At 36.2% G+C, this 115,343-nt stretch carries 109 protein-coding genes, 1 tRNA gene and 1 other annotated feature (2 of these 111 cut by a window edge); of the genes, 90 read left to right on the top strand and 20 right to left on the bottom strand.

What is annotated here, in order from left to right; translation table 11 throughout:
• The 10 genes from tig to JOD07_RS02680 form a co-directional block, all read left to right on the top strand.
• On the top strand, positions 1–1,175 hold the 3' portion of the coding sequence (gene tig, locus JOD07_RS02725) for a trigger factor (RefSeq protein ID WP_204612058.1). 115 nt of this gene lie to the left of the window's left edge; 1,175 of the gene's 1,290 nt are visible here — the last part of the coding sequence; its start codon lies beyond the left edge, outside the window; the stop codon is at positions 1,173–1,175.
• Between the two features lie 51 nt (positions 1,176–1,226).
• Complete coding sequence (clpP, locus tag JOD07_RS02720; protein WP_158740126.1) at positions 1,227–1,811, top strand: ATP-dependent Clp endopeptidase proteolytic subunit ClpP; 585 nt, start codon at positions 1,227–1,229, stop codon at positions 1,809–1,811.
• A gap of 21 nt (positions 1,812–1,832) precedes the next feature.
• A complete protein-coding gene (gene clpX, locus JOD07_RS02715; protein ID WP_204612056.1) occupies positions 1,833–3,128 on the top strand; it encodes an ATP-dependent Clp protease ATP-binding subunit ClpX in 1,296 nt (431 codons plus the stop codon).
• Between the two features lie 120 nt (positions 3,129–3,248).
• Positions 3,249–4,916, top strand: a complete 1,668-nt coding sequence (gene lonB, locus JOD07_RS02710) for an ATP-dependent protease LonB (protein ID WP_243144575.1) — start codon at positions 3,249–3,251, stop codon at positions 4,914–4,916.
• A 141-nt stretch (positions 4,917–5,057) separates the two neighbouring features.
• Positions 5,058–5,543: a GNAT family N-acetyltransferase gene (locus JOD07_RS02705; protein WP_243144576.1), complete on the top strand. Its 486-nt coding sequence runs from the start codon at positions 5,058–5,060 to the stop codon at positions 5,541–5,543.
• Between the two features lie 207 nt (positions 5,544–5,750).
• Positions 5,751–8,096, top strand: coding sequence for an endopeptidase La (gene lon, locus JOD07_RS02700; protein ID WP_158740129.1), 2,346 nt, complete (start codon positions 5,751–5,753; stop codon positions 8,094–8,096).
• Positions 8,083–8,685 carry a ribosome biogenesis GTP-binding protein YihA/YsxC gene (gene yihA, locus JOD07_RS02695; protein ID WP_204612054.1) on the top strand — a complete coding sequence of 201 codons (603 nt, stop codon included), beginning with the start codon at positions 8,083–8,085 and terminating at the stop codon, positions 8,683–8,685. Before lon ends, yihA begins: the two co-directional genes overlap by 14 nt.
• 113 nt (positions 8,686–8,798) lie before the next feature.
• On the top strand, positions 8,799–9,008 hold the full coding sequence (locus tag JOD07_RS02690) for a PspC domain-containing protein (protein ID WP_180322448.1): 210 nt from the start codon (positions 8,799–8,801) through the stop codon (positions 9,006–9,008).
• Positions 9,009–9,133: 125 nt separating this feature from the next.
• Positions 9,134–9,207 (top strand) — tRNA-Pro (locus JOD07_RS02685).
• A 129-nt stretch (positions 9,208–9,336) separates the two neighbouring features.
• Positions 9,337–9,579, top strand: a complete 243-nt coding sequence (locus JOD07_RS02680; RefSeq protein WP_158740132.1) for a hypothetical protein — start codon at positions 9,337–9,339, stop codon at positions 9,577–9,579.
• A 5-nt stretch (positions 9,580–9,584) separates the two neighbouring features.
• Here the strand turns inward: JOD07_RS02680 and JOD07_RS02675 are convergent, their stop codons facing one another.
• Together JOD07_RS02675 and mnmL are read right to left on the bottom strand one after the other, a co-directional pair.
• Positions 9,585–10,124, bottom strand: a complete 540-nt coding sequence (locus JOD07_RS02675) for a DUF4364 family protein (protein ID WP_158740133.1) — start codon at positions 10,122–10,124, stop codon at positions 9,585–9,587.
• Positions 10,125–10,198: 74 nt separating this feature from the next.
• The gene (mnmL, locus tag JOD07_RS02670) at positions 10,199–11,116 is read right to left on the bottom strand and encodes a tRNA modification radical SAM protein MnmL/YtqA (RefSeq protein ID WP_158740134.1); all 918 of its coding nucleotides are present in this window, start codon (positions 11,114–11,116) and stop codon (positions 10,199–10,201) included.
• 170 nt (positions 11,117–11,286) lie between these two features.
• Here mnmL and JOD07_RS02665 point away from each other — a divergent pair, with 170 nt between their 5' ends.
• Positions 11,287–11,967 (top strand): glycosyltransferase family 2 protein, encoded by a 681-nt coding sequence (locus JOD07_RS02665; RefSeq protein ID WP_158740135.1) that lies wholly within the window; start codon positions 11,287–11,289, stop codon positions 11,965–11,967.
• Here JOD07_RS02665 and JOD07_RS02660 read toward each other — a convergent pair whose 3' ends face one another.
• Positions 11,968–12,402, bottom strand: a complete 435-nt coding sequence (locus JOD07_RS02660) for a hypothetical protein (protein ID WP_158740136.1) — start codon at positions 12,400–12,402, stop codon at positions 11,968–11,970.
• A 187-nt stretch (positions 12,403–12,589) separates the two neighbouring features.
• Between JOD07_RS02660 and JOD07_RS02655 the strand changes: the two genes are divergently transcribed.
• The 10 genes from JOD07_RS02655 (at position 12,590) to JOD07_RS02610 (ending at position 22,544) form a co-directional block, all read left to right on the top strand.
• Positions 12,590–12,838 carry a hypothetical protein gene (locus JOD07_RS02655; RefSeq protein WP_204612052.1) on the top strand — a complete coding sequence of 83 codons (249 nt, stop codon included), beginning with the start codon at positions 12,590–12,592 and terminating at the stop codon, positions 12,836–12,838.
• 294 nt (positions 12,839–13,132) lie between these two features.
• Positions 13,133–13,849 carry a response regulator transcription factor gene (locus JOD07_RS02650; RefSeq protein ID WP_158740138.1) on the top strand — a complete coding sequence of 239 codons (717 nt, stop codon included), beginning with the start codon at positions 13,133–13,135 and terminating at the stop codon, positions 13,847–13,849.
• Between the two features lie 4 nt (positions 13,850–13,853).
• Positions 13,854–15,608 carry a two-component system histidine kinase PnpS gene (pnpS, locus tag JOD07_RS02645; protein ID WP_204612050.1) on the top strand — a complete coding sequence of 585 codons (1,755 nt, stop codon included), beginning with the start codon at positions 13,854–13,856 and terminating at the stop codon, positions 15,606–15,608.
• Between the two features lie 245 nt (positions 15,609–15,853).
• Positions 15,854–17,863: a methyl-accepting chemotaxis protein gene (locus JOD07_RS02640; RefSeq protein WP_158740140.1), complete on the top strand. Its 2,010-nt coding sequence runs from the start codon at positions 15,854–15,856 to the stop codon at positions 17,861–17,863.
• Between the two features lie 103 nt (positions 17,864–17,966).
• Positions 17,967–18,887, top strand: coding sequence for a phosphate ABC transporter substrate-binding protein (locus JOD07_RS02635; protein ID WP_158740141.1), 921 nt, complete (start codon positions 17,967–17,969; stop codon positions 18,885–18,887).
• Positions 18,888–18,965: 78 nt separating this feature from the next.
• Positions 18,966–19,898, top strand: coding sequence for a phosphate ABC transporter permease subunit PstC (gene pstC, locus JOD07_RS02630; protein WP_243429222.1), 933 nt, complete (start codon positions 18,966–18,968; stop codon positions 19,896–19,898).
• Position 19,899: 1 nt separating this feature from the next.
• Positions 19,900–20,727 carry a phosphate ABC transporter permease PstA gene (pstA, locus tag JOD07_RS02625; RefSeq protein WP_330576547.1) on the top strand — a complete coding sequence of 276 codons (828 nt, stop codon included), beginning with the start codon at positions 19,900–19,902 and terminating at the stop codon, positions 20,725–20,727.
• 12 nt (positions 20,728–20,739) lie between these two features.
• Positions 20,740–21,495, top strand: coding sequence for a phosphate ABC transporter ATP-binding protein PstB (gene pstB, locus JOD07_RS02620; protein WP_204612048.1), 756 nt, complete (start codon positions 20,740–20,742; stop codon positions 21,493–21,495).
• 33 nt (positions 21,496–21,528) lie between these two features.
• On the top strand, positions 21,529–22,182 hold the full coding sequence (gene phoU / locus JOD07_RS02615) for a phosphate signaling complex protein PhoU (protein ID WP_204612041.1): 654 nt from the start codon (positions 21,529–21,531) through the stop codon (positions 22,180–22,182).
• A gap of 89 nt (positions 22,183–22,271) precedes the next feature.
• Positions 22,272–22,544, top strand: a complete 273-nt coding sequence (locus JOD07_RS02610; protein ID WP_204612039.1) for a hypothetical protein — start codon at positions 22,272–22,274, stop codon at positions 22,542–22,544.
• On the opposite strand, the gene JOD07_RS02605 is transcribed toward JOD07_RS02610, so the two are convergent.
• The 3 genes from JOD07_RS02605 to JOD07_RS02595 all read right to left on the bottom strand — a co-directional run bounded on the left by JOD07_RS02605 (position 22,541) and on the right by JOD07_RS02595 (position 24,417).
• Positions 22,541–22,951 carry an FMN-binding protein gene (locus JOD07_RS02605; protein WP_204612037.1) on the bottom strand — a complete coding sequence of 137 codons (411 nt, stop codon included), beginning with the start codon at positions 22,949–22,951 and terminating at the stop codon, positions 22,541–22,543. The genes JOD07_RS02610 and JOD07_RS02605 overlap by 4 nt on opposite strands.
• 81 nt (positions 22,952–23,032) lie before the next feature.
• Positions 23,033–23,218 (bottom strand): hypothetical protein, encoded by a 186-nt coding sequence (locus tag JOD07_RS02600; protein ID WP_204612036.1) that lies wholly within the window; start codon positions 23,216–23,218, stop codon positions 23,033–23,035.
• Between the two features lie 101 nt (positions 23,219–23,319).
• On the bottom strand, positions 23,320–24,417 hold the full coding sequence (locus JOD07_RS02595) for a PRK06851 family protein (protein WP_204612034.1): 1,098 nt from the start codon (positions 24,415–24,417) through the stop codon (positions 23,320–23,322).
• A 114-nt stretch (positions 24,418–24,531) separates the two neighbouring features.
• Between JOD07_RS02595 and JOD07_RS02590 the strand changes: the two genes are divergently transcribed.
• The gene (locus JOD07_RS02590; RefSeq protein ID WP_204612032.1) at positions 24,532–26,163 is read left to right on the top strand and encodes a LysM peptidoglycan-binding domain-containing protein; all 1,632 of its coding nucleotides are present in this window, start codon (positions 24,532–24,534) and stop codon (positions 26,161–26,163) included.
• Positions 26,164–26,200: 37 nt separating this feature from the next.
• Here JOD07_RS02590 and spo0A read toward each other — a convergent pair whose 3' ends face one another.
• Positions 26,201–27,007 (bottom strand): sporulation transcription factor Spo0A, encoded by an 807-nt coding sequence (gene spo0A, locus JOD07_RS02585; protein WP_204612021.1) that lies wholly within the window; start codon positions 27,005–27,007, stop codon positions 26,201–26,203.
• 321 nt (positions 27,008–27,328) lie between these two features.
• Between spo0A and JOD07_RS02580 the strand changes: the two genes are divergently transcribed.
• From JOD07_RS02580 to JOD07_RS02545, 8 genes are all read left to right on the top strand, one after another.
• On the top strand, positions 27,329–28,933 hold the full coding sequence (locus JOD07_RS02580) for a SpoIID/LytB domain-containing protein (protein WP_243429228.1): 1,605 nt from the start codon (positions 27,329–27,331) through the stop codon (positions 28,931–28,933).
• 44 nt (positions 28,934–28,977) lie between these two features.
• Positions 28,978–29,373 (top strand): bacteriohemerythrin, encoded by a 396-nt coding sequence (locus tag JOD07_RS02575; RefSeq protein ID WP_158740150.1) that lies wholly within the window; start codon positions 28,978–28,980, stop codon positions 29,371–29,373.
• A gap of 213 nt (positions 29,374–29,586) precedes the next feature.
• On the top strand, positions 29,587–30,030 hold the full coding sequence (locus JOD07_RS02570; protein WP_204612017.1) for a hypothetical protein: 444 nt from the start codon (positions 29,587–29,589) through the stop codon (positions 30,028–30,030).
• Positions 30,030–30,458 carry a ferritin-like domain-containing protein gene (locus JOD07_RS02565; RefSeq protein WP_158740152.1) on the top strand — a complete coding sequence of 143 codons (429 nt, stop codon included), beginning with the start codon at positions 30,030–30,032 and terminating at the stop codon, positions 30,456–30,458. The genes JOD07_RS02570 and JOD07_RS02565 overlap by 1 nt, the downstream gene beginning before the upstream one ends.
• Positions 30,459–30,604: 146 nt before the next feature.
• Positions 30,605–31,456: an FG-GAP repeat domain-containing protein gene (locus tag JOD07_RS02560; protein WP_158740153.1), complete on the top strand. Its 852-nt coding sequence runs from the start codon at positions 30,605–30,607 to the stop codon at positions 31,454–31,456.
• On the top strand, positions 31,457–33,718 hold the full coding sequence (locus JOD07_RS02555) for a DUF3160 domain-containing protein (RefSeq protein ID WP_204612015.1): 2,262 nt from the start codon (positions 31,457–31,459) through the stop codon (positions 33,716–33,718).
• 94 nt (positions 33,719–33,812) lie between these two features.
• Positions 33,813–34,820 (top strand): DUF4097 family beta strand repeat-containing protein, encoded by a 1,008-nt coding sequence (locus tag JOD07_RS02550; RefSeq protein ID WP_204612013.1) that lies wholly within the window; start codon positions 33,813–33,815, stop codon positions 34,818–34,820.
• A 145-nt stretch (positions 34,821–34,965) separates the two neighbouring features.
• Positions 34,966–36,069 carry a DUF4236 domain-containing protein gene (locus JOD07_RS02545; RefSeq protein WP_204612011.1) on the top strand — a complete coding sequence of 368 codons (1,104 nt, stop codon included), beginning with the start codon at positions 34,966–34,968 and terminating at the stop codon, positions 36,067–36,069.
• Positions 36,070–36,112: 43 nt separating this feature from the next.
• On the opposite strand, the gene JOD07_RS02540 is transcribed toward JOD07_RS02545, so the two are convergent.
• Entirely contained in the window at positions 36,113–36,316 is a 204-nt protein-coding gene (locus tag JOD07_RS02540) for a heavy-metal-associated domain-containing protein (RefSeq protein WP_158740157.1), read from the bottom strand.
• Positions 36,317–36,494: 178 nt separating this feature from the next.
• On the opposite strand from JOD07_RS02540, the gene JOD07_RS02535 reads away from it, so the two are divergent.
• From JOD07_RS02535 to queA, 3 genes are all read left to right on the top strand, one after another.
• Positions 36,495–37,790 carry a stalk domain-containing protein gene (locus tag JOD07_RS02535; RefSeq protein WP_204612008.1) on the top strand — a complete coding sequence of 432 codons (1,296 nt, stop codon included), beginning with the start codon at positions 36,495–36,497 and terminating at the stop codon, positions 37,788–37,790.
• Between the two features lie 127 nt (positions 37,791–37,917).
• Positions 37,918–38,064, top strand: coding sequence for a hypothetical protein (locus JOD07_RS02530; protein ID WP_180322449.1), 147 nt, complete (start codon positions 37,918–37,920; stop codon positions 38,062–38,064).
• Positions 38,065–38,326: 262 nt separating this feature from the next.
• On the top strand, positions 38,327–39,352 hold the full coding sequence (gene queA / locus JOD07_RS02525; RefSeq protein ID WP_158740159.1) for a tRNA preQ1(34) S-adenosylmethionine ribosyltransferase-isomerase QueA: 1,026 nt from the start codon (positions 38,327–38,329) through the stop codon (positions 39,350–39,352).
• A gap of 51 nt (positions 39,353–39,403) precedes the next feature.
• Here the strand turns inward: queA and aroC are convergent, their stop codons facing one another.
• Positions 39,404–40,504 carry a chorismate synthase gene (gene aroC / locus JOD07_RS02520; RefSeq protein ID WP_158740160.1) on the bottom strand — a complete coding sequence of 367 codons (1,101 nt, stop codon included), beginning with the start codon at positions 40,502–40,504 and terminating at the stop codon, positions 39,404–39,406.
• A gap of 266 nt (positions 40,505–40,770) precedes the next feature.
• Here aroC and tgt point away from each other — a divergent pair, with 266 nt between their 5' ends.
• Together tgt and yajC are read left to right on the top strand one after the other, a co-directional pair.
• Positions 40,771–41,907, top strand: coding sequence for a tRNA guanosine(34) transglycosylase Tgt (tgt, locus tag JOD07_RS02515; protein WP_158740161.1), 1,137 nt, complete (start codon positions 40,771–40,773; stop codon positions 41,905–41,907).
• Between the two features lie 2 nt (positions 41,908–41,909).
• A complete protein-coding gene (gene yajC, locus JOD07_RS02510) occupies positions 41,910–42,293 on the top strand; it encodes a preprotein translocase subunit YajC (protein ID WP_207756773.1) in 384 nt (127 codons plus the stop codon).
• Positions 42,294–42,333: 40 nt separating this feature from the next.
• Here yajC and JOD07_RS02505 read toward each other — a convergent pair whose 3' ends face one another.
• Positions 42,334–43,182 (bottom strand): PHP domain-containing protein, encoded by an 849-nt coding sequence (locus JOD07_RS02505; RefSeq protein ID WP_158740162.1) that lies wholly within the window; start codon positions 43,180–43,182, stop codon positions 42,334–42,336.
• 109 nt (positions 43,183–43,291) lie between these two features.
• Between JOD07_RS02505 and JOD07_RS02500 the strand changes: the two genes are divergently transcribed.
• The 5 genes from JOD07_RS02500 (at position 43,292) to secF (ending at position 47,819) form a co-directional block, all read left to right on the top strand.
• A complete protein-coding gene (locus tag JOD07_RS02500) occupies positions 43,292–43,720 on the top strand; it encodes a TIGR04086 family membrane protein (protein WP_158740163.1) in 429 nt (142 codons plus the stop codon).
• Positions 43,721–43,788: 68 nt separating this feature from the next.
• Positions 43,789–43,929, top strand: coding sequence for a six-cysteine ranthipeptide SCIFF (gene scfA, locus JOD07_RS02495; RefSeq protein ID WP_158740164.1), 141 nt, complete (start codon positions 43,789–43,791; stop codon positions 43,927–43,929).
• Positions 43,930–44,135: 206 nt separating this feature from the next.
• Positions 44,136–45,488 (top strand): thioether cross-link-forming SCIFF peptide maturase, encoded by a 1,353-nt coding sequence (scfB, locus tag JOD07_RS02490; RefSeq protein WP_204612006.1) that lies wholly within the window; start codon positions 44,136–44,138, stop codon positions 45,486–45,488.
• A gap of 195 nt (positions 45,489–45,683) precedes the next feature.
• Positions 45,684–46,910: a protein translocase subunit SecD gene (gene secD, locus JOD07_RS02485; protein WP_204612004.1), complete on the top strand. Its 1,227-nt coding sequence runs from the start codon at positions 45,684–45,686 to the stop codon at positions 46,908–46,910.
• Between the two features lie 15 nt (positions 46,911–46,925).
• Complete coding sequence (gene secF / locus JOD07_RS02480) at positions 46,926–47,819, top strand: protein translocase subunit SecF (RefSeq protein WP_204612002.1); 894 nt, start codon at positions 46,926–46,928, stop codon at positions 47,817–47,819.
• A 95-nt stretch (positions 47,820–47,914) separates the two neighbouring features.
• On the opposite strand, the gene JOD07_RS02475 is transcribed toward secF, so the two are convergent.
• A complete protein-coding gene (locus JOD07_RS02475) occupies positions 47,915–48,286 on the bottom strand; it encodes a S1 RNA-binding domain-containing protein (RefSeq protein ID WP_204612000.1) in 372 nt (123 codons plus the stop codon).
• Between the two features lie 128 nt (positions 48,287–48,414).
• On the opposite strand from JOD07_RS02475, the gene recJ reads away from it, so the two are divergent.
• The 9 genes from recJ (at position 48,415) to aspS (ending at position 60,522) form a co-directional block, all read left to right on the top strand.
• Entirely contained in the window at positions 48,415–50,865 is a 2,451-nt protein-coding gene (gene recJ / locus JOD07_RS02470) for a single-stranded-DNA-specific exonuclease RecJ (protein WP_158740169.1), read from the top strand.
• A gap of 1 nt (position 50,866) precedes the next feature.
• Positions 50,867–51,379 carry an adenine phosphoribosyltransferase gene (locus tag JOD07_RS02465; RefSeq protein ID WP_158740170.1) on the top strand — a complete coding sequence of 171 codons (513 nt, stop codon included), beginning with the start codon at positions 50,867–50,869 and terminating at the stop codon, positions 51,377–51,379.
• 73 nt (positions 51,380–51,452) lie between these two features.
• Entirely contained in the window at positions 51,453–52,142 is a 690-nt protein-coding gene (locus JOD07_RS02460) for an RluA family pseudouridine synthase (RefSeq protein WP_204611998.1), read from the top strand.
• A 120-nt stretch (positions 52,143–52,262) separates the two neighbouring features.
• The gene (locus JOD07_RS02455) at positions 52,263–54,500 is read left to right on the top strand and encodes a RelA/SpoT family protein (RefSeq protein ID WP_158740172.1); all 2,238 of its coding nucleotides are present in this window, start codon (positions 52,263–52,265) and stop codon (positions 54,498–54,500) included.
• An 11-nt stretch (positions 54,501–54,511) separates the two neighbouring features.
• Positions 54,512–54,961 (top strand): D-aminoacyl-tRNA deacylase, encoded by a 450-nt coding sequence (gene dtd / locus JOD07_RS02450; protein ID WP_158740173.1) that lies wholly within the window; start codon positions 54,512–54,514, stop codon positions 54,959–54,961.
• A gap of 15 nt (positions 54,962–54,976) precedes the next feature.
• Positions 54,977–55,621: an MBL fold metallo-hydrolase gene (locus tag JOD07_RS02445; protein WP_204611996.1), complete on the top strand. Its 645-nt coding sequence runs from the start codon at positions 54,977–54,979 to the stop codon at positions 55,619–55,621.
• Positions 55,622–55,623: 2 nt separating this feature from the next.
• Positions 55,624–57,042, top strand: coding sequence for a coproporphyrinogen dehydrogenase HemZ (gene hemZ, locus JOD07_RS02440; protein WP_204611994.1), 1,419 nt, complete (start codon positions 55,624–55,626; stop codon positions 57,040–57,042).
• A 46-nt stretch (positions 57,043–57,088) separates the two neighbouring features.
• Positions 57,089–57,303 (top strand) — a binding site (T-box leader).
• Between the two features lie 103 nt (positions 57,304–57,406).
• Positions 57,407–58,678 carry a histidine--tRNA ligase gene (gene hisS, locus JOD07_RS02435; protein WP_204611992.1) on the top strand — a complete coding sequence of 424 codons (1,272 nt, stop codon included), beginning with the start codon at positions 57,407–57,409 and terminating at the stop codon, positions 58,676–58,678.
• A gap of 59 nt (positions 58,679–58,737) precedes the next feature.
• Positions 58,738–60,522 (top strand): aspartate--tRNA ligase, encoded by a 1,785-nt coding sequence (aspS, locus tag JOD07_RS02430; RefSeq protein ID WP_204611990.1) that lies wholly within the window; start codon positions 58,738–58,740, stop codon positions 60,520–60,522.
• 47 nt (positions 60,523–60,569) lie between these two features.
• Here aspS and JOD07_RS02425 read toward each other — a convergent pair whose 3' ends face one another.
• Positions 60,570–61,982 carry a phosphoglucomutase/phosphomannomutase family protein gene (locus JOD07_RS02425; RefSeq protein WP_158740178.1) on the bottom strand — a complete coding sequence of 471 codons (1,413 nt, stop codon included), beginning with the start codon at positions 61,980–61,982 and terminating at the stop codon, positions 60,570–60,572.
• A gap of 283 nt (positions 61,983–62,265) precedes the next feature.
• Here JOD07_RS02425 and JOD07_RS02420 point away from each other — a divergent pair, with 283 nt between their 5' ends.
• From JOD07_RS02420 to JOD07_RS02365, 12 genes are all read left to right on the top strand, one after another.
• Entirely contained in the window at positions 62,266–63,351 is a 1,086-nt protein-coding gene (locus tag JOD07_RS02420; protein WP_204611988.1) for an ABC transporter substrate-binding protein, read from the top strand.
• 126 nt (positions 63,352–63,477) lie between these two features.
• Positions 63,478–64,563: an ABC transporter ATP-binding protein gene (locus JOD07_RS02415; RefSeq protein WP_158740180.1), complete on the top strand. Its 1,086-nt coding sequence runs from the start codon at positions 63,478–63,480 to the stop codon at positions 64,561–64,563.
• Positions 64,560–66,230 carry an ABC transporter permease gene (locus JOD07_RS02410; protein WP_158740181.1) on the top strand — a complete coding sequence of 557 codons (1,671 nt, stop codon included), beginning with the start codon at positions 64,560–64,562 and terminating at the stop codon, positions 66,228–66,230. The genes JOD07_RS02415 and JOD07_RS02410 overlap by 4 nt, the downstream gene beginning before the upstream one ends.
• A gap of 107 nt (positions 66,231–66,337) precedes the next feature.
• Positions 66,338–68,125, top strand: coding sequence for a sensor histidine kinase (locus JOD07_RS02405; RefSeq protein ID WP_204611986.1), 1,788 nt, complete (start codon positions 66,338–66,340; stop codon positions 68,123–68,125).
• Positions 68,122–68,913, top strand: a complete 792-nt coding sequence (locus JOD07_RS02400; protein ID WP_204611984.1) for a response regulator transcription factor — start codon at positions 68,122–68,124, stop codon at positions 68,911–68,913. Before JOD07_RS02405 ends, JOD07_RS02400 begins: the two co-directional genes overlap by 4 nt.
• Positions 68,914–68,946: 33 nt before the next feature.
• Positions 68,947–69,546: an HAD family hydrolase gene (locus tag JOD07_RS02395; RefSeq protein ID WP_158740184.1), complete on the top strand. Its 600-nt coding sequence runs from the start codon at positions 68,947–68,949 to the stop codon at positions 69,544–69,546.
• Between the two features lie 13 nt (positions 69,547–69,559).
• Entirely contained in the window at positions 69,560–70,573 is a 1,014-nt protein-coding gene (gene galE, locus JOD07_RS02390) for a UDP-glucose 4-epimerase GalE (RefSeq protein WP_158740185.1), read from the top strand.
• Between the two features lie 56 nt (positions 70,574–70,629).
• Positions 70,630–71,550, top strand: a complete 921-nt coding sequence (locus tag JOD07_RS02385; protein WP_204611982.1) for a nucleotidyltransferase family protein — start codon at positions 70,630–70,632, stop codon at positions 71,548–71,550.
• A gap of 67 nt (positions 71,551–71,617) precedes the next feature.
• A complete protein-coding gene (locus JOD07_RS02380) occupies positions 71,618–72,256 on the top strand; it encodes a hypothetical protein (RefSeq protein WP_158740187.1) in 639 nt (212 codons plus the stop codon).
• Between the two features lie 133 nt (positions 72,257–72,389).
• Positions 72,390–73,139: a tRNA threonylcarbamoyladenosine dehydratase gene (locus JOD07_RS02375; protein WP_158740188.1), complete on the top strand. Its 750-nt coding sequence runs from the start codon at positions 72,390–72,392 to the stop codon at positions 73,137–73,139.
• Between the two features lie 31 nt (positions 73,140–73,170).
• Positions 73,171–73,608: a SoxR reducing system RseC family protein gene (locus tag JOD07_RS02370; protein ID WP_158740189.1), complete on the top strand. Its 438-nt coding sequence runs from the start codon at positions 73,171–73,173 to the stop codon at positions 73,606–73,608.
• Between the two features lie 59 nt (positions 73,609–73,667).
• Complete coding sequence (locus JOD07_RS02365) at positions 73,668–74,048, top strand: C-GCAxxG-C-C family (seleno)protein (protein WP_204611980.1); 381 nt, start codon at positions 73,668–73,670, stop codon at positions 74,046–74,048.
• Here the strand turns inward: JOD07_RS02365 and JOD07_RS02360 are convergent.
• A complete protein-coding gene (locus tag JOD07_RS02360; RefSeq protein ID WP_158740191.1) occupies positions 74,045–75,553 on the bottom strand; it encodes a hypothetical protein in 1,509 nt (502 codons plus the stop codon). The genes JOD07_RS02365 and JOD07_RS02360 overlap by 4 nt on opposite strands.
• Positions 75,554–75,785: 232 nt before the next feature.
• Here JOD07_RS02360 and JOD07_RS02355 point away from each other — a divergent pair, with 232 nt between their 5' ends.
• Positions 75,786–77,156: a citrate/2-methylcitrate synthase gene (locus JOD07_RS02355; protein WP_158740192.1), complete on the top strand. Its 1,371-nt coding sequence runs from the start codon at positions 75,786–75,788 to the stop codon at positions 77,154–77,156.
• Positions 77,157–77,243: 87 nt separating this feature from the next.
• Here JOD07_RS02355 and JOD07_RS02350 read toward each other — a convergent pair whose 3' ends face one another.
• Positions 77,244–78,638, bottom strand: a complete 1,395-nt coding sequence (locus JOD07_RS02350) for a hypothetical protein (RefSeq protein WP_204611972.1) — start codon at positions 78,636–78,638, stop codon at positions 77,244–77,246.
• Between the two features lie 131 nt (positions 78,639–78,769).
• Here JOD07_RS02350 and JOD07_RS02345 point away from each other — a divergent pair, with 131 nt between their 5' ends.
• The 6 genes from JOD07_RS02345 (at position 78,770) to JOD07_RS02320 (ending at position 82,654) form a co-directional block, all read left to right on the top strand.
• On the top strand, positions 78,770–79,714 hold the full coding sequence (locus JOD07_RS02345) for a hypothetical protein (protein WP_204611970.1): 945 nt from the start codon (positions 78,770–78,772) through the stop codon (positions 79,712–79,714).
• 158 nt (positions 79,715–79,872) lie between these two features.
• Positions 79,873–80,706, top strand: coding sequence for a hypothetical protein (locus JOD07_RS02340; RefSeq protein WP_158740195.1), 834 nt, complete (start codon positions 79,873–79,875; stop codon positions 80,704–80,706).
• Positions 80,707–80,848: 142 nt separating this feature from the next.
• A complete protein-coding gene (locus tag JOD07_RS02335; protein WP_158740196.1) occupies positions 80,849–81,358 on the top strand; it encodes a hypothetical protein in 510 nt (169 codons plus the stop codon).
• A 148-nt stretch (positions 81,359–81,506) separates the two neighbouring features.
• Complete coding sequence (locus JOD07_RS02330) at positions 81,507–81,680, top strand: hypothetical protein (RefSeq protein WP_204611968.1); 174 nt, start codon at positions 81,507–81,509, stop codon at positions 81,678–81,680.
• The gene (locus JOD07_RS02325) at positions 81,641–81,826 is read left to right on the top strand and encodes a hypothetical protein (RefSeq protein ID WP_204611966.1); all 186 of its coding nucleotides are present in this window, start codon (positions 81,641–81,643) and stop codon (positions 81,824–81,826) included. The genes JOD07_RS02330 and JOD07_RS02325 overlap by 40 nt, the downstream gene beginning before the upstream one ends.
• A gap of 261 nt (positions 81,827–82,087) precedes the next feature.
• Positions 82,088–82,654, top strand: a complete 567-nt coding sequence (locus JOD07_RS02320) for a hypothetical protein (RefSeq protein ID WP_158740197.1) — start codon at positions 82,088–82,090, stop codon at positions 82,652–82,654.
• 43 nt (positions 82,655–82,697) lie between these two features.
• Here JOD07_RS02320 and JOD07_RS02315 read toward each other — a convergent pair whose 3' ends face one another.
• Entirely contained in the window at positions 82,698–83,447 is a 750-nt protein-coding gene (locus JOD07_RS02315) for a C40 family peptidase (RefSeq protein ID WP_158740198.1), read from the bottom strand.
• Between the two features lie 232 nt (positions 83,448–83,679).
• On the opposite strand from JOD07_RS02315, the gene iorA reads away from it, so the two are divergent.
• A complete protein-coding gene (gene iorA / locus JOD07_RS02310) occupies positions 83,680–85,404 on the top strand; it encodes an indolepyruvate ferredoxin oxidoreductase subunit alpha (RefSeq protein ID WP_204611964.1) in 1,725 nt (574 codons plus the stop codon).
• A 1-nt stretch (position 85,405) separates the two neighbouring features.
• A complete protein-coding gene (locus tag JOD07_RS02305; RefSeq protein WP_158740200.1) occupies positions 85,406–85,978 on the top strand; it encodes an indolepyruvate oxidoreductase subunit beta in 573 nt (190 codons plus the stop codon).
• A 43-nt stretch (positions 85,979–86,021) separates the two neighbouring features.
• On the opposite strand, the gene JOD07_RS02300 is transcribed toward JOD07_RS02305, so the two are convergent.
• On the bottom strand, positions 86,022–86,441 hold the full coding sequence (locus tag JOD07_RS02300) for a threonine/serine exporter family protein (protein ID WP_204611962.1): 420 nt from the start codon (positions 86,439–86,441) through the stop codon (positions 86,022–86,024).
• Positions 86,438–87,208: a threonine/serine exporter family protein gene (locus JOD07_RS02295; RefSeq protein WP_158740202.1), complete on the bottom strand. Its 771-nt coding sequence runs from the start codon at positions 87,206–87,208 to the stop codon at positions 86,438–86,440. Before JOD07_RS02295 ends, JOD07_RS02300 begins: the two co-directional genes overlap by 4 nt.
• Before the next feature lie 141 nt (positions 87,209–87,349).
• On the opposite strand from JOD07_RS02295, the gene JOD07_RS02290 reads away from it, so the two are divergent.
• The gene (locus JOD07_RS02290) at positions 87,350–87,751 is read left to right on the top strand and encodes a DUF2721 domain-containing protein (protein ID WP_158740203.1); all 402 of its coding nucleotides are present in this window, start codon (positions 87,350–87,352) and stop codon (positions 87,749–87,751) included.
• 106 nt (positions 87,752–87,857) lie between these two features.
• Complete coding sequence (locus tag JOD07_RS02285) at positions 87,858–89,093, top strand: serine hydroxymethyltransferase (protein WP_158740204.1); 1,236 nt, start codon at positions 87,858–87,860, stop codon at positions 89,091–89,093.
• A gap of 40 nt (positions 89,094–89,133) precedes the next feature.
• Here JOD07_RS02285 and JOD07_RS02280 read toward each other — a convergent pair whose 3' ends face one another.
• Positions 89,134–89,769 (bottom strand): lactate utilization protein, encoded by a 636-nt coding sequence (locus tag JOD07_RS02280; RefSeq protein ID WP_158740205.1) that lies wholly within the window; start codon positions 89,767–89,769, stop codon positions 89,134–89,136.
• 202 nt (positions 89,770–89,971) lie between these two features.
• Here JOD07_RS02280 and JOD07_RS02275 point away from each other — a divergent pair, with 202 nt between their 5' ends.
• The 7 genes from JOD07_RS02275 to JOD07_RS02245 all read left to right on the top strand — a co-directional run bounded on the left by JOD07_RS02275 (position 89,972) and on the right by JOD07_RS02245 (position 98,220).
• Positions 89,972–92,641 carry a calcium-transporting P-type ATPase, PMR1-type gene (locus JOD07_RS02275; RefSeq protein ID WP_204611960.1) on the top strand — a complete coding sequence of 890 codons (2,670 nt, stop codon included), beginning with the start codon at positions 89,972–89,974 and terminating at the stop codon, positions 92,639–92,641.
• A 78-nt stretch (positions 92,642–92,719) separates the two neighbouring features.
• The gene (locus tag JOD07_RS02270; protein ID WP_158740207.1) at positions 92,720–93,583 is read left to right on the top strand and encodes an NAD(P)/FAD-dependent oxidoreductase; all 864 of its coding nucleotides are present in this window, start codon (positions 92,720–92,722) and stop codon (positions 93,581–93,583) included.
• A 162-nt stretch (positions 93,584–93,745) separates the two neighbouring features.
• On the top strand, positions 93,746–95,056 hold the full coding sequence (locus JOD07_RS02265) for a methyl-accepting chemotaxis protein (protein ID WP_204611953.1): 1,311 nt from the start codon (positions 93,746–93,748) through the stop codon (positions 95,054–95,056).
• Positions 95,057–95,131: 75 nt separating this feature from the next.
• The gene (locus tag JOD07_RS02260) at positions 95,132–95,848 is read left to right on the top strand and encodes a Crp/Fnr family transcriptional regulator (protein WP_204611951.1); all 717 of its coding nucleotides are present in this window, start codon (positions 95,132–95,134) and stop codon (positions 95,846–95,848) included.
• Positions 95,849–95,960: 112 nt separating this feature from the next.
• Positions 95,961–96,653: an iron-sulfur cluster repair di-iron protein gene (ric, locus tag JOD07_RS02255; RefSeq protein ID WP_158740210.1), complete on the top strand. Its 693-nt coding sequence runs from the start codon at positions 95,961–95,963 to the stop codon at positions 96,651–96,653.
• Positions 96,654–96,750: 97 nt separating this feature from the next.
• Positions 96,751–96,978 carry a DUF1858 domain-containing protein gene (locus JOD07_RS02250; protein ID WP_158740211.1) on the top strand — a complete coding sequence of 76 codons (228 nt, stop codon included), beginning with the start codon at positions 96,751–96,753 and terminating at the stop codon, positions 96,976–96,978.
• Positions 96,979–96,990: 12 nt separating this feature from the next.
• Positions 96,991–98,220 carry a DUF438 domain-containing protein gene (locus JOD07_RS02245; RefSeq protein ID WP_204611944.1) on the top strand — a complete coding sequence of 410 codons (1,230 nt, stop codon included), beginning with the start codon at positions 96,991–96,993 and terminating at the stop codon, positions 98,218–98,220.
• Positions 98,221–98,240: 20 nt separating this feature from the next.
• On the opposite strand, the gene JOD07_RS02240 is transcribed toward JOD07_RS02245, so the two are convergent.
• Positions 98,241–99,635, bottom strand: a complete 1,395-nt coding sequence (locus JOD07_RS02240) for an MATE family efflux transporter (protein WP_204611942.1) — start codon at positions 99,633–99,635, stop codon at positions 98,241–98,243.
• A gap of 156 nt (positions 99,636–99,791) precedes the next feature.
• Between JOD07_RS02240 and JOD07_RS02235 the strand changes: the two genes are divergently transcribed.
• The 5 genes from JOD07_RS02235 (at position 99,792) to rpsD (ending at position 104,888) form a co-directional block, all read left to right on the top strand.
• Complete coding sequence (locus JOD07_RS02235; RefSeq protein ID WP_204611940.1) at positions 99,792–100,469, top strand: hypothetical protein; 678 nt, start codon at positions 99,792–99,794, stop codon at positions 100,467–100,469.
• A 114-nt stretch (positions 100,470–100,583) separates the two neighbouring features.
• Positions 100,584–101,534 (top strand): D-2-hydroxyacid dehydrogenase, encoded by a 951-nt coding sequence (locus JOD07_RS02230; RefSeq protein ID WP_204611939.1) that lies wholly within the window; start codon positions 100,584–100,586, stop codon positions 101,532–101,534.
• A gap of 292 nt (positions 101,535–101,826) precedes the next feature.
• Positions 101,827–102,990 (top strand): trans-sulfuration enzyme family protein, encoded by a 1,164-nt coding sequence (locus tag JOD07_RS02225; RefSeq protein WP_204611937.1) that lies wholly within the window; start codon positions 101,827–101,829, stop codon positions 102,988–102,990.
• A 16-nt stretch (positions 102,991–103,006) separates the two neighbouring features.
• Positions 103,007–104,188, top strand: a complete 1,182-nt coding sequence (locus JOD07_RS02220) for a MalY/PatB family protein (protein WP_158740216.1) — start codon at positions 103,007–103,009, stop codon at positions 104,186–104,188.
• Between the two features lie 106 nt (positions 104,189–104,294).
• Positions 104,295–104,888: a 30S ribosomal protein S4 gene (rpsD, locus tag JOD07_RS02215; RefSeq protein WP_158740217.1), complete on the top strand. Its 594-nt coding sequence runs from the start codon at positions 104,295–104,297 to the stop codon at positions 104,886–104,888.
• Between the two features lie 39 nt (positions 104,889–104,927).
• On the opposite strand, the gene JOD07_RS02210 is transcribed toward rpsD, so the two are convergent.
• A complete protein-coding gene (locus JOD07_RS02210; RefSeq protein WP_158740218.1) occupies positions 104,928–105,806 on the bottom strand; it encodes a DegV family protein in 879 nt (292 codons plus the stop codon).
• Positions 105,807–106,006: 200 nt separating this feature from the next.
• Between JOD07_RS02210 and JOD07_RS02205 the strand changes: the two genes are divergently transcribed.
• The 6 genes from JOD07_RS02205 to JOD07_RS02180 all read left to right on the top strand — a co-directional run.
• Positions 106,007–106,483, top strand: a complete 477-nt coding sequence (locus JOD07_RS02205) for a metal-dependent transcriptional regulator (protein ID WP_330636094.1) — start codon at positions 106,007–106,009, stop codon at positions 106,481–106,483.
• A gap of 120 nt (positions 106,484–106,603) precedes the next feature.
• The gene (gene polC, locus JOD07_RS02200; RefSeq protein ID WP_204611935.1) at positions 106,604–110,914 is read left to right on the top strand and encodes a DNA polymerase III subunit alpha; all 4,311 of its coding nucleotides are present in this window, start codon (positions 106,604–106,606) and stop codon (positions 110,912–110,914) included.
• A gap of 249 nt (positions 110,915–111,163) precedes the next feature.
• Positions 111,164–111,835 (top strand): response regulator transcription factor, encoded by a 672-nt coding sequence (locus JOD07_RS02195; RefSeq protein WP_204611933.1) that lies wholly within the window; start codon positions 111,164–111,166, stop codon positions 111,833–111,835.
• Position 111,836: 1 nt separating this feature from the next.
• Positions 111,837–112,856, top strand: a complete 1,020-nt coding sequence (locus tag JOD07_RS02190; RefSeq protein WP_204611931.1) for a sensor histidine kinase — start codon at positions 111,837–111,839, stop codon at positions 112,854–112,856.
• A gap of 127 nt (positions 112,857–112,983) precedes the next feature.
• Positions 112,984–113,751: an ABC transporter ATP-binding protein gene (locus JOD07_RS02185; RefSeq protein WP_204611929.1), complete on the top strand. Its 768-nt coding sequence runs from the start codon at positions 112,984–112,986 to the stop codon at positions 113,749–113,751.
• On the top strand, positions 113,744–115,343 hold the 5' portion of the coding sequence (locus JOD07_RS02180) for an FtsX-like permease family protein (protein ID WP_158740222.1). 347 nt of this gene lie beyond the right edge of the window; only the first 1,600 of its 1,947 coding nucleotides appear in the window; the start codon lies at positions 113,744–113,746; its stop codon lies beyond the right edge, outside the window. Before JOD07_RS02185 ends, JOD07_RS02180 begins: the two co-directional genes overlap by 8 nt.

Genomic DNA, 115,343 nt, shown 5'->3' with positions numbered 1-115,343 from the left:
TTTCAATTCCTGGATTCCGTAAAGGAAAAGCTCCAAGAGCATTTGTAGAAAAAATGTATGGTCCAGAGATTTTTTATGAAGATGCCATTAATTACGTTATTCCTGACGCATATGAAGCGGCAATTAAAGAACACAATTTAGAAGTTGTATCAAGACCTGAATTTGATGTTGAAAAAATTGAAAAAGGTAAGGATATAGTGCTTACTGCTATTGTAACAGTAAAGCCTGAGGTAACATTAGGTCAATATAAAGAAGTTACAGTACCAAAAATGGATATTGAAGTGAAAGATGAAGAAATTGAAGAAGAATTAAAGAAAGTTCAAGATCAAAATGCCCGTATTATTACGGTAACAGACCGTCCTGTTAAAGACGGAGATGAAGTTATTATAGATTTTGAAGGATTTATGGATGGAAAAGCTTTTGAGGGCGGAAAAGGAGCAGATTATTCTCTTAAAATAGGTTCTCACAGCTTTATTGATACTTTTGAAGAACAACTCATCGGAGCAAATCCTGGAGATGAAGTAGAAGTTAATGTTACTTTCCCTGAAAACTATCATCAAAAGGATTTAGCAGGTAAACCAGCTTTATTTAAAGTAAAAATTAAAGAAATTAAAGAAAAAGAACTTTCAGCATTAGATGATGAATTTGCAAAGGATGTTTCCGAATTTGAAACTTTAGATGAATACAAACAAGATATTAAGGCAAAACTGTTAGAGCAAAAAGAAAAAGCTGCTAAGTTAGAAAAAGAAAGAAATGCCCTTGAAAAAGTCATTGAAAATGCAAAAATGGATGTACCGGAAGTAATGATTAATAATCAAATTGATCAGATGGTACAAGACTTCAGCATGAGAATGAAATATCAAGGCTTGCCAGTTGAACAATATCTTCAATTTACAGGACAAACAATGGAAAATCTTAGAGAAAACTTCCGTTCTGATGCAGAGTTCCAAGTAAAAGCAAGATTAGTTCTTGAAGAAATTGCTAAGAATGAAAACATTGAAGTAACGGATGAAGAACTAAATGATGAATTCAAGAGAATGGCTGAACAATATCAGATGGAGTTAGACAAATTATTAAGTAATGTTGGAGATGCGGAAAAAGAAGCAATAAGAGAAGATATCAAAATCAGAAAAGCTGTTGACTTGGTAGTAGATAGCGCAAAAGAAGCAAATTAATCCGCAGAAATTATACTCTATGCTAAAAATAAGTATAAGGAGGAATGCTGTATGAGCTTAGTGCCAGTAGTTGTTGAACAGACCAGTAGGGGCGAACGTTCCTATGATATTTATTCCAGACTGCTAAAAGACAGAATTATTTTTCTTGGTGAAGAAATCAACGATGTTACAGCAAACCTGGTTGTTGCACAGCTTTTGTTCCTGGAAGCAGAAGATCCTGATAAAGATATTCATTTATATATAAATAGTCCTGGTGGCTCTATTACAGCAGGTATGGCAATCTATGATACGATGCACTATATTAAGCCGGATGTATCCACTATTTGCATAGGTATGGCTGCAAGTATGGGCGCTTTTCTACTCAGTGGCGGAGCAAAAGGAAAAAGATTTGCTGTTCCTAATGCAGAAGTCATGATTCATCAGCCTTTAGGAGGGGCAAGGGGTCAGGCAACAGATATTCAGATTCATGCAGAGCATATTCTTAAAACCAAGAAAAAAATGAATCAAATGTTAAGTGAGAATACCGGGCAACCCCTTGAAAAAATTGAGAGAGATGTAGAAAGAGACTATTTCATGACCGCACAGGAAGCGAAAGAATATGGGCTGATTGATGAAGTGATTACTTCAAGGAAGTAGTAAATAATAAGAGGTGAGCTAATGGCTGGAAGATATGAAGAGAAGAAACAGCTTAAGTGTTCATTTTGCGGAAAAAACCAGGAGCAAGTGAGACGCTTAATCGCTGGCCCTGGTGTATATATATGTGATGAATGCATTGAGCTGTGCTCCGAGATCATAGAAGAAGAATTCGATGATCTTCCTGAAAATAGAGAAGTCGCTAAGGTTCCTAAACCCAAAGAAATTAAGGCTGTTTTGGATGAATATGTTATAGGGCAAGATAAAGCAAAAAAAGCCCTTGCTGTTGCGGTGTATAATCATTATAAAAGAATTTATTCTGATGACCGTTATGATGATGTTGAGCTCCAAAAAAGTAATATTTTGATGCTTGGTCCTACAGGCTCAGGTAAAACTTTGCTTGCACAAACCTTAGCAAAAATGTTGAATGTTCCATTTGCGATGGCAGATGCAACATCTCTGACTGAAGCAGGTTATGTTGGTGAAGATGTAGAAAATATCTTGCTGAAACTTATTCAGGCAGCAGATTATGATATTGAAAGAGCAGAACAAGGCATTATATATATTGATGAAATAGATAAAATTGCCCGTAAATCTGATAATCCGTCCATAACGAGAGATGTAAGCGGTGAAGGTGTGCAGCAAGCCCTTCTTAAAATTCTGGAAGGTACAGTGGCTTCTGTTCCACCCCAGGGAGGGCGAAAGCATCCTCATCAGGAATTCATTCAGATTGACACGACCAATATTTTATTTATTTGTGGTGGAGCTTTTGACGGAATCGAGAAGATTATTGAAAAAAGAATCGGTAAAAAGGGAATGGGCTTTGGTGCAGAGGTAAAGAGTAAAAAGGAAAAAAATATCGGAGAAGTTCTCAACCATCTTTTACCACAAGATTTGCTTAAATTTGGTCTTATTCCTGAATTCATCGGTCGGGTGCCTGTTATCGTAACTTTAAACAGCCTGGATGAAGAAGCTCTTATACAGATCTTAACGGAACCTAAGAATGCACTGATCAAGCAATATAAGAAATTGTTTGAAATGGATGACGTTATCATCGAATTTGAGCAAGAAGCACTGAATTTAATTGCCAAGAAAGCAATTGAAAGAGAAACTGGTGCCAGAGGCTTAAGAGCAATTCTTGAAGAATTGATGACAGATGTTATGTATGAAATTCCGTCTACTAAAGACGTGGAGAAATGTATTATTACAAAAGAAACTGTTGAGTTTAATAGAAAGCCGGAGATTATTATTAATCCAAACAAACAGCCGATCAAAAAGCCAAAGAAGAAAAAAGCCAAAAGAGGAGAATCAGCCTCATAAAACAGTATATTTCAATAAAAGTGTACAATCGAAAGATTGTACACTTTTTATATCATAAAAACCTCCTGATTGTGCATACTATACGTAAATCACCTTGGACGCATGATAGGAGGATATTTCGTGAGCGATATTTTAATCTATATTCAGTTTGTATTTACAATCATTGTAGGAATTTATTTTTTCACTCTTTTGAAAACACAGCAGACTACAAAAACTTCTATTGGGAAAGAATCCAAGAAAGAATTAGAGAAATTAAAGAAATTAAGAGCAATTCATTTGTCTGAGCCTTTATCGGAGAAAACACGTCCCAGTTCCTTCGATGAAATCATTGGTCAGAATGATGGACTGAAGGCCTTAAAGGCAGCTTTGTGCGGACCTAATCCACAGCACGTCATCATATACGGACCACCGGGGGTAGGTAAAACCGCAGCTGCCAGAGTTGCCCTGGAAGAAGCAAAAAAGATCGCTATCTCTCCTTTTAAAGAAGATGCGAAATTTATAGAAATGGATGCAACGACTCTCAGATTTGATGAAAGGGGTATTGCAGACCCTCTTATCGGTTCTGTTCATGATCCTATTTACCAAGGGGCAGGGGCATATGGAAGCGCTGGAATTCCCCAACCCAAACCAGGAGCGGTTACCAAAGCCCATGGAGGCGTTTTATTCATTGATGAAATAGGAGAACTTCATCCCATACAGATGAACAAACTTTTAAAGGTTCTGGAAGACAGAAAGGTATTTTTAGAAAGTGCATACTACTCTTCAGAAGACAGCAATATTCCAAGTCATATTCATGATATTTTCCAAAATGGTTTACCCGCAGATTTCAGATTAATAGGAGCAACAACAAGAACTCCGGAAGAAATACCTCCGGCTCTTCGTTCCCGATGTACCGAAATATTCTTTCAACCTCTTACTAAAGATGATGTAGGGAAAATTGTAAAGAATGCGGCAAAAAAGGGAGCTTTTGCTTTGGAGGAAGGAGTAGCAGAGCTGATCACCCAGTATGCGTCTAACGGAAGAGATGCAGTGAATATCGTTCAAACGGCAGGATGTATAGCTACTATAGAAAACAGGAAAGAGATCACCGTTAAAGATGTGGAATGGGTCATTGAATTTGGACAATACAGCAAGAGACCTGATAAAAAGATATCCTCCGAAAAAGCTGTAGGATGTGTTAATGGACTTGCGGTTTACGGAGTTCGAATGGGAGCATTACTTGAAATTGAAGTGATTGCTGAACCTGCGGAGGAAAAATCAAAAGGGATTGTAACTGTAACAGGGATTATTGAAGAAGAAGAATTTAATAAATCCAATGGAAAAATGAAAAGAAGAAGTACTGCCAAAGGATCAATAGACAATGTTTTAACTGCTATGAAAAACATTTTAAATGTCAACTATAAAGATTACGATATTCATATCAATTTCCCCGGGGGAATGCCTGTGGATGGACCTTCTGCAGGAATTGCAATCTTTACTGCAGTATATTCAGCGATCTTAAAAAAGCCGGTTTCTAATAAAATAGCCATGACTGGCGAGATTTCAATAAGAGGAAATGTTCATCCTGTAGGGGGTGTACATGCCAAAATCAATGCAGCAATATCAGCAGGAATTGAAGAAGTACTTATTCCTGCAGACAATTGGCAGGAAACCTTTGAAGATTATAATATAAAAGTCATTCCGGTTAAAAACATCGATGAAGTTTTAAAAGAAGTGTTTAAGGAGGCAAAAGATGAGCTTGTTTCCAAGCCTGATACTTCTAAAGTATTAACTGCACAAGGGATATAAACACTGATTTGTAAATTAAGACCTTATGTTAAAAACATTGGGTCTTTTTTCATATTTTTTATGTAAATATTTTTAAATATATGTTGAGAAAGCATTTTTACATATGGTATAATTTTTAAATACATAGAGGGGGTAGTGGAAGTGATTATAGAACAAGCTCAAGTGAAAGATTTGGCTGAAATTCTTTTGCTTCAAAAGCAGGCCTATATGAGTGAAGCAGAGTTATATAGCGATTTTCATTTGCTACCACTAACAGAAACATTGGATGAAATTGAAAGTGAATTTTCGAAACATCTGTTTTTAAAAGCTATTATGAACGGCGTTATTATTGGTGCTGTAAGGGCGTACAGACAAGGCGATACCTGTTATGTAGGCAGATTAGTGGTTCATCCCAAATTTCAAAGACAAGGAATAGGAACCCGCCTTATTGAAGAGGTTGAAAAGATTTTTGAAGATTGTACAAGATTCGAAATATTTACCGGACATAAGAGTATAAGAAATATCAATTTATATAAAAAGCTTGGATATAAGGAATTCCAGGTGAAAGTAGTATCAGAACATCTACAGTACATTTATATGGAAAAAACTAAAGAGCGTACCCCATGTAAGGTGAATAATTGTATTTAAAAAAAGAGTCGTACATTGTTATACGTCTCTTTTTTAATTCATCTTCATTTTGCATACATTAAATCTATGGTTAATCCGTGAAGAATAAGGTGGGCCCATCAATTGAAAATATAATTGATGAATGCAATTACTGTTAACAATAGATTTGACAATTTACAACAAATTACTCATAATTACAGAAGAAATAAACTTTGAGGTGGAAATATAATGAAAAAAGATGATAAGAATATGTTACAGATGCCTTTAGTTGCATTAAGAGGGCTTAATGTATTCCCTAATATGATTCTGCATTTTGATGTAGCCCGTCCAAAATCCATACGAGCTTTAGAAGAGGCTATGATCAGTGATCAGTCAATATTTCTGGTTGCCCAGAAGGATGCTGAGACGGAAGAACCAGAAAGTAAGGATTTGTACAATGTAGGAACGATTTCTTCCATTAAGCAGATTTTAAAGCTTCCTACCAATACAATCCGTGTATTGGTTGAAGGCAATAAAAGAGGAAAAATTGTTTCGTTTGAGCAGGAAGATCCATATTTCTTGGTTAATGTTGAAGAGTATGATCATGAAGAAGATCCTATAGATGTTAATAAACAAGCACTCATTAGAGCTGGGGCTGAAATTTTTGAAGAATATGCAAAAGTAAACAACAGAATTTCATCCGATACCATAAGAAATATTGTTTCAATGGAAAAGCCAGGAGAAATGGCGGATGCTATCGCCTCTAATATTCAGCTGAGATTAGAGGACAAGCAAAAGATTTTAAGTGCATTTGATGAAGAAGAAAGACTCTTGATGGTTATTAAGATTTTAAAATCTGAAATAGAAATCTTAAATGTTCAAAAAGATATTCTGGACAAGGTTAAGAAAAATATTGATCAATCCCAAAAGGAATATTATCTTAGAGAACAGCTAAAAATTATTCAAAATGAGCTTGGAGACCGAGATGGCATACAGGGAGAAATTAATGAATATAGGGAAAAACTCAATGAAATTGATCCCCCTCAGGAAGTCAGAGAAAAAGTAGAAAAAGAACTGCAAAGAATGCTGAAAATTCCTGCGGCTTCTGCAGAAAGTGTAGTTGTCAGAAACTACATTGATTGGATATTGGATCTTCCTTGGACAAAGGAAACCAAAGAATCACATAATATAAAATATGCAAAAAAGATTTTAGAAAAAGACCATTACGGACTGGAAAAAGTAAAAGAAAGAATCTTGGAATTTTTGTCTATAAGAGAAATGTCTCCCAAGGTCAATAGTCCAATTATATGTTTAGTGGGACCTCCGGGAGTAGGTAAGACATCCATTGCCCATTCTATTGCCAAAGCGCTTAATCGTAATTATGTCAGAATTTCTTTGGGAGGAGTAAGGGACGAAGCAGAAATCAGGGGACACAGGCGTACTTATGTAGGAGCTCTTCCCGGAAGAATCATACAGGGGTTAAAGCAGGCAAAATCGAAAAATCCTTTAATGTTATTGGATGAAATAGATAAAATGAGTTCAGACTTTAGAGGGGATCCTTCTGCTGCATTGCTTGAAGTGTTGGATGCAGAACAGAACCATGCCTTTAGAGATCATTTTATTGAACTGCCGTTTGATTTATCCAATGTGTTATTTTTAGCAACAGCCAATACGCTTGATACGATTCCAAGACCTCTTTTGGACAGGATGGAGGTTATTCAGATTTCCAGTTATACGGAAGAAGAAAAATTCCATATCGCCTATAATCACTTGATAGATAAGCAATTAGAAAAGCATGGCATGACAAGATCCCAGCTTCGTATAAGCAGGGAAGTGATTAAAAACATTATTACCTATTATACAAAGGAAGCCGGAGTACGTAAGTTGGAAAGATGTATAGGAGAATTATGCAGAAAAGCGGCTAAAGAAATCCTGGAAGAAGATAAAAAATGTGTTCGTATTACTGAATCCAATTTAGAGAAATATTTAGGTGTCAAGAAATACAGAATCAATAAGATTATGGAACAGGCAGAAATTGGTATAGCACGAGGCCTAGCATGGACTCCGGTTGGAGGGGATACTTTATCGATAGAAGTAAATACTATGAAGGGGACCGGAAAATTTGAGCTGACGGGTCAATTGGGAGATGTTATGAAGGAATCAGCAAAAGCAGCTATAAGCTATATTCGTTCCAGAGCAGAGAGTCTGGGCATCGATAGTAACTTTTACAAAGATATGGACATTCATATTCATATCCCGGAAGGTGCGGTTCCTAAGGATGGACCTTCTGCAGGCATTACTATGGCAACTGCAATGATTTCTGCCCTTACGAATCAGCCTGTGCGCAATGATGTGGGAATGACAGGTGAAATTACCCTTCGTGGACGAGTTCTTCCCATAGGAGGCCTAAAAGAAAAAATCTTAGCGGCAAAAGCAGCGGGCATCAAGACAGTCATTTTGCCCATAGACAATGAAAAAGATTTGAATGAATTGTCTAATTCAATCAAAGAGAATATGGAGTTTGTTCTTGTAAAGAATATGGAAGAAGTCTTAAATCATGCTATTATTAAGGAGAATCTCTATGAATGTAAATAATGTAAGTTTAGATATGGTTTGTGGTAATCCAAGTCAATTTCCTCAGAGCCATTTGAATGAAATCGCTTTTGCGGGGAAATCCAATGTAGGGAAATCTTCGTTGATCAATGCCCTGGTCAATCGAAAAGCTTTAGCGAGAACCAGCAGTCAGCCAGGGAAAACTCAGACTATCAATTTCTACAATGTAGAAGATAAACTGTATTTTGTTGATCTCCCCGGGTACGGATTCGCTAAGGTATCCAAAGATTTAAGAGAAAAATGGGGTAAATTCATAGAAAGCTATCTGACTAAGAGAGAACAGCTGAAACTTGTGGTTTTATTGGTAGATATAAGACATGAGCCCAGTGAAAATGACAAAATGATGTATGACTGGATTTGCCATTATCAAAAAAATGTACTGGTAGTTGCAACCAAGGCGGATAAAATTAAAAGAAGCCAGATTCAAAAGCAAATTTCCCTTATCCGTAAGACGCTTCAGATGGATCCAAACCATATCATTATTCCTTTTTCTGCTGAAACTAAACAGGGAAAAGATGAGATATGGGAAATATTGGATCAGTGGGTTCTTAATGAAGAAAATGAAAAATAATATTTTAGAAAACAAACTTTTTTTCAGATGTGCCGTATATAGTAATGAAAAATGAAGCAACCTTTACGTTACGAGTTTAATAAATAAAGTCAATGGGAAAAGGAGGGGTCATGATGCAAAAAAGATTGCATTTATCCACTAGAGATAAAAAAATTGCAGGAGTTTGCGGAGGAATTGCTGAGTATTTTGATTTTGATCCTACGTTGGTCCGCATTTTATGGGTTTTATTAACGCTTATGAGTACAGGATTTCCAGGATTTTTACTTTACATTATTTGCTGGGCAGTTATGCCGGTAGACGATGAGTATAGAGATTTAAGATAATATATATTTTCTAAAGTCCGATTGCCGGACTTTTTTTATTGCTTTATTTTTTTCAAGATATACTTGTAAAAACGATTAAAAGAATATATAATATAATTTGCAGCGAATTTAAGAAAATATTTTTTCGGGGTGTGGCTCAGTTTGGTAGAGCGCTTGGTTCGGGACTAAGAGGTCGCAGGTTCGAATCCTGTCACCCCGATTTTGCTTTGGAACGCATAGTATGCGTTCCTTTTTAATTTGTAATATAAATTTAATATTGTATTAATATGGTTATAATAGTAATAGTATATATTTAGATTGTCATTCATTATTGAAGGGAGGAAGCAATATGGATTTGAGAACACAGTGGTCATCTCAATATGTTCACTTGGATGATCAATGTTTATTAAGTGAAATAGATAAAGTGAAAAAGGACGTTGAAAGTACACAAAAGTGGATTGAAGAATTAGAGAATAAAAAAGATTCTGTAGAATATCTGCATAAAAAAATGGCAAAACTCGCTTTTGGCTTTGCCCGTGAAAAACATCAAATCCTTTCGCAAGAAGCTCACAGAAGAGGACTCATAAGTTAAGCCCTTTATTCATCAGGTGGATTTTGAATTAAGCTTGATAATATGGATCCGTATAAATTCTGTGCGTTTCTCCTCCAGTTCTCACATATTTTTTTTGCTTGCTCTTTTGAAGCAACACTGAGTTGTAAGTCCATCAGGGTTATATCATTTTCTTTTACTTTGCAATGTACCATATATTCACTATGCTTTTCAGGGATGTATTCGGCGGTAATCTCCAGTTCCTTTTTTAATTGCTGGCGATTTTTTTTTATGTATTCGTCTATTTCCAGTCTGATATTTTCTGGAATACGATTGATAAAGTATTCGAGAGTAGTTATTCCTTTATTGGCAATGATATAACGGGTTTTATGATTTTCCTGCTGACTGACGATTAAATTTGCATCGATCAGTTCTGTTAAATATTGCTGAAGAGAAAAATAGTCCATATAGGCTCTTTCCATAATAAATTGAGTAATTTGTGCATGGGATAAAGGCATTTTAATTTTAGAAATTAAGTACAGCAAAATTAACTTGTTTGTGGCTAATTCATTTATAGATTGAAACACCAGAATCCCTCCTGTCGTAGTAAATAAGTCATACTACTTAATTGTATACCAAAAAGTCATTCCCGACAAGAAAATCAGTAAAGTTTGCCCTGCCAGGTATTCCTTTCTTTAAACCTTTTATGAATCCCATTTAACACTGCTTTTTTATTTTTACTCCACAAAGGAGCTGCCAGCAATTCCTTTGGACCGTCTCCAGTAATTCGATGAATAACCATATAAGGAGGCAGCAGTTCCAGGCAGTCGATGATTAAGTCAATGTATTCCTCCATTGTTAATACATGAAAAGGATTTTTCAAATAATAATCATATAGTGGGGTATTTTTGATAATATGCAAAAGGTGAAGCTTAACCCCTTGTACAGATTGACTGGCTATATATTGAATGGATGAAAGAATATCGTTCTTATTTTCTCCCGGAAGCCCCAGGATCAGATGAACCACTGTATCTATATTCCTTTTTGAAAGATTATGGACTGCTTCTTCAAAACATGAAAGGGAATAACCTCTTTGAATGAGAAAAGCAGTATCTTCGTGAATGGTCTGGAGGCCAAGCTCCACCCATAAGTAAGTCTTTTGATTGATTTCATCCAATAAATCTAAGACAGAATGATCTAAGCAATCGGGACGGGTGGCAATGGCAATCCCCACCACATCAGGCAGTGATAATGCTTCTTCGTATTTCTTTCTAAGCACATCTACAGGTGCATAAGTATTTGAAAAGGCCTGAAAATAAGCAATATATTTTCCCGACTTCCATTTGTTATCTAAAAGAGCTCTGCTTTGATAAAACTGTTCTGAAATGGGAAGAATAGCTGGTGGAGCAAAATCACCGGATCCTCTTCCGCTGCAAAAAATACATCCTTTATCAGATAATGTACCGTCCCGGTTAGGACATGTAAATCCTCCATCTAATGAAATTTTGAAAATTTTTTCTCCAAATTTTTGACGAAGAAAGTAATTCAGAGAATGATAAGGCTTATCTCCCCAATACATATGATGTCTCCATTCTTTAAAATATACCTTATTATTATGGTAAACTCTAATGGGACAAACGTCAATGATTAAAAATGTCAAATAAATAAGCGTTGGACTGTTCATACTATAGAAAATTAACATATAGAGACAATGTTAAAAGAAGAAATAGGAGAAAAAGGAGCACTTCCATGGATATATCGGTAATTATTCCTGCGTATAATGAAGAGGGAAGAATTGGCAATGTTTTATCTGTATTAATGGGTTTTGAGATGATTAAAGAAATCATTGTTGTCAATGACGGTTCAGTTGACCAGACTACACAGGAAGTAAAAAAGTATCCTGTAACTTTAATAGAGCTTCCTTTTAATCAAGGAAAAGCAGCAGCTATAAAACGAGGATTAGAGGCCAGCAGCGGAGAGTGGATCTTATTTTTGGATGCAGATTTAAAAGGGCTAAGTAAAGAGCATTTGATTTCTATGATAGAATATGCAAAACGAGAAAATATTGATATGGTGATTGGTACTTTTTCAAAAGGGAAATTCATTACGGATCTTTCTCATAAAATTGCCCCGTTTTTATCGGGGCAGAGATTGATTCGAAGGGCATTACTGGAGAGTATGCCCCATTTTGAGCATACAAGATATGGTATTGAAATGATGATTACTGAATATGCACGCAAAATGGGATACCAAATTAAAAAAGTAAAATGGCCATATGTTTACCATATTCCTAAAGAGCAAAAAAGAGGATGGATCAAAGGAAAGTTTGAGAAATATGCCATGTATTGCAATATTTTATCTACAGTTTTTGAGATATACTTTTTATCCAGATTAAAACGGAGTAAAAAGTTTCAAAAATACAGCTCTTGATCAGTATTGATACATCATCTGAGATTCTTTACTTTGTCTTATGGTTTCACAGATTTGAGTAAGATATTTCCATTCCTCTTCTGATTGAATCATGCGAATCGTATTTACAAAATCTAATCGCATTCTTTCTAAATAGTCTTGTTTTAAAGCTTCAATTTCTTCATCTGTAGTCATTTGACTTGCCAGAATTAAAAATTCTCTTGCTCTTTCTCCTATTGCAAAAGGTATATAGGGTTCCAGTATATCCAGAGAAGCCTGAAGTGCTTCATATTGTCTCTGAAAAGGGTTATCTTCCACTTCTGAAATATAAGTATATAAAGATTCCAGATTTAAGAATGTAACATTTCTTAATTCTGAATAATCAAAGTCGTTGATTAATGACTTTAATTTGTTTAATTCATCAGAGAGCTGCTGACTGGTTAAAATATTTGTCATGTCATCCCTTCTTTCTGAGCAGCATAAAATAATAATATTGGTTTTCAATATTACTATTTGCAGCATAAAAACAAAATACACAATAAATATTTGTCCATTTTAGATTAAAAAGTAATTTATGTTGTATATAACCAATAATACTTGTATAATTAAAAAATAATATGAAAATGTAAACAGGGGGGTTAATATGGATCAAGAATTAAGTGGAGGACTAAAAGCACTACTGATTATAGGAACAATTATTTTTCCAGGACCTTTATTGGGGATCATATTAGGAATTATTTGGATGACGGATCAAAATGCTTCTTTAGAAAAAAAGAAATTTGGGAAGATTTTACTGTTTATAGGGATTGGAGTTCCAATTCTAGGGTGCATCTGTTATTTATTATTTTTTATAGGCATAATCGGTATTGGCAGTATAGGCAGCATGCTTTAAAAAGCGCAGCTGCTTTTTTTATAGTATGGGAAATTTCTCTGGATTTCCTATACTATAAAAGTTTTCCGTACAGGATGTGCATTCAAGTGTGTTGTATTCTGTTGGTTTTACCAACTGCACTCGGCGGGAGAGTTTTGCGAGCGAAACTTTTTCTGGTGAAATAAGACAGTCATCTTGTTTGCAAGGGACAAATCTTTTTATTTCATAAGGATGATGCAACAGCATTTTTGTTGTTATAGAATAGTTCATATGTTATTATGAACTCGATCAACTAAAGATTATTGGAGTGATTTTATGTCAAAACGAAAAATTTTAATCGTAGATGACGAAATTCATATTTTAGAGTTATTAAAATATAATCTTGAGAATACCGGATATGAAGTATCAGAGGCAGAATCTGGAGAAGAAGCATTGGAAAAACTCAATGCTTCTGTAGATTTAGTAATTCTGGATCTTATGCTTCCTGGTATTGACGGATTAGAAGTTTTAAAAAGAATTCGCTTTAATGAGTCTTTAAAAAATATCCCTGTGATTATGTTAACAGCCAAAAATGAAGAAATTGATGCAGTACTTGGTTTAGAAATGGGGGCAGATGATTATATTGGGAAACCTTTTAGGGTTCGTGAGCTTTTAGCGCGGATTAAAGCTGTATTAAGACGAAAGGAAGAAACAGAATATTTACCACAGTCAACAGAAAAAGAAAAAATCATTCAAGTAGGGAATCTGGCAATCAATGAGACTACCAGAACAGTGAAAAAGAGCGATAATGTAATTGAAATGCCATTAAAAGAATTTGAGCTTTTAGCTGTACTGGCCAAGAATCCTGGAAGAGTTTTTTCCAGAGAAGAGTTATTGGAAAAGATTTGGGGATATGATTATGTGGGTGAAAGTCGCACGGTAGATGTTCATATAAGAAATTTGAGAAAGAAAATAGAAGATGATGACAGCTCACCTTTTTTTATAAAAACGGTACGCGGAATAGGTTATAAATTTAGGGAAGAAAGTAAGTGAAATAATGCAGAGAAGACTTCTTATTACATATACTGTTTTAATTGTTTTTTCTTGTTTGGCAACAGCCTATTCAGCTCTTCAGACCAGCCAGAAGTATTACACAAACAGGTTAAAACATGAACTTTCAGTTCAGGGAAAACTCCTTACAGATTTGTTCATTAATGAATTCAAATCTGTGGAAGAAATGGATTTTCAAAATTTTGCTATAGAATATGGAAAAAGCGTTAATGCCCGCCTGACGATCATAGATCAAAATGGAAAAGTATTGGGGGATTCTGAGTCATCCCCTGAAATTATGGAAAATCATATTAATCGTCCTGAAATCATAAAAGCTTTACAGAATGAAATAGGATTCAGTAAAAGATACAGTGAGACGTTAGGGGTTCATCTTATATACATTGCATGTCCGATAAAAACCAAAGATTTTACCGGAGTGCTGAGATTGTCGGTACCCCTGGTTGAAATTCAGGAAATGAATCGTACAATCGCTGATTATAGTATGATAGGAATCTTATTTGGAGTAATTATTGCAATTATTGCTGCTTTTATTTTTTCTAAGAAGTTTTCACGGCCTATTCGTCAGCTTGTTTATGCAGCAGAAGAAATAGCCAAAGGAAATTATAATAAAAAGGTATATGTGGATGGAGATGAAGAAATTGAAAAATTAGCAACATCTTTTAATTATATGGCAAAGGAATTAAAATATTCGATTTTTCAGTTGAAGCATAAAAACATCCAGTTAGAATCCATTATGAACAGTATGATTAACGGAATTATTGCTGTGGATTCCGGTCTCCATATCATGCTTATGAATCCTGTCGCATATAAAATATTTTCTGTAAAAGAGGATTATGTATATGGAAAGCTATTTTATGAAGTCGTAAGGAATTCAAAAATACTGGAGGCTTTAGAAAGGTCTGTTCAAAATCAAGAATCTATTGTGGATGAATTGGAATTAGATGAGCAAACCAAGATTTTGAGAATCTATACAAGCCCGATTACATTGACAGAACAAGGAGAGCGAATCATAGGAACTTTGCTTGTCATACAAGATATTACTCAAATAAGGAAGCTGGAACAAATGCGAAGTGATTTTGTATCCAGCGTAAGCCATGAACTGAAGACGCCTTTGACTTCTATCAGGGGTTTTGTGGATACTTTAAAAAATGGAGCATTAGAAAACCAAAAAGTAGCAGAACGATTTTTAGATATTATTGATATAGAAACGGAAAGATTATATCGCTTAATTCAAGATATATTATCCCTGTCAGAAATTGAAACGAGAGAAGTAGACATTGATATGTCTATGCAGGATATGAATGAACTGATTGACGAAGTTTTTGCAATACTGAGACCGAAAGCAGAAGAAAAGGGTATTGCTTTAGAAAAGGATATTGAAGATAGAATGTTTTTCTATTGCAACGCGGACAGAATGAAACAGATTCTGATTAATTTAATCGATAACGGCATAAAGTATACTGAAAAAGGAAAAGTGAAACTCATCTGTAAAACAGAGCAGGACACCTTGAAAGTGATCGTAGAAGATACAGGAATAGGAATATCTAAAGAACATATCCCTCGACTTTTCGAAAGATTTTATCGGGTGGATAAAGGAAGATCGAGAAAAATGGGTGGAACAGGACTTGGTCTTTCTATTGTAAAACATATTGTGAAACTTTATGATGGTACGATCGAGGTAAACAGTAAAGAAGGAGTGGGGAGTATTTTTACCGTTACCCTTCCGAGAATAAAAAATTAAGTGCAGAATATGGAAAAGAACAAGGATTTAATTCTTGTTCTTTTTTTATGACATAAGAAAGTTTGTCTTGTTTGCACGGGACCAAACTTTTTTATTTTACAAATACAATGCAGTTGTTTTTTGGCTTAAAAAAGATTAACAAGAATTTAACAAGAACTTTATTTTAATTTTACTGATAAAGGCTATGATACAACAAATGATTTATCAAAAGATCATGAAGAACATGAAGAATAAGGAGGACTTGCATGGAACTGTTTGTGAAATCATTCAGTAAAAGCATATTGAATAAAATTCTGGTTGTTGTAATTGTAATGCAAGTAAGCAGTCTCATTATCGTAGTGATCAACAATTCCTTGGAGACAACTAGGAGAATTAAGCGATTTGCCAATGAGTCAGAAATTCTATTGGCAAAGCAGATTGAAAAATCTTCTGAAAAATTATTTGCAAGCATTGAATTAACTCTTCAGGCTATTTCTAGAGAGAATAGTGTTTCCAACATTTTGATTTCTGAAGATAACAAGAAAAAAATTCTGGGAGATTTTAAGTATTACGAAGAAGGAAATGGCGCGATCAAAAGATTAATGATTGCCACTTATAATAATATTTTTTATCAATATCCCGAGACGAAAACTGTCTCCCTAAATTATGAGCCTACAAAAGAAGTATGGTATAAAAAGGCTATGAGTAATAAAGGAAGAGTGGTTTATCTGTCTCCAGCAGCCAATGAACAATCTGGAAATACTGAAATTATTATTGCTAAAACTGTGAATAAGGATGCAAAAACAATAGGTGTTGTTGCTGCTGCAGTATCTACAGACTATTTTAGTTCCATTTTAGAAGAGATTTATTTAGGGAAAACGGGATATGCATATGCGGTAAATTCTGATGGTATTATTACTGCCCATAGGAAAAAAGAGATGATTTCCAAAAGCATTTCTTCTGAACCATTTTTTGAAAAAATAAAAGACTTAGATACAGGGCAGTTGGAGTATGAAATCAATGGGAAAGAGTATTTTATGAATTTCACAACCAATGCCCGAACAGGATGGAAATTTATCGTTGTGATGGAGAGTAAAGAAATAGAAGATGATATCAAAAATATGATTCTGAAAAATGTAATGATTTTACTCGTAGTTCTCATATTAGGAATATGCTTTAGCATATGGATTGTGTCTGGAATTACAAAGCCTATGAAATATCTGTTAGACGGCATGAAAAAGGTAGAGCAGGGAGATCTGGAGGTTCATTTAATAGAACAATCTAGAGATGAAGTGGGGAAATTAACTAGAAAATTTAATGAAATGATTGAGCAAATACGAAATTTGGTAAAAAGCATTTTAGAAACTGCTCATTTATTGTTTTATTCTTCTAAAGAATTTCATCGGATTTGCGAGAGCCATTCAGTATCTGCTCAAGTCATATCTGCTTCTTTGGAACAATTATCATCCACTTCTGATTTGCAGTTTACAGAGACAGATCATATGTTAAAGCAAACGATGCAGTTTTCGGATTATATAAATGTAATCATTCAGAATGCACGGGAAGTTATGGAACAGGCAGAGGAAAGTAAGAGAGTCAATAGATTAGGAGTAGAACGGGTGAAAGAATTACACAAGATCTCCAAAACGGGTATGGACTTAGGGAAAGAAGTTACTATAGAGATTGAAGGACTGCAATCCAAAACAAAAGCAGTTGCAAACATAATATATAACATCGAAGACATAGCCCGACAAACCAATTTGATTTCATTAAATGCTTCTATAGAAGCAGCGAGAGCAGGTGAATATGGAAGAAGTTTTGGAGTTGTGGCAACAGAAATTCGATTATTGGCAGAACAGACAGAAAAGCTTACACATACAATGTACAGTTATTTAGGAGAGATGGTTTCTCAAGTTGAAAAAGCGACACGGATTATGGAAGAAGTCAGGCAAATATCAACTCTGCAGTATGAGGCGATGTTAAATACGGAGAATGTATTTACTCATATTGATAAGATTGCAGGAGAAATTGCATTAAAGATCACTCGTTTAAACGAAGCGATTTATTATATGAATTTAGAAAAAAATAATTTATTGGAAGGGATCGAGCACATAGCTCATCAAGTGGAGGATTCAGCATTGATGTGCAGACATATTCATGAAAGTGTAGAAGAGCAAACATCGAATATTGAAAAAATCTTCAGAAGCAGTGAAGAACTTCTGAAAATGGCACAGGATTTAGAAAACAAGACGTCTATGTTTCAATTAAAAAGTTAACATAGAATTAACATATCCATTATATGGGATTAACAAAAAGATGTTAAAGTTATCTTGTAAATAAGGTTAGAGATCAGACAAATATCTTTGGGGAGGAATAACAATGAGAAAATTACATCTATTAAGTGTGATTATGACAATGGTCATGGTAATTGGTCTTTTTTCAGGATGCACAAGTCAAGAAAAAAATATTGAAGAAACAGCATCCAAAGAAGAAACAGTGTCACAGCAAAATACACAAGCAGAAGAGAATAATGCAGAAGAATTATTGGAAGGTACGGTGGCAATGAGTGGATCTACTACAGTACTTCCGGTTGCACAAGCCATTGCAGATGCATTTTCAGCTGTAGAACCTGAAATTACTGTTAATGTTCAAGGGGGAGGGTCTTCCACAGGGATCAAAGATGCTGAAGCCGGGAATGTAGATATAGGAATGTCTTCCCGCGAATTAAAAGAAGAGGAAAAGACGTGGGGGTTAACAGAGTATGTACTGGCCTATGACGGAATTGCTGTGGTAGTTCATCCTTCTAATCCGATTTCTGATTTAGACATTGACACGGTAAATAAAATATTCAGAGGTGAAATTAAAAACTGGAGTGAAATTGGAGGAAGTGATGCGCCGATTGTGGTATTAGGCCGTGAAGCAGGTTCCGGTACAAGAAGTGCTTTTGAAGAAATCGTAGGACTTTTGGACAAAACCGATGATGGGAAAGAAGTCAGTGGGATGGTGGCAGATGCATTGACTTTTGACAGTAATGGGGCTTTAAAAACATCCGTAACCACTCAGGAGAATGCAATAGGTTATCTTTCTTTAGGATATCTTGATGAAACTATAAAAGCAGTTACAATCGAAGGCGTAGAAGCTACTGTTGAAAATGTAAAATCGGGAACCTATAAGATTTCAAGACCTCTCCTTCTGGTGACAAAAGGCGAAGTAAGCAAAGAAGCCCAAAGCTTCCTTGACTTTGCTCTGGGAGAAGAAGGGCAAAAAATCGTATCAGAAAAGTATATCCCTGCAAAATAAAAGAGTTATCTTATACATAAACATGGAACCTTTATCTTAAAAGGTTCTTTGTTTATGCCTATAGGAAGGAGAAAGAAAATGAGTATAAAAGAGATGATCTTACCGAATCTAATTCATAAAGTTGAAACTCATAGGCTGGAAATACCAAAGAAATTACAACACACTAAAATAATAGAAAAAATTGTGGAGAAATTTTTCTTTCTGTGTGCTTTCGTTTCAGTTTTAAGTGTTATTATGATTACATTTTTTATATTTATAAAAGGTTCTCCGGCAATATTTAAAATAGGCATATTGGATTTTATATTTGGAACCCAGTGGAACCCGGAAGGAGAAATATTTGGACTCATGCCCATGATTTTAGGCTCTCTTTGTGCTACTGCCGGAGCAATTTTAATAGGTGTTCCCATAGGTGTTTTAACAGCAGTATTTATTGCAGAACTGGCACCAGAATGGCTTGTCAGACTGGTAAAGCCGGCAGTGGAACTCTTGGCGGGCATTCCTTCAGTTATTTATGGCTTTTTTGGACTTATTGTGATTGTACCTCTGATCGCTAAAAAATTAGGAGGACCAGGAAATAGTCTCCTTGCTGTATGCATTATTTTAGGAATTATGATTCTTCCAACGATCATAAGCATTTCTGAAACATCGATCCGCACAGTTCCAAAAGAATATAAAGAAGGAGCCTTGGCTTTAGGCGCTTCGCATATAAAAACTATTTTTACTGTGATTATTCCCGCTGCAAAATCAGGAATAACGGCCGGTATTGTTTTGGGAATAGGAAGGGCCATAGGAGAAACCATGGCTGTGATATTGATTTCAGGCAATGCAGCAATCATTCCAAAGTCTGTTCTAAAGCCTATTAGAACATTAACTGCCAATATCGCATTAGAAATGGGATATGCTTATGGATTAGCCCAGGAAGCGTTATTTGCTACTGGAGTGATACTATTCATTTTTATCATGATTTTAAATATTATTCTTAATGTTATAACCCATAGGGCAGGTGAGTAAAGTGAAAAATAGAAAATTAACAGATATAGTCATCTTGGCAATGATATGGGCAGCAGCTTTTATTACAGTAGGTGTAGTGGCTTGGATTTTACTTTATGTGGTTATCAACGGTATCGGAAAAATCAACTGGGATTTTTTAACGACAGCTCCCCAAGGTTTTGGAGGGGGAGGGATTTATCCTATGATCATAGCAACATGCTATATCGTAATTTTGACCCTTCTTATCGCTCCGCCCATAGGAATATGCTCTGCCATTTATCTTGTTGAATATGCAAAATCGGGGAAAATTGTTCGAGTCATTCGCTTTGCAACAGAGAGTTTATCAGGTATTCCATCCATTGTTTTTGGCTTATTTGGATATTTATTTTTTGTTACACAGTTGGAATGGAAATATTCTTTGCTGTCCGGTGCTATGACATTAAGCATTATGGTGCTTCCAACGATGATTCGTACGACGGAAGAAGCACTTAAATCGGTTCCTGTTTCTTACCGGGAAGGGAGTTTGGGATTGGGCGCTTCAAAATTAAGAACGATTATGAAAGTCGTTTTACCCTGTGCTCTTCCAGGTATTCTTTCAGCAGTTATTTTAAGTATTGGTCGTATTGTTGGAGAGACTGCAGCAGTATATTTTACTGTAGGATTTGCTCCTCGTATGGCAAGAAGCATCATGGATTCTTCCAGAACATTATCGGTTCATATGTATGTTTTAACGAAAGAAGGAGATTTTGCCAATGCTTTTGCTACGGCTACAGTATTGATTATTATTGTTTTGACAATGAACTTTATTGCCAATCTGATTGGAAAGAAACTGAATAAATCCAGAATATGAAGGAGAAGATTTATGAACCACTCTAAATTTAGCATAAGCAATTTAAATCTTTTTTATGGGGATTTTCAAGCTTTAAAAAACATCGATATGGATATCCCGGAAAAAGAGATTACTGCTTTTATAGGGCCTTCAGGTTGCGGTAAATCTACACTTTTAAAAACCTTAAACAGAATGAATGATTTAGTGGAAGGCGTAAAGATTACAGGCCAGATAACATTAGACGGAAAAGATATATTTAACGATATAGATGTCATTCAATTAAGAAAGAGGGTAGGGATGGTATTTCAAAAGCCTAATCCTTTCCCCATGAGTATCTACGATAATATCGCTTATGGCCCACGAACCCATGGAATAAAAAAGAAAGCGATACTGGATGAAATTGTGGAAAAGAGCCTTCAAGCGGCAGCCATTTGGGATGAAGTCAAAGACAGATTAAAAAAGAATGCCTTGGGACTTTCAGGAGGGCAACAGCAAAGACTTTGTATTGCAAGAGCTCTCGCAGTAGAACCGGAAGTACTTCTTATGGATGAGCCCACTTCTGCTCTTGATCCGATATCTACTTTAAAAATTGAGGATTTGGCGGTAACTCTCAAAAAGAATTATACCATCATCATTGTCACTCACAATATGCAGCAGGCAGCACGAATATCGGATCGCACAGCATTTTTCCTGTTAGGAGAGATGATCGAATTTGATAAAACGGAAAAAGTTTTTAGTAATCCAAAGGATAAGAAGACAGAAGATTATATTACCGGAAGATTTGGTTAATCTTTATTGAATTTAAATGAAAGGATTGAAGCTATGCCCATAAGATATGAATTTGAAAGAGAGTTAAATAAGATGCATCAGCATCTTCTAAAAATGGGAACCCTGATCGAGCAGTCCATAGATGATACAATTAGAGCAATGAAAAATCAAGATATAGACTTAGCACAGGAAGTTATTCAAAGAGATGATGAAATTGATCAAATGGAACTTGCCATGGAAACAGAATGTATTATGCTTATTACAAGACAGCAACCCATTGCAAGTGACTTAAGATTAATTACTTCAGTATTAAAAATCGTTACGGATTTGGAAAGAATCGCAGACCACTGTGCAGATATTTCTGAATATGTCATTCGACTTTTCAATGAATCTTATAAAAAACCTCTTGAACATATACCGATGATGGCACAGCAAGTGAAAAAGATGGTTAAAGATACGATTGACAGCTATGTAGAAAGGGATATCTGTAAGGCAAGAAGAGTTATAAAAGATGATGATATCATAGATCAGTATTTTGAGGATATTATAAAAGAAATTCAGGATCTGATGAAAGTTGAAGGAACTTTTATTACACAGGGTACATATCTTATTTTTATTACTAAATATTTAGAAAGAATGGCTGATCATGCTACCAATATATGCGAGTGGATTGAATATACGATTACAGGAAAATTAAAACATGAATAAAAGCACTGTTTTAAAAGCCCATTATGTTTTATAATGGGCTTTTAAACGTGATATAATAATATTGATTTTATTACTGAGGAGGAATTAAGATGGTTAAAATGCCTTTGGAAGATTTTATTGAAGAAGTAAAATCCGAAATTATTGGATATGAAGAACTTGGGGAAGAAAAAGCTCTTGAGTGGGAGCAAAAATTTTTATCATTGGTCAATGACGGAGCTAAGTCCATTCCCAATATTGAAGTAAAAAACGGAAAAAAATTCTATCAGTTAGAAGATGAATCGGAAATATTTAAAATAGTGGATATGTACCTGGCTGCAGCTGACAGTGGAGAAGAACAAGATTACTGGAAAAAATGGGATTAATGTTTGTTATCTAAAGCTGCTTTTATTCCGTCGAGAAGGATTTTTGTTGTATGCACGGATTCTTCAGGAGCTTTGACATCTAAACTTTGTTTTTTAGTAATTTGTTTGTTAAGATAAGCCATGGTAGGCTCGATAAGAGGATACATAACAGCCATGTCTTCATTAAAATCGGTCAATTCAACAGATGTAATTTTATCATCTTCGACGACTACTGAAACATTGAAAGAAGCATAATCCAGGTTGACTGGAGCGGTATATACTCCGTCATCATAGATTGCCGTATCCCCTTTTTTGTTAGGAATCAACATAAAGATGAGTACGATGAGCAGTATCAATCCTAAAATAGCAAATAGGGATGTATAAATGACTTCTTTCAGCCTCAAAACAAATATTTTTGTGGAAGACATATTAAGCCTCCTTACATATATAAGTGGTTACAATTTTATATATATGAAGGAGGCGTTTAATTATGACTGATATCTATGAAATCAATTTATTAATTTATTAAATTGTAATTCAGCAATTTGAAGATTATTAAAAAATAAATACCTGTTCTTTTCACCAGGATATATGGATTTTTGAAAAATAATATAACTTTTTTCCGTTTGTTTTTCCAAAAGATAAAGGAAAGTCTGTGAATTTAAGTCAGCTTTAATCTTTACATATTTAGTCATCGTAGTTCTCCTTTCAATACTTAAGTTTCCTTGATGATATTACCATATATTAACACATCTTTCAATAAAAACAAGACGTGAAAAGGTATTTTATTATTATATTATTCTACAAATGTCATTATTTTTTTCACTGTATTTTCTAATACATCATTAATTTTTTCAAAATCCATACTTGGAATATAATAGCTTTCCAGTTCATCGTGAGCTTTTTTAGCTTTTTGAATGGAAGCGATGGCTCTTTGAAGGAGATCGTCAAAGAGTTTTTTATCTCTATCGATTTCTGCTTGCAGAGGTCTATAAATCGATTCTTCTAGACAAGTTGTAAGGTCCACTACATTGGTTGGAAGTACTTTAGCTTTATGATAATCATTAGATACCGTAATTGCACAGTCAAGTTCAGGAATAAGAATATCTTCAATCTTATCAACATCTATGGGGGAATGATAACATTCCACATAAAAACCTTTTATAACTGCTTCATTATGAATTCTGTTCATGAGTTGTTTTGCAGAAGCACCGGGAGAATCTTTAATGATATATACATTTTTACTGGTTCCAATGATTGTATGAAGATATTCTGTTAAACCATTAGGAGTTATTGCTGTGCCAAATAGATGTCTGTCCTTACCGATCTGGTTTTTTACAGGATATTTTTCAAATATAGATTCTAATAGCTCCCATGATTTTAAATTCAATTTCGACTGATTAAGTGCCAGCCTTTCTGTATTTGCCCATGCTTCATAAATTGCTGCGCCTGCTGCTAAATAATTGTAAGCTTTTTTAAAAAGCCTTCCTACTTCCTTATGGATACTCATAATCCTGTCTTTATTTTTGCGAATGCCTTCTTCATTCCAATACTCGCCTAAGTTGAGAATTTCATCGATAGCCCCGGGGTTAATTGGGTCCACCACATGGGGAGCAGTTCCGTCTAAAATGGCTACCTTTAAATCTGTAATAACAATGCCATCCAGGGCATTATTATCGGAAGAGCAATGGTGATGTTCGAGATTGTATCCTAAATTGTAAAATCTTTCGCTAATCTTTTTCATAAAAGAGGACTTGCCAACTCCTGGTCCTCCTTTTAGAATGATAATTTTTTTGGCATCTTCCTGGAATAGGATATTGTCATAAAATGACACAAATCCTTTCGTTGTATTGCCACCGGGAAAAACATGCTTTATAAATCCTTTTTGATCCATCTATACTCCTCCTGAACCGATTTATGTAATATATTTTATGTTCAAGTAGAAAATAATATGTAATTATAAAATTAATCAATTTGAACAAACTAAGGTAGTAAAGGAGGTGAATCAATGAGCGTATTTATTCGTCATAAATTGGTTGAAGATCAAGAAGGATATATTCTAACCTTGTACCTAAATCCGAATTTAACTGAGTTTTCAAAAGAAATCGGCATTGCGGAAGACTCAGGAGTAGTGAAAGATACCGGAATTGTGAAAGATACCGGGAACGTGGGCATACTGGATAAAAGTATCAGAAGTTATATCAGTTCTCATTTTCCAGATATAAAAGTAAATGCAGTAAAAATCATGATTGGTTCTATTTTACTGACGACTCTTCCTTTTTCCGGAATGGTTCAAGATGTGAGTGCAGCAACAGCTCCACAAACCCAAGCAGTTCAAGAGGCTGAACAGAGTATTAAAATTATTATTGACGGAAAACAGATTAATTTCTCTCAATCGCCTATGGTTATAGATGGAAAAATTTATATTTCAATCCGTGGAGTTACTGAAGCTTTAGGCGGAGAAATTTGGTGGAACGGTGAATCAAAAACTGTAGGCATCAATAAAGGAGATATCAAAATTGCATTTGTTGTCGGTGATAATAAAGCCCGGGTCAATGGTGAGCAAGTTTCCATGGAGCCGTCCTTTATAACCAATGGGGTTACGATGGTCCCTTTAAGGTTTGTGGCAGAATCTCTTGGAATGACAGTAGACTGGAATCAAGCTGAAAAAACAGCGACATTATTTTCTCAGCCGGTAACCCATCAGGTAAAAGCAGGAGATACTTTATTCAAATTAAGTCAGCAATATGGAATATCCATAGATAAATTAAAATCCATAAACAATTTGTCCAGTGATACCATATTTGTCGGACAGATTTTAAAGGTAAAAGAAACAGTAGTACCTAAACCAAAAGAAGAAGCAAGTGCAGAGACATATACCGTAAAAGCAGGAGATTCCCTTTGGTCTATTGCCACCAAGTTTGGGATCTCGGTAGATGCACTTAAAAAAGCCAACCAATTAACAAGTGATACAATTTATGCCGGTCAGGTATTAAAATTAAAAGCCGATACCACCGTTCAAACGCCAACAGATCCCCAGGGTAATAGTGTTTCTTATATCACTTATACTATTAAGTCAGGAGATAATATGTGGGAACTTGGCAATAGATATGGAATTCCGATGGCAGAATTATTGCAAGTGAATAAAATGACAGTCGATAGTCCTTTATCTATAGGTCAAAAAATCCTCATTCCGGTTTATAATATAGCTGTTAAGGAAAGAGTGAGTGAGAAACACGGAGAATATTTAGATTGGTGGACTGAGGCTCAGTATGTTTTCCCAATCGGCAAAGTTGCTACAGTAACGGATTTTCAAACAGGAAGGAGATTCCAAATCAAAAGAACAACCGGCGCAAACCATGCCGATTCTGAGCCGTTAACAGCCAAAGATGCGGCGACTATAAAAGAAATCTGGGGAGGAGAATATTCATGGAAAGAAAGGGCAGTTATTGTTGAAGTAGATGGAAGAAAGATCGCTGCATCCATGGCATCCATGCCCCATGATGTTAGTTATATTAAAGATAATAATTTTAACGGACATTTTGATCTGCATTTTAAAAATAGTACAAGGCATAAAGACGGCTTAGTTTCCCAAGCCCATCAAGAACAAATCAAAATTGCTGCAGGAATCATTAAATAGATACACCCCCTAAATTTCATTTAGGGGGTGTGATATTTTAGCCAATTTTAAGATTGAGCCTTAACCTGTCAGCAATAAGGGCAATGAATTCGCTGTTGGTAGGCTTGCCTTTATTATTATTAATGGTATAACTGAATAATTTGTGCATAGTCTCTAAGCTGCCGCGGTTGCAGGCTACTTCAATGGCATGGCGAATCGCTCTTTCCACTCGGCTGGAAGTGGTATTAAATTTCTTTGCAATGGAAGGATAAAGTTCTTTTGTAATACTGTTTAGTATATCCATATTATTTACGGCCATGGTAATGGCATATCTAAGATAATGATATCCTCTTATATTAGCAGGAACTCCAATTTCTCTTAGAATATATGTAACTTCAGCCTCCAGCTGATGGGTTGAAGGGATTAGAAAGTGATTATCAGCCTCCACAGAATCATTATAGGTTTTTCCAATCTTGGGGGTTGGAGCAAGATTGATTAACTGCCTGATTCTAAGCATTAAGGTTTCCATATCAAAAGGTTTTGCAATATAATATTCTGCTCCTAATCGGAGAGCTTTCTGAGTTACTTTATCTTGATTAACTGCAGACAACATAATACATATAGGCGATTTTTTAATTGGGGAATTATTGAGTTTTTCTAATACACCCAAACCGTCTAAACGAGGCATAATCGTATCTAATATTACAACATCGGGGTATTTCTCCATGATCATATCATAAGCTTCTATACCATCTTTCGCTACTCCAATAACCTCCATATCATTTTGTCTTTCAAGGTAATCCTCAAGAATCTCACAAAATTCCTTATTATCATCTGCAAGCAACACACTAATACGATTTTTCACAACGAATCCCCTTTCTTATTTGTCATTTCGAGCTTTTTATAACAAAAAATGTAAAAAGACTCGATACAATAATGAATTATACCATAAATGTAAAAAAATTCAATTAGATAATTTCAATTTATTGGAATTTTTTATATGAACATGTAAAAAGTAAAATTTATATTTATTATGGAAAGAAAAAAGTATATCATTGAAATTTTGCCTAAAGTACTATGGATTTTTATCATATTCTCTTTTATAATAATGTTTATCAAAGGTCGAAATATATGTAGTTTTAGGCTTAAACTTGCTTTGATCAGCTAAGGAGGAAATCTCGTGAAAATGTCAAAAAATTTGAAGTTATTCATATATGTTGTGTTTTTTACATATATTCTTATACCTAAATTGTCCGTATCAGCCGCAGTAAGTATACCTGACTGGGTGAGAATAGGACTGGAATATAAGTATAAGAGTACCAGCAGAATAGACATTAAAAACAATGAACTTTTAATGGGATATGAGTCGAATGGAGATTTTATTCCTGAAGCTGTATTTCAATCAACTACAGGATTTTACGTGATTCCTTCCAGTGCTTATTTTATATCCATTAATCAGTATTTTTATACATATGATGAAGCAAAATTCCTGGCTCAAGATTTGAAAAATTTGGGATTAAATGCTTTTCCATGCAGCATATCTCCATCGAAATGGACGGTGTATATTGGCGAAATTTCTTCTTTAGGAGAAGCAAGCGTGATCAGTTCAAGTGTAAATAGTCTTACAGGCAAACAATGTATGACTAAAGAGCCGCTTGCTACCCGTATGATCTTAAGAAATCAGAATGAAGTGATTGCGGTTTTAGAAGGAGAAGAAGCTTATCCTCAGTTTGCAGGAATAAGTTCTAATGCTTCTGATGAGATCATAGATTTAGGAGACAGACAATATCGGGGAAGAATGGAATTTGGAAGATATGGAGGATCAGGAATTACAGCGGTTAATGTCATTATGTTAGATGAATATCTTTACAGTGTAGTTCCTTCAGAAATGTATGCCTCGTGGAATATAGAAGCTTTAAAAGCTCAGGCTGTTGTAGCCAGAAATTATGCCGTATTGTTTATGGGAAAGCATAAAAATAGTGGCTATGATTTATGCGACGGAGAACATTGCCAGGTTTATAAGGGTTATGGAGCAGAAAACTATAACTCCAATCAGGCTGTGAGGGAAACCCAGGGAGAGCTTCTTTATTATGGTAATGAAATTATCGAGGCAGTATATTTTGCCAGCAGTGGCGGATATACGGAAAATTCCGAAAATGTCTGGATTACGTCTTTGCCATATCTAAAAGCAGTACCGGACATTTACGAAGCAAACCATCAGGACTGGACCAGAAGTTTTACCAGAGAGCAAATAAAGTCGTTACTTTTAAGTAATGGTAAAAATATTGGAGAGGTATTGGACATTCAGATTGAAAGCTATACCTCTGGTGGAAGAGTGATGACGTTAAAAATAATTGGTACAAAGGGTACAGAAACATTTACCAAGGAAAGTGTGCGTACTTTTTTCAAAAGTAACGGAGTAAGTTTGCCCAGCAGAATGTTTGAAATTGTTAAGGATGGAGGAAATACTTCATCTGGTTCAATCAGTGTAATGGGTGAAGGAAATATCACAAAAAGTATAGATGATGGCCAAATATCTGTAGTGGGAGAAGATCAAGAAATTAAATTTCTTAATTTAGGCAGTAATACTATTCGAGTACAGGGAGCCAATGGGGTAAATGAACTTTCTTTTACACCTTCGGTGTCGGTTGCAGGAGATTTTGTATTTATTGGAAAAGGTTATGGCCACGGAGTAGGCTTGAGCCAATGGGGAGCTAAAGGAATGGCGGACCAGGGATATAATTATAAAGAAATTTTGTCTTATTACTTTACAGGAACTACAGTACGTTAAAAGAGCTATAGGTAAAGTAAATTTAAAGCAAGGGGGGTGGCAATATGGAGTGGAATGATAGTTTGCTTACAGGAGTAGAAAAGATTGACAATCAGCACAAAGAACTTTTCAGAAGAGTCAACAATGTTTTAGAAGCATGCAATCAAAGAAAAGGAAAAGAAATCGTAGGAGAAACGCTGAATTTTCTTGAAAGCTATGTTGAGGAGCATTTTCGTGATGAAGAAAAGCTTCAGCTTGAATCGCAGTATCCTGGTTATGAAGGGCATAAACTGCTGCATGCAAAGTTTATTAAGGACATAAAGGATTTAAAAAGCAGATTTGAACGAGATGGTGCAAGTATTCTTGTAGTAATCGAAATGAACAAAACCATAGTGGGATGGCTTAGAGAACATATCATGAAAGTAGACAAGAAATTTGCAGAGTATTATACGAGCAGATAAAGCATAGCATTTGCCTGTCAGTTTGCATTTCCTTGATGGAAAAGAGACTAACAGGCATTTTGCATTTCATATACCAGAAAAGATCTATTCTTGACAGTAATTTAACACAGAAATATAATAATCCTTGGAAATTTAAACTGGTTAATAGTAAATGCGATCATTATTTTAAAGATTTCATTCAGTGAATATTAGATTGTAAAATGGGGGGATAAAATGGGCGCTTCTATTAATTATGAGGGACTAATCACACAAATAGAAAAATGTTGTTTGACTGAAGAAGTATGTGGAGAATGTACCAAAGAGAATTGCCTCGTAGGATACTGCAAAAAATGTTTAATAACTTGTTTAAAATCCAATGACGAGTTTTTGGATGATGGAATGGATCATATTCCTTATGATGATACAAAGGTATATGATGATGAAGCAATCGTAAGAGCTTTAGGCTTTATACTGCATCAGTGTAAAAACTGTAATGTTTATCATGATGAAGCATGTATTATCAATATTATAAGATCAGCTTTTGAGGTTATTTTGCTGGGAGAATCTCTGGAATATAAAGGAAGTACATTCTTGTATCTTAATGATATTAAAAATATTAATGAAGAATATGCTGACAGAATTCTTAATGTATTTGATCAATATAAGGAGGGTGCATGATGGAAATCAAAGAAGGACTATTTGAAAACATGATCGGGGAAACAAAAGGAACTGCGCTGGAAAGGACTGTTAAGCAGAATTTTCAGGGAGAAACGTCTGAAGTTGGAATGTATCTGGCCATGGCCAGACTGGCTCAAAGACAGGGATATGGCGAGATTGCAGAAGTTTTGAAGACGATTGCATGGGAAGAAGCAGAGCATGCTGCAAGATTTGCAGAATTTAATGGACTGATTCAGGAAGATATATTTGACAATATCAAACAGATGTTAGAAGGAGAAATCTTTGCTAACCAATCCAAGAAAGAAGCAGGGGATAAGGCAAAAGAATTAGGACTAGATTCAGCGATGTATTATTTTTATGAATCAGCCAGAGATGAAGCACGTCATGCCAGAATTTTAGAAGGGATTTTAAAACGCTGCAACAAGTAAATAAGATAAGTACCTGTGGGTTCATATAAAGAATGAACAGAGCAGGTACTTTTTTATGTGTTTACTATAAAGAAGTGGTATCGTATAATTATAAAAAGTGTATAAATAATGATTAGCCATTATTCATAAGATTTGGTGTTGTGATGATGAAAAAAATATTTAAAAAATGTTGGATTTATTTATTACCAATTACTTTAAGCATTTTCTTAATCATTGCTTTTAAAAATTCCGATTCCTATATTGATGTTGTTTTGAATGGACAAACATACAGCCTGGATTTTTCATCGAAGCAAGGCACTATTGGATATAAAGGAATCAAGTATGATTTATTGTCCAATAAAAGTCATCAACTGATTGACATAGCTGTTGGTGACATTGACAAGGACGGCAGAGACAATATTTTGATTTTGGAAGGCGAGAAGCATTCACAGTATGGGGATATGTTGATTATTTATGATCTTGTTGCAACTTCCAAGGGACTGCAAATAAGCGAAAGATACAGAAATAAACTCAGCACTATAAGGCCGTGGAAAATTGAAGTATGTGAAATTGACAATGACGGTGAAATGGAAATTTTCATTGCGGTGAATAAAGCAACTCGTTTGTATAGAAATCTTGAAAACAGGCCATTCTTTTTTAATTTTAAAAATAATATGCTCGTAAAAAAATGGACAGGTTCCAAGTTAAGATTTCCTTTTACAGATGTATTATTTATGGATTTGAACGGGAATGGAAGTGATGAATTCATAGTAATTGAAGAAACAGATGAAGGAAAATACGTTGTATCAGTATATTATTGGTTTGGGTTTGGGTTTATTCTGCAGGGAGAAAGTCATATATATGATGAGATTGATTTTATTGAGGAAAAAATAGTGTCTGAAAAACCACAGATTCATGTTAAGATTGTGGAAAACGGCAGGATAAAATCGGCTGTTTTAGAACCTTCTGTGGATAAAACGGAGAATGGAATCTATTTGTTAAAAGAAAGGAGTCAGTAAATGTTGAATCGAGTTTTTGGGATTTTTCTCTGCTGTGTAATGCTTATAACCGGTTGCTCAAAAAACGTAAATGATGTTTCTGCAAACAATGAAGCTGAAATGGACAGGGAATCAGGAAATATTTTAGTGCAAGAAGAGGGGCTTTCTTTAGTATGGAAAGATCTAACGGACTATTTTAATGTACAGGTAGAATTTTCTCCAACAAGCTATACACCAAAGGTTCCTGAGTATAAAATTAACCCCGATCTTAGCAATGTTGAGAACATTGACAGATTTGAAGGTCTTTCAAAAGAGCAGAGCACTAAATTGGTTAATAATGGCTTTGTCGTATTGAATCCTAATCCGGAAAAGGCTTATTATTACATGAAGATGTACAATATTTATGAAGAAAATGAGTATAAGAATATTCCAAATTTCATTACAGTCGATGTGGCCTTACATATGTATCATAAGGTCTATGATGAACTTTTAAAGGGCATTGAGAAAGAGCAATTGCATGTGGCATTGCAACAACTTACCCAGAATATGCTTACGAAAACTTCCATATTGTATTCCAAAACAGAGAACGAAGCTTTAAAGCATCATGTGGGAGAAATTATGGTGTATTTTGCGGTAGCCAACAAATTGATCAATGATTCCTATGGAGATATTCCAAAAGAGTATATGACTATTGCCCAAAAAGAAATAAATGAAATTGAAAATGCAAAAGGATATGCCAAATCCCCTCTATTTGGCTTTGACATAAATTATGAACAATTTATTGTCAGAGGACATTATGCAGGGGATGAAATTCTGGAAAAATATTTTAAAACCATGATGTGGTATGGCTTAATCGGATATCCTCTGGAAGAAAAAAATCCGGATTTTGATTCTATTATTCAGGCGATGATGATTACGTACATTACATTTCTTGAAATGAATGGCCAGGATGATATTGCTTTGTGGGATAAAATATATGCTCCAACTGAGTTTCTGGCAGGTCAAGCAGATGATGTTACAATCTTTGATTTAAAAGAAGTCATTATGAATGTATATGGCAAAGATGTGGCACTTACAGATTTTCTGGATGAGCAATATTATGATTCGCTTTTAAAAGAATTAGGAAAATTGCCATCACCTCAAATTCAGTACAGACTTATTACAGGAAGTGTAGATACGCCTGCAGGCAAGCAATTCAGATTTATGGGGCAGAGGTATACTTTGGATGCAAATATTATGCAAGAATTTATGTTCCCAATTATAAGGCCCATTCCTACAGGACTGGATGTGGCAGGAGCTTTTGGTAGCCAGAGAGCAGAAAATCTTGCAAAGGAAAATTATTTAAAAGACTTGGACGAACAGACCTACACAGATGTTATGACCAGGATGAAAAATAAAGTGGAAGCCCTTGAGCAGGCAGATTGGACACAGAATCTGTATAGCGGATGGTTATGGACATTAAAGTCAGTCTGGACTAAGCAAGAAAACACCCAGGGACTTCCATTGTTTATGAAGAATCAGGCATGGGAAGATAAAAATATTTCCAGTGGTTTAGGCAGTTATGCAGAACTAAAACACGATACGATACTTTATGTAAAGCAGCCGGTAGCGGAAATGGGCGGAGGCGAAGAGCTTACAGAATATTATCCTAATTATGTTGAACCGGCAGTTGAAGTATATGATAAATTGTTGTGGCTGGTAAGATATTCACAAATTAATCTTAAAAATAGAGATTTGCTCTCAGAAAGGTTTGAATACGCCTTGAACAGTTTGGAAGAAGTATACGAATTATTTAGAACCTGTGCGGTTAAAGAACTGGAAAATATACCTATTTCTGAAGAAGAAAACAGAGAATTAAAATACATTGGAGGGAAATTGGAATATATAGAAGATACTTTATCTGATCAATACAGCCAAGCCATAAGTTCTGCAGTGATTTCCGATGTTGCGGGGATTGCAGATATTGGTGCATTTTTAGAAATAGGCACAGGCTTACCCAATGAAATTTTAGTCGCCCTGGCTCATGATGGAAAAGTATATTTAGCGAGAGGTACAGTATACAGTTATTATGAATTTTTACATGAAAAGCCTTTAACGGATGAGCAGTGGCATGAAATGCTCGGTGTGGAAAAAATAGTGGAAGATGAGTGGGTGTATGAACAGATTAATTCTGAACGCCTGCAAAAAGATGCTCCTCCTCAGCCTAATTGGATCGCTTCATTTAAATCCTTCGAAGATAATAAAGTCTTTATACCTCATATAGAGTACAATTTAGGGCAATAGATTTACAAAAATTGAAATATCATGCATACTCTTTATTCCTCCTTTCGTATATAGAGATGTAAGTGAAGAGCATATAAGGCAAGGAGGAGGCAAAGTGCAAGATAATAATGGATTCGTTCCAAACGATCATGGTAATGGCCAGAAAAAGTTTCCTGATCAAGGGTATATTCCTCTTAAGGATTATGAACCTTCAAAGCAGCAAAAGCATTTTCGAAAGCGAAGAAACAATATTCTTTTATTGGCTATAATTGGTTTGTGTTTGATGGGTATCTCAAATTTTTCAATGTCTGGAACAGAAAAAGAGATTAAATTAAGTAAGGATATTTCTCATTTGAATGGTGGAGAATTATTCCTGGAAGGACGAAATGGTACCGTTATATTAGAAGGCACTGAAGGCCAAAAAATTAAATTGAATATCGTATATCAACCTTCAATGTCTACTTTGGGAAAATCTGTGGTTTTAGATATTATAGAGGATGACGGAAAAGTTTATTTAGATTATGATAAAAGTAAGTTTAGAAGTCTTTCAATAAAAGCGGAGATACCAGAAGGAATTTTTGAGGATATCCATATAAAAACCAGTAATGGCAGACTGGAAATGGCTGAATTAGACAGTTTAACTGCCCTCTTGGAAACATCCAATGCCAAGGTTGATGTAGAAGGATGGAGAGGAAAAAAGCTGGATATTAAAACGAGCAATGGATCAGTAGAACTGGATGACGTTTCTGGAGATGAAGTAGAAGTTAACACCAGCAATGCCAAAGTGGATTTAGAACTTGTTAAAGGAAAAGATATGGTGATACAGACTTCCAATGGAGCAATTAATTTTGAATCAGATCATTTGGATTCCAATAATAAGTACAGATGGATATTTGTTACTTCAAATGCCAGCGTTAAGTTAGATTTGTTGGATACAAAAGAAATAGGCTATAGAATAGATGCCGATACAAGCAATTCAATCATAGCCCATAAGCTGGATAATTTTAACGTTAATGAGAATACAGAAAAAGTTTTAAATGGAGAAACGGGGAATTATGATAAAGCTAATATAAAAGTAGATATAGAAATACATACAAGCAATGGTACAATAGAAATAGAATAATCAAAAACCGAGGGAAAGAATTCTCTCGGTATTTTTATTGGGTGTAGATTAAAAAAGAAAAATATAAAATAGGTTTATATGATATACTATTATGTAGAAATTATATAAATTAATAGAAATTATATAAAGAAAAGAGGATTCGAATATGGGACTTAGGATGCGCAAAAGTATAAAGCTAGGTAAAGGTGTTCGAGTAAACTTTGGTAAAAAGGGAGCAAGTCTAAGTTTTGGAACAAAAGGTCTAAGATATTCCATTCATTCTAGCGGTAGGAGAACATCCTCTATTGGTATTCCTGGGACTGGAATTTCTTATGTCACTTCATCTGGAGGAAAGAAAAGAAAATACACTTCCTCTGCTTATGATAAAAGACAGCAAATTCAAATGCAAAAAGTGCAGCAAGTAAAGGATGAACGACAGAAGAATGCTCTTCTTGTGGAAGAATACAATAATTTAATTGAAGTACTTCGGGGTATTCATAAAGAATGTGATGAAACCGTAGATTGGCATCACATCTATTCTTTAAAAGAACCTTTTAGTCCCCAAGAGATTGGCCCCAAACAAGCAAAGGCAAGAAATGAATTTGAAAATTACAAACCTCGTTTCTTGGAAAAACTCATTAAGCCCCTTAGGGAAAAAAAGGAGCTGGTATTAAAAGAAGCTATTGAAAAGGCTGCCAGGGAAGACAGGGAAGATTATGAGGAATGGAAGAAATTTCACGAACTCGCTGAGCGTATTATTACTGGAGATATAGATGCGTATTTAGAAGTTATAGATGAAATGAATCCACTGGATGATCTTTTAGAATTTGGAAGTGATTTTGAATTTGGTACGGATCATCCGGATGTTCTTGAGGTTGAATTTAAAGTGAAATCAGAAACGGTAGTACCAAACTATTCCCTAAGTCTTACTCAAACAGGCAAACTGTCGAAAAAAGCTTTAAGCAAAACAGCCTATTATGAAATTGTACAGGATTATGTTTGCAGTTGTGCCATAAGAATTGCAAGGGATATGTTTGCTCTGTTGCCTGTTAGTACTGTGATTGTCCATGCGGTGGATAATGCTCTGAATACGGAAACAGGATATCATGATGAAATTACTATTTTATCCGTTGTATTTAACAGAGAAGTATTAAATGGCCTTAATTTTGAAGCCATAGATCCGTCAGATGCTATGAAAAATTTCAGACACAATATGAAGTTTATGAAGACGAAAGGCTTTAGCCCGGTAGAAAGAATTTCCAAGTATTAAATTCATAATAAAGGGGTACCTTTTGCAGGTACCTTTTTATAATTTACTCAATTGTACATCCGGTTTTTTCTATGCATTCCTTAATTTCTTCTTCATCAGCGGGTTCATTATAGCCTACTTCTACAGAGCCTCTTCTTAAGTCTACATTAACCATTTGTACGCCTTCAATTTTATCTAATGCATTTTTGATTTGATTCTTAAAATTCTCATTCTGCATACCATTAACCTGATAATGCACTCTGTTCATAGAATAACTCCTTTCAATTTTGAATGGACATAAATTAGTATTTGTATTATCAAAAAGATCATACAGGGATTATAGCAATTAATCTTACGAAAAAATTTTATGAGTGATGGAACATTTATCTAATATTTTCGTCTAATTTATTAAAAATAAATTTTACATAGATAAGGAGAAATGCAATATGTACAGATCAAGATTAATCAAAGGGATTGCATTAGGGATAGGTTGTGTAATGCTTTCATCTGGTACGGCATTAGCGATGTCAAAAGATCATTTGACCAGTAAAGTAACAGAAAACGCTAAAAAAATAAGCATTCAGGTTAATAATCAGTGGCTTGAAACAGATGCAGAACCTTTCATTGAAAATAATACTACTTTAATTCCTTTAAGAGGAGTGCTGGAAAAGTTGGGGGCTAAGGTGGAATGGCATCCAGAGCAAAAATTGATCCATATTGATACAGAAGATATCAAAATTCAATTGATTGTGGGGAAAGATACGGCTAAAGCTATAAGAAATACCAGTGGAACTTCAACAGAAGAGATATTAAAGCTGGAAGTCCCAGCTAAAATATCTGATGGCCGTACCTTTGTACCCGGAAGATTTGTGGCTCAGACTTTAGGAGCTAAGGTGGAATGGAATAAAGACTTGCGAGCGATGATTATTAATACATATGAAGACGATGAAATTATTCAGGTAGAGAGACCTATAGCATTTGAAGTCGTAGGAAAAGAAGTGCTGGATGACAATGAGATTTTGGCACAGTGGTATCAGAACAACTCTTATAAAGGAGGATTTCATTCAATATCCGATGGGCAGTGGCAATATGTGCTGATCGCAGCAGGAGAAAAAAACACCGGAGGTTACAGTATTACAGTAGACAGTATTACGGAAGTTACTCCCGGTACAGCCTATGTTCACGCAACACTAAATAGTCCAGGGAAAGATGCTATGGTGACTCAAGCTTTAACTTATCCTTACCTTATCGTTAGATTCGAGAAAGGCAATATAGAAAAAATTCAAGGAGACTTGTCTGTTTTAAATCAAAGCAATGATGAAAGGGATAAAAAAGCAGTTCAGGATTTGGTTTTAGAGTTTGGCAGTAAAATTCAAATGGTTTCTCTTTTAGCACCGGAAGAGATGGTTAAAAAGAGTATTGTAGAGAATTATAAAGATTTAGTAACCTCTTCCCTCTTAGAAAAATGGCAGAAAGACATTCAGAATGCTCCCGGGAGATTAACCTCCAGTCCTTATCCTGATCATATAGAAATATTAAGTATAGAAAAGTTATCTGACGACAGCTATGCAGTAAAAGGTGCGATTGTGGAATTAACTTCCATAGATCAACACAATGGAGGTTTTACTTCAAAACAACCGATTACGCTTATTGTAAAAGATATGAATAATATTTGGTTGATAGATCAATTTAACTTTGATAAAAATACAGAAGCCGGTTCTATGATGTATGAAAATTCCTAATACAGCTTTACCTTTTTGGCTCTGTTATTAGCATCAAACATCCCCAGGATGTGGAGACTTTTTGAATATTTTTTTGAATTTGTATTCATAATAATATTGCAAGAAACCATTAAAGGAGCTATAGATCATGGACAACAATAAAAATCGCATGAAGGACAGAGAAAAGAGCAATCCGGAATTAAGAAAAATGGAACCCAGAGATAATGCAGATGTAGGAATTGTGGATGGTCAGAAAATAGGTGTACACGAAAGCAAACATGAAAAAAGCAGATAAATGGATGGTGTCTGTTGGTAAAAGAAAACGAACAGACACCGTTTTTTATTACATAGGAAATCATTAAGGATTTCCTATGTAATAAAAATCCTCCGTCAGGATACACACACGTTCATATTGTATTTTGCCGGCTTTGCCGACCGCACTCAGCGAAAGAGTTTTATTTGCGAACCTCTTTCTTGTTGAAACACAAGAGAATTTTCTTTATAATTAGGGAAAAATAATACATACATTTTATGAATGATTGGAATGGAGAACGATGATGAACGTACATGATTTTTATTATGATTTACCCGAAGAACTCATTGCTCAGGACCCTTTGGAAGACAGAAGTTCCTCAAGGCTTCTGATATTAGATAAAAAAACCGGAGAAATGGAACATAAACATTTTAAAGACATAGTCTCCTATTTAAATCCAGGAGATTGCCTGGTACTAAACAATACAAAAGTAATCCCTGCAAGATTGATCGGTGCCAGAGAAAATACAGGGGCCAAGGTGGAGGTACTTCTTTTAACCAGAAAAGATAATGACCGATGGGAAGCTTTGGTGAAGCCCGGGAAAAAGGCCCGTCCAGGGGATGTTATAATTTTCGGGAACGGAGAACTCAAAGCAGAAGTAGAAGAGATCATTGATGATGGAAAGAGAATCGTACATTTAATTTATGAAGGAATCTTTGAACAGGTGTTGGACGCTTTGGGTGAAATGCCTTTGCCTCCTTATATTACCCACCAGCTTAAGGATAAAGAAAGATACCAAACCGTTTATGCAAAGCATAAAGGATCGGCTGCTGCGCCTACAGCTGGCCTTCATTTTACGAAAGAGTTACTGGAAGAAATCAAAGAAAAGAATATAGAAATTGCCAATGTGACTCTCCATGTGGGATTGGGAACTTTCAGACCTGTAAAAGTTGAAAATGTATTGGAGCATAAAATGCATTCTGAATACTGCTGGATTGACCAGGAGGAAGCAGATAAAATCAACCGATGCAAGCAAAATGGAGGACGGATTATAGCCGTGGGAACCACCAGCTGCAGAACTCTGGAATCCTGTACGGATGAAAATGGAGTGGTTCAGGCAAAGAGCGGCTGGACAGATATTTTTATTTATCCGGGCTATCAATTTAAAATCGTTGATGCTCTGATTACTAACTTCCATCTTCCTGAGTCTACATTAATCATGCTGGTATCTGCCCTGGCAAGCCGAGAAATTATTCTTAATGCTTATAAAACTGCTGTGGATATGAAATATCGATTCTTTAGCTTTGGAGATGCCATGTTTATAAAATAAAAATGGTGCCTGTTTGTACACATATTCATGTGAAAACAGGCACTTTTTTTCTTATAAAAGCGCTTTTTTAATCAGATCAATTCTGGAAAAGATTCTTTCAAACAGATAGTCTACCAAAGTAAGAGCTGTCATAGCTTCTACCACGATTACAGCCCTGGGAACGATAATTGGGTCGTGGCGTCCTTCTACTTGCAGTTCTATGTTTTGCCCTGCTTTATTAACAGTTTTCTGCATTCTGTGAATAGAAGAAGTGGGTTTAATGGCAGCTCTAAAGACAATGGGGAAACCGTCGCTGATGCCTCCTACAATACCACCGGCATTATTGGATAATTTCGTAAGGTGCCCTTCTTCATCGTACTGAAAGAAGTCATTGTTTTCCCAGCCTGTCATTCTGGCGGCATTAAATCCACTGCCAAATTCTACGCCTTTTACGGCGCCGATTGAAAGGATGGCTTTTCCAAGCATTGCATCCAATTTTTCAAACACGGGCTCTCCAACACCACTGGGAAGACCATTGACTACACATTCAATCATCCCTCCGGCAGAGTCTTCTCTTTCTTTGATTTCATGGAGATAAGCTGCTGCCTTTTCTGCCGCTTCTTGATCCGGCATAGCCAGGAAATTGTTAAATATTTCATCTCGCTTAAACTTCGCTGGATCGATAGAAACAGGGCCAATGGAGAGAGTATAAGCCATAATGTCTACACCGAATTCTGCAAGGATTTTTTTTGCAATGGCTCCTGCAGCAACCCTTGCGGTGGTTTCACGACCGGAAGAACGTCCACCTCCTCGATAATCCCTAAACCCATATTTTTCATCATAAGTGAAGTCTGCATGACCGGGACGGTAGCATTTGGCTATTTCTGAATAGTCGTAGGATCTCTGATTGGTATTGTATACGATCAAGGAAATGGGAGTTCCTGTTGTTTTTCCTTCGAATACGCCTGAGAGAATTTCAACTTTATCGCTTTCTTTACGGGGAGTGGAAAAAGGAGATTGACCGGGTTTTCGTCTATCTAAATCTTTCTGAATATCCTCTTCAGAAAGTGAAATGCCAGCAGGACAGCCGTCAATGACAACGCCGAGAGCTTTCCCATGGGATTCCCCCCAGGTGGATATTTGAAAATGCTTTCCGAATATGGATCCTGCCATGGGATCCCTCCTTTCAAGGATAAAATTTTAGAAAATTGTATCATTATTTTAACATCTTTTCAACTATATTATCTATTCCCTATTATTTGGAGTTGTTTTTTTATTATAATCAACCCTTGAAAAAAAATGCTTTTCACGGTACACTGTTTTTTGTAAAATATAAAAGTCCGCCTTGTTCGCAATAGGCCAAATTTTTATTTCACAAGTGGGACATAGTTGTTATCTTGTGGCTTACGCTAAAAAATATGACAAAGGAAGAAGAACGCATGTATAAACTGTTAAAAACTGAAGGAAGGGCAAAAAAAGGAGAATTTCATACTCCCCATGGGATCATCCAGACGCCTGTGTTCATGAATGTGGCGACGGTTGCAGCGATTAAGGGAGCCCTGTCCACTAAAGACTTAAAAGATGTAAAATGTCAGGTGGCTCTTTCCAATACATATCACCTTCATCTTCGTCCAGGGGATAAAGTGATTAAAAGATTGGGTGGCCTTCATAAATTCATGGTATGGGACAGACCGATTCTTACGGATTCGGGAGGTTTTCAGGTATTTTCACTGACGTCTCTTAGAAAGATAAAAGAAGAGGGAGTATATTTTTCCTCCCATATTGATGGAAGAAAAATTTTTATGGGACCAGAAGAAAGTATGCAAATTCAGTCCAATATCGGTTCTACCATTGCGATGGCCTTTGATGAATGTCCGCCTTATCCTGCTGAAAGAAGCTATATGGAAGAGTCTGTTGCCCGCACAACGAGGTGGCTTAAAAGATGCAAAGCAGAGCTTGACCGCTTAAATCAGCTGGAAGATACGGTTAATCCCAATCAAATGCTTTTTGGGATTAATCAGGGAGGTACTTACGAAGACATTCGTATTGAGCACGCCAAGGTGATTTCTGAAATGGACCTGGATGGCTATGCTGTAGGAGGCCTAGCAGTAGGAGAAACCCATGCGGAAATGTATCGTATACTGGAAGAAGTCGTACCTTATCTTCCGCAGAATAAACCTACTTATTTGATGGGTGTGGGAACCCCTGAAAATATTTTGGAATCGGTAGAAAGAGGCATTGACTTTTTTGATTGTGTACTTCCGGCACGAAACGGCCGTCATGGACATGTGTATACCAATAGGGGAAAAATCAATCTTTTTAATGCAAAATATGAATTAGATGAAAGACCTATTGAAGAAGGATGCGGATGTCCTACTTGTACAACCTATAGCAGAGCTTATATACGGCATTTGTTAAAAGCAAAAGAAATGCTCGGAATGCGTCTTTGTGTTCTTCATAATCTGTACTTTTTCAACACCATGATGGAAGAAATAAGAGATGCATTGGATCATGGAAATTATGCCGTTTATAAAAAACAAAAATTAGAGGGCTTTAAGCAAAAAGAGGAGGAATAGTGATGAATAGTTTATTTGTTTTGGCAGATACAGCTGCTACAACTGGGAAGAACGCTGGATCAATATTGGGGATGGTTTTATATTTTGCTGTTTTGATAGGAATTATGTGGTTTTTAATTGTTAGGCCACAAAGAAAAAGAGAAAAAGAAGTTCAGGCAATGTTAGACAGTGTTAAGGTTGGGGATACCGTACTCACCACCGGTGGTCTTTACGGCAAAATAGTAGATATGGTTAACGATATATGTATTATAGAATTAGGCTTAAACAAGGGAATCAGAGTTCCTTTACAAAAAAGCAGTATTGCAGCGATTAAAGAGCCTGAAATGGCAATTAAGAAAGAAGAAAAAGAAGAAGTTAAAAAAGACGATAAAAAAGAAAATAAGTAAAATCTATATAAAAATAAGAAAGTGCACAAACAGCACTTTCTTATTTTTGTGTAATTTTCTTTTTCAGTTCTTCTAAAATTTCATAGGGAATTTTAAGATTGCCCTTACCTGTTCCTATATCGATATCTTTTTTATTGGTACCATGAAAATCACTGCCACCAGTTATGAGGAGGTTGTAACGGTGTGCCAGAGAACGAATCTGATTTTCTTGTTCTTTTGAATACAGAGAATAGATTGCTTCGATTCCGTCCAAACCATTTTCACATAAGGACTGCACCAAATGGTTTAACTCTTCATCAGATAAATGGTATAGTGTGGGATGAGCAAGCACTGCCAGGCCTTTTGCCTCATGGATAAGTTTTATACATTCTTTGGGAGATAAGACATCCCTTTTAACATAACCAGGACTACCTGGGCTTAAATAGAGACGAAAGGCATCTTCTAAAGTCTGCGTATATCCTTTTTCAAAAATGGCTCTTCCAAAATGAGCTCTTGTGATTAAATCTTTTCCAGCCCGTTGCTGCAAATCTTCCGGAGTAATATTGATACCTATATCATTTAATTTTTGCAGCATGATTTCATTTCTTCTTACTCGGGCATTTTGAATCCAGTCTAATTTTTGAACAAAATAAGGATTTTTATAATCAATAAATAATCCCAGGATATGAATTTCCCGATCTTTATATTCCGCTGCAAATTCTATTCCGGGAATCACTTCAACCCCCAGTTCTTTACCCTCTTGAACGGCTTCTTCTATTCCGTCTATGATGTCATGGTCTGTCAAAGCAAAAGCACGAAGTCCTTTTTGCTTTGCATAATGAACCAGTTCTTTAGGAGTTAGAGTACCATCAGATATATTGGAATGAACATGAAGATCAATATACTGCATTTTGCTAGCCACCTTTCAAAATCAATCTGTTTCTATCATAAATGATAATTTAAAATCGTACAATAGTACAGAGAAAGAATTATTGGGTAAATATAAAGGGGGGGGGAAGATGGTAAAAAGCAGCCATAAGCCTGCGCAAACGATGAACAAGGTAAATGCAAATAAAGTAAATGAATGGAGAATGATCACTCTTTTAAAAGCGAATATAATTGCGTATATGATTACAGCTATCGCTTTTATTGGTTCCGCCTTACTGCTCACCTATACATCTTTGCCGGAGAGCAGTATTCCTGCTATTGCAATCGTTACTACGATCATTTCTGTTTTGGTAGCAGGATATGATACCGCTAAAGGGGCGCCGTCCAAGGGATGGCTTTGGGGACTTTCAGCAGGTCTTGTTTATGCTGTTATTTTAATTATTATTTCCAGTACAGTTGATCAAAAATTCATGGTGAGCCGTAATACTGCGACGTTTCTTATTATGGCAGGCGCTGGAGGAACGCTAGGAGGCATGATCGGAATTAATGTGAAAAAATAACCAATCCCCTTTTCAATTAATTTTAAGTATGTTATAATGAGGCGAATTAAGGCGAAGGAGGCAAAAAAATGAAACATATTAAAACATTAAATATGGCTACATTAAAGAAAAGTATGGCAAAAGGTGGCTGTGGAGAATGCCAAACATCTTGTCAATCTGCTTGTAAGACATCTTGCACCGTAGCAAATCAATCTTGCGAAAACAATTAATTCCTAGCAGTGGCATTAAGTCGCTGCTTTTTTATTGTATAGGAAACTTTTGGGTTTTCCTATGAATAAAGAGCCCTCGGGGCAAAGATGCGCACTCGCCCGTGTTGTATTTTGCCGGCTTTGCCGACCGTGTTCGGCTTGAGAGTTTTGAGGGCGAAACTCTTTCTTGCTATAAATGATATTAAATTAGAAATTGGAGTGATAGCATGATACATAAGTTTTCCATGGACGGAGTGAATATCGTTCTTGACATATACAGCGGCGCAGTTCATGTGGTAGATGATATCGTTTATGACTTGGTCGATGATTATCAAAAGTATTCAAAAGATGAATTGATTCAAAGATATAAAGAAAAATATGATGTTTCACAGATAGAAGAAGCCATTGAAGAAATAGAAGCATTAGAAAATGAAGGGCTTCTTTATACAGAGGATATGTATGTTGATTATTTGGGTCAATTTCAGGCTAGAAACCCTATCGTTAAAGCCCTATGTCTGCATATAGCCCATGACTGCAACTTAAAATGCAAATATTGTTTTGCAGGGGAAGGGGAATACAGAGGCCAGCGTTCATTAATGAGTGCGGAAGTAGGAAAGAAAGCAATAGATTTTTTAATTCAGGCCTCAGGAAATCGTCGCAACTTAGAGATTGACTTTTTTGGCGGCGAACCTCTTATGAATTTTGAGGTTGTAAAGGAAATTGTAGATTATGCCAGAAGCATTGAGGGAGAACATAATAAGAATTTCCGGTTTACTATTACTACCAATGGTGTTTTATTGGATGATGATATACAAGCTTATATCAATGAACATATGCATAATGTCGTATTAAGCATTGATGGAAGAAAAGAAGTTCATGACAGAATGCGTTATACTATTAATCATAAAGGAAGCTATGATCTTGTTGTGCCTAAATTTAAAAAGATTGCTGACAGCCGAAATCAAACCAATTATTACGTAAGAGGTACTTTTACCAGGGAAAACCTTGATTTTGCCAAAGATGTACTGCATTTGGCGGATATAGGCTTTAAGCAGGTTTCTGTAGAGCCTGTAGTAGCGCCAAAAGAGATGTCCTATGCCCTTCGGGAAGAAGATTTGCCAATGTTATATGAACAGTACGAAGAACTGGCTAAAGAATTGGTAAAGCGAAAGAAGGAAGGACAAGGCTTTAACTTTTTCCACTTTATGATTGATCTTTCCCAGGGGCCTTGTGTTGCTAAAAGACTTGCCGGATGTGGTTCTGGTTCCGAGTATCTGGCGGTTACTCCCGAGGGAGATTTGTACCCTTGTCACCAATTTGTAGGATTAGAAGAATTTAAAATGGGAACTGTATTTGATGGTATTCAGAATCAGCCTATGCAAAAGCAATTCCAGGCCTGCAATGTTTATGCCAAAGATGAATGTAAAAACTGCTGGGCAAAATTTTATTGCAGCGGAGGCTGTGCAGCCAATGCTTATCAATTTCACAGAGATATTCGTAAAACTTACAAAATTGGATGCGAGCTGGAAAAGAAAAGAGTGGAATGTGCTTTATATGTAAAGGCAAAATTGGCGGAGTAAATTTTCTATAGGTCGGTCTTTATGACCGACCTATAGCGTTTAAAATCAAACAAATACATTCCTTAATTTCAAACGAAATACATAACAGTAAAATTTTGTGAAAAAATAAAGCGTAGTAGTTTTAAAAATATTGACGAACTCTGGGATAAAGCATATAATTTAATTTGTGTATTTTGTATGAAGGGAGAAAAGACAATGAAAGTCAAGAGCGGATTGATTTTAATTTTAGTTGTCGTTCTTATTGGACTGACAGGAGGAGTAGCCTATTTTGGAATTGGTGAAAATCACTTTTTGGGCGCTCAAAATATAAGACAGGGATTGGATTTAAAAGGTGGAGTAAATATTGTCTATGAAGCCGATAAAGAAAATCCAACCGATGAAGAGATGAGTGCCGCAATTGAAATGATTCAGGGAAGATTGGACCGTGGCAATTACACAGAAGCAGAAGTAGCAAGAGAAGGATCAAGAAGAATCCGTGTAGATATACCCGGAGTAGAAGACCCTAACAAGGCTATTGAAGATATTGGTGCAACAGCACAGTTGCAGTTTATTAGCCCTGAAGGAGAAGTTATTTTAACAGGAAATGAAGTAAAAGATGCCAGAAGAGAAGTTGTTAACGATAATGGAATCACAAAAGCCGTTGTTGCTTTAGAGTTTAATTCCAAAGGAAAAGAAGCTTTTGCAGAAGCAACGGAAAAATATCTTGGCCAAATGATTATGATTGCTCTTGATGATACAATTATCAGTGCCCCAACAGTCAATGCGGTTATTACTGAAGGCAACGCCATCATAGATGGAGTAGGTACTGTAGAAGAAGCAGATGAACTGGCTGCGAGAATTAAAGCAGGAGCCCTTCCTTTTAAACTGACTCCGCTTCAAAGCAACAGTGTTGGTGCAAAGTTAGGTGCAAGTGCACTGGAATCCAGCCTAAAAGCAGGCTTTATAGGTATTATCTTAGTTTTGATTTTTATGCTTGTTGTATATAGAGTTCCCGGTCTTGCTGCTGATTTAGCCTTGATTTTCTATTGTGGGGCAGTAGTGATCATTTTAAGCTATCTGCAGTCAACCTTAACACTTCCAGGTATAGCTGGTATTATTTTATCCGTTGGTATGGCAGTAGATGCTAATGTCATTATTTTTGCCAGAATTCGAGAGGAATTAAGCGCAGGAAAAACTTTAAGGGCTGCTTTGGATTCAGGATTTAGTAAAGCATTTTCTGCAATTTTGGACGGAAACATTACCACATTGATTGCAGCTGGTGTATTGTACTGGATAGGAACAGGGCTTATAAAAAGCTTTGCACAAACCTTGGGAATCGGTATTCTTGTTTCGATGTTCACTTCATTGGTTGTAACAAGAATTATGCTTAAGCAGTTCGTCAATCTCGGGCTGAAAAATCCAAAACTCTATGGTGCGAAATAAAAGGAGGCCGAGAAAATGAATATAGTAGAAAAACGAAAAACCTGGTTTGCTATTTCAATTATTATTATTATTGCAGGATTGCTGGCAATGCCCATTAATGCTATGATGGGCAATGGAATTTTGAATTTTGACGTAGAATTTATTGGCGGAACTGTAATGGAAGTTAATATTGGACAAGACTTTGATATTACAAATGATATTCGGCCGATTGTTATAGAGATTACAGGAGACGAAAGTCCTCAGATTACCCGTTCTGGAGACCAGGGGGTATCCATTAAAACAAAGTCTATAGATGCTACGACAAGAACAAAGCTCTATGATGCTCTGAAAGAAAAGTATAATTTAGACGGAATGAATGATTTGTTAAATGTAGATGATGTTTCGCCGACTATCAGTACTGAAATGCAGGTAAAAGCTTTGCAGGCATTACTTGTATCTTCAATATTAATGCTGATTTATATTACATTTCGATTTAAAGACTGGAGATTTGGTCTTGCTGCCGTACTGCCGTTAATACATGATGTATTGATCGTATTGGCTGTTTATTCTATTGGACGGGTTCCAGTAAATAATTCATTTATCGCAGCGATCTTAACTATCGTGGGTTATTCCATCAATGATACCATTGTTATATTTGACAGAATTCGTGAAAACAGAAAAGTAGCTAAAAAAGGTGATTTAGAAGGATTAGTTAACAGAAGTATATCTCAAACTATTGTTCGCTCAATTAATACTTCTATCACAACTTTGCTTACTATAACAGTACTCTATTTCCTTGGAGTGCCATCTATAAAAGAATTTGCACTTCCATTGATTGTAGGGATTATTTCAGGAACTTATTCTTCCATCTTTATTGCGAGTCCTTTATGGTATGAATTTCATAAGAAATCAATTGCAAAAACTGCATAATCACATAAGAAAAAGACATAGGATTGCACTGATAAGACAACTTTCTTATTACACAATAAAATCACAAAGACCTGCCAATTGGCAGGTCTTTGTGATTACTGACGATTATATCGCTTATTTAAAGCTGCTTGTCGTTCATTAGAATGCTTTAAAAAATCTTTTAGCATGTTTTCCAGACGGTCTTTATCGGAAACAGCTGATTGGGCACTTTCAACAGGTTTTTTGGGAACAGCATCTTTCATAGAAAGCGAAATCTTACCCGTTTGAGCGTCGATGGATACAATTTTAACTTTCACCTTATCTCCTACGGAAAGAACTTCATTGATATCTTTTAAATAACCGTGTGTCACCTGGGAGATATGAACCAATCCCTGGGTGGACTCATCCAGAGTCACAAAAGCTCCAAATGGTTTAATACTGTTTATTGTACCCTCTACAATTTGACCTACTTGATATTTTACTGACATATCAACACTCCTATATTTTATTGCAATACCATTATAGCATATTCTATAGCATTTTGGTACAAGAAAATCTCGTGGACTTTTTTTCGCTGCTTGGGTTATAATAAAAGCTGCGATTATGGAGGGATAAAATGATTCAATCAAAAAATTTATGGGTGTATCGTGGCGACAGCGAAAATGATTTAGATAAAAATGATCAATTGCCTGTGTCGGCGTTAATGGCTAAAGTTTTAAATAACAGAGGAATAAAAAATGCTGATGATATGATGTCCTTTTTACATCCTGATTATTCCAGACTTTATGATCCTTTTTTATTAAAAGATATGGAAAAAGCGGTGGATAAAATTCTGGAAGGAATGGCCTTGAAAAGAAAAATTACAATTTATGGGGATTATGATGTGGATGGAATAACCAGTACCTCAATTCTTTACATGTTTCTAAAAGAAAATGGAGGGAATGTAGACTATTATATTCCGGATCGTATAGAAGAAGGATATGGGCTTAATATAGATGCTATCAGGAAGATTAAAGACAGTGGTACGGATATTATTATTACAGTAGATACAGGAATTGCTGCTGTGAATGAAGCAAAGTTTGCGAAAGAATTAGGAATAGATCTTATTATCACGGATCACCACGAATGTCAGAGTGAACTGCCAGAAGCCTATGCTGTGATCGATCCCAAGCAGAAAGAATGCAGTTATCCTTTTAAATTATTAGCTGGGGTTGGAGTTACCTTTAAACTCATTCATGGATTGGCACAAAAACTTCGAGTAGAAGATCGTATTTGGAAATATATAGATATTGTAGCGGTAGGTACTGTAGCAGATGTGGTATCATTAGTGGATGAAAACAGGGTTTTTGTGAAAAAAGGATTCGAAAGCATTCCTAATACATGGAACATAGGTCTTAAAGCACTCCTTAAGGTGTCAGGATATAAGGGAGGCCCGATCACCGCAGGACTTATAGGCTTTGGGATCGCTCCCAGATTAAATGCAGCCGGAAGAATAGGGGATGCAAAAAGAGGAATAGAATTATTTATTACCCAGGATGAGAATGTGGCAGTTTCTATTGCTGAAGAGCTTAATGATGAGAACAGGCGCAGGCAGGAGATGGAGCAAAAAATCCTGGAGGAAGCCCTGGAATTAATTGAGAAAGAACTTGACTTAGAAAATACTAAGGTGATTGTCATAGCCTCTGAAAAATGGCATCATGGCGTCATAGGGATCGCAGCCTCAAAAATTATGGAAAAATTCTATAGGCCTACAATTTTAATGTGTATAGAAGATGGTATGGCAAAAGGTTCTGCAAGAAGTGTCACGGGTTTTAATATTTTTGAAGCGCTTAGTAATAGCAGTCAGTTTCTTGAAAGATTCGGTGGACATGAAATGGCGGCAGGGTTATCCATGCCTGCAGAAAATATTGATGATTTTAGAATTTTTATTAATGAATACGCCAATAATATAATGGATGATGAGACTTTAATACCAAAAATCTATTTGGATGCTCATATCAAACTGGAAGACATTAATCTGGAACTGGTTTCGGAATTGACTATGATGGAACCCTATGGCGTGGGGAATCCTCAGCCTTTGTTTTCCCTGGAAGGGGAAATTCAAAGCATCCGTCCTGTAGGCAAAGACGGAAATCATTTAAAGATTGTTTTTACAGACTCCTATAAAACTGTTAATGGTATTGGTTTTGGGCTGGGGGATTACAGTAAATATCTGCATTTTGGACGGAAAATTTCTGCTGTTGTTGCTTTGGAAATCAATGAGTGGAATCAGGTTACAGAACCTCAGCTTTTGATTAAGGACTTGAAATATACTGAAGAAGATGAAATGCATTATAATTATTATTTGTCTTTATATGATTTATTTAAGCACACAGAGGCTATGCCAACAGATGTGTCTATTGCTTTAGACATAAAATATAAGCTTTCAGCAGAAAATTTGCTTGATGGCAGAAAAACTCTCATTTTAGTGCATACCAAGACAAATTTAATTAACCTTATGAAAGAAATTAAAAATCATCAAAATCTATTTAACAAAAAGCCAAAAGTTTGGTATACTAATAATTGTGGCTCAAAAAATCAATACGATATCGTTGTTAATCCTATTATTGAGCAAATTGATTTTGATGGATACGAGAAGGTGGTACTTTACGACCCATTATGGAGCCGTTCAGAGTATGATTTAATTAAGAAAAAAGTGGATACTCTGTATTGGGTTGAGAAAAGCGATGTAATTCACCGGGATGAAATAAAATCACTGATTCCTGATCGTCAGGATTTTGCAGTTTTATACAGACATATAAAATTGCTTGAAAGTTTAAACATTCGTTCTGTATACTTGGATCATCTTTTGGAAGAATGCAATAAGGCAGCCAAGATGAATGAATTTAAGATATTGCTATGTATGGATGTTTTTAAAGAATTAGGCTTAATGTATTACAATTTTGATCATGATCATATATTTTTCCAGGTCCTTTCGAATAAAAAAGTATCTTTAGAAGATTCTAAAGTACTTCAAAAAATGATTCGATGGGGTAAAATATTTGAAGAGAACCAGAGGGGGAAGTAGAATGGATTTAAAGCAAATAGTAAGAGATGTATTGGATTTTCCAAAAGAAGGTATTATATTCAGAGATATAACACCTGTTTTGCAAAGTCCTGAAGCATTAAAAGAATCTATTGATCAAATGATGGATAAATTGGATGGAGTGGATTTTGATCTCATTGTGGGACCAGAATCCAGAGGATTTATTTTCGGAGTTCCTTTGGCATATAACATGAACAAAGGATTTATTCCTGTGCGTAAAAAGGGAAAATTGCCTTATAAAACTGTGGAAAAAGAGTATGATTTAGAGTATGGCACAGCATCCATTGAGATGCATATTGATGCGATTCAACCTGGCCAAAAAGTAGTGATCATAGATGATTTACTGGCAACCGGCGGAACCTCAAAAGCCATTATTGATTTAATTGAGCAGGTTGGAGGAAAGGTAGTCAAACTGGTATATTTGATTGAATTGGAATTTTTAAAGGGCAGAGATGCCTTAAAAGACTACAGTGTAGAGTCCATTATAAAATACTAATTTTTCGGAACGCATATATGCGTTCCATTATTTTTTCAACAAAAGTTTATACTTTCAAAAAAAGGAGAAGACTATGGATATCAAAGTGTTATATGAAGATCCTCATATCATTGTGGTTGAAAAACCTCCTAAAGTTCCTTCCCAACAAGATAAAACCGGAGACACAGATTTGATGAGCTTAGTTAAGGATCATCTGAAAGAGAAATACCCTGCGGCCAGAAACCCTTACTTGGGACTTATACACAGACTGGACAGGCCTGTTGGCGGACTTATGGTATTTGCGAAGACCAAAGAAGCCAATGCAAAATTGTCAGAGCAGATGAAGGCCCATAGCTTCAAAAAGGAATATCTGGCTGTAGTATGTGGGAAACCCGATAAAGAGCACGAAGAAATCAGAGATTATCTGCTGAAAAATCAAGCCAGGAATGTATCAAAGGTAGTTCCTGAAGGCGTTAAAGGAGCAAAAGAAGCAATTCTTGAATACACCTATATAAATAGTGTACTTGCAGAAGAAACTGTTTTAAGCCTTTTAAAAATTAAACTGAAAACCGGAAGACATCACCAAATTCGTGTTCAGCTTGCAAACAAGCAATTGCCCCTCTGGGGAGATCATAAATATAATCCGATATTTGTAAAGAAAAAAGAATGGACTCAACTTGCCCTTTGGGCATGGCGATTAACATTTAATCATCCAAAAACAGGTCAATTATGTAGCTTCGAATCCAATCCGACAGAATATCCTTTTAATCTTTTTAATATTTAATGGACACCTGTAAGGAATGGCTTGACAGTTCAGTTTCTTTTTTTTGAGAATGTTGCATTTATAGTAGAGAATGACTATAATAAAGGAAATATGTTTATATATTACGAATGGGGGAAAAATATGCCCGACGAAGCGATTTACCAAAAGTTAATACGCACAATTCAATCCTATCATCCCTCCAATGATTTATCCATGGTTGAGCGTGCCTATAAACTCGCCAAGGAAGCGCATAAAAATCAATACCGTAAATCAGGAGAGCCTTATATTATACATCCATTGGAAGTAGCAGTTATTTTAGCTGAGCTGGAGTTAGATTTGGAATCCATAACTGCGGGAATTCTCCATGATACTATTGAAGATACGGATTATACTTTCGAAGATATATCGAGGCTTTTTAGCGAAGAAATTGCAAGACTGGTAGAAGGAGTAACCAAATTAGGAAAGATAGAATTTTCTACCGGTAATAAAGAGATGCAAAAAGAAGAAATTCAGGCTGAAAATTATCGAAAAATGTTTTTAGCAATGGCTCAGGATATAAGAGTTATTTTAATCAAGCTTGCTGATCGACTTCACAATATGAGAACACTTCGCTTCATGTCCCCAGAAAAGCAAAAAGAAAAGGCTTATGAGACCCTGCATATATACGCTCCTCTGGCACATAGACTTGGTATTTCCAAGATTAAAGTGGAGCTGGATGATTTAGCACTAAGATACCTGGAACCGGAAGCTTATTACGATCTGGTGGGGAAAATTGCTAAAAGGCGTATTGAACGGGTAGAATATGTAGAAAAAATTATTGAGCAGGTTAAGAAAAAATTAGATGAGGCAGGTATTAAGGCCACTGTTGAAGGAAGGCCAAAACACTTTTTCAGTATTTACAAAAAGATGGTAAGTCAGAACAAAACACTGGATCAAATCTATGATTTATTTGCTGTTCGGGCAATCGTTGATTCAGTTAAAGACTGCTATGGGGTGCTTGGTGTTGTACATGAAATGTATAAGCCGATACCGGGAAGATTTAAAGACTATATTGCAATGCCAAAACCCAATATGTATCAGTCTCTTCATACCAGCGTTATAGGTCCAGAAGGAGAACCTTTTGAAGTTCAAATTCGGACCTGGGAAATGCATCGTACAGCGGAGTACGGGATTGCTGCCCATTGGAAATATAAAGAAGGTAAAAAGGGAAGCAAAAATCAGGACAAATCTCAGGATAAGACGGAAGAAAAATTGGCATGGCTCAGACAAATTCTTGAATGGCAGAGAGAAATGTCAGACAATAAAGAATTCATGGATGCCCTCAGACTGGACTTAGATATATTTAATGACCAGGTATACGCTTTTACGCCTAAAGGAGATGTAATAAGCCTGCCCTATGGTTCCACTCCGATTGATTTTGCATATTCCATTCACAGTGCCGTTGGAAACAAGATGGTAGGAGCTAAGGTAAATGGTAAAATCGTTACGTTTGACTATCAGATAAAAAATGGCGATCGAGTTGAGATCATAACTTCTCAGAATTCAAGAGGTCCCAGCAGAGATTGGCTTAAGAATGTCAAAAGTTCTCAGGCAAAAACAAAAATTAATCAATGGTTTAAAAAGGAATTCAAAGAAGAGAATATTATTCGCGGAAAAGAAATGCTGGAAAAAGATGCTAAGAGAAGGGGTCTCAATTTAAACGATTTATTAAAGCCGGAAGGAATAGAATCGGTTTTAAGAAAATATGGTTTTCAGAATTGGGATGCAGTGTGCGCGGCTGTAGGCCATGGAGGTCTTAAAGAAGGTCAAGTCATTCATAGATTATATGAAGAATATCAAAAAGAGCAGAAGAAACAGATCACAGAAGAAACTATTGTTGTTCCACAGGAAGAATCTAAAAAACCAATTAAAAAGTCAAAAAGCGGTATAGTTGTAAAAGGCGTAGGAGATGTGGCAGTACGCTTTTCAAAATGTTGCAATCCTGTCCCAGGAGATGAAATTGTCGGGTTTATTACAAGAGGCAGAGGAGTATCCATTCACAGAACCGATTGCATTAATATCATTCATTTAAGCGACGAAGATAAAAATCGCTTAATTGATGCAGAATGGTATGTTGCTGAACAGGATACGAAAAACAGAACCTATCAAACAGAAATAAAAGTGATCGGCGAAGACAGAATGGGCATGCTCATTGATATTTCCAGGGTGCTTACAGAAGAAAAGATCCCTGTTAAGGCACTGAATGCCAGAACGAATAAAAACCATGAATCTATCTTTAATATCACGATAGAGATTAGCGGGGTACAGCAATTAGAGGTTATTACCAAGAAGATTAAGAACATTCCTGGAATAAATGATATCATACGAGTGACTACTTAGGAGGTAAGACATTGCGTGCAGTTGTACAAAAAGTAGCTCAGGCAAATGTTAAAGTTGATGGAAATATTATTGGTGAAATAGGAAAAGGGCTATTGGTTCTTCTTGGAATGCAGGAGTCAGATGACGAAAAAGTCATGGAGTATATGATTGATAAAATCATTCATTTAAGGATTTTTGAAGATGAAGAAGGCAAAATGAACCTGTCACTTAAAGATGTAAACGGCGAGCTTCTTATTGTTCCTAATTTCACGCTATACGGAGATGCCAGAAAAGGGAAGCGCCCCAGTTATACGAAGGCAGCTCCCCCTGTTGTGGCCGAAAAACTTTACAATACTTTTGTTGAAAAGGCAAAAGCAACAGGAATTAAAACAGAGCAAGGCAAATTTCAAAGCCACATGGAAGTGAGTTTATTAAATGACGGACCTGTAACCATATTAATTGACAGTGATAAAACCTTTTAAAGAAGGAGAACCTGTATGATTTTCAAAGTGATTACCGTAGGAATGATGGGTGTAAACTGCTATATCATGGGAGATCAAACTACCGGAAAAGGTGTGGTAGTAGACCCAGGTGCAGAGGGAAGTAAAATTATTGAAGCAATCAAGAAGGAAAATCTGGATATAGAGTATATTTTTTTAACCCATGGCCATTTTGACCATATAGGGGCTTTGGACAAGGTAAGAGAATTCACTGGTGCAGAGGTTGTCATCCACGAAGAAGGCAGAGAATACTTAAATGATCCCAGCCTTAATCTTTCCGGTGCCTTTGCTCACAGGGGATTTACGAAAACTGCCGATCAGTTTGTTTCCGATGGAGCGCTCATCAAAGTTGGAAATCTAACATTTAAAGTGATTCATACGCCCGGACATACTATGGACGGAGTAAATTACTATGAAGAAAATCATGAAGTTCTTTTTTCGGGAGATAATTTGTTCCAAAATTCCATTGGACGAACTGATTTTCCCAAAGGAGATTTTCACCTTTTGGTGACTGGTATTAAGAAGAAGCTTTTGATTCTTCCGGAAGATGTTGCAGTTTATCCGGGACATGGAGCTTCCACAACCATTGGCTCTGAAAAAAGAGAGAATCCATACTTAAATGAAGACGGCTGGGATGTATAAACATGGTGGATATAGAATTAGTAGGACATGAATATCATTACGAAATTGAAAATATCATAAAGCCTTATACAGGATATATTAAAGATGCAAGCATCAGAAGTATTTTAAAAGGCAATCTTTGCAGAGCTGAAATTTATGAAGGGGATAATCTTGTAAGTTTTAAAGAAGAATTGGGAAATGAGGATCAAAAGTATACCAAACAGCTTTTGATTCGTACCCTTTACCAGGTTCTTTGCGAATTTACTGGAGTAAAAATGCCTTGGGGATTCTTAACTGGCATAAGGCCTACAAAAATTGTTCATGAGATGTTTGAGAACAATATTCCTAAGGAACGCATCAAAAAACAATTGTTAGAGTTCTATGACATCAGAGAAGATAAAGTGGAACTGATGATAAAAGTAGCGGAGAAAGAAAGAGGCATATTGGAAAAAAATAAAGCAGATGAGATCAGTATATACATAGGGATTCCTTTTTGCCCTACTAGATGTTTGTACTGTTCTTTTACTTCTTATGCCATAGATCATAGAGAACAGCAGGTGGAGGCTTATCTTGAGGCCTTAGAAAAAGAAATTGCCTTTGGAGGAAAGTACAGCAGTTCTAAGACAATAAGAAGCATTTATATTGGAGGCGGTACACCTACCTCATTAAATGAAGAACAATTAGAGAGGTTACTAATGCTGGTTAATCAGCATTTTAATGTGAAGGATGCAGAGGAATTTACTGTAGAAGCCGGAAGACCTGATACGATTACAAAAAGAAAACTGGAACTCCTTAAGCAGTATCATGTCGGCCGAATTTCTATTAATCCTCAGACCATGAACGAAGAAACTCTGCTACGCATTGGCAGAAAGCATACCACTGAAGACATTGTAAAAGTTTTTAGCTGGGCAAGGGAAATTGGTCATAGCAATATCAACATGGATTTGATTATAGGTTTACCTGGAGAAAGTCCCCGGGATGTTAAAAATACTATGGATAAGATCAAAGCGTTGGATCCTGACAGTATTACAGTGCATACAATGGCGATTAAGCGGGCTTCACGACTGAGAGAATCCTTAGAGGAATATACCTTGACGCAAGCTGATGAAATAGAAGAAATGATATCGATCACCAGTCAAGGGGCTTATGACATGGGGATGGAACCCTATTATCTTTACAGGCAAAAAAACATGCTGGGTAATTTTGAGAATGTAGGTTATTGCAAACCGGGAAAAGAATCGGTGTACAATATTGAAATCATGGAAGAAAAAGAGACCATTTTAGCATTAGGGGCAGGAGCCATTACAAAAGTGGTGGACCCAAAGACGAATAAGATTGAACGGATTCCCAATGTTAAAAATGTTGAAGAATATATTAACAGAATCGATGAGATGTTGTTAAGAAAGCAAAAGGGCCTGAAAGACCTTGACAATGATTTTTAATATGCATAAAATGTAATAAGAAAATTGCAATATATGACAGCAATATATTAAAGCGCTGAGAGGAAGAGTAGAATATTTGTTTTCTTTTACAGAAAAAAAAGCCTTGGCTGAGAGCTTTTAAAGAACAAATATTTGAAGGACATCCTTGAGTGACAATCTGAAACCAAAGTAGGATTGTACGGTTTGTTACCGTTATAAAACTCATAAGAGGAATGCTGTTCAAGCAGGGTGGCACCGCGGAAGAAAACTTCCGTCCCTGACAAAGTTTTTTGTCATGGACGGATTTTTTATTGTACGAGGTTGTACAGTGTTGTGAAACGTTAGAACAGGGTATAGAAGGTTAAATGATTAAGGAGGGATTTTTATGTTGACCCAAGCACCTCGTGGGACGAAGGATTTGTTTGGAAGTGAAGTTAATGCTTGGCAGGAAATGGAACAAATTATAAGGGAATTATGTAAGGATTTTGGCTATGGAGAAATCAGGACTCCAATATTTGAGCATACAGAGCTTTTCCAAAGAGGCGTAGGAGAGACAACAGATATCGTCCAAAAGGAAATGTACAGTTTTCAGGATAAAAAAGGGAGAAATATTACCTTAAAGCCGGAGGGCACAGCTGGTGCAGTCAGAGCTTATCTGGAGCAAAAAATGTATGCAGATATTCAGCCCACAAAGTTATATTATATTACTCCTGCTTTCAGATATGAAAAACCTCAGGCAGGGAGAATGAGACAGTTCCATCAGTTTGGAGTTGAATTTATTGGAGCCGATTCTCCAACTGCAGATGTAGAAGTCATTACGGTTGCAGCAGAACTCTTAAGAAGAATGGGGATATCCAAGGTAAAACTGCATATCAACAGTCTGGGAGGTCCGGAATGCCGAAAGAAGTACAATGAAAAGTTAAAAGTATATCTTGGAGAAAATTTGGATCATCTTTGCCCAACCTGCAGAGAAAGATTTGAGAAAAATCCACTGAGGATTCTGGACTGTAAAAATGAAAACTGTGGAAAGATTGTGGCCAATGCGCCTACAGTACTGGATTCTTTAGGGGAAGAATGTAAAAATCATTTTGAAATGGTGAAAACTTTACTTGATGAAATGGGAATAGAGTATACTGTCGATCCGGGCATTGTAAGAGGTTTAGATTATTATACGAGAACCGTATTTGAATTTATTTCTACAGATATAGGTGCACAGGGAACCATCTGCGGAGGAGGCCGATACAACAATCTGGTAGAAGAGTTGGGAGGCGCTTCCACTCCAGCGGTTGGCTTCGCCGTAGGACTGGAAAGACTATTGTTGGTATCAGAAGCTGAGAAGGGGAAAAAGGAATACGTTCCCTCCAGAGATATTTTCATAGGCTCCATAGGAGAGAAGGCATTAATTAAAGCACATCATTTTGTATACCAACTTCGCCGGGCAGGTATATCCGCAGAGGCAGACCATCTAGGAAAAAGTGTAAAAGCTCAGATGAAATATGGGGATAAAATAGGCGCAAAATATTCTATGATCCTGGGAGACGATGAAATCAATACCGGAAAAGCTGTTATTAAGAATATGGAAACCAAAGAGCAAACAGAAGTTCTTCTTGATGATATCGTAGAAGTTGTAGCAGAACTTTGTAAAAAGAATGAATAAAAAAACTTGTGAACATAAAGGGACTATTTATTTAATCATTAGAATATAGGAGGTTTATTATGGGAGAATCAATGGCAGGACTTAAGAGAACCCATTACTGTAACCAGGTCAAAGAAAATTTGATTGGCAGCGAAGTAGTAGTAATGGGTTGGGTACAAAAAAGAAGAAATTTAGGAAGCTTAATATTTATTGATTTAAGAGACAGAAGCGGACTTTTGCAGGTTGTATTTGATGAAAATGATGTAGATGGGGAAGGGTTTAAAAAAGCAGAGACTCTTAGGAGTGAATTTGTTATTGCCGTAAGAGGGGCCGTTCGTCAAAGAGAAAGTGTTAATCCCAATATGGAAACAGGCTATGTAGAAGTGCTTGCAAAGGAACTCCGTATATTGTCAGAGGCAGAAACACCTCCTTTTGCCATAGAAGAAAACAGTGCAGTAAAAGAAGATCTTCGCCTTAAGTATCGTTATTTGGATCTTAGAAGACCGGATTTGCAAAGAAACATTATGCTTAGACACAGAGTTACTCAATCAGTAAGAAGATTCTTAGACGGTGAAGGTTTTTTAGAAATAGAAACACCTATGTTGGCAAAAAGTACACCGGAGGGGGCAAGGGATTATCTTGTACCCAGTCGTGTTCACCAGGGAAGTTTTTATGCACTTCCGCAATCTCCACAGACTTTTAAGCAGCTTTTAATGGTTTCAGGGTTTGATAGATATTTCCAGATTGTGAGATGCTTCAGAGATGAAGACTTAAGAGCAGACAGGCAGCCGGAATTTACTCAAATCGATATGGAATTATCTTTCGTACAGGTGAATGATGTTATTGATGTTAATGAAAGATTGCTTCAAAGGGTATTTAAAGAAGCGATCAATATAGACATTCCTCTTCCTATTCCGAGATTAACTTATCAGGAAGCTATGGATCGTTTTGGCAGTGACAAACCGGATATTCGCTTTGGACTTGAATTGGTTAATATCTCCGACATAGCTAAGGATAGCGGTTTTAAAGTATTTACTGATGCAATCGAAAATGGGGGAAGCGTCAGAGGCATCAATGCTAAAGGATGCGGTAACTTCCCAAGAAAGCAAATAGATTCTTTGGTTGAAGTAGGAAAGACCTATGGAGCTAAAGGTATTGCGTGGATTGCGGTTAATGAAGATGGAACACTAAAATCCAGCTTTACGAAATTTTTATCTGAGGAAACCGTACAAGCAATTTTAAAAGCTATGGATGCAGAAAATGGAGACCTTTTGCTTTTCTGTGCAGACAAAAATTCTGTAGTATACGATGTCCTTGGCAATCTTCGCTTAGAAGTTGCTAAGCGCTTAGGCTTAACAAAGAAAGATGAGTATTCCTTTGTATGGGTAACAGAATTTCCACTTCTTGAATGGGATGAAGAGGAGCAAAGATTTGTTGCAAAACATCATCCTTTTACTTCGCCTATGGACGAAGATATAGAATTGCTGGATACCGATCCTGGAAAAGTAAGGGCTAAGGCATATGATATTTGCCTTAATGGAGTAGAAATCGGCGGTGGAAGTATCCGTATTTATCAAAGAGATATTCAGGAAAAAATGTTTGCTGCATTAGGATTTAGCAAGGAAGCTGCTTACGAAAATTTTGGATTTTTAATGAATGCGTTTAAATATGGGGTACCTCCTCATGGAGGTCTGGCTTATGGTCTGGACAGAATGGTTATGCTTATGGCACAGGAAGATAGTATAAGAGATGTTATAGCATTCCCGAAAGTAAAAGATGCTTCTTGTCCGATGACAGAGGCGCCTGGAACAGTTACTGAAAAGCAGCTGGAAGAATTGGGATTAAAAATAGACATAAAAAAATAAATAAAATAAAAATACTTCGCATCAGAGGATGCGAAGTATTTTTATTTTTACAGATGTAAGAAGTCTTGAAAGATTTTATTAATACGATCTGCTTCTTCCTGAGTACTCATTTCAGAGAAAATACGAAGAACTGGTTCAGTTCCGGAAAATCTGCAGATAATCCATCCGCCATTTTTGAAGTAAACTTTAAATCCGTCGAGATAGGAAACTTTTTCAATTTCAAGACCGAAATCAGGAGCATTCTTTTCTTCAAAAAGGAGCTTTTGCAATTCTTCTTTACGTTCCTGAGTCATGCGGAAATCCGCTTCGCTCATGAAGAAGTTTCCATATTTGCTGTGAATATCATTCAATATTTCAGAAAGAGGTTTCCCTATAACACTGTACATTTCGGTGAGCAGTGCACCGGCATATACACCGTCTTTTCCGCGAATATGGCCTTTTACGGTCAATCCTCCTGAGGACTCTCCCCCGATGATTGCATCGGTTTCTTCCATTTTGGAGGAAATATGCTTAAATCCTACAGGCACTTCATAGCATGTTTCTCCGAAAGCTTCTGCCATCTTGTCAAGACAGTGTGTAGTAGCAATATTGCGAACCACTCCGCCTTTCCATCCTTTAAATTCATGGAGATAATAGTATAATAGCACTAATATGTCATTGGGATGAATAAAGGTACCGTTGGCATCAATCAAACCTATTCTGTCAGCATCACCATCGGTAGCAATACCAAGATCATAGCCACCTTTTACAACCAATTGTGAGAGGTGGGCAAGAGTGTCGCTGCTTGGGGAGGGAAGTCTGCCACCAAAGAGGGTATCATGGCGGTCATGGATGACCTCTACATCACAGCGGCAAGTCATTAGAATGGTTTGAAGAGTTGTCTTACTTACACCGTACATGGGGTCTAAGAGAATACGGAGTCCTCTGTCTTTAATAGCTTCAATATTAATCAGACTTAAAATACTGTCTATATATGCATTTTGTGGATTAATTCTTTTAATTAATCCTGCTTTTAAAGCTTTAGAAAAATCCATTCTTGAGATTTCGTTTTTATTAATTTTTGCTATTTCATTTTCTATTCTGTCGGTAACTTTTTCAGTAGCATCACGTCCACCAGAGGTAAAAACTTTGACACCATTATACTCGGCAGGATTATGGCTGGCTGTAACAGCAATTCCATAGGCAGCCTGTTCTTCTTTTACCTGAAACATAATCATGGGGGTAGGAGCATTAAAATCTATAAGATGCACAGTAATACCTTCTGCTGCGAATACACTGGAAATCCACTGTGCAGCAAGATCGGATAAAAAACGTCTATCATATCCAATAATTACTGGCTTGTCCGATACTCCATCCTGAAAAATCATTTGAGAGAGAGCCTTAGCAATCAACTCAAGGTTTTCTTTTGTGAAATCCTCACCTATAATGGCGCGAAATCCACCTGTTCCAAATTTTATCATGGTCATTCCTCCCACATTGCATATTTTACTCGTGTCATTCTAGCACAGCTATGTTTATAATTCAAGGCATAGGTCATTCCAGAGCATCCATTTTATAGTCAAAATGCATAAATATCATATGAAAAATAGCTTATTTTATACATCATGACTAAATTCTAAACAAAAGTTCAGATTTGTCACGTTGTATTTATCTTCAGTAAATGTAATAATAAATGCGTAATAAGCAATAATAAATTTATGAAAAGCAACACAAAAACTAAAAAAAGTTTGGAGGAGATACGCAATGAAGAAAAAGTTTTTAAGTATGTTATTAGCAGTTATGATGCTTGCTACAACCATGGTAGGTTGCGGTGGTAACAAACAAACACAAGAAGGACAACCTTCAACACCATCAACAACTGAAGGAACTACTCAAAAAGAAGACACTTCAAACACAGGTGATGGTTCTAAACATGTTACAGTTTATTCACCACACCCTGCTGAACCATTAAATGCTGGAATTAAAGAATTCCAAGAAAAAACTGGTATTACTGTAGACTTAGTTGCTGCAGGAACAGGAGAACTTTTAAAGAGAATCGAAGCTGAAAGTGCAAACCCACTTTGTGACGTTTTCTGGGGTGGCGGAGCTGACTCTTTAGCAGCATACACAGAATACTTTGAACCATTTACACCAGAAGATATGGCAAACATTGATGCAGCATATGTTGACCCAAATCATATGTGGACAGGTGAATCACCACTTCCTATGGTTATCATGTACAATAAGAAACTTGTTGCTGAAAGTGATGTACCACAAGGATGGTCAGATCTTACTGATCCAAAATTCAAAGGACAAATTGCTTATGCTGACCCTGCAAAATCCGGTTCATCCTACACAATTCTTTGCACAATGTTAACTGCATTTGGTAAAGATGACGGAAAAGGTTGGGAATTCATCGAAAAATTCGTAGAAAACTTAGACGGGAAAATTCTTTCATCCTCTGGAGACGTTTATAAGAAAGTTGCAGACGGAGAATATGCGGTTGGTTTAACTCTCGAAAAAGAAGCGATCAAATATGTTCAGGCTGGTGCAGATGTAGGTATTGTATATCCAAAAGAAGGAACATCTGCAGTTCCAGATGGTATTGCATTGGTTAAAGGTTCTAAAAACAAAGAAAATGCAGAGATTTTCTTGAACTTTGTATTAAGTAAAGAATGCCAAAGCATGATGGCTGCTGACTTTGGAAGAAGACCAGTAAGAACAGATACTAATCCACCAGAAGGACTTCCTCCAATGTCCGAAATTCCAATGGTTGATTATGATTTCGATTGGGCGTCCTCTCAAAAAGAAAACATCATGAATCAATGGAAGGAAATTATCGTTCAATAATAGTATTGATGAAACGGGGATTTTTAACAGAGAGTATTTGAATGCCGCGCAGGTGGGAAAAGATATCTTTTCATTGCCTGCGCGGCACGTTTAAAAGGAAAAATCACATAATAAAGGGGCGAGAAAATGAGTCATACAGTTAAAATTGATGATGTAGTAAAAAGATATGGTGACTTTGTCGCAGTAGACCATATTTCATGCGATATCCAACAGGGAGAATTTTTTACTTTGCTTGGACCATCTGGTTGCGGTAAAACCACATTGCTTCGTATGATCGCAGGATTCAACTCTATTGAAGAGGGAAGAATTTTATTTGATGATAAAGTGATTAATAATATAGAAGCACATAAAAGAGACATCGGTATGGTGTTCCAGAATTATGCGATTTTCCCTCATATGACAGTATTTGATAATGTTGCTTATGGGTTAAAAGCGCGAAAGGTAAAAAAGGAAGAAATTACTCCAAGAGTTATGGAAGCATTGAAATTAGTTCAGATTGAAAATCTCAAGGACAGAAAACCATCTGAACTTTCGGGAGGACAACAACAGCGTGTAGCGTTGGCTCGTGCTATTGTAATCCGTCCAAGTGTTCTGTTGATGGATGAACCTCTTTCCAATCTGGATGCAAAATTAAGAGTTCAAATGAGAACAATCATCAGAAAACTTCAAAAGGATCTTAACATTACTACTATATATGTTACCCACGACCAGGAAGAAGCTCTTGCAATTTCCGACAGAATAGCAATTCTTAATAAAGGTAAAGTAATGCAAATCGACAGCCCTGAAATGATTTACAAAAAACCTCAGAATCTTTTCGTAGCAGGATTTATCGGTACTTCCAACTTTATGGATGGAAAAATTGTTAAAATGGATGACGATATGACTGCTCATATACAACTGGATGCAGGCATGGAATTCAAAATGAAGCTGAAAAAGAAAGCAGAAGGTCCGATCAAGATGTCAGTACGTCCTGAGCAATTTATCATCAACGATTCTTCCGTTTACGGATTAAAGGGTGAAATCAGTCTGTATACTTTCCTTGGTGACTTTGTTAATTATGAAGTTAAACTTCCAAATGGTCAAATTGTAGAAGCCAATGAATATACAAAGGATATTGATTTTGTTCGTAAACCAGGACAAAAAGTGAGCTTGACATTCGATACTGAAAAGATTAGTATTTTCAACGCATCAGGAACGGAGGTGCTCTCATGACATATGAAGGCACTAGCAAGAAATCTTTAAAATCCTATTTTAATTTTTGGAATATTGTAAAGTGGTTATCGATCATATTATTCTTTGTATTTATGATCTATCCGTTCTTCTCCATTCTTTATCGTAGTTTTTTAACTAAAGACGGAGGGTTTACTTTACAAAATTATGCAACATTCTTTAGTAAGAAATACTACAATAGAACTTTGAAAAACAGTTTGTCCGTTTCGTTTTTTGCTACCCTCTTTTCAGTTATTATAGGTCTTCCAATGGCATATATTACAACCCGTTATAATATTTATGGGAAAAAATTGATCAATATCTTGATTATTATGTCCCTTATGTCTCCGCCGTTTATCGGAGCATATTCCTGGATTATGTTGTTTGGAAGAAGCGGTTTTGTTACTAGTTTATTTGCTAAGATAGGAATTACTGTACCTCCAATTTACGGCTTCGGTGGTATCGTACTGGTGTTTACACTTAAATTCTTCCCTTATGTGTATCTGTATGTTTCCGGTGCGATGTCCAGTATCGACAGATCATTAGAAGAAGCTGCTGAAAATCTTGGATCCAGTAAGCTCAAAAGAATCTGGACAATTACCATACCAGTTATCATGCCAACTCTGACAGCAGGAGCAATTATGGTATTTATGTCATCCTTAGCTGACTTTGGTACACCGATGCTTATTGGTGAAGGTTATAAAGTACTTCCGGTTCTTGTATATGAAGAGTATATGAGTGAGATGGGCGGTAACGCCAATATGGCTGGAGCACTCAGTGTAATAATCGTACTATGCTCAACCACTGTACTTCTTATTCAAAAATACGCTGTATCACGTAAAAATTATGTTATGACAGCATTACGCCCCCCTATTGTTGAAGAACTATCTACTGGAAAAAGAATTTTATTAACGGCCATTTGTATGTTTATATCTTTTGTTGCATTCTTACCTCAAATCGTGGTAGTGGTTACTTCCTTCATCAAAACCAATGGTCCTATCTTTGTTAAAGGATTTAGCTTAGAAAGTTATGAAAAAATCTTCTATAAACTTTCTAAAAACATTACCAATACTTTCGTATATTCAACCATTGCAATCGTAATTATGGTAGTACTTGGAATGCTCATTTCTTATCTTACAGTTAAGAGAAAAGACAAAGTTACAAACATCTTAGACTTGTTAATTATGTTCCCTTACGTTATTCCAGGTGCGGTTCTTGGTATTAGTTTATTAGTAGCATTTAATAAGCCCCCATTGATTCTCTCAGGTACAGCATCCATTTTGATCATTGCGTATATAGTAAGAAAAATGCCTTATACCATTCGATCCAGTAGTGCTATGTTGTATCAGATTGATCAAAGTATTGAAGAAGCTTCCATCAATCTGGGTGTTTCTCCAATGAAAACATTCTTTAAAATTACAGCAAGAATGATGGCGCCAGGAGTAATATCAGGAGCAATTTTAAGCTGGATTACCAGTATTAACGAGTTAAGTTCCAGTATTATGTTATATAGTGGTAAAACTGCAACGATTTCTGTAGCAATTTATACTGAAGTTGTTCGTGCAAGCTTTGGTACGGCGGCAGCCCTTGCATCTATCTTAACTATTACAACAATCCTGTCCTTACTGCTATTCAGCATCATCAGTAAAGGTAAAGTTTCTGTAATTTAGAAGGAGTAGCCCTATGGACTACTCCTTTTTCTAAATATTGAAAAGTAGACGGGGCTTATTAAATATAGTACAATAAAATAATAGTATAAAAATGAAAGGTGTTCAAGATGAGAAAAATGAAAGAATTAAATCGAAAAATTCATCTTAGTTTCTTTGCCAAACTTTATATCAGTTTTGCGGTGATCAGTATTGTTCCCGTTCTTTCATTTAGCATCTTGGCATATACTTTTTCTTTCCGAAATTTCATGGTTGATTTGAAACGGCAAGCCAATACCATATTGGAAAATTCTATGACTAATTTGGAACATACGATTGAAGAATACGAAATGGCCATATCCTATTTTTCCTTAGATGAAGAAGTCATTGATATATTGACTTCCCATGAAGATTTTGAACAGAAACGTACAAAGCTATATCAAAAGATGTATATACTTCTGGCAGGTAAGGCAAAGGGTGTTACGATGCATGTGATCAAAGCTGACGGTTCTTTTAATCTTAGTACCTCATTTTTACCTGAAATGTACGATGTTCAAAAACATTCGGATTGGGGAATTTTCCGTGAGCTTAACAGAAGTGACAGCATGGTTGTATATCCCAATCATTTTACATCTTCTTTTGGCAAAACCTTTTGCATGACCATTGCTCACAATATTAAAAAAAATGGTCAGATCATAGGATATTGCATCATAGATATACCTGAGAATGTTTTTCAATCTGTTTTCACCTCGTCCGGCTCGCTGCAATCCGTATCTTATACGGTTATTGATCAAAATTATTATATTTTATATGATCAGATTTTTAATACAGGCGATAAATTCTTAAGTTCTGAGTTTAGGAATGCTTTATTATCATCTAAATCTAGCAAATCTTTTTATCTGGAAAAACCCAAGCGTCTTATTGTATGGAATGAAATGGAAAAAGATATTCCTTTTATTGTTATATTATCGGTACCAGTAGACCTTGTAGAGATGAATAATAATTATATTGTTCTTACCACACTGATCGTAGGAACAGTTGCGATATTACTGTGTCTTGCATTGTCACCAGTAATCGTACGTGCTCTTACCCGTCCTCTTAATGAGATTGTTAATGTTATGAAAAAAGTACAGCAGGGAGATACTAATGCCCGGGTTCCTATGCAAAAAGATGATGAATTCGGTTTTATTGCAGACAATTTTAACAGAGCCCTTGACAATATGAATACCCTATATGAAACCAATCTGGAAAAGCAGAACCGTCTGAGAATATCGGAAATCAAAGCTCTCCATGCTCAGATTAATCCACACTTCTTATATAATACGCTGGATTCTATTAAATGGTTGGCAAAACTTAACGGGGTAGAGGATATTGTCGTTATGGTATCTCAGTTGGGACGTTTATTAAAAAACAGCATTAATAATCAGAAGGATACAATTCCGATTCGTGAAGAAATTAATCTTGTAAAAAGCTATTTGTCTATACAAAAAATCCGTTATGGCGATAAATTTGAAGTTGATATTTGTGTTGATGAAGATATTATGGAATGTGTTGTTCCCAAATTTATCATTCAGCCCTTGGTAGAAAATGCAATTATCCATGGAATAGAAAATAAGATCGGAAATGCAAAACTGATTATTAAGGGGACGAAGCAAAGGGACACAATTATTTTTGAGATTATGGATGATGGTATAGGAATGAATGAAGAAGAACTTATGAAGCTTAAACAAATGGATTATAAAACAGATGATCATAAAGACAGTATAGGTATTAAGAATGTTGATAAACGCATAAAGCTTTATTATGGTCAAGAATATGGACTTGACATTCAAAGCAAGAAAAACGTGGGGACTACTACAAGGATTATAATGCCTTTTATGCCAAAGAAAGAAGATGAAAGAGGAGGCACGACATTATGATAAAAGTAGTAGTTGTAGAGGATGAAATGTTAGTAAAGAAAGGGCTTATTCTAACGACAGATTGGCATCGGTTTAACTGCGAAGTAGTAGGTGAGGCATCCAATGGCATGGAAGGAATTGAAGTCGTTAAAAATATGAACCCTGATATTGTCATTACGGATGTCCGTATGCCTGGCTTAGATGGAATTAAGATGATCGAAGCTTTAAAAAAAGAAGGATGTAAGTCAGAGTTTATCATCATTTCTGGATACAGTGAATTTGAGTATGCCAGACAGGCTTTAAAGCTTGGAGTAAGAGATTTTCTTGTAAAGCCTATTGATGATGAAGATTTATATAATGCTCTGAGTCGTACCTGTGAGGAAATTCAAAATAAGAAAACCATTGATAAAATTCAAAACAAGATGGATGATTTAACAGACAGCAGAGTGATGCTTTTTAAGGAGTATATCATTCCAGAACAAGTAGAAGACAATGATTATACTGCAAAAGCAATTAAATACATTAAGGAAAATTATCAGAAGGATATTTCTCTGAAATCGGCTGCGGATAGCCTTTTTATCAGCGAAAGTTACCTTAGCCGAGTATTCAAGGCCAATGTAGGACAGACTTTTTTGGATTATCTCACTTATTATCGTATTAAGCAAGCCTGCAAACTTCTGCAGGAGGCAGATGTAAAAATTCATGAGGTTGCCAGTATGGTAGGTTATAAAGATCAAAGATACTTTAGTGTTATTTTCAAAAAACTTGTAGGGATTTCCCCTAAGGAATTCAGAAATAAATTAAACTAAAATATGGACTTCATTAGGATGGAGGATGAATGTATGATTAAAAATATTGTGTTTGACATGGGAAATGTATTATTGGCTTATAAACCTAAAGAATATGTAAAAACTATTACAACTGACGAAACGATCGCAGATGCGATTTTAAAAGAGTTTTTATTCAGCCAAGAATGGATTATGCTGGATGCAGGAGAGATTACTGAAGAAGAAGCAGTTGCAAGGGTACAGGCCAGAATTCCTGAGTACGCTGAGTATGTTCAAAAAGCCATGGACAATTGGCATACGGATTTAACACCGATTGAAGGCATGGACAACCTGGTAAAAACATTAAAAGAAAAAGGCTATAACATTTATCTGCTTTCCAATACGAGTTTACGATTCTATCAGTATCAACCAAATGTAGAGATGTTTAAACATTTTGATGGATTTTTTATTTCTGCCAAGGAACGCTTATTAAAACCTCAAAAAGAAATATATGAAAAATTTTTAGAAAGGTTTAATTTAGTAAGCAATGAATGTTTATTTATTGATGACTTGGAAGAAAATATAAAAGGAGCAGAATCCGTAGGAATTATCGGTCATCAATTCCGTGGGAAAGATGAGCTTGTAGAATATTTAAAAACCAATGGAATATTATAAGGAGACTGGTAAAATGAAAATATTAGTAACCGGAGGAGCAGGATATATCGGAAGCCATACCTGTATTCGACTGATTGAAAACGGCTTTGATATTGTAATAGCCGACAATCTTTATAATAGTAAAATGGAAGCGGTAAGACGGGTTGAGAAAATCACAGGGCAAAAGTTAAAATTCTATCTTGCCGATATGTGTAATCGATCTCAGGTGGAGGAGATCTTTCAGAATGAGCAAATTGATGGAGTAATCCATTTTGCAGCTTATAAAGCGGTAGGCGAATCTGTATCCATACCTTTAAGATATTATGATAATAATCTGCAGTCTACTATTGTTTTGCTGGAGACGATGCAAAAGTATGGCGTTAAGAATTTTGTATTCAGTTCTTCAGCGACTGTATACGGATTACCTAAGTCTGTTCCAATCAGAGAAGATTTTCCTCTTTCTGCAACCAATCCTTATGGACAGACCAAGCTTATGATCGAACAAATATTAAAGGATGTATATCATGCGGATCCGGACATGAATATTGCAATCCTCAGATATTTCAATCCTGTAGGCGCTCATGAAAGCGGTTTGATCGGTGAAGATCCCAAGGGTATTCCAAATAATCTTGTACCGTATATTACACAGGTGGCAGTGGGCAAACTAGAGAAGCTGAAAGTATTTGGAGGCGACTATGATACTAAGGATGGTACAGGGGTTCGGGATTATATCCATGTGCTGGATTTAGCGGACGGACATGTGGCAGCCCTTAATAAATTAAGCCAAAACAGCGGCTTAGTTGTATATAATCTGGGGACAGGCACCGGATATTCTGTATTGGAAATGATACGCGCTTTTGAAAAAGTATCTGGCAGGACGATTCCATATGAAATTGTTGAACGCAGGCCAGGAGATATAGCAGAGTGTTATGCTGATCCTACAAAAGCTAAAGAGGAGCTTAACTGGGAAGCCAAGTTCGGTTTAGAAAAAATGTGTGAGGACAGTTGGCGCTGGCAGCTTCAAAATCCTAACGGATATGAAGAATAATATATTATTCACATTAAATTACTGAAAATAAATTATTATAAACAGAGGAGATTTCTATGAAGGAACCAGCATTAGTCGTAATGGCTGCCGGTATGGGCAGCAGATTTGGCGGTCTTAAGCAGATTGAACCCGTTGGGAAAAATGGGGAAATTATAATGGACTTTTCAATTTATGACGCAAGAAAAGCAGGGTTTAAGAAAATCATCTGCGTAATCAAAAAAGAAATAGAAAGTGATTTCAAGAAGATTATAGGAGACAGACTCTCTGAACATGTGGACTTAGAATATGTTTATCAGGAAATTGACGATCTTCCTGAAGGCTATACTGTGCCTGAAGGCAGAAACAAGCCGTGGGGTACCGGTCATGCCATTCTTGCATGCCGGGAACTCATTGATGGTCCTTTTGCGGTTATTAATGCAGACGATTATTACGGACAGAATGCCTTTAAGCTGATTTATGATTTTCTTGTAAATGCAGAAGATGATGAAAAATACCGTTATGCCATGGTGGGATATATACTAGAGAATACCCTTACAGATCATGGACATGTGGCCAGAGGCGTATGCACCACCAATGAGAATGGATATTTGGAATCTATTACTGAACGTACCCGCATTGAAAAGAGAAATGGACTCATCCAGTATACGGAAGACGGATCCGATTGGATTACCCTTTCCGGTAAGAGCATCGTATCGATGAATTTATGGGGATTTACACCCAGTATTATAGGAGAACTGAAGAAAGCCTTTCCAGCCTTTTTAGATAAAGCTCTAAAAACCAATCCAGCAAAAGCAGAATTCTTTTTGCCGGAGGTAGTCGATCAGCTTATAAAGAGCCAAAAAGCTACAGTAAAGGTCCTTGAATCTCAGGACAGATGGTATGGTGTAACTTATAGAGAGGATAAAGAAATAGTAGTGGAAGCAATCGCAAAAATGCGGGAAGAAGGAATCTACCCTGATAATTTATCTATAGTATAATCAGACTTTTTAAGTAAAATAGAGTATATATAGATAAATAAAGATGGTGAAACAGGGAGGTTCAATTATGAACGATAAAAAAAATCAAGCATTAGTAGGAGTTATTTTGGTGGTAGTGGGATTATACTCTTTGCTAAGTCAATGGGTGGATCTCCCCTTTATTAAGATAAAAAATTTACCTGTTCTATTTGTAGCCACCGCACTGCTTCTTTTGTATTATACGAAGAGAAAGACGTGGGCATTGGTAACAGGTATGCTGATTGGTTTTTTGGGAATCATAGGCGTTTTTCCCAGATCCATTAATGCAGGGACATTTATAGCGCCAATGGTATTTATAATTCCCGGATCTATTTTTATCATATTATACTTCTCAAAACGAATGATTGGATTTTTAATCCCAGGTTCTATTTTAATTTGGTTTGGTACCTTTGTAGGCTTAACTGTCAGCGGACTCGCAACAGGTATGATGGTTCCGGCTTTATTCTTCGGAAGTATAGGCGCAGCTTTTATTACAATGTATATCCTGGGACATCCTGGCATAGGGAAATGGCCTTTAATACCAGGTTGCATACTTTTGGCATTCGGGTTTATGTTCTTTATGGGCTTTTCCGTTAGAGTGGTTACTCGTTTTGCACCCAGAATAATTCCTATTGCTTTTATCGTTATTGGATTTCTTCTATTTATAAAAGGCCGTAAAGCCCAATAGATAAGACTAATTATCCTTTCAAAACAAAGCATCTTATAAGCCAAAAGAGTTTTGCCAATATTATATTTGACATAAATAGTCGGAAATAGTACAATTAATATTTAAAGAAGAGATGCTTTAAAGGAGAGACATTATGCTGCATTCATTTTCTAGAACAGAACTTCTATTGGGTAAAGAAGCAATGGAAAAACTTTATCGAAGTAAAGTAGCTATTTTTGGCATAGGTGGAGTAGGAAGTTTTGTCGTAGAGGGCTTGGTTCGTTCAGGTATCGGTAAATTTATTCTTGTAGATGATGATTCAGTATGTTTAACAAATATCAACCGTCAGCTCCATGCAACGAGAAAAACAGTTGGAAGACCTAAGGTTGAAGTTATGAAAGAACGCATTTTAGAAATAAATCCTAAAGCAGAAGTGATCACTCATCAAACTTTTTTCCTTCCGGAAACCTCTGATGAAATTATTGATGACGACTGCGATTATATTGTAGATGCGATTGATACGGTGACAGGAAAGATAGAACTTGTCCTTCAGGCTAAAAAGAGAAATATTCCAATTATCAGCTGTTTAGGAGCAGGGAATAAATTAGACCCTACGAAATTTGAGGTAGATGATATTTATAATACTTCTATTTGTCCGCTGGCTAAAGTAATGAGAAAAGAGCTTAAAAAGCGTAATGTAGATTCATTAAAGGTGGTTTATTCCAAAGAACCTCCCATTAAGCCAAGGGAAGAAGAAGTCACTACTTGCAAAGAAGGCTGTATTTGCACCAATAAAGACAGAACTTGTCTTGAAAGACGCCAAATACCGGGAAGTATTTCTTTTGTACCTTCTGTTGCAGGTCTTATTATTGCAGGAGAAGTGATCAAGGACCTAATAAGATAAGCACTTCATATGGTTCCCTGGAGGTGATAAGATGAGTGAAGCAGGAAAAGAAATCGGAAAAGTCATTGCAATAAAAGACAGATATGCCATAGTGAGCCTCACAAGAAATGAGGCTTGCCAGAAATGCGGTGCATGTAGTCATGGCCATCGGTCTGAAGAAATGATATTAGAAGCCGATAATCTTTGTAATGCTAAAGTAGGAGATCAGGTAGGCATAGATTTAGCTTATTCAGATTTCCTGAAGGCAACATTTATTATGTACGGACTGCCGTTAATAACATTGTTTTTAGGTTTTTTTGTAGGATATTTTGGTTCGAATAAGCTGGGCTATGTTTCAATTCAGGAGCCTGCAGGAATCATTGGTGCTTTTATCTTTATGGGTATTACTTTTTTATGGATTCGTTTAAAAGAAGAAAAATGGAAAACGCAGAACTACCGTCCGGCAATAGTGGAAATTGTAGAAAAATGAATAAAAAAAGAACAAACCTCCTGAAATCCTTCATATAATGAAGGAAAGGAGGTTTTTTTATGAAAGAAAAAGCAGTCTTCTATTATAATCAAGGGTATAACTGCTCTCAGTGTATGTTAAAAGCAGCAGAAGAACATTATGGATTGGAGATTCCTCAGGAATGTTATGATGTGTGTAAAGGGTTAAATACTGGGCTTGGCATAGGAAGTACCTGCAGCCTTATCTCTGCTGCAACGATGATTTTTGGACTATTATTTGATGAAAAAGCTGTAAAACGTTTAAGAATCCGTTATATTGATGCTTTCCATGATTTGCACAAAGCCCTTAATTGCAGTCAGCTTAAAAGCTTAAGGGAGTATTACGGAAACTGCAGCAGATTAATTGGAGAAGCGGCAGAACTATTGGAAAAAATTATATCAGAAGAAAAAAGAAATATCTAGTTCGAATGCTCGTCTTCAAAGCTGAAAATTCGCCTTAAAAGAGAAGTTTTATTTTGCTTTGAGTAGCTTGAATCTTCATTGGTAGTAATGATTAATGGTGCCTTTCTAAGTTCCAATTCTTGTTTTAGAATATTCATTCCTTTCCGTTGTGCAATAATCTTTTCTTCTAATACTTTGATTTCATTATTCTTTTGCTGTAATTCTTTTTCCAGATTCTTATTCCTTTCCTTCAAAGTGGAGATTTCTTTTTTGTGCTCTTCATTGGATTTATTCAGTTCATAAGTTAGTCTGGACAGATCCTGATTTTTGGTTTTCAATGTATATTTCAGCTGAGCAATTTGATGTTCTTTTTCTCTTAATTGCTTTTTACACAGATAGATTTCTTCGTAAACTTCATTCATATGTATTTTGATTTCATTTAAATAATTGTCGACTTTTTCTGTTGCTGGGATAAAGGTGTCTTCCAGAGGTATAGATTTTCCGGAGATGATTGGAAATACATCAGGAATAATTAAAAATTCTATTTGCTCATCTGGGCGGATATATAGTTCGTTGGCACGCAAACGTTTTTGCTCCTGAGAAAAATTGCTTTGGTAATACGCTTTAGTGGGCAAAGCTGGCCGATCGCTAAAATGAATAGAAGGATTTGAGAAAGTATGCCCCCAATCGGTTGAATAGCAGCTGTAAAGTTTTCCATCGGATATCCATGCTGCCCAGAGATGATCGTCGATCATAAACAAAGAGCAGGAACTAATTTCTGCCTTTTCAAAGAGCTTTTGAGGTACTTCCCATTTTGAGTCGGTTTTAAATTTATAAAATAATGTTGAGTAGTGTTTTTCTTTTTTGATATACAGGCACTGAATATTTTGGTTATTGATGAGTATGGATGCGTCACCAAATGAAAGCTTGTTTTCATCAAAGGGATAAAAATTACTCCAGGTATTCATGCTTTGAGAGTATTTTTTATACCCCAGCTGATATCCTTCTTGTTGTTTTTGATAAAAAAGCAGAATATTGTTGTTAGAATCTTTATAAACGGAAAAAGGTCGCTGATCCAGAGGATCAATGTAATCAATCAGAGAAGGCGTATTCCAATGGGTTCCTTTTACAGCTATCTGCTGAACTAAAGCATATCTATTATTATTGGGATCTTTTAAATTATAAAATAAGTATAAGTCTTCTCCATTAAAAATAGCATCAAAATGCAGGGAATCCAAAAGACCACTTTTACTGTATAGAAGCACTTCGGATTTCCATTCATCAGAAACATATTGATACAACAGAATGTTTCCTGAAGGATCTTGACAAAAAATATGGATCTGGTCCCGGTGATCAAGATATACTGAGAAATTTCTGGTTCCGTTTTCGCAGATGATTTGTTTATCAGACCAAGCATCATAAGTGTATGTCATGCAGCAGATCCCATCGTTATTGTCATGGAAAAAAGCCCATAATGTCCCTTTGCTCTGCTTTATGATATAGTAATTTGTCCTTTCTTTTGTCATAGTATGATCTTCCTCCCATTTTTAAGGCGAGTAGCCTTCGCCCATACACTTCATAAAATATATATTTCCAATGAATATACTATATTCAAACCTATACTAATCTATATGATATATCCGTTAAAAAAAGTACAACCTATAAAATTAAATAAAAATTCAAAATTCTTTTCTTGTAATTTCCATGTCCACTGTGATAAAATATAAAAAATTTAATTGAGGAGGGATATATGAATATATGATCAATCTGAAACTGTCCGACCTAGAAAAAGATAAGTTGATTAAAGAACTGAGTACCAAAGCTAAAGAAGCGAATTATATTAATCCTGAACTATATACAAAATATGAGGTAAAACGAGGACTTAGAGATATTAGTGGGAAAGGAGTTCTCGCAGGATTAACTGAAGTCGGAGAAGTTCATGCTTACATTTTAGATGAGAATGAATTAATACCCGTGCCTGGACGTTTAAGTTACAGAGGTATAGACGTAAAAGAAATTACAGAAGGATTTTTAAAAGAAGGAAGATATGGATTCGAAGAGACAGCATATCTCTTGCTTTGTGGAACTCTTCCTAATCAATCTGTTCTTGGCCAGTTTAAAGATTTAATATCTGATGCCCAATCTTCAAAAGCGGAATTTGCTCGCAAGACCGTTCTACATCTTCCAAGTAAGGATATTATGAATGTTTTGGGGAGAGGCGTACTGACCCTATACAGTATAGATCCAAATCCCGATGATATCAGTATAGAAAATGTATTAAGACAAAGTATAGAATTACTTGCAAGTGTTCCTATGCTGGCTGTTTATGGATACCAAACTTATGTTCATCAATTTTTCAATAAAAGCCTGGTACTGCATACACCACAACCAGAATTAAGTATTGCAGAAAATATTCTTTATATGCTGCGTCCTGATTCAAAATATTCCCCCTTAGAGGCGACTTTACTGGATTTATCCTTAGTGATTCATGCAGAACACGGGGGAGGAAATAATTCAACCTTTACTACTCACGTGGTAACTTCTACAGGAACCGATACATATTCTGCTATTGCTGCTGCTATAGGATCTTTAAAAGGTCCGAGACATGGAGGAGCCAACATTAAAGTAAGACATATGTTTAAAGATCTTAAAGAAAAGATTCAAGATTGGAATGACGATGAAGCCATTAAAGATTATTTAACAAAACTTTTAAACAAAGAGGGATTCGATCGCTCAGGTCTTATCTATGGTGTTGGTCACGCCGTATATTCAATTTCTGATCCAAGGGCAGAAATCTTAAAATCCTATGCAGAAGCATTAGCACAGGAAAAACACTTTGAAGATGAATTTAATTTATACAAGAAAGTTGAAAAATTGGCACCTGAAGTTATTGAAAAACATCGTAAAATGTATAAAGGTGTATGTGCCAATGTGGACTTTTATTCTGGTTTTATTTATGAAATGTTAGGTATTCCGGAGGAATTATATACGCCTATTTTTGCAATTTCCAGAGTTGCCGGCTGGTGCGCTCATCGACTCGAAGAATTAACCAATGCAGGTAAAATCGTTCGCCCTGCATTTAAAAGCGTAGCACCAAAACGAGAATATATTCCAATCGAAAAGAGATAAAGCCAATAAAAAAGCATTACCTTTAAGTGACTGAAGGTAATGCTTTTTTGTTAGGGATTTCCTAAGAAAACTCTTTCATCTATGAAGCTATTCTTCTCCTGAAATATCCGATGCTTCACCACTATTTCCTTCGGATTCTGTTACAGTACTTTCTTCTTGCGATTCTGATTCAGGTATAGAAGTATTTTGATTATTTGAAGAAAGAGATTTTTCTAATTGCTTAACTCTTTTTTTATAGAAATCAATTTCTGTTTTCCCTTTGAAATATAACTCTCTCCATTTTTTCCCTTCGTCTTGAATCCTCTTTGCCAGATCGGCCAGTTCATTGTATTGGTTGGTAATATCCCTTTGGACTTGAGTAAGTTCAATAATTTCATTCTTAAGATTTTCATTTTCTTCTTCCAGTTTGGATTTGGAAACAGAATGATTGATTGCATTTTTAATAGTATTCAGATACAGTTTAAGTTCCGTATTAGGTGTCATATTAATATGAATCCCATCCATATCTAAACTATGTAGAACCGCGAATTTTGGCACAGGATAGGTAACACCGTACAGTTGATTGCAAATCAGTGGATAAGATGCGTCTTGATCAGCGTCATAGGAATGAAGGCTTACATCAGGATCATCAATGGAAGCATGAATGGATTTTGAAAAACTGCTTCCATGATCTGCTGATAGAATAGCGTAAATATTGCCATTTTCATTCCAGTTAATCCACAGAGCATCGTTATATATAAAAATAACAGGTTTAATGGGATAGCCGCAGGAATATAATATTTTTTCATCAGACCATTCATGATGATAACTTTTATGTATAAGCTGGTATTTGCCATATTGCTCCTGAACATAAACTAAATGCATGATTTCATTTTGATCAATGCATATTTTACAGTAGATGATAGGAAATTGGGAAGACACCGGGGTAAAAGTCTCAAAAGTCAAGTCTTTGAAATTTTTAAAACGTTTAATTTCAATATTATAGCTATCATCATTTTTCATGATTACGGCTAAGTAAAGTTCAGAATTACTTCGCATACAATCATAATTGATATTACGGCTGTAAAGAGTTGCAATGGGCCTTGGAGTAATTAAAGGTTCATTAACCAAATGGTAGATGAGTTCCGGTGTTTTAGTGGAGGGATGGTCTGCATAGTAAAAAAGGTGAATTTGATCCCTTACTGAGATCGCATAAATATTGTCTATATTAAATGTATTATTGGGATCATCCAGTAAAATTTCTTTTGTGATTTTGGTAGAAGTTTCTTTAAAGTGTATGATTTGATTTCTTGTATTCTTGGCGATCACATGGAAATTGTTTTTTTCATCTAAAAAAGCAGTATATTCATGGGTTCCATTGGATAGTAAAAGATTTGGACGAGAGGGTTGATCTTTTCTGAAAATCTGGTAATATAAGCCGTTTCGTATATTATAATCTACAAGAATTAAGCTTTGATCTCTACGCTTTAAGAAGCAAGACATAGAATAACCTCCTTAAATTTCATCATCGTATTATATATATTCCAAAACTTCTTATTTATGTTTAGTAACACTATCGACAATTTTCACATAATATGGTATTGAAATCAAATTCTTTAAGGAGGGAATTTTTTATGGCATGTTGTGGTAACAATCAAGTTAGAGGCAGAGTATTCCAAAGACCTATAACTGGAGAATGTCCAGTATGCAAACCGGAAGAAGCAATTAATCCGGCTGAAGACGCTTGCGTGTGCCCCCCATTGGGAGAGCCAAAGTTATTAACGATCGTAGCACCAGTTGTATTTGATGAATGTGGAATCAATCTTTGCAGAGTGGTTGACAACTTAGACAAAATCTTCGATGACCTAGATTTTGAAAGAGATAATGTTGCAGGCATTGAATTACGTGTTATTGACATTGATTTTAACTTTGGAAAGGAAAATGGTTCCAAAGTAGAAACTTTAGTTCGCAGACCCAACTGTGTGAGAGTTACCCTTTCACAAATCGATGTTACCTTTGCTGCGAAGGTAATCGATCAAAATTGCAGAGTGATTGCTGAAGAATGCTTCACTATTCAATATTTACCAGGAGACGAAGAAGATCCATACTTCGACAATGACACCAACCCAGTTTCCATTGCTATAGATGTATATGCACCCTATGGCGTTTCCTATAAGTTAGATTGCGAATGCGAACCTGTAATTAGTTTCTTAGGCTTTGTTGAAGACGGAGATCATGGAAATAATGCTCTTCGCCAAGGTATTATTACTCAGGCACTAGCAAAAGTTGTTAATCTGGATGTTGATTCCTTAAGTGCAGCAATTGGATTAACCATTTATATCAAATCCGTATACTTTGTACAATACAAGATTCCTCACAAGGGACTTTGTGTTCCGCCAAAATGCATTCCAGTTGATATTGAACCAGAAAATGCATGTCTTGATTTTGTTGAAGGCGATCTTCTTGAACAAAGCATTCAACCTCTGGAATTATGCTGCAAACCAAAAACGATTAAGCATGGCTTCTGTGAAGTTGAAGACCCAACCCCAGCAGAAGAATGCCCGAAAAAACGATCATAATGGGAAAGCGTCTCCTAGAAGGAGGCGCTTTTTCCTAAATTTAAAAATTTCTTACATAATAGCACACAATTTTTAACATCACATATTATGGTATTGAGAGAAACCATAAACTTAGTCCTTATCCTAAAAATTAAAACCTAATTAAAGGGGGAAATAGTATGGCTGCATATAGCAGAATAAAAGATGAATGTATTATAGCCTTAAAGGTATACGACCAATGTAGACAACAGGATTGCCTGACACCTGAAATGTTGGAAAGACCTTTTTCACTGGAATGCAGGACAGTTACCACAGAGAGCGGGCAAGTTATCGCCGCAGGAAAAGGATCTCCTATTAATGTACCTTCAGGAGCAGCAGACATTGTAGTTAAAGACTTCAAATTATATAAGATCGAAACAGACAGGAAACAAGATGCCTTCAGACCAAAGTATTATAATGTTCATGTGAAGTACATCTTTAAATTCAAACTTGCATTCCTCGATTCAGCGGGATGCCCTATTACATTAAGAGTTGACTCTGTTGAAAGAGAATTTATTGAAGCAGCAACATCATTCAAAAAAGTAGTTTTACTCTTTGGAAGTGAAGGCTCTGAAATTACGATTGCAAGCAATTTATTCCAGCCAGAATCTCATGTTTTAGAAGAAGCACCTTATGTATTGGTTGAAGCAAAAGCAGTATTGCTGGATTCTTGCTTGAATGGCGCAGTGAATGCTTTAGGTTGTGACTGCATAGAAGGAGCTTTGAACGACATTAATCTTACGATAGGATTATTCTCTATTATTAAGCTATTCAGATTAGTAAACTTACTGGTTGAATCTAAAGGTTTCTGCAAGCCGAACGAATGCGCAGAGGTTTCTCCGCTGAATCCATGTGATGTATTTGAAAGCATGGAATTCCCATTTGAAATATTCAACCCTCCACAAAAAGAAGATCTTGGATGCGTGGACGAAGTTCCAGTACGTAAAGCCTGCGATGAGGAAGACGAAGAGTAAGTATGCTGTAATTTCAAAAGTTCTCCTGAAATGCAGGAGAACTTTTAGTGTAATATATCATATTTTGTAACTCAATTAGAAAATACTTCATAAAATATAGTGAAGCAAAACCTTAAAATTCAATTTAAAGGAGGATTCATATATGAGAGATGGCGGCTGCAATAAAGGCAAAGAAAAAAGCATTCCACAACAATTAGAAGCAATCAGAGAGGTCTTAAAGAACTGCTGTTGCGGAGTATTGGGCAAACTTAGCAAAATTAGAGGAACTTGTATTTCTGTATCTCAATCAGCCAATAACCTAGATAATGCATCGCCTACCATTACACTGGATATTGAAGAAGATGAAGTATTACTTACAAAAATCCATGCAGCATTTATCGAATTTGTAGAAGATCCGCCCGCACTTATTGACCTTGGAATTATTACTGTCAGAGACAGAGAAGGAAATATTGTTTTCCAGGACGGATTTGGAGACAATCTTACTACTATTGGGGTTGAAAGATACGAAACAACATTTGTGCATCCACTGTTGGTAAAAGGACCTGTAAATGTGGAACTTGCTTTCTACTCACCAGAGGGTGGATTCGATCCTGTAGAAAAATTAGGTGCTTTAACGGTAGTATATTGTAAGAAAAAAGATTGTGTCGTTTAATCGTTTAATGAAATTTCAATTGAAAGGATAGTCGGCAGGCTATTCTTTTTCTTTTGGAAAAAGCAAAAAAATGTTGAAATATAGAACTTTAAAGGGACAAGGAACATAGTATGTAGTAGATGAGAAAACATTGAAGGGAGATGACCATGTGCAAATAGAAAAATCCAACGCAGGTTCATATCATTTGTCCCGGGGAAAAGAAGACACGATTAAGAAAGCCCTTCAAAAGAAAGCAGAAGAAACTTTCCAAAGACAAAAAGAAGTAAAAAAAAAGTCCTGCAATTGCAAGAAGCGAAGGAAGAAAAATTCGAAGAAAAGTTAAAAGAAGAAAAGATGCCAAAAGATCTGTCAGAACTGCTGACTTTTCTTGATGAAATGATTTCTGTAATAAAAAAAATGAACATGGCAGAAATGTTATTTCATCAGTTAAGGTCTGAACTACAGGAAAAAATGAACATTGAGGAATAAGATTTGACACCGACAGGTAAGGAGAATAGGGAAGATAACATAATACATCAAGTAACTACATCGTGGAGCTATGAGGTAATTTCGAGATTTGTTGAAGAAAGTACTAATATGTCACTTACAACGGGATCATTTCATAAAATATAGTAAGCCGTAATAGTTGATTAATAAGCGAAAGGAGGAAAAAGAAAAAGGATTAATTTAATAGTATTTTGAAGTCAGAGTTTTAATTTAAAGTAATTCATTTTAAAAGGAGGAGATTTGATGAAAAGTAAAAGTGATGGATTGAAATTCTGTGCTGGAGATTGTGGCGAAGGTTTAAAGGTATGGTACAAAGAACTGCTTAGAATTTTAGGAGATCCGGCCCTGTATAATAACCAATCAGTTTTGAGTTTATTAAACAGCATCAATACCACACTTGCCCCAGAAGGAGATATCTATTCTCTTTTGGAAGACATTTTTGATGCGATTCCGAACTGCATTTCAACTGGTACTTTTAGTGCTGATGCACCTGTAGAATTTACTGTAAATCAGCCAGTAAGAATTACTGGAATCCACGCATTTTTAAATGAAGATCCGGATGATCAGGCAGGAATTATTGTAGAAATCGGAACAATGGACGCTACAGACACCTTCACTCTGTTAAATCAATTCGTAAGTCCTAATCTGAATCCGGGAGCCGGCGTAATCAATTTCCAGACCAACTTCACTTATCCGTTACTAATTACCCCACCAACAGGAGAAAGAGTTGTTGTTCGTGCTTATGAAATAGGAACAACTCCTGCAGAAAGCATACCTCTTAATGTATTCTACTGCATAGATCCACAATAGGACATATTGAGGCATAATAAAAAATAAGCGGGAATTTTCCCGCTTATTTTTTGTTAATCACTGATGTAGCCAATACATACCTTTTTTTGTAATAGCTTTGGGATAAATCATCTATCTTTACTCCTTTTGCAGTGGTAGCATGAATAAATTGATTGTTGCCTATGTACAGTCCCACATGAGATATATCGCCATCATTTCTTCCCGAGGTATCAAAGAATACCAGATCTGCAGGACTTAAGTCTGCTTTTTTTACCAAAATTCCATTATTAAATTGACCACTGGCAGTCCTATGTATAGAAATACCGAAATTTTTCATAACAGCCTGAGTAAATCCGGAACAGTCTACTCCTTTTTTTAAGTCGGTTCCGCCATAGCAGTAAGGCGTTCCAATAAACTGTTTGGCATAGTGTACAATTTGTTCTCTTAAGGCTTCTTCTTTTGTTATAGGCACGATTTCTTTTACAAATGGGAGAGTGCACCCTTCAAGATACTGCGAATAAATCCAGGCTGACTTGTTCTTATAACAGATGCGATACCACTTTTTAAATTTACCTGTGACGATGAGAACATCATTTTTATCAACTATGCCCAGAATTTGTGAATCAGGATCAGGATATTGCCGAATATTAATCCCATCATGGTTGACGATCCCCCATGTAGAAGGTAGCTCCATATTACTTTTGGAAACATTATTGGATCCATTCATTTCAGCAGATAATATTGACGAATTTAGAAGAAGTAAAATCAAAAATCCAATTAAAAGTTTTAGTTTTAAATGGCTACATTTTTTCATTGGGATCCTCCTGTAAATTATTTTTGACATATTGTTATTTTTATATTATGGTTAATTATTTCCGAAAATATTCCAAGATCTATCATTCAATATGAAAATTTTGATTTAATAAATAAATCTCTCAATTTTTCGTGGAAATTACTTTAAGAGAGTGATATTATATCTATGTAAAGCGATAAAGTTAGAGTCAATATTTTTAATTTTGACATTGCCAATAAGATGGAGGGATAAGATGAAAAAGCTGATGTTAGGGAATGAAGCGGTAGCCAGAGGAGCCTATGAAGGAGGAGTCAGGGTTGCGACTGCTTATCCGGGAACTCCCAGCACAGAGATTACAGAATTTGTTGCCAAATATGATGAAATCTACGCTGAATGGGCTCCTAATGAAAAAGTAGCAATGGAAGTGGCCATTGGAGCTTCTTTGGGAGGTGCCCGAGCTATGGTTGCCATGAAGCACGTAGGATTGAATGTTGCAGCCGATCCTCTTTTTACTGTGTCCTATACAGGAGTTAATGGAGGTTTAGTGGTTGTGGTTGCGGATGACCCCGGAATGCACAGTTCTCAAAATGAACAGGATAGTCGCTGTTATGCCAGAGCTGCACACATTCCAATGCTTGAACCTTCCGACAGTCAGGAAGCTAAGGATTATATGAAACGAGCTTTGGAACTTAGTGAACAATATGACACGCCAGTGTTGCTTCGCATGACTACCCGTGTTTCCCATGCACAGAGCGTTGTAGAAACTGGGGAGAGAGAAGAAATAGAATTTAAACCTTATGAAAAAAATATAGGGAAAAATGTTATGATGCCCGCTATGGCAGTAAAAAGGCATATAGTTGTTGAAAACAGAATGAAGGAACTTGCCAAAGCAGCTAATACGATGGATTTTAACAGAATAGAGTGGGCTGATAAAAAAATAGGGGTGATTACCAGTGGCATCAGTTATCAATACGTGAAAGAAGCCCTTCCTGAAGCATCGGTATTAAAGCTTGGAATGGTACATCCTCTTCCTAAAGAATTGATTCAGGAATTTGCTAAAGAAGTAAATACCCTTTATGTAGCAGAGGAATTGGAACCCATTATTGAAGAGCAGATAAAAAATATGGGCATTTCTGTGATCGGAAAAGAAATTTTTTCTGTTCAGGGAGAACTGTCAGTACGAAAGATAGCGTCGGCAATTGATAAACGTGAGGTTACAGTCAGAGAGCCTGAAGCCTTGCCAGGGCGGCCACCCGTATTGTGTCCTGGATGTCCTCATAGAGGAATGTATTATGTGATCAATAAAATGAAACTTCATGCGGCAGGGGATATAGGATGTTACACTCTGGGGGCGCTTCCACCACTCGGAAGTATGGATGCCTGCGTATGTATGGGTGCAAGTGTTGGAATGGCCCATGGAATAGAGAAGGCAAGGGGAAGAGATTTTGCAAAGAACTGGGTTGGCATTATAGGAGATTCAACATTTATTCATTCGGGTATTACAGGATTAATTGACATTGTTTATAACAAAGGAATGTCGACCGTCATTATATTAGATAATTCTACTACCGGTATGACAGGACACCAGGATAATCCTGCCACAGGAAAAACGATTAAAGGAGAGCCGGCTCCTGTATTAAACTTAGTAGAGCTATCCAAAGCCATAGGGGTCAGAAATGTAAGAGTAGTAGATCCCTTCGAATTAAAAGAAGTAGAAACAGTTCTAAAGGAAGAAACGACCAGGGACGAACCATCAGTGATCATTGCCAGCAGACCTTGTGCACTTTTGTCCAAGAAAAAAGCACCGGTCTACAAGATATCCGATGCCTGCGTACAGTGTGGTCTATGCTTAAGACTGGGATGTCCCTCCATCGAAAAGCAGGATGGCAAAATAATTATCAATGATGCCCTGTGTAACGGATGTGGGCTTTGCACGAAGGTTTGCAGAACTGGTGCAATCGTAAGGGAGGCAGAGTAAAATGAAAACAAAAAATATACTCATTGTAGGTGTTGGGGGACAGGGTACTTTACTTACCAGCAGAGTTATTGGAGATGTTGCAATCAATAAAGGCTATGATGTAAAAATGTCTGAAGTTCATGGAATGGCTCAAAGAGGCGGAAGTGTTGTAACCCATGTAAGATATGGCAAAAAAGTATATTCTCCTTTGGTTGAAGAAGGCTGTGCAGATATTCTTTTAGCCTTTGAAAAATTGGAGGCTCTTCGATGGATTCACTACTTAAAAGAAGATGGGATTGCCATCGTCAATGATCAGGAAATCAATCCTATGCCGGTGATTACTGGTACAGCACAGTATCCTAAGGATATACTGGAAAAAATTAAGCAGGTCTGCAGGCAGACCTATATTGTGGATGCTTTAAAAATAGCAAGGGAACTGGGAAATATAAAGGTGTTAAATACGGTTTTGCTGGGGATATTGGCAAAACATTTAGGATTAGATAAAAATACATGGATAGAATCCATTGAAAGAGTTGTACCTCCTAAAACGATTGAAATCAATCAAAAGGCTTTTTTAGTGGGATATGAATTATAAAATAAGGTATTAAAGCGATAAAGTAAAGCAGACGGCTTACTCCTTATCGCTTTTTTAATCCAAGAGGTAAAGAAGAGGTAAAAATTATGGCAATAGCTATGACTCCGGCAACTTCAAGGGTTTGGGCACCATAAAAGGCAGTTTCCTGGAAGTTCTGGGCAAGCATAGCATACATGGTGCGATACATTCCTGCGCCCGGAACAAGAGGAATAATACCCGATATTAGGAAAACGGTCACAGGGACTTTTCGAATGATCGAAAAAATCCTGGAAATCATACTGATGCTGAGCGCACTGATAAAACTGGCCAGAACCACAGAATCCGTTAAATTAAAAAAACATAAGTAGATGAGCCACCCAAAAGCACCGATTCCCCCACAAAATAAAAGCTGTTTTTTTGAAATATTGAAAAGGAGTGCAAAAAAGAAAGTAGCAAAAAACGCACTGATTGTCTGAAGAATCATAGTATACCTCCCAGAAGAGCCAATCCGATTTTTAAAACGACACCTACCCCTGTTGCGATGGAGATGGCTACAAAGAAAGCTTCCACAGCCCTTGATACACCAGATAATAAATCTCCTTCTATGGTATCCCGTATAGCATTGGTAATGGCAACGCCGGGAACAAGGGGCATGATGGATCCGATAATAATTTGATCCAGATGTGTTGAGGGAAGAAACCTGGTAAATAACAGCGCAATACTTCCAATCAAACAACCACCGATGAGGTCCGTCAGAAATCTGGAAGATCTTATTTTGTTAAAGAAATGCTGCATCATTCCAAGGGAAATGCCAATGACAAATGAAACAATGCAGTCTCTTAAATTACCCCCGAATACAGCAGTAAAAAATGCAGAAACCAGTCCTGTTGAGCCAATCATGATATAATAGGGGTAAGGAGGTTTTTGATCAATCTCATTAAGTTCAAGCATTGCATTTTCCAGAGATATTTTTCCTTCTGTAAATCTCCTGGAAAGATCATTAACCAACATAACTTTATCCAAACGAATAGAACGATGACGAATTCGTTTAACAAGAGTGGTCATTTCCATGGATTTGTCATCAATGGTAGCAAAGATGCCAGTAGGGGTAACGAAGGCTTCAACAACCTCCAGGTTATGCACGGAGAGTATGCGTTCAATGGTATCTTCTACACGATAGGTTTCTGCACCGCTTCTTAGCATAATTTCTCCTGCCTGAATTGCAAATTTCAATAATGCTTTATGCTGCATGATAAGACTCCTCATTTTATAATGAATAGAATATCTGCTGAATACAACACTATAAATATTCCTGATTAATATAATACAAGTATTAGCATTAAAATTCAAACGAATTAAAGGGTTATTTATTATTTGGAGAGGGTGAGATTTATGGAATTAACATTGACGACTCCTGCTTTACTATTTCCTGCAATTTCTTTACTACTTTTAGCGTATACCAATCGATTTCTGGTGTTGGCGCAATTGGTCCGGGAGTTGCACGCAAAATTCAAACACGAACCTGATGAAATCATATCAGGGCAAATTGAGAATCTCCAGAAGCGCATTTTACTCATTCGTAACATGCAGATTCTGGGGGTAAGCAGCTTTTTTCTGTGTGTATTTTGCATGTTTTTGATTTTTTTAAACCATTACGATTTAGCAAAGTTTACATTTGCCTGCAGTTTGATTCTGCTTATGGCTTCCCTGGGATTTTCAATCAGAGAACTGTTGATTTCTGCAAAGGCTTTGACTTTACAGCTCAGCGATTGTGATATTGAGATAAAAAAATGAATTTTAAGACACTTTATTTGTTTAAATAAATAAAGTGAAGGATATTTCATTTATACCCAAATTATGCTATAATATTTTTTATTATAAATGCAGGAGGGAATAGATCATGTACTCTTTTGAAGAAATACAGAAGGTTGATGCAGAAATAGCACAGGCTATAGAAAAAGAAATAGGAAGACAGAATAATAAAATAGAATTGATTGCTTCTGAAAACTTTGTTTCGAAAGCGGTTATGGCAGCCATGGGTTCTCCTCTTACCAATAAATATGCAGAAGGCTATCCGGGAAAAAGATATTATGGCGGATGCGAATATGTGGATATTGTAGAAAATCTGGCGATCGAAAGGGCAAAGGAAATTTTCGGTGCAGAGCATGCCAATGTTCAGCCCCATTCCGGAGCACAGGCGAATATGGCCGTATTCTTTGCAGTTTTAAATCCTGGAGATACGGTTATGGGAATGAATCTCTCCCATGGAGGACATTTAACCCACGGAAGTCCTGTGAATATGTCTGGGAAACACTATAATATTGTACCTTATGGTGTGGATGAAAAGACTGGTTATATAGATTATGATCTTGTAAGGGCAATTGCTAAAGAACACAAACCAAAACTCATTATTGCCGGAGCCAGTGCATATCCCAGAACTATCGATTTTGCGAAGTTCAGAGAAATTGCTGATGAAGTAGGGGCTTACTTAATGGTAGACATGGCGCATATTGCAGGATTAGTGGCTGCAGGCCTTCATCCCAATCCAGTACCTTATGCTGAATTTGTTACCACTACGACTCACAAGACCTTAAGAGGACCAAGGGGTGGAATGATTCTTTGCAAAGCAGAATTTGCAAAACTTATTGATAAATCCATATTCCCAGGTATTCAAGGGGGACCATTAATGCATGTCATTGCTGCAAAAGCAGTAAGTTTTAAAGAAGCATTAAGCGATGAATTTAAAGCTTATCAGCAGCAAATCGTAAGGAACGCAAAGGCTTTAGCAAATGCGTTAATGGAAAGAGGATTAAATCTTGTATCCGGAGGAACGGACAACCATCTTATGATGGTGGATCTTAGAAACCTAGATTTAACCGGTAAAGAAGCGGAGAAGAGACTGGACCAAATAGGCGTTACATGCAATAAGAACACAATTCCTTTTGATCCTCAAAGTCCTTTTGTAACCAGTGGTATTCGTTTAGGTACTCCGGCAGTTACTTCAAGAGGAATGAAAGAAGAGGATATGGAAGTGATTGCAGACATTATTACGATGACTTTAAAAGATTTTGAAAGCAATAAAGCAAAAGCAGCTGAAAAAGTTGCAGAATTAGTAGCGAAATATCCACTATACTAAAAATAAGCCGTAGGGAAATTCTTTCCTACGGCTTTATGTATTAATACCCTAAATCTTCCCCAACCAGAATCACTTTGATTCGGTTTGGAACCTTTGACATACGGGTAACTACAATATTGCAGCAGATGCAATCTGGAGTTAAACAGTCCTTGCAGCTTCCCACACTGGTACAGGATGTTTTTTTGCTGAGGCGAAGAGCATTGATAGGGGCAGCGACATTTCTTGCCCTTAGTATTGCAGATTCTTCGTCAGGAGTCACTTTATTCATTCCTGCAATTATGATCACATTTTTAGGTCCGTAAATTAATGCAGCCGCTCTGTTACCGGTTCCGTCAATATTGATGAGTTCTCCGTCCATAGTGATGGCATTGGAGCTCATTAAGTAGTAATCGGCAGAAAATGCTTTATGAAAAATTTCAGTCAGTTCTTCATTATTTTTTGCAGTGCTTCTATCTAAAAGAGAGTAATTTTCTTTTCTTAATACATCCAGCAGCCCTATTTCTTCCAGAGTCATAGAACCTCCCCAGGATACCGTAGAACCCTTTTCCATAAGTTCCAAAGCCTTTTTTACAGCTTCTTCCTTTGTTTCACAGTAATACCCTTCGATGCTTCTTTTCTCAAAGGCAGCTAAAATCTTTCGAGCATTAATTCTGTAATAATCGTTTTTTGGTGCCATGCTTATTCCCCTCTCTTTTTTCTTATATTATACCTGAATATCCATATTTTTTTCAATCTAGAAAGTATATTTTTTGGATATGCTCACAAACTAAAACATAAATTCGGAAATATTTTCCTTAATTATATACTATAGAGAATGAATTATAGTATCAGGCATAATGACAAATACTTTATTAGAGAAATTCTTAGGGAGGGAGAATATGAAAACATTTTATGATAAAAGTATAGAAGAAGTTGTAAAGGAATTGAATACTGATATGGATCAAGGAATATCTAAGGAAGAAGTATCGAGACGACTTAAAGAATATGGAGAAAATCGCTTGGAGGAAAAGGAAAGCAGAGGAATCTTTCAGATGTTCCTGGATCAATTTAGAGATTTTTTGGTTTTAATTCTAATTGGAGCGAGTATTGTATCCATGATCGTAGGAGAAGCGACGGATGCAGTCATTATTTTGCTTATTGTTATCTTAAACTCTGTATTGGGAGTGTTTCAGGAAAACCGTGCCAATAATGCCCTTAAAGCTTTAAAAGATATGGCAGCGCCTCAGGCTAAAGTGATTCGGGAAGGCATTTTAGAAAAGGTACCGTCTTCCGAGTTAGTACCAGGAGATGTGGTGATTCTGGAAGCTGGAGATTATATCCCTGCAGATCTTAGACTGGTTCAAAGTGTCAATCTGAAAATTGAAGAAGCGGCTTTAACAGGAGAATCGGTGCCCGTGGAGAAATCTGCTCGTGAAAGGGTTGAAAAAGATGCCGGAATTGGTGACAGAGTTAATTCTGCGTTTATGAGCACAGTGGTTACTTATGGAAGAGGTAAAGGCATTGTAGTAGCAACAGGAATGAATACTGAGATAGGAAAAGTAGCTTCCATGCTGGAAGCTGTTGAAGAAGGCCCGACACCTCTTCAAAGAAAACTGGATCAGCTGGGAAAACTTTTAGGCAGCGTATGCCTGGGGATTTGTGGCATTATTTTTATCCTGGGATTACTTAGAGGGCAAGAAGTCATCGAAATTTTTATGACTGCGGTGAGTCTGGCAGTTGCTGCTATACCAGAAGGACTGCCTACGGTGGTAACGGTAGTATTGGCTTTAGGCATGCAAAAAATGATTAAGAAAGATGCTATCATGAAAAGGCTTGGAGCAGTTGAAACCCTGGGAAGTACTACAGTGATTTGCACGGATAAAACAGGAACACTTACCCAGAACAAAATGACAGTTGTAAAGATTTTCGACGGAGAAAATTTATGGGATGTAACCGGAAGAGGATATACAACAGAAGGAGAAATTAAAAAAGAAGGTAGTTTAGGCAAATTTGAGCCTGAAACTTCTCCGGCGCTGGAAAGACTTCTAAGAGCGGGAGTACTGTGTAACGATGCTCACTTAAAGAAAGGTGTGGATGAGATCATAGGAGACCCCACAGAGGGGGCATTAGTTGTATTAGGAGCCAAAGGTGGCTATCCCCAAGAAACTCTTATGGCTGAAATGCCACGGATTGGAGAGATTCCTTTTGATTCCAAAAGAAAATTAATGAGCACCTTCCACCAGCATAAAAAAGGTATTGTTATGTATACCAAAGGTGCTCCTGATGTAGTTCTAAGCCGATGTAAATATATTTTTAAAGATGGAAACCCCATAGAACTGACGGAGCAAGACAGAGTACGGATTATGGAGCAAAACCATTCTTTTGCCAATGAGGCCTTAAGAGTTCTTGCCCTGGCTTATAAAATGCCTGAGGAAGTAAAGGAAGTTCTGGATGAAGAAAAAGATCTGATTTTTTTAGGATTGGTAGGGATGATTGATCCTCCAAGAGATGAAGCCAAAGAAGCTGTAGCCATCTGCAAAAAAGCAGGCATTCGAGTGGTTATGATTACAGGAGATCATAAGACAACAGGAAGTGCCATAGGAAAAGCTATAGGCATTATAGACAGGGACGAAGAAGCTTTGGATGGCAAAGAATTAGATGCCTTAAGTGATGAAGAATTAAAAGAAAAAGTGAAAAGAGTCAATGTTTTTGCCAGGGTTTCACCGGAACATAAAGTGCGTCTTATTAAAGCAGTCAAAGAAAACGGAGAAATTGCTGCCATGACAGGGGATGGCGTTAATGATGCCCCTGCTTTAAAGCAAGCTGATATTGGTATTGCCATGGGTATTACGGGCACAGACGTTGCTAAAGAAGCTGCAGATATGATTTTAACCGATGATAATTTCGCAAGCATTGTGGATGCGGTTGAAGAAGGAAGGACAATATTTGGCAATATAAGAAAGTTCGTAGGCTTTTTATTATCCTGCAATATTGGAGAGCTTCTTGTGATCTTTATAGCAATGCTTTTTGGAGCTGAAGTACCTCTTCTTCCGATCCATTTATTATGGATTAATCTGATTACTGATGCTTTTCCGGCTTTTGCCCTTGGGGTAGAACCAAAGGAAGAAGGTATTATGGAACGCCCTCCAAGAGACCCTGATGAACCTATTGTCAATAAAGAAATGAGTATTGCTGTTGGTATTCAAAGCATATCCTTAGCTCTTGCAGCGCTGCTTTCTTTTTGGTATGGACTTAATCATTTCAATGGAGAGGATGCGCTTACTGCTGCCAGAACCTATTGCTTTATCACTTTGGTTGTAGGAGAACTTCTAAGGGCATATTCCGCCCGTTCGGAAGAAAAAATGATTTATAAAATGAAGATTTTTTCAAATATGTTTTTGAATATTAGCGTATTAGGGTCTTTGCTGCTTCTGATGGCAGTGGTTTATATTCCATTTCTACAGCCTATTTTCCATACAGTTTCTTTGTCACTTTTTGAACTGGATATGGCTTTGCTTTTTGCAATGATTCCTCTAATAGGAGGAGAAATTGCAAAAAAATTGAAATAAGACGCACACAAAATCCTTTAGACAAATAAAATATACCATGATATAATATTGTAATAATACAATATAGGAGGGCTCAATATGTTAGATATTGCGATTATTGGTGCTGGGCCTGCCGGGCTTTCTGCGGCAATTAATGGAGTAATAAGAAACAAAAAAGTGATTGTGTTCGGGCGAAATCCTAAAAGCAGTTATTTATACAAAGCAGAAAAAGTGGATAACTATTTAGGCCTGCCTAATATCAGTGGTCCTGGAATGGTGGAGCAGTTTATCAAACATGCACAGGCACTTGGAGTTGAATTTCATGAAGGAAGAATTTTGGAAGTGTTTTCTATGGGGGATTATTATACTTTAAACGTTGAAAATGAATTTTATGAAGCTAAAACGGTTATTATAGCCACCGGTATTCCGAAAGCTAAATATATTCCAGGAGAAAAAGAACTGCTTGGGAAAGGCGTGAGTTACTGCGGAACCTGTGACGGACCTTTATTTCGTGGAAAAACAACCATGGTCATTGGAGAAATAGAGGAAGCAGAGGAAGATGTTAATTTCCTTCAGGAAATTTGCAGCAAGGTTTATTTTCTTCCAACTTACAAAGAAGTGAAGAATGTTCATCCAAAGGTAGAAATCATAGAAGGAACACCAAAAGAAATCCTTGGAGATTCTGTTGTATCTGCAGTTCGTATAGATGATCAAGAGATCAAAGTAGACGGAGTGTTTTTAATTAAAGAAACGATTCCGGTTACACAATTAATAAAAGGTTTAGAAATGGAAGATAAAACCATCAAAGTAAATCGCAGATTAGAAACGAATTTTCCTGGAGTTTTTGCAGCAGGAGACTGTACAGGAAGACCCTATCAAGTAACAAAGGCAGTGGGAGAAGGTGCTGTGGCTGCTTTGGAAGCAGTCAGTTATCTTCACAGGATGGAAAATAAAAATAAATAAGCCAATATGCAAGAAAAACCTTCTGCAAGAATTTTGTGGAAGTATTTTATTCTATGGTTAATGGTCTAAAATAACTAGAATTAAATATAAGATTATGATAAAATTATTTTAAGGAAAAATGAAGAATTGGGTTATTTATACAATAAATGAGGAGGGATTTTTATGGACGAAATGGGCAGCAAAAGTCAAGAGAATCCCAAAGATGGGCTTAATATAATTAAAAGAATTTTTGCTGGCTCCGTTTTTATTTTGCTTATTGTATCTATTCTGGGGGGACTTCTTTTTAGTTTTGTCCTGAAAGCTTTTGCACATATCGATAAATTTTTCTTAGTTTTTCTTCTTTCTGCTGTATTCAATGTGCTTTTAGGAGGCATTCTTTTTCTTGCTTTTTCTGCCAGTATCCAAAGGAGCACAAAACATTTTGTGAGTTTGTTAGGGGACATCAGCAAAGGGAACTTTTCAATTAAGATTGATCACAGCAGCAACAATAAAGTGATCAGAATGATCGTTGACCATATGAATCTGGTAACAGACCAAGTTCGTCATATTATTCAGGGGACTTATAATTTAACAAAATCCATTGTTGGATCTTCGATTGATATGACGGATAAAGTAAAAGAAGCAACCGCATCTATTCAGGAAATATCTCAAACTATAGATGAAATTGCGGCTGGTGCTTCCGAGCAAGTTTTACAGGCTAAAACCAGTGTTAATATTATGGAGAATTTATCCAACCAAATTTCAGTGGTGTATGATAGTTATAATTCCATTATTCAGGAAACAGAGCATGTAAATATATTAAATAAAGATGGACTTAATTCTGTCAGGATTTTAAGGGAAAAATCAGATGACTACAATCTTTCTTCACAAAAGATTTTTGCGGCGGTTGAAAATCTTACATCCACTTTAAACAATATTGCTTCTTTTGTTGAGTCCATCAAGAATATTGCAGAGCAAACCAATCTTTTGGCACTTAATGCAGCGATTGAAGCAGCAAGAGCAGGAGATGCCGGAAAGGGGTTTGCGGTTGTTGCCGAAGAAGTAAGAAAATTAGCGGATCAAAGCAAGGTATTTACAGAGCAAATCAGCAGTATGATGGATAATATTCAGAGAGATTCAGAACAGGCTATCGAAGCTATGGCATCCATGAAGAATGTTTCAGAGCAGCAGATTATGTCTGTTAATCAAACAGAGGAGTCCTTTAACAAAATTGCCAATGCAGTGGACTCTATCATAGTAAAGATTAACAGAACCAATGAAGCGATCAAAGAGATCGAAACAGGGAAAACAGAATCTGTTAAAGCGATTGAGACAACAGCTCATGTTTCTGAAGAAACAGCAGCTGCCAGTGAGCAATTGGCAGCTACCATTGAGTTACAACTTAATATTTTCGAAGAATTAAAGAAATCTGCGGAAGAATTAAATACACTTTCAAAGAATATGGACGAAAACTTAAGAAAATTCAAACTATAATCATGAACGGAAATATTTTATGGAAAACCTTCTGTTATTCATTTTAACAGAAGGTATTTTGTTAGGAGGAATACGATGAGTAAGCATATTTGCAACTGTGAACACTGTCAGCATAAACTTTGTGCAAGAAATGTACCTATATTTTCTTCTCTTAATCCTGAAGAAATTGAAAAAGTAGTCAGTTTAATCGTGAGGCGAAAGTATTCCAAAGGTGAAATAATCGTATTGGAAGGTTCCAGTTTAGAAAGTCTTGTAATCATCAATACAGGGAAAGTAAAGGCTTTCAGACATACTTTTGAAGGGAAAGAGCAGATCTTATATATTTTTTCATCGGGGGATTTCTTTGGAGAAAAGAATTTAATCATTAATCAGAAAGTGACATATAGTGTGGAGGCATTGGAAGATACAAATATATGTATGATTAGTAAGGGGGATTTTAAACAGCTTCTAAATGAATATCCGGAAATTAGCTATAAAATCATGGAAGAACTTTGCAAGAGACTGATTCGTATGGAGGATGCAGTTGAAAGCATGAGTATAAAGAGTGTAGAAGCCAGAATTAGTGCAGTACTGCTGGAGTTTGCGAATAAATATGGTAAATCTCATTCTAACGGCATTTTAGTTGAACTTCCCTTAAGCCGTGAGGGAATAGCCAATTATATTGGACTGACCAGAGAGACTGTAAGCCGTAAAATGAGCCTTTTACAGGAAGAAGGCATCATCAAGATGGTGGGCAACAAAAAGATTATTATCACTGACAAAGAGGCATTAGAAAATTCAATAAATCATTAAAATATGAATCCAGTCACAGTATTATTTTCAAAAATGGGTTATTCTTTAATCATCAATGAATGACAGTTTACTGAGTAATCATGAAAATAATATTGTGAATGGAGGAACCAATATGAGTATTTTTAATACCGCTCAAACTTTAGGTGAAATCGTATCTATTATGCCAAAAGCCAGTGAAGTGTTTAAAGTGTATCAAATAGATTTCTGCTGTGGGGGAAACAGATCTTTAGAACTGGCAATCAAAGAGCAGAACTTAGACCAAGAAGAAATTTTACTCAAACTTGATGAAGCCTATGAAACAACAAAGAAGTCTATAAATTCGGTGGATTTTAGGACCCTGCCTTCAGCTGATCTGATCGACTATATTCTTAATACCCATCATAGTTTTGCCAAAAGGATTTTACCAAGCATCAGCGAATACATCACAAAGATTTTAAGCGTTCATGGTGTAAATCATGAGGAACTTTTCAAAGTTCATAAATTATTTCATTCATTAAAGACAGAGTTGGAACAGCACTTTATTAAAGAAGAAGAGATTTTATTCCCAGTTATAAAGCAGTATGATGCTAAACCCTCTGAAGAATTATTGGACAAAATTAAAAAGGTAATGCAAGAAACAGAGGACGAGCATGATGGGGCAGGAGACATTCTTAAAGAGCTTAGAAAAATTACGAAGGATTATTCAGTTCCTGATGACGGATGCACTACTTTCCGCTTAGCTTATCAGCAGCTTCAGGAATTGGAAGCAGATTTATTTGAGCATATTCATTTGGAAAACAATATATTATTTAAAAGATTTGAGTAATGAGGGGTGAGCAGTTGCTCGCCCTTTATTATCAATTTGGAAGTATATTTTTGATTTATATGGTAAAAGATACATTATGATTCTGGAAGGTGATTCTATGATTAAAATACTAGATTTTTCAAAGACAATTTATGAATTATCAAAAGAAACCCCTGAAATCATCGAAATCATGAAAAGTTTAGGGTTTGATGCCATCACTGACCCGGTAATGTTAAACACAGCAGGCAGGGTGATGACGATACCAAAGGGTGCAGCTATGAAAGGCATAGCACTGGACCAGATTAAGAAAGAATTGATCAATCAGGGATATGTAATTAAAGAATAAGGAGGAAAGACAGTGAGTGAAATTATAAATAATCGTGAGTATAGGCAAAAGATTTTAAAGGAACTCATCGGGGAATTGCACAAAGGAAAAACCGTTGATGAAGTGAAGCCAAGATTTGAAAAATTGATTGAAGGAATCGACGCTACGGAAATCGCTCAAATGGAGCAGGCTTTAATCATGGAAGGCATGCCTGTGGAGGAAATCCAGAGACTCTGTGATGTTCATGCAGCTGTATTCAAAGGTTCTATTGAAGAGATCCACAGACCCACAAAACCAGAGGATACACCGGGACATCCAGTACATACCTTTAAGCTTGAAAACACAGCAATAGAAAGATTAATTAAGGAAAGAATACAAGTTCATTTACAAGAGTTTAAAGCTGATGACAATCCGGAAAATCTAGCTAAGCTTACAGAAGATATTAATGCATTGTGGCAAATAGATAAGCATTATTTGAGAAAAGAAAATCTTCTCTTCCCCTTTATGGAAAAGTACGGAATCACTGCTCCTCCGAAAGTAATGTGGGGAGTGGACGATGAAATCAGAGAAGACATTAAAGCAATAAAAAATATGCTTAAACATTATAATGGAGAAAAAGATGTTTTATTAGAGCGGATTAATAATACAATCAACAGGGTTACCGAGATGATTTTTAAAGAAGAAAATATTCTTTTCCCTATGGTTTTGGAAACTTTATCAGAGGATGAGTGGCTGAAGATCGAAGAAGAAAGTGGGGAGATCGGCTATACACTCATAGATGTAAAGACAAAATGGAAGCCTGTTAGGGTTAATGTTGAAGAGAAAGCAGAGGAAGAAGGAGAAAAACCTTCTAATGATGGATATATTAAATTTGAAACAGGCGTGCTTACTCCCGAAGAAATTAATGGAATCTTTAATACGATTCCTTTAGACATAACCTTTGTAGATAAAGATGGATTTGTAAAATATTTTTCTCAGGGAAAAGAAAGGATTTTTCCAAGAACAAAAGCGGCGATCGGACGAGAAGTAAAGAACTGTCATCCTCCTGCCAGCGTACATATTGTAGAAAAAATTGTTGAAGACTTAAAGAGTGGCAAGAAGGAAAATGAAGACTTTTGGATCAAAATGGGTGATAAATATGTATATATCAGATACTTTGCAGTCAGAGATGAAAAAGGGGAGTTTTTAGGCATCATGGAAGTAACACAGAATATCAAACCAATACAGGAAATTACAGGAGAAAAAAGATTGGTATCGGATTGAAAATAAAAACGGTTATCATCTTATCGGATGGTAACCGTTTTCCATTTTCCACTTTTGAATCTGATATATATAATGCCCCAACGAACAAACTGGTCCACAAATACTCCCATCCAGGCTCCGGGGAGTCCTAGATTAAGCAAATTAACAAATATGTAGGCAAGTATGACTCGAATGCCCAGGACCCCAATAAAAGTGGATATAAGAGGCCAAAAAGTATCTCCGGCACCCCTTAGTCCCCCTGCCAGGATCAGTTGGGAAGACTGAAAGGGTTGTACTAAAGCAATAATTTTCAGGGCTACAGAAGCCTTCTGGATAATTTCCGGATCGTTGGTATATAAAGAAATCAGCTGAGGACTAAACACAAAGAACAGAAAGGCCATGAGCGAAGAAATTAAGGAGCCGATACGTCTTGATTCTTTGGCATAGGCTTCGGCACGTTCTGGATCTTTTGCCCCCAGCCCTTGTCCTACCAGAGAGGAGGTCGCAATACCGAAAGCTTGCCCTGGATTAAAGGATAATCCAAGAATACTTAAGCATATCTGGTGGGCTGCAAAAATAACTGTTCCCAATCCAGCCACGATTTTTGCAAACAACAGTAAACCTATTCTGAGGGCCATCTGTTCTAAAGAAGCAGGAACTCCAATTTTAATCAGATTATATAAAATATCTTTATCAAATTTAAAACGTTCTTTGAATGTCAATCGTATAATACTTTTTCCTCGGATTAAATAGATGATTAAAATGATGCTGGCAAGAAACTGTGAGAATGCAGTCGAAATTCCTGCTCCTGTAACCCCAAGGGCAGGCACGCCCAAAAGTCCATATATAAGAATGGCATTCCCGATAACATTAATAAGGTTAACACTTAAATTAATCCGCATCGTTGTTTTCGTATTGCCTGCACCTCTTAAGGCTGCGGATATTGCGAAATTAAAGGATTGGAATAAAAATCCTATAGAAATAATTTTAAAATATCCTCTTCCAACAGTTAATGTATCCGTTTGCGCACCCATGAAGCCAAGAATTGAATCTGCAAAAAAGACACCGAATAAAGATAGGGGGATTGCCAGTAAGATCAAAGTGAGCAGGATAATGTGCTGAAGAACATTTTCTACTTTATCGGTCTGTTTTGCTCCTACATACCGGGCAATGATTGCGGTTCCTCCGATATTTAATGCCTGAACGAGAGAAAGTCCAATGAAAAGAGGTTGATTGGTCATTCCTACGGCTGAAATGGAAGCAGCGGCAATAGCGGGATCAGCTATTCTTCCCAACATGATCATATCGATCATTCCAAATAATGAGCCTAAGAACAATTCAACCAACACAGGCCAGGCAATCCTGAGAACATCTCTTTGGGTGTTTGTAAGCAGAAGTGTTCGATTCGATTTTTTAAAATCAAGATGTTTGGCCATATCAATACTTCTTTCCAATAACATTGTAGTATTCTTATAAAACCTTTAAGGATTATATCATAATTTGATAAATACTGTCACCTTTTCATTCTTTCCTGCATGGAGGGATTTTTATGCACATAAAATAGTAGAAAGGATATAGGAGGGGATTATGGAATGAGTGCGTCATTAATTCCTTTATTCTCAGTTTTAATTATTGTTATTCTTAATATAATGCAAATAAAAAATCATCCTAACAGAGTTTTACGCAGTATTTGCCTCATACTTTTTACATTTACAGGACTCAGGTATGTTGCATTAATAGTTTTTAGACTTAATTTAGACATGAATTTCTTGAAATTTTTCTCTTATTTTTATTATGCTTCATCTATAGGGCTAACGATTCCTACAATATTTGCATTGTGGTATATTATTCCTGCATTTAGGGAAAGAATAAAGGAATGGACAGTTTTGACCTTAAGTGCTCCTTTCAGCTTTTTTTATCTGTATCTCATATATTTACAGCCTGTTCAAATCATAAAACATGATGGTTTTGGATACAGGCTGCAGCTTCTGGCTCCCTGGAACCGATGGCTTAGCATTGTTCAGGGAATTGTAACACTTATAGTTTTTGGTATGTGTTTTTATGGATTCAGGCGGTATAAATATAAGTTCCCCAGAAGTCAGTATCTTTTATTTATCTTAGGCTATGTTTTGACAACCATTGATGGACTATGCATGTTATTTAACAGCGTTTATCCCATTGAGCCTTTTATATTCTCAGAAGCATTCATACTGATTGCTATATTGTATGCTTTTGCTACAAAGCCGATTAAAGAAAAGTACAGTCATTAGACAGAATATGTTTTATGTTTTATAATTTAAATATTCTTAACGGTGTAATAGAAATAGTTTAATACACGGACCTACAGAAAACCAAATAATAATTTACAAAGGAGGTATCATTCATTGAAGATCTTATCATCCATTAATATTGGAGAAAGCAATGTAGAACTTGTAAAGAAAAAATATCCTTTTATTGAATATCTTATGTTCAAAAATATTGAGGAAGCAGGAGAGCATTTAGAAGATGCGGAGGTTTTTGTAACTTTTGGTTTTGATACAACTGCATATTTAATTGAAAAGATGAAAAATCTCAAATGGATTCAATCCATGTCAACAGGAATCGATATGCTTCCTTTCGAAAAATTAAAAGAGAGGAATATTCTTTTGACCAATGTTACAGGGATTCATGGAATTCCCATTGCTGAATATGTGATGGCCGTTATTTTAAATGACCGCATTGATGGATTTACACATTATGAACAACAGAAAAATAAGATATGGAAAAGAAAAATGGAGTTTGAAGAACTCTATGGAAAGACTATAGCGATTCTTGGAACAGGTACCATCGGAAAAGAAATAGCACGAAAAGCAAAGGCTTTCGATATGTATACGATTGGTGTGAATACCAGTGGAAAACCTGTGGATTATTTTGATAAAACTCTGCCAATTTGTGAATTAAACGGAGCCTTATCCCAAGGAGATTATATCGTAGATACCCTTCCTTTAACAGACCAAACCCGAAGAATATTGGGCAAAGAGCAATTTGCCAGCATGAAAAGTTCTGCATACTTTATTAATATTGGAAGAGGTGCAACAGTGGATGAGGAAGCACTTATTGAGGCACTTCAAAACCATATCATTAGAGGAGCTACGCTTGATGTATTTGAAAAAGAGCCGCTGTCACAGACTAGTCCTCTTTGGACAATGAAAAATGTATATATTACACCACATATTTCAGGTTTATCCAATATGTATATGAATCGGGCGTTTCCTATTTTTGAACATAATTTAAAAACTTATCTCGAAGGAAAAGAAGATTATATCAATAAAATAGATTTGGATAAAAAATATTGATAAAACTATTTTGTTCCATAATTACCTGCTTTTTTGCGGGTTTTTTTGTGCAAAAATATTACTTGACAGATGGGGAAAAATCTTATATCATAATTAAAACTTTTAATGTTTATCGGAATGATATGAATTAATAAAGCTGTTTTTTTCTTTAACTGGAGTGGAACTGCGGATAAGACTTTCGCCTCTATACGATAGGAGGTGAAGGTCTTTTTTGATAAATGTATGCTTAAGACTTGGCTGACGAAAGAAGGCAATGATATGATGTTTATATTTATTGATTGGAGGGTTATTCATGGATCTTACGACGCTTTGTGTACATGGAGCTGAAGATAATACCCACTGTACCGGCTCTGTAACAGTACCTATTTATCAGGCAGCCACATTTGCCCATCCTGGTGTTGGAGAAAGCACGGGCTATGATTATTCCCGGCTGCAAAATCCAACAAGAGAACAGGTGGAAAAAATCATAGCAAAACTTGAAAAAGGAGTAGACGCTCTGGCTTTTTCCAGTGGTATGGCGGCTACAACTGCTTTAATGGAGCTTTTTAAAATAGGCGATCATATTATTGTTTCAGATGATTTATATGGAGGATCTCACAGACTTTTTCATTATATTTCAATGAAAAATGGCCTGTTTTTTAGTTTTGTAAATACTTCTAACATTTCTGAAGTCATCAAGCATATCAGAAAGGAAACGAAAGCAATTTACATAGAAACTCCAACCAATCCTATGATGCAGGTAACAGATATTGCTGCGATATCTAAAATTGCAAAGGAAAACAATCTGCTTCTGATTGTGGATAATACTTTTTTAACCCCATATTTTCAGAATCCTATTGATCTAGGGGCAGATATTGTTCTTCACAGCGGAACCAAGTATCTTTCAGGGCATAATGATACCCTTTCAGGATTTTTGGTTGTCAGGACGGAAGAACTTTCAGAAAAACTGCGTTTCATTTATAAAACCACAGGGGCATGTCTTTCTCCATTTGACAGTTGGCTTATGATTCGGGGAATCAAAACCCTTGCTGTTAGGATGGAAAAACAGCAGGAAAATGCAATAGCCCTGGCCAATTGGCTTTGTAAGCATCCTAAGGTTCAGGATGTTTACTATGTAGGATTACCGACTCATCCAGATTATGAAATCTCAAGGAGGCAGGCTAGAGGATTCGGAGCAATGATTTCGTTTAAAGTAGATAGCGAGCAGACTGCCAGACAAATACTCAGTCGGGTAAAGCTAATCCTTTATGCGGAAAGTCTTGGAGGAGTAGAAACCTTAATCACATATCCGATGCTGCAAACCCATGCTGATGTTCCTCAGGAAGAACGGGAAGCCAAAGGAATTGATGAAAGATTATTACGTCTGTCAGTAGGAATCGAAAAGATCGATGAACTGATCTTAGATTTGGAGCAGGCATTATGTCAGGATAAATTAGAAATTTACGGTTGCGATTGAGATTGGAGTGGTGCGCATGAATTATAATTTCGATGAAATCATAGACCGAAAAAATACCAATTCCATAAAATATGATTTTGCCGTAGAAAGAGGCATGCCTGAAGATGTTATTCCCCTTTGGGTGGCCGATATGGATTTTAAGACCCCTCCTGCCGTCATTGAGGCTCTTGTAAAAACAGCACAGCATGGGATTTTTGGATATTCTGATAATAAGAAAGAATATTTTGAGGCAGTCTGTAATTGGTATAGCACCAGATTTAACTGGAGGGTGCAAAAGGAATGGATTGTAAAAACCCCTGGTGTGGTGTTTGGAATAGCTGCTGCAGTTCGGGCACTTACTGAAAAAGGGGATGCGGTGATGATTCAGCAGCCTGTGTATTATCCTTTTTCTGAATTAATTCTGACAAATGGACGCCAGCTGATTAACAATCCCCTTGTTTATAAAGAGGGGAAATATTATATGGACTTTAATGATTTTGAAGAGAAAATTAAAGAGTATAAAGTTAAATTATTTATACTTTGCAGCCCTCATAATCCTGTGGGAAGGGTTTGGACGAAAGAAGAGTTAACTCGTGTTGGAGATATTTGCCTGAAACATAATGTAATTGTTGTGTCTGATGAAATTCATGGAGATTTCATTTATAAAGGAAATGAACATTTTGTTTTTGCTAATTTGAAGCCGGAATACATGAACAATTCGATTATATGTACAGCTCCAAGTAAAACCTTTAATCTGGCAGGATTACAGGTTTCCAATATATTTATACCCAGTAAAGAGCTTAGAAAGAAATTTAAAGAAGAACTTAGACGTACTGGTTATAGTCAAGTGAATACCATGGGACTTGTTGCCTGTCAGGCTGCTTATGAACATGGAACAGAGTGGCTGGAGGCATTAAAAGACTATTTGAAAGGCAATTTAGACTTTATCAGAGAGTTTCTTGCAGAACGTTTGCCACAAATTAAGCTGGTAGAACCTGAAGGAACATATCTGGTTTGGCTGGATTGTAAGGGTCTCAATTTAAGTGAAGCCGAACTTGAACACTTGATTATAAGCAAAGCTAAACTTTGGCTGGATGGCGGTACCATGTTTGGAAGAGAAGGAGAAGGGTTTCAACGGATCAACATTGCTTGTCCCAGAGTGATCTTAGAAAAAGCCTTTTTACAGCTGGAAAAAGCCATAAAAGAATATGTTCGATAGCGATTTTCAAATAAAAACTATTCTCATTTCTTGTTTTTTGTGTTATAATAGATTCGGCATAAAATTATCGCGGCAAATTTGATAATTTTTATGGAGGAAAAAATAGATGGCAAGAATGAGACAGCCCCGTTTTAAGCTTTGCAGACGCTTAGGATTAAATGTAATCGGGCATCCCAAGGCAATGAATCGGGCAGGAAATGGACAAAGCAGAGCAGATAAGAAGTTATCTTACTATGGAATGCAGCTTTTAGAAAAACAAAGATTAAAGGCTTATTACGGTGTATTGGAAAAGCAATTCGGTAAGTATGTTGACCAGGCCATTAAAAGCAAAGATGTATCCGGAGATGCGTTGGTTAAAATCCTTGAACGCAGACTGGATAATTTAGTATATCGTATGGGATTTGGAAGTACTCTAAGTCAGGCAAGACAAATGGTCAGTCATGGGCATATTACTGTCAACGGCAAAAAGGTGAATATTCCTTCTTATATTGTGAATGTCGGTGACAGAATAGAATTAAAAGAAAAATCCCGTGGCATACAGTTATTTGCAGATAACTTTAAAGCCAATAAAGACTTCAGTCTTCCATATATCTCAAAAGATACAGACAATTTCTCAGGGACATTGGTCTCAATTCCCAATCGTGAAGATATTCCTATTCAAATTGATACTCAGTTAATCATTGAATGGTATTCAAAATAGTCGTTAAAAAATAAAAACCACTTTTAAAGTGGTTTTTATTTATATGTGGTCATATTTTTTGATAAAGCAAATGCCTATGGTATCGGGTCCCGTATTGGTTCCGATGGTTGTGCCTATTTTAAAGAATGGAAGGTCTATTTTAATATTCCATTCTTCTTCCAGCATACTTTTAAGCGCTTCTGCTTCTTCAATACAATCCCCTTCAGCAATGCAGAATTCATAACTGTCAAAATTATTTTGAACAATTTCTTCTGCCATTTCTATGATTTTTCTAAGTGCTTTTTTTCTTCCCCGGATTTTGCCATAGGGGTTTAGCTCTCCGTCTTTTACCACAATAAGAGGTTTAAAATTGAGAACGCCTCCAATGAGTGCACTTACTTTTCCTATACGCCCTCCTTTTTCCAGATATTCGAGAGTATCTACAAAGAAGGTAATTCTGGCGGTTTCTTTTAAAACTTCGATATTCTTTATTATGTCTTCCATAGAATATCCAGCTTTTTTCATTTTAGCTGCCTGAAGAACGATTAGCCCTTGTCCGGCAGTGGCCTGAATAGAGTTAATGACTTCTATCTTTGCTTCTGGGTATTCTTCTTCAAGAATATTTTTAGCATTGACGGCCGCTTGATATGAACCGCTGAATTTAGATGTGAGACAAAAGCAAATAATATTTTTATGATCTTGGATATACTTTATAAAAGTTTTCATATAATCGTCTACAGAAGGTAAGGAGGTTTTAGGAAAAACATTTTGATTTCGCAGTATATGGTAAAAATTTTCAAGCGTTATTTCTTCTCTCTCTTTGTAATACGTGGTTTGATCAAAAGATACATAATATGGAATGAGTTCTATATTATATTCTTTGAGCAAAGAATCTGGCAGATCACAGGAGCTGTCAGACAAAATCACAAAATCAGACATCAAAAGTCCTCCAATCATTTTCTAATATCTATCTTAATCTATTGTAATATGCGGCCTTACTGATGTCAATTAAAGATATGGCAGATAATCTTTTAAAACCTAACAAAATATTCCATTGATTTGTACAGAAAGGAACAAGGTTTATTTCCAGCGCAGGTAAAAGTATGTAATATATAAGGCGGTTTTAGAATATACTTGTTGTGAACCAAATAGATGGGAGAAGGATCAATACTATGCTGTCCCCGAGTTTACAAGACTATTTAGAAGAAATGTATAGATTGTCTACAAAGATTGATGAGATTCGTGTTTCCGATATCGCACAGATCTTAGATGTATCTTTACCCTCTGTAGTCAAGGCTTTACATAAATTAAGCAATAGAGGATATGTGGTCTATCAGCCCTATGAATCCATTAAATTAACTGAAAAAGGAATTTATGAAGGAAGGTTTTTGGTTCAAAGAAATCAGTTGCTGAAGGATTTTTTGACTGTATTGAATACCTCTTCAGACATTGACAAAGAAGCAGAATCTATGGAACATTATTTGTCTTTTTCAACCATACAGGCCATAGAAAAATTTGTTCATTTTATGAAGGAAAACCCTGATGTTCAAAGGAGATATGATGAGTTTTACAAAATGCAAAAAGAAGAATATTTATTTTCAGATCAACCAAGATAAGTTTGGAGAAAGGACTCTTATAATATCAAAACATTATTAATAAACATTTAAATGACAAATAATAACTGAATCTAGTATAATAATAAGGCATAGAAATATTTTGCAAGAGGGTTAAGGGATATGAGAAGAATAAGTGAGATTTTTAATGACTATCCGTCCAGTGGCAATATTAATACTGCCATTCTTGAAGAGGTTATCATAAGGAAAGATACAAAGGCTTTGGAAATGAAAATCAATGCGTTTAATTATATTGGAAAAAGAGAAATCGATTATTTTAATAAATTCATCAGAAAAAGATTTGCATTAAACGATTCCAAAGTCATTGTAAGATACATGATCGGAGAAAACAAAAAACCTCTCAAGGAGGAGTTAAAAAACATTATTGTTTCCATGGGAGACGAACATCCTGTTTTAAAAGCAATCATTGACAATTATGATGTTGAAATTGGTGACAATGTCATAAAATTTAATATTGGCATTCCACTGTCCCATTTTTTATATTCGATGGGCTATGACAAAAAAATTAATCAGGAGATTAAATCCCTATATGGTAAAGAATATAAGATTGACTTCATTGACCAAGTAAGTAAAGAAGAGTTAAAACGCCTTAGTGAAGACCATCAGGCTAAGACGCTGCAAATCATTAAAGAGCAAATGACACAAACCTCAGGCAATAATATTTCTAACACGCCTGCTGAGTCTGCAGGTACAAAAGAAGACCCCGCTTTGATTCTTGGACGAAACTCTAAAATTAAAGATCCAATAATAAAAATTGTTGACATTACCCCTGATGAAGGACGAATCGCTATAGAAGGGGAAATATTCAATCTGGACTCCAAAGAACTGAAAAGTGGAAAGATCCTTATTTCTTTCGATTTATATGATGGTTCCAGTTCCATGACCTGTAAGGCATTTTGCAAACCTGAATCAGGAGAAGAAGTATTATCAAGACTTAAGAAAGCCAAAGGTGTTCGAGTTGCCGGAAATTCAGGTTACAGCAGTTTCTCCGGAGAAATTGAGCTGGTTGCCCATACCATAGTGGAAACAGAAGGATTAAAGAAGAATAAAAGAGTGGACAATGCAGAGAAGAAGCGGGTAGAACTGCATGTACATACCCAAATGAGCCAAATGGATGCTACAAGCAGCGCTACCGATTTGATTAAACGAGCCATGAGCTGGGGTATGAAATCCATTGCCATAACAGACCATGGAGTTGTACAGGCCTTTCCCGAAGCCCATAAGCTTTTAGGAAGGGACAATCCTGACATGAAGGTGCTTTATGGAGTAGAAGCTTATCTTGCACCGGATAAGAAACCTTCTGTAGTAAATGACAAAGGACAAGGCCTGGATACCATTTACTGTGTACTGGACTTGGAAACCACAGGATTCTCACCCAAAACTGAAAAGATCACTGAGATAGGGATCATGAAGTTAAAAGACGGCAAAGTTATCGACAAATTTAGCTGTTTTGTTAATCCTGAGAAGCCAATTCCGCCAAGAGTAGTGGAAGTTACCAATATTACAGATGATATGGTAAAGGACGCAGAAACCATAGACAAAGTATTCCCGAAAATTCTGGAGTTTTTAGAGGATAGTGTTTTGGTTGCCCATAATGCTTCCTTTGACATAAGATTTTTAAAACACAATGCAAAGGTTTTAGGATACGACTTTGATTTTACATACATCGATACATTAACCTTAGCCCATGAACTTTTCCCAGATTTTAAATCCTATAAACTGGGGAAAATCGCAAAAAATCTGGGGATTAAAGTAGAGGTTGCCCACAGAGCTTTGGATGACGTAGATACAACGGTTAAAGTATTTAATATCATGCTGGACATGCTAAAGGAGAAAGGGGTAAGAACCCTTGCAGATATAGAGAAAGTCTATGCTGATGATGAGCAGATCAAAAAAGAAGAGTATAAAAAGCTTAAAACTTATCATGCAATTATTTTAGCAAAAAATTACACGGGCTTAAAAAATCTGTACAGGCTTGTTTCCTATTCTCATATAGATTATTTCTATAAAAAGCCTCGTATTTTAAAAAGCATGTATAAAAAATATTCTGAAGGATTAATCCTTGGCAGTGGATGCAGTGAAGGAGAACTTTATCAGGCAATCCTCCAGGGAAAATCCGATGAGGAGATAGAAGAAATTGCCCGGGATTATGATTATTTGGAAATTCAGCCTTTAGGGAATAATGAGTATCTGATCAGAGAAGGCCAGGTAGAAAGCGTAGAAACCCTAAAAGAAATCAATCGTCAAATTGTAGAACTGGGAGAAAGATTAAATAAACCGGTGGTGGCCACAGGGGATGTGCATTTCCTAGATCCGGAAGATGAAATCTATAGACGTATCCTGGAAGCAGGCCAAGGATATAAAGACGCAGATAAACAACCGCCTCTGTATTTAAGAACTACCGAAGAGATGTTGGACGAATTTTCATATTTAGGCCCTGAAAAAGCTTATGAAGTTGTGGTTACCAATACCAATAAAATTGCGGATATGTGCGAGCAGATCAGTCCGATTTCTCCAGAAAAATGTCCTCCTCATATAGAGGGGTGTGAGCAAACCATTAAAGACATTGCCTATGGAAAGGCCCATGAATTATATGGAGACCCTCTGCCGGAAATCGTCCAGCAAAGATTGGATAAAGAGTTGGATTCCATTATCAAAAATGGGTTTTCGGTAATGTATATTATTGCACAGAAGCTGGTATGGAAGTCCAATGAGGATGGATATCTGGTTGGTTCCAGAGGTTCTGTCGGTTCTTCATTTGTAGCCTATATGACTGGCATAACAGAAGTAAATGCCCTGCCGCCTCATTATAGATGCCCGAAATGTAAGTATTCAGACTTTACTGATTATGGATTTAAAAATGGTTTTGACCTTCCAGACAAGCAGTGTCCCGTTTGCGGAGAAATGCTGGCGAAAGACGGAATAGATATTCCTTTTGAAACTTTCTTAGGATTTAATGGGGATAAGGAGCCGGATATAGACCTGAACTTCTCTGGGGAATATCAGGCAAGAGCCCATAAATATACGGAAGTGATTTTTGGAAAAGGGACAACCTTTAAAGCGGGTACCATTGGTACCATAGCAGAAAAAACTGCTTTCGGCTATGTAAAAAAGTATTTTGAAGAAAAGAATATGAAGGTTAATAAGGCTGAAGTATTCAGGCTTTCAAAAGGGTGTACCGGTATCAAAAGAACCACTGGACAGCATCCGGGAGGAATTATTGTTGTTCCCAAAGGAAGAGAGATTTTCGAATTCTGTCCTATACAACATCCTGCTGATGATCCGGATTCAGATATCATCACTACCCATTTTGATTATCACTCCATTGATCAGAACTTGTTAAAGTTAGATATACTGGGACACGATGACCCGACGGTAATCAGAATGCTGCAGGATTTGACCGGTGTAGACCCCTTAACCATTCCTATGGATGATAAAGCGACGATGTCCATCTTTTCATCCACTGAAGCCTTAGGAGTAACCCCTGAGCAGATTAATTCAAAGGTAGGGACTTTTGGAATTCCTGAATTTGGTACAAAGTTCGTAAGAGGAATGCTTCTTGATACCATGCCTAAGCAATTCGCTGATTTAATCTGCATATCAGGGCTTTCCCACGGTACTGATGTATGGCTGGGAAATGCAAAGGATTTAATCGATCAGGGTATCGTGACGCTAAGTGAAGCAGTATGTACCAGAGACGATATTATGATTTATCTGATCAAAAAAGGCCTCCCTCCAAACACTGCTTTTAAGATCATGGAAACCGTTCGTAAAGGAAAGGCCCTAAAAGATCCTAAGTGGCCAGAATATGAACAGATGATGAGGGAACATGATGTGCCTGAATGGTACATAGAATCCTGTAGAAAAATAAAGTATATGTTCCCTAAAGCCCATGCTGCGGCATATGTCATGATGGCTTTTAGAATCGCGTGGTTTAAGGTTCATATGCCCAAGGCTTATTATGCTGCATATTTCACCATAAGAGCGAAGGCTTTTGATGCTGAATATATGATCTATGGGAAAGAAAAAGTTAAAGCAAAAATGAAAGAAATTGAAGACCTCGGTAATCAGGCGACTCCAAAAGATAAGGACATGTATGAAGATTTGGAACTGGTACTGGAAATGTACGAAAGGGGTATAACATTTCTTCCAATTGATTTATACAAATCCCATGCTACGAAATTTTTAATAGAAGGAGATGCCCTAAGACCTCCTCTTAACAGTATATCCGGTATGGGAAACATCGCTGCGGAAAGCATATACAATGCAGCTCAGGAAAAACCCTTCAGTTCCATAGAAGATTTGAAAAAGCGAGCTAAAATCGGAAATGCAGGCATTGAATTGCTTAAGAAATTCGGATGTCTGGAAGGCATTCCGGAAAGCAACCAAATGAGCTTTTTTGACATGATGTAATGGAAAGCACTTATGAATAAATCTTTTTAGAAGATTTATTTCATAAGTGCTTTTCTTATGAAGTAAAAAGGTTGTTTGGGTTGAAAAATCAAACTTTTTAATTAATAAGTGTGACGTAGTTGCATTTTTGGATAGAACAGAATACTGTGATTTATGAATGCATTAGGTTATCTACATATTCCGAGAATTATTGATTTGATTACCAGTAAAAGTTATAATGAAGTATAAAAAATAACAGGGGGCATCTCAATGTATAAAATTCTTATCATTGAAGATGATTTAGCTATAGCCAATTCGATAAAAAAGCATATGCAATCCTGGGGATTTGAAACAGAAACGATTTATGATTTTAAGGAGATTATGTCTTCTTTTACAGATTATAAGCCACATCTTATTTTGCTGGATATTTCTCTGCCATATTTTAATGGCTATTACTGGTGCAGTGAGATTAGGAAGGTATCGAATGTCCCAATTATTTTTATTTCATCTGCTTCTGATCATATGAATATCGTGATGGCTATGAGTATGGGCGGGGATGATTTTATTACGAAACCTTTTGAATTGGATGTATTGACGGCAAAAATACAGGCGCTGCTAAGACGCACCTATGATTTTGGGAATGTGTCCCATGTGTTGGAGTACAACGGGATCCAACTTAACATAAGCAATTTAACTTTAGAGTATAATGGACAGAAGATAGAGCTTTCGAAGAATGAAAATAAGATACTTCAGATTCTTTTTGAAAACAAAGGAAAGGTTGTATCCAGAGACAGTATTATGGTTAAGCTTTGGGAAACAGATCATTATATTGACGATAATACATTAACTGTGAACATTACAAGGCTTCGTAAACGACTTCAGGAAGTAGGGCTATCCGATTTAATTGCGACCAAAAAAGGCATAGGATATATGGTGGAATAGTATGAAACAGAAGGGAAAAGAATTCATTCAGCTGTTTATTTTATATTTTAAGGCTTATATAAAAGAGATCATCTTTTATGTCTTAGCAGCCAGCATCTTTTTTCTTGTATTTTCTTTATATGGGTTACCGTTAGAACCTGTAATTTATTCCTTTATTCTGTGTATGAATATAGGAGTTGTTTTTTTGTCTGTAAATTTTATGGATTATTACAGGAGACATAAGATATTAAAGGATTTGCAGGATAGTATTGTTTTAAGTCTTGAGAAACTTCCAGATGTCAAAGATATGATTGAACAGGATTATCAGGAACTTCTTTCTATTCTTTATAATGCCAATGTTCAAAGTAAGTATGAGGCAGACGAAAAATATAACAATCTGATGCGCTATTATACTTTATGGGCTCATCAAATTAAGACGCCTATTGCAGCCATACATTTAATCCTTCAGGAAGAAGAAAACGAACAGAATCTTGAACTATCTATGGAGCTTTTTAAAATTGAGCAATATGTTGAATTTGTCCTTCAGTATCTGAGACTTGACAGTATGTTTTCTGATTTGGTGTTCAAAAAGTATAGTTTAGATGAGATTGTAAAACAAGCCGTTCGAAAGTATGCAAGAATGTTTGTGAGAAAGAAGATTAAATTGGATTTCAAGGGGTTAAACTGCGAGGTTCTGACGGATGAAAAGTGGTTATGCTTTGTCATAGAGCAAATTTTATCCAATGCACTTAAATATACGAAACAAGGGATGATTTTCATCTATATGCACCCTGATTTTGAAAAGACTCTTGTTATAGAAGATACAGGAATTGGAATTGCCAAAGAAGATTTAAACCGAATATTTGAACGGGGATTTACAGGCTATAACGGAAGATGGGATAAAAAGTCTACAGGACTTGGACTATATTTGTGTAAACAGATTTTAGACAGACTCTCCCACAGGATTACAATAGAATCAGAGTTGGATCAGGGAACAAAAGTGTTCATTCATTTAGAAACCATTCAGTTAAAAGCAGAATGATATTGCTCATAAAGTGCAATCTTACAGGAGTGTAAGTTTTAAGGAAGAAATGTAAGCCAAGGTTAAGGCAGACATTTCTTCCTTTTGCTATACTTAAGAAAAAAGCATTGATTGGAAGGGGAAAAAGATGACGCTATTAGAAGTTAAAAAGCTAAAAAAAGTATATACCAGCCGTTTGGGCACCAATCATGTTCAGGCACTGTCAAATGTTTCTTTCTCTGTAGAAGAAGGTGAATATGTAGCCATTATGGGAGAGTCAGGTTCGGGGAAAACGACTTTGCTCAATATTATTGCAGCTCTGGATAAGCCTACAAGTGGGGAAGTTGTTTTAAATGGGATAAGCAGCCAAAACCTTAAAGAAAAAGATATTTCAAAATTTCGCCGTGATAATTTAGGCTTTGTCTTTCAGGACTTTAATCTTTTGGATACTTTTTCTTTGCAGGACAATATATTTTTGCCATTGGTTCTCTCGGGGAAATCTTATGATGAAATGAACAGCCGTCTTAAACCTATAGCAAAGAAACTGGGCATTGATGATATTCTGCAAAAATATCCCTATGAGGTTTCAGGAGGTCAAAAGCAAAGGGCAGCCGTTGCCCGGGCATTGATCACAAAACCTCAGCTGATCCTTGCCGATGAGCCGACAGGTGCTCTGGATTCACGCTCTAGTGGCCAGCTTCTTGATTTATTTAATGAGATTAATGAAGAAGGACAGACGATTATTATGGTTACCCATAGTATTAAAGCAGCCAGCCATGCAAGCCGTGTACTTTTTATTAAAGATGGCGAAGTTTTTCATCAACTTTATAGAGCATTCATGTCACAGGATGAGATGTACCAAAAAATTTCAGATACGCTGACGATCATTGCTACAGGTGGTGTGAAAAATGAGTAAGATGTTTTACCAAAGACTGGCAATATCCAATATCAAAAAGAATAAACAGGCTTATTCTCCATATATTCTGACGTGCATTTGCAGCGTCATGATATTTTATACGATCGATTTCATATGTGTGAATGAGGAATTTAATAAATCCTATGAGTTAGAAATTCTTAAACTTTTACTTAGAATAGGAACTTTTATTTTGGCAATATTTACTGTAATTTTTCTTTTTTATACCAATAGTTTTTTGATTAAAAGAAGAAAAAAGGAGATAGGCCTTTACAATATACTAGGTATGGAAAAAAAACATATTGCTAAGGTTTTATTCTGGGAAAATTTAATAGTGGCACTTCTTAGTATGACAATAGGATTAATCTGGGGAATTTTACTGAGTAAGCTTATGTTTTTAATACTTATTAAAATTATAAAGTTTACAATATTTATGGGATTTATTATTTCAATAAAATGTATTTTAGAAACAGTTATTCTCTTTTCTGTAATTTTTGCGCTGACCTTGATCAATAATCTAACACAAATTCACCTTGCAAAACCTATCGAACTGCTTAAGGGAGAAGAAGTTGGAGAAAAAGAGCCAAAAACTAAGTGGCTGCTTACCCTAATTGGTGTTCTAAGCCTTGGAACTGGCTATTGCCTTGTTTTAGTGATCCAAATACCGATGCTTATGCTTTATCTGTTTTTTGCAGAGGTTATTTTAATTATGATAGGAACCTATACTCTATTTACAGCAGGCAGTATCACTTTTTTAAAGATGCTAAGGAAAAATAAAAAATTCTATTATCAAAAGAACCATTTCATTAATGTATCCAGCATGATTTATCGTATAAAACAAAATGCCATAGGGCTTTCCAATATTTGTATTTTATCAACAGCTGTTTTGAGTATAGTATTTATCATAACATCTCTTTATCTTGGAATAGACGATTTACTTAGAACGAGATATCCGAAAGATATTTTAATGCAAGTATTTGATGAAAGACAAGAAGAAATGATTAAGCTGCGCAAGGAGGTAAAGGAAACAGCCAGTAATCTTAATGTGACCATAAAAGACGAAATCGAATATCGTTTGGCAACCATGCCTATGAATCAGAATAAAAATATTTTCACTTATGCGGATAGAAGAGAATCCCTATTTAATGACACATGCCTGCTGGTAGCGATGCCTTTAAGCGATTATAATGTCATCACCAATCAATTGGTTTCTTTAAATGAAGATGAAGTTTTATTATATATCCATAAGAGGAAAATCAAAGGTGACCGTATAAGTATTTCAGGTAATGTTTTTACCATAAAGGAACGGATCAGTCATTTGCCTGTAAAAGGCTTTACTTTTGATATATTAGCCAATGGATATTTAATTGTTGTGCCAGATGAAAGAATTCATGATATCGCTATAGAAGGGCTGACTGATCATTATGGCTTCGATACGGATGCCAGTCCTGAGGAGGAGATTGCTTTAACAGAGGCAATTACTCAAATAATTCAGGAAAGAAATGTGTTTGCAATTTGCGAAGGACTGGAGCAAGCAAGGGAAATATTTTTAGTTATATTTGGAGGGGTTTTGTTTATTGGCATTTATCTTGGAG

It is taken from the genome of Defluviitalea raffinosedens, from assembly GCF_016908775.1.
In the GTDB taxonomy this organism is placed as follows: domain Bacteria; phylum Bacillota; class Clostridia; order Lachnospirales; family Defluviitaleaceae; genus Defluviitalea; species Defluviitalea raffinosedens.
Note: the sequence above shows the minus strand (reverse complement) of the source record. Positions and strands in the feature narration are given on the sequence as shown.

Coding starts and splice junctions, on each gene's coding strand:
- clpP (WP_158740126.1), top strand. CDS start 1,227: ATGAGCTTAGTGCCAGTAGTTGTTGAACAGACCAGTAGGGGCGAACGT.
- clpX (WP_204612056.1), top strand. CDS start 1,833: ATGGCTGGAAGATATGAAGAGAAGAAACAGCTTAAGTGTTCATTTTGC.
- lon (WP_158740129.1), top strand. CDS start 5,751: ATGAAAAAAGATGATAAGAATATGTTACAGATGCCTTTAGTTGCATTA.
- yihA (WP_204612054.1), top strand. CDS start 8,083: ATGAATGTAAATAATGTAAGTTTAGATATGGTTTGTGGTAATCCAAGT.
- JOD07_RS02690 (WP_180322448.1), top strand. CDS start 8,799: ATGCAAAAAAGATTGCATTTATCCACTAGAGATAAAAAAATTGCAGGA.
- JOD07_RS02680 (WP_158740132.1), top strand. CDS start 9,337: ATGGATTTGAGAACACAGTGGTCATCTCAATATGTTCACTTGGATGAT.
- mnmL (WP_158740134.1), bottom strand. CDS start 11,116: ATGTATTGGGGAGATAAGCCTTATCATTCTCTGAATTACTTTCTTCGT.
- JOD07_RS02665 (WP_158740135.1), top strand. CDS start 11,287: ATGGATATATCGGTAATTATTCCTGCGTATAATGAAGAGGGAAGAATT.
- JOD07_RS02660 (WP_158740136.1), bottom strand. CDS start 12,402: ATGACAAATATTTTAACCAGTCAGCAGCTCTCTGATGAATTAAACAAA.
- JOD07_RS02655 (WP_204612052.1), top strand. CDS start 12,590: ATGGATCAAGAATTAAGTGGAGGACTAAAAGCACTACTGATTATAGGA.
- JOD07_RS02650 (WP_158740138.1), top strand. CDS start 13,133: ATGTCAAAACGAAAAATTTTAATCGTAGATGACGAAATTCATATTTTA.
- pnpS (WP_204612050.1), top strand. CDS start 13,854: ATGCAGAGAAGACTTCTTATTACATATACTGTTTTAATTGTTTTTTCT.
- JOD07_RS02640 (WP_158740140.1), top strand. CDS start 15,854: ATGGAACTGTTTGTGAAATCATTCAGTAAAAGCATATTGAATAAAATT.
- JOD07_RS02635 (WP_158740141.1), top strand. CDS start 17,967: ATGAGAAAATTACATCTATTAAGTGTGATTATGACAATGGTCATGGTA.
- pstC (WP_243429222.1), top strand. CDS start 18,966: ATGAGTATAAAAGAGATGATCTTACCGAATCTAATTCATAAAGTTGAA.
- pstB (WP_204612048.1), top strand. CDS start 20,740: ATGAACCACTCTAAATTTAGCATAAGCAATTTAAATCTTTTTTATGGG.
- phoU (WP_204612041.1), top strand. CDS start 21,529: ATGCCCATAAGATATGAATTTGAAAGAGAGTTAAATAAGATGCATCAG.
- JOD07_RS02610 (WP_204612039.1), top strand. CDS start 22,272: ATGGTTAAAATGCCTTTGGAAGATTTTATTGAAGAAGTAAAATCCGAA.
- JOD07_RS02605 (WP_204612037.1), bottom strand. CDS start 22,951: ATGTCTTCCACAAAAATATTTGTTTTGAGGCTGAAAGAAGTCATTTAT.
- JOD07_RS02600 (WP_204612036.1), bottom strand. CDS start 23,218: ATGACTAAATATGTAAAGATTAAAGCTGACTTAAATTCACAGACTTTC.
- JOD07_RS02595 (WP_204612034.1), bottom strand. CDS start 24,417: ATGGATCAAAAAGGATTTATAAAGCATGTTTTTCCCGGTGGCAATACA.
- JOD07_RS02590 (WP_204612032.1), top strand. CDS start 24,532: ATGAGCGTATTTATTCGTCATAAATTGGTTGAAGATCAAGAAGGATAT.
- JOD07_RS02580 (WP_243429228.1), top strand. CDS start 27,329: ATGTCAAAAAATTTGAAGTTATTCATATATGTTGTGTTTTTTACATAT.
- JOD07_RS02575 (WP_158740150.1), top strand. CDS start 28,978: ATGGAGTGGAATGATAGTTTGCTTACAGGAGTAGAAAAGATTGACAAT.
- JOD07_RS02570 (WP_204612017.1), top strand. CDS start 29,587: ATGGGCGCTTCTATTAATTATGAGGGACTAATCACACAAATAGAAAAA.
- JOD07_RS02565 (WP_158740152.1), top strand. CDS start 30,030: ATGGAAATCAAAGAAGGACTATTTGAAAACATGATCGGGGAAACAAAA.
- JOD07_RS02560 (WP_158740153.1), top strand. CDS start 30,605: ATGAAAAAAATATTTAAAAAATGTTGGATTTATTTATTACCAATTACT.
- JOD07_RS02555 (WP_204612015.1), top strand. CDS start 31,457: ATGTTGAATCGAGTTTTTGGGATTTTTCTCTGCTGTGTAATGCTTATA.
- JOD07_RS02545 (WP_204612011.1), top strand. CDS start 34,966: ATGGGACTTAGGATGCGCAAAAGTATAAAGCTAGGTAAAGGTGTTCGA.
- JOD07_RS02540 (WP_158740157.1), bottom strand. CDS start 36,316: ATGAACAGAGTGCATTATCAGGTTAATGGTATGCAGAATGAGAATTTT.
- JOD07_RS02535 (WP_204612008.1), top strand. CDS start 36,495: ATGTACAGATCAAGATTAATCAAAGGGATTGCATTAGGGATAGGTTGT.
- JOD07_RS02530 (WP_180322449.1), top strand. CDS start 37,918: ATGGACAACAATAAAAATCGCATGAAGGACAGAGAAAAGAGCAATCCG.
- queA (WP_158740159.1), top strand. CDS start 38,327: ATGAACGTACATGATTTTTATTATGATTTACCCGAAGAACTCATTGCT.
- aroC (WP_158740160.1), bottom strand. CDS start 40,504: ATGGCAGGATCCATATTCGGAAAGCATTTTCAAATATCCACCTGGGGG.
- tgt (WP_158740161.1), top strand. CDS start 40,771: ATGTATAAACTGTTAAAAACTGAAGGAAGGGCAAAAAAAGGAGAATTT.
- yajC (WP_207756773.1), top strand. CDS start 41,910: ATGAATAGTTTATTTGTTTTGGCAGATACAGCTGCTACAACTGGGAAG.
- JOD07_RS02505 (WP_158740162.1), bottom strand. CDS start 43,182: ATGCAGTATATTGATCTTCATGTTCATTCCAATATATCTGATGGTACT.
- JOD07_RS02500 (WP_158740163.1), top strand. CDS start 43,292: ATGGTAAAAAGCAGCCATAAGCCTGCGCAAACGATGAACAAGGTAAAT.
- scfA (WP_158740164.1), top strand. CDS start 43,789: ATGAAACATATTAAAACATTAAATATGGCTACATTAAAGAAAAGTATG.
- scfB (WP_204612006.1), top strand. CDS start 44,136: ATGATACATAAGTTTTCCATGGACGGAGTGAATATCGTTCTTGACATA.
- secD (WP_204612004.1), top strand. CDS start 45,684: ATGAAAGTCAAGAGCGGATTGATTTTAATTTTAGTTGTCGTTCTTATT.
- secF (WP_204612002.1), top strand. CDS start 46,926: ATGAATATAGTAGAAAAACGAAAAACCTGGTTTGCTATTTCAATTATT.
- JOD07_RS02475 (WP_204612000.1), bottom strand. CDS start 48,286: ATGTCAGTAAAATATCAAGTAGGTCAAATTGTAGAGGGTACAATAAAC.
- recJ (WP_158740169.1), top strand. CDS start 48,415: ATGATTCAATCAAAAAATTTATGGGTGTATCGTGGCGACAGCGAAAAT.
- JOD07_RS02465 (WP_158740170.1), top strand. CDS start 50,867: ATGGATTTAAAGCAAATAGTAAGAGATGTATTGGATTTTCCAAAAGAA.
- JOD07_RS02460 (WP_204611998.1), top strand. CDS start 51,453: ATGGATATCAAAGTGTTATATGAAGATCCTCATATCATTGTGGTTGAA.
- JOD07_RS02455 (WP_158740172.1), top strand. CDS start 52,263: ATGCCCGACGAAGCGATTTACCAAAAGTTAATACGCACAATTCAATCC.
- JOD07_RS02445 (WP_204611996.1), top strand. CDS start 54,977: ATGATTTTCAAAGTGATTACCGTAGGAATGATGGGTGTAAACTGCTAT.
- hemZ (WP_204611994.1), top strand. CDS start 55,624: ATGGTGGATATAGAATTAGTAGGACATGAATATCATTACGAAATTGAA.
- hisS (WP_204611992.1), top strand. CDS start 57,407: ATGTTGACCCAAGCACCTCGTGGGACGAAGGATTTGTTTGGAAGTGAA.
- aspS (WP_204611990.1), top strand. CDS start 58,738: ATGGGAGAATCAATGGCAGGACTTAAGAGAACCCATTACTGTAACCAG.
- JOD07_RS02425 (WP_158740178.1), bottom strand. CDS start 61,982: ATGATAAAATTTGGAACAGGTGGATTTCGCGCCATTATAGGTGAGGAT.
- JOD07_RS02420 (WP_204611988.1), top strand. CDS start 62,266: ATGAAGAAAAAGTTTTTAAGTATGTTATTAGCAGTTATGATGCTTGCT.
- JOD07_RS02415 (WP_158740180.1), top strand. CDS start 63,478: ATGAGTCATACAGTTAAAATTGATGATGTAGTAAAAAGATATGGTGAC.
- JOD07_RS02410 (WP_158740181.1), top strand. CDS start 64,560: ATGACATATGAAGGCACTAGCAAGAAATCTTTAAAATCCTATTTTAAT.
- JOD07_RS02405 (WP_204611986.1), top strand. CDS start 66,338: ATGAGAAAAATGAAAGAATTAAATCGAAAAATTCATCTTAGTTTCTTT.
- JOD07_RS02400 (WP_204611984.1), top strand. CDS start 68,122: ATGATAAAAGTAGTAGTTGTAGAGGATGAAATGTTAGTAAAGAAAGGG.
- JOD07_RS02395 (WP_158740184.1), top strand. CDS start 68,947: ATGATTAAAAATATTGTGTTTGACATGGGAAATGTATTATTGGCTTAT.
- galE (WP_158740185.1), top strand. CDS start 69,560: ATGAAAATATTAGTAACCGGAGGAGCAGGATATATCGGAAGCCATACC.
- JOD07_RS02385 (WP_204611982.1), top strand. CDS start 70,630: ATGAAGGAACCAGCATTAGTCGTAATGGCTGCCGGTATGGGCAGCAGA.
- JOD07_RS02380 (WP_158740187.1), top strand. CDS start 71,618: ATGAACGATAAAAAAAATCAAGCATTAGTAGGAGTTATTTTGGTGGTA.
- JOD07_RS02375 (WP_158740188.1), top strand. CDS start 72,390: ATGCTGCATTCATTTTCTAGAACAGAACTTCTATTGGGTAAAGAAGCA.
- JOD07_RS02370 (WP_158740189.1), top strand. CDS start 73,171: ATGAGTGAAGCAGGAAAAGAAATCGGAAAAGTCATTGCAATAAAAGAC.
- JOD07_RS02365 (WP_204611980.1), top strand. CDS start 73,668: ATGAAAGAAAAAGCAGTCTTCTATTATAATCAAGGGTATAACTGCTCT.
- JOD07_RS02360 (WP_158740191.1), bottom strand. CDS start 75,553: ATGACAAAAGAAAGGACAAATTACTATATCATAAAGCAGAGCAAAGGG.
- JOD07_RS02355 (WP_158740192.1), top strand. CDS start 75,786: ATGATCAATCTGAAACTGTCCGACCTAGAAAAAGATAAGTTGATTAAA.
- JOD07_RS02350 (WP_204611972.1), bottom strand. CDS start 78,638: ATGTCTTGCTTCTTAAAGCGTAGAGATCAAAGCTTAATTCTTGTAGAT.
- JOD07_RS02345 (WP_204611970.1), top strand. CDS start 78,770: ATGGCATGTTGTGGTAACAATCAAGTTAGAGGCAGAGTATTCCAAAGA.
- JOD07_RS02340 (WP_158740195.1), top strand. CDS start 79,873: ATGGCTGCATATAGCAGAATAAAAGATGAATGTATTATAGCCTTAAAG.
- JOD07_RS02335 (WP_158740196.1), top strand. CDS start 80,849: ATGAGAGATGGCGGCTGCAATAAAGGCAAAGAAAAAAGCATTCCACAA.
- JOD07_RS02320 (WP_158740197.1), top strand. CDS start 82,088: ATGAAAAGTAAAAGTGATGGATTGAAATTCTGTGCTGGAGATTGTGGC.
- JOD07_RS02315 (WP_158740198.1), bottom strand. CDS start 83,447: ATGAAAAAATGTAGCCATTTAAAACTAAAACTTTTAATTGGATTTTTG.
- iorA (WP_204611964.1), top strand. CDS start 83,680: ATGAAAAAGCTGATGTTAGGGAATGAAGCGGTAGCCAGAGGAGCCTAT.
- JOD07_RS02305 (WP_158740200.1), top strand. CDS start 85,406: ATGAAAACAAAAAATATACTCATTGTAGGTGTTGGGGGACAGGGTACT.
- JOD07_RS02300 (WP_204611962.1), bottom strand. CDS start 86,441: ATGATTCTTCAGACAATCAGTGCGTTTTTTGCTACTTTCTTTTTTGCA.
- JOD07_RS02295 (WP_158740202.1), bottom strand. CDS start 87,208: ATGCAGCATAAAGCATTATTGAAATTTGCAATTCAGGCAGGAGAAATT.
- JOD07_RS02290 (WP_158740203.1), top strand. CDS start 87,350: ATGGAATTAACATTGACGACTCCTGCTTTACTATTTCCTGCAATTTCT.
- JOD07_RS02285 (WP_158740204.1), top strand. CDS start 87,858: ATGTACTCTTTTGAAGAAATACAGAAGGTTGATGCAGAAATAGCACAG.
- JOD07_RS02280 (WP_158740205.1), bottom strand. CDS start 89,769: ATGGCACCAAAAAACGATTATTACAGAATTAATGCTCGAAAGATTTTA.
- JOD07_RS02275 (WP_204611960.1), top strand. CDS start 89,972: ATGAAAACATTTTATGATAAAAGTATAGAAGAAGTTGTAAAGGAATTG.
- JOD07_RS02270 (WP_158740207.1), top strand. CDS start 92,720: ATGTTAGATATTGCGATTATTGGTGCTGGGCCTGCCGGGCTTTCTGCG.
- JOD07_RS02265 (WP_204611953.1), top strand. CDS start 93,746: ATGGACGAAATGGGCAGCAAAAGTCAAGAGAATCCCAAAGATGGGCTT.
- JOD07_RS02260 (WP_204611951.1), top strand. CDS start 95,132: ATGAGTAAGCATATTTGCAACTGTGAACACTGTCAGCATAAACTTTGT.
- ric (WP_158740210.1), top strand. CDS start 95,961: ATGAGTATTTTTAATACCGCTCAAACTTTAGGTGAAATCGTATCTATT.
- JOD07_RS02250 (WP_158740211.1), top strand. CDS start 96,751: ATGATTAAAATACTAGATTTTTCAAAGACAATTTATGAATTATCAAAA.
- JOD07_RS02240 (WP_204611942.1), bottom strand. CDS start 99,635: ATGGCCAAACATCTTGATTTTAAAAAATCGAATCGAACACTTCTGCTT.
- JOD07_RS02235 (WP_204611940.1), top strand. CDS start 99,792: ATGAGTGCGTCATTAATTCCTTTATTCTCAGTTTTAATTATTGTTATT.
- JOD07_RS02225 (WP_204611937.1), top strand. CDS start 101,827: ATGGATCTTACGACGCTTTGTGTACATGGAGCTGAAGATAATACCCAC.
- JOD07_RS02220 (WP_158740216.1), top strand. CDS start 103,007: ATGAATTATAATTTCGATGAAATCATAGACCGAAAAAATACCAATTCC.
- rpsD (WP_158740217.1), top strand. CDS start 104,295: ATGGCAAGAATGAGACAGCCCCGTTTTAAGCTTTGCAGACGCTTAGGA.
- JOD07_RS02210 (WP_158740218.1), bottom strand. CDS start 105,806: ATGTCTGATTTTGTGATTTTGTCTGACAGCTCCTGTGATCTGCCAGAT.
- polC (WP_204611935.1), top strand. CDS start 106,604: ATGAGAAGAATAAGTGAGATTTTTAATGACTATCCGTCCAGTGGCAAT.
- JOD07_RS02195 (WP_204611933.1), top strand. CDS start 111,164: ATGTATAAAATTCTTATCATTGAAGATGATTTAGCTATAGCCAATTCG.
- JOD07_RS02190 (WP_204611931.1), top strand. CDS start 111,837: ATGAAACAGAAGGGAAAAGAATTCATTCAGCTGTTTATTTTATATTTT.
- JOD07_RS02185 (WP_204611929.1), top strand. CDS start 112,984: ATGACGCTATTAGAAGTTAAAAAGCTAAAAAAAGTATATACCAGCCGT.